This window comes from Paenibacillus sp. B1-35 (genome assembly GCF_050474385.1).
In the GTDB taxonomy this organism is placed as follows: domain Bacteria; phylum Bacillota; class Bacilli; order Paenibacillales; family Paenibacillaceae; genus Paenibacillus_B; species Paenibacillus_B alvei.
The window spans coordinates 287,302-402,644 of record NZ_JBCHVJ010000006.1 but is presented as its reverse complement, the minus strand read 5'-3'; the positions used below and the strand labels follow the sequence as shown (position 1 = coordinate 402,644).

Genomic DNA, 115,343 nt, shown 5'->3' with positions numbered 1-115,343 from the left:
TAGATTATACATATGATGAATCAAACCGATTGACGCAAACCGATAAGATTCAATTTATATATGATAACAACGGTAATTTAGTAGAAAAGATGAAAATATATCGTGATAATGAGATCCCCTATGTTGCATCTAGTGATTTCTCATCGAATCAAGGAAGAAATCATTGGTACTATCAAGAATGGGATGGAAAAGAATATAAAAGTTTAGAATGGGATGATGCATTAAAACAGTGGAAAGGAAGTCAGTATTGGCTAAGGGTGGCTCGTGAGTTTCAACATCCGGATGGTAATGATTCGGTTCGAAAATGGGTAGCCCCGAAACGTGGAGAAATCAAAATAATGGGGAAGGTAGCAAAAATGGAGGGCCAAGTACTCGGGGATGGCGTTCAAGTGAAAGTAATGAAAAATGAAGTCCAAATATGGCCCTCTTCCGGTTGGCAAGAGATAGCATTCAATGATACTCAGGGCATAGATGTTAATATAACGACAGAGGTAGAAAAAGGGGATTCTATCTTTTTCATAGTTAATCAAAAGCAAACAATTGATTATGATGGAACATATTGGGATCCTAAAATCACATATATTACGTCTTCTGCAATTAAAGAGTTTTCTTCAATACAAGGGGACGGTAACTGGTATTATCAAGAATGGAATGGGAAAGAGTACAAAGACCTGACTTGGAATGCTGACCTAAAGCAATGGCAAGGTAGTACTTTCTGGCTCAGAATAGCTAGAGAGTTTCAGCATCCTGATGGTAATGATTCGGTACGAAAATGGGTAGCCCCAAAGGATGGTAAAATAAATATTACCGGAAAAGTCGCAAAATTAGAAAGGCAAATATATGGGGATGGGGTACGTGTAAAAATAAAGAAAAATCGTACTCAGATATGGCCAACATCAGAATGGAAGGATATAGCATGTGATGATACGAAAGGCGTGAATATTTCTTTAGTGACGGAGGTAGAGAAAGGGGATTCCATTTATTTTATAGTAAATCAGAATCAAACGATCGATTATGATACCACCTATTGGAATCCAATGATCATGTATATCCCTTCTGTTTATAATGGTTCAAAGGGGAATTCTCGACGATCCAAGGCAAAGATAATTGGTACTATCAAGAGTGGGATGGGAAAGAGTATAAGAACTTAACGTGGAATGATGAGCGTAAACAGTGGCAGGGGAGTTCTTATTGGTTGAGAATTGCTCAAGATTTCATGCATCCAGATGGAAACGATGTTGTACGAACCTGGGTTTCTCCGAGAAATGGGAGTCTTCAAATTACGGGGAACGTAGCAAAACTAAAAGGGCAAGTTCTTGGTGATGGGGTTCGCGTAAAAATTATGAAAAATAAAAGCCAAATTTGGCCTGTAACCGGATGGCATACAATTTCAAATGATGATATCAAAGGGAGCGATATAAAAATCTCAGTAGAAGTGGAAAAAGGGGATTCTATATATTTTATTGTTAATCAAAATCAGACAATGAACTATGATGGGACTTCATGGAATATTACGTTGTCCTTATTCCCATAAATTGATTTAACATCCGATGTCTATGTATTTTCATAAGGAGCAGTAGTCATCATCCTAGTGAGTATAGGTAATATTGGAATACAGAGAAGGCTGATCATTAGAAAGAGGATTCTCCTTCTCTGTATCGTGTCTCGAAGCGAATTGTTAGTTCTTTAATAAGAATGTTCCCTCTGCATAGTTTAGGTTCATATCATCTATAATTACCGAAGCGGTACCTTTGCCATTCACGCCAATGATGTTAACTTGAACGGCAGCTCTAACGGCCCCCTGGGGAACGACTCCGTTCGTAGACAGAGCGAAGAACTCACCTTTCGTATCATCGTTAATACTGCCGCTAGCGGACCACCCAACGACTTTGCCATTGGCATCGTAAAACCCAAGAGTTAGATTCACTTTAGCATTGGAAATCTTTTCGACATTAATATGGCTATGAAGAACGTAATTTTTGCCTTGCTCGACAGCTACCGTCTGCATGAGGCTCATGCCATTGCCGTTTAAAGAGGAGGCGTCCATTTTTTGAGCACGCTTGCCGGCCATTATTTTGTTTTCCTCAATCCCGTAGGTTCCGATAACTCCGTCTTCCGCAAAATTCCACCAGCCATCTGCCAATCCAGTTGAACCTGTGTAGCTCTCAAACCCACTATTGGCCAAGAGATTAGGTTCAGTTGAATAAGTCAAATGCATGCCATCGACAACGATCGAAGCGGTTCCTTTGCCATTCGATCCAATGATGTTAACTTGAACGGCAGCTCTGACGGCTCCCTGAGGAACGACTCCGTTCGTAGACAGAACGAAGTACTCACCTTTCGTATCTTCATTAATACTGCCACTAGCGGGCCACCCAACGACTTTACCATTGGCATCGTAAAACCCAAGAGTTAGATTCACTTTAGCATTGGAAATCTTTTCGACATTAATATGGCTATGAAGAACGTAATTTTTGCCTTGCTCGACAGCTACCGTCTGCATGAGGCTCATGCTTTTGCCGTTTAAAGAGGAGGCGTCCATTTTTTGAGCACGCTTGCCGGCCATTACTTTGTTTTCCTCAATCCCGTAGGTTCCGATAACTCCGCCTTCTGCAAAATTCCACCAGCCATCTGCCAATCCAGTTGAACCTGTGTAACTCTCAAACCCGCTATTGGCCAAGAGATTAGGTTCAGTTGAATAAGTCAAATGCATGCCGTCCACAACGACCGAAGCGGTACCCTTGCCATTCGATCCAATGATGTTAACTTGAACGGCAGCTCTGACGGCCCCCTGGGGAACGACTCCGTTTGTAGACAGAACGAAGAACTCACCTTTCGTATCTTCATTAATACTGCCGCTAGCGGGCCACCCTACAACTTTACCATTGGCATCGTAAAACCCAAGAGTTAGATTCACTTTAGCATTGGAGATCTTTTCGACTTTAATATGGCTATGAAGAATGTAATTTTTGCCTTGCTCGACGGCTACCGTCTGCATGAGGCTCATGCCATTGCCGTTTAATGAGTAGGCATCCATCCTTTGAGCACGCTTGCCGGCCATTACTTTGTTCTCTTCAATTGCGTAAGTTCCGATAACTCCGTCTTGTTCATAGTTTCCCCAACCATCTGCTAGTCCATAGCTACCTGAGTAATACTCAAAGCCTCCATTTTCCAACAAATTAACTGCTGTTTGTTTTGTTTTTTTTAACAAATTTCCATTAGCGTCGTAATCATACTCGTACTGTTTATCTTCTTGTTTAACCAGCTTTACTCTCCCGGACGAATCATATTTGTATTTTACTTCTTCAGCCAAGGCTAGTTGTTGGTTGAAGAAAATAAAAATAAAAATAATTAATAGTGATAGAAAAACAATTCCATATTTTAAAAAAATTTTCATGTACGACTCCTTGTAAGTTGAATTAGTTGATTTTATTTTATGAATAACTCTAGAATAACTCTATTGTAGATAAAATCTAATGCGGAATACAGAATAGATTTGTAATCATTTCTATTGTATGACAACATACACTGTCACCCTGCATTGACAGCTCATTTTTTGCGTTCTAAAATGATAATATGAAACTATATTAGTATTAAAAGTTTCAAAAAAGGGAGGGGTTTGCATGGTATGGATTAAGAAAAAAGATGTCGTAATCGCTACATTCCTTTCTGCTTTTCTCTTTTTGCTCTTTTGTTATCTTAGCTCAGGGTATGAGTTAATCGTCACCTTTGCCCTTGGTATCGTGTTTGCGTACTCGATTTTTATTACATTGTATAGGAGGAAAATTGAACCGAGTGAACCATTGCAAATACTGCCGTTTTTCTTCGGTGTTTTAGCTTGGCAGTTCATTCATTTTTCCGAAGAATTCTCTACTGGATTTGCGACTCGCTTTCCTCTCATCTATGGCGGCGAACCTTATACTGCGCAATTTTTTGTTGTGCTGAACATGGTCTCCTATTCCTGCTTCGCTCTTGCTGCTATCTTTGCTTTCATCCGGCGCAAGCCTGTTCTTCTTATTCCCGTTTTGTTTTTTACCGCCTATGGTGCGCTCGGCAATGCGATTGCTCATACGACGTGGAGTCTTTATTTCGGCGAATATTTCCCCGGCTTGTATACGGCTCAAATGTATTGGGTTCTTGCACCGCTGTTGCTTCGAAAACTGACAGGGAACGGGAAGGTGACCCTGCTCCTGATCATTCCTTATGCGGTCCTGCTACCGATTGCTTTAATTGCCGCTCTTGTTTAGAATGTACATAATTCATTGCAGTAGATATTATCTTTCTGGAAGAGGATACCTGATATGAGTAAAAAGACGGAAGCGAGACTGCTACACCATGCTTCATCCCAGTTCTTTCGGCACGGTTACTCCAATCTATCCGTGGACGATCTCGTGCAGGGGATTGGCATGAGCAAGGCTACGCTTTACCGCTATTTCGATTCAAAATACGACTTGCTGGAAATTGTGATCGAGAAGCTGTTTCAAGAAATCGAGACAGACATTCATGAGCTGCTTGCAAGCAAGCAAGAGCCTGAAGTGAAACTGCGCACCTTTATGGCCTTGATGGTAGAACGTCTAAACGGTATTGAGCGATCCGCGATCGAGGATATACAGCACAGTGTGCCTGTTTTATATGAGAAATTTCAAAATTTGCGCAAGCACGTCATCATTAATCATTTGGTGAAGGTATTAGAGGATGGTGCCGAGCAAGGCTATTTTCGGAAGAATATCGATCAAGGCGTTGTAGCACATATTATCTTTGCAGCGATCGAATCGTTGACCGATACCGATTATCTGGCTGAGAGCCGCTACCGTTTTTCTGAAATTTTCGACATGGTGCTAACGATTGTCATGTATGGAAATGTTGTAGGCACGTCGGAGCGCTGACGATTATTTTGTATATATAACTACTTACTTTACCATTGAGCGATTACTCGGAGCACAGGCAGGAGGCCTGTGTTTTTTGTTTTTAGCCAGTTGAGAAACTGTTACATTCGTTTCTGAAATGTAAATCATTGTATTACAGGAATATTTCCCATTACAGAACGATATTGTTATATTGTTACAAAATTAATTGAAGTGGAGTGGATACATTTGAAAAGAGCATTTGCTTTATTGCTTGCGATCTCGTGCGTTGCCATGCTTTCTCAGACTGCTTTTGCGCAGACGAGTTCTGATGCAATTCACGGATCGACCCCAGCGGTTTCTCAGGAACAGACTGCTTCAGACAATGTAATTTATCGTTTTTGGCATCGTTACCTTAATAAAGAAGGCACGATGAGAAAGGTAGAGGGAACCTTCACGCTTAATACGACATATACGATTACGTTCCGCGTGTTCCAAAGCCCATCCGATAGCTCGAACAATGGAAAACCGATCTACTCACACTTCATCCTGCACAATAATAATAACGGCAGCTTTGTCCCGATTAATGTCAACGGAACATTTAGCACTCCGTCCATTACGTTATCGCCGGGTACATACAGCATGTATTACGAGAATAAATCCGATTTTCTTATCGATTTCGACGCCTTTGTCCTTAGCTCTAGTTAGTTGTATGCATCTAGGAGAATAAGATTTGTGCAGATAACTACTTGCTTCAATACTTTGGCTGTGTTAGGATGAGGATAACTTTGACAGAACGGAGGGTTCACAGTGGTAAATAAGGCAACCAACTTCCGCTTCGGAAGAATCCGATTGAATGCATGTGTCACTAACTGAATAGTGCTCATAAGCTCTGCCTGTGTGCAGAGTAATCGGGATTGGTCTGCCTTGTTGCTACGGAACCGTATAGGATTGGTTTGCGACAGAAGAGGGAGGAGATCGTGCCTGCCCTCTTTTGTTGTGCCCATAATGCCCGTCTGCTGCTGATGAAGGGGAGAACTGCTTCTCTTTCAGCTTGAGTAATGGTGCGTCTTCGCTTGTTTGTCGATCCGTTTTTGGATTTCGGGATCTAGTGGAAGCGTATCTTATGAAGTGTAAAGGTGTGGAGGTGTAGAAATGCGCAGTCGATGCGCAGTCGCACCTGCATGGCAGCAGGTTAGGGAAGTGCCGTATCCAGCGATTCGAATGGGAACGCGGTTCCTGTAAGACAGAATACCAACATTCTGTTATAGGGACACTCAATCAGGCTGGCTGGATGTTGTCCGACAACCAAGGATGCGATCCAACAATTGAACGATTACTCGGAGCACAGGCGGGAGGCCTGTGTTTTTTTGATGCACCAAGCTGTATGGAAGAGATAACGAATTGAACTGAACAGAACATTTGGAGGAATGAATATATGGAACAACTAACCATTGAATTACAAAAAGCCGTGCTTGTCGGTGTAAATATGAATCATCAGCCTGACTTTGATTATTCGATGGAGGAATTGGCGAACTTGGCTGGCGCCTGCGATATTCAAATCGTTGGCAGGGTAACGCAGAATTTGAGCCGCCTTCATACATCGCATTATATTGGCACAGGCAAGCTGCAGGAAATTACGATGATGCTCAATCAGCATGCAGCCAATCTTGTTATTTTTAATGATGAGCTGTCACCGTCGCAGCTTCGCAATCTTGAAGCCGATTTGGACTGCAAAGTCGTAGATCGCACGCTGCTTATTCTGGATATCTTCGGACAGCGTGCGAAGACACGCGAGGCACAGCTTCAGGTTGAGGTGGCAGAGCTGCAATATATGCTGCCGCGCCTTGTTGGCCTGCGTGAATCGCTTGGCCGCCAAAGCGGCGGTGTCGGCACGAAGAACCGCGGGACGGGGGAGACAAAGCTTGAGTTGGATCGCCGCCGGATCGAAGAAAGAATTACGACTATGAGCAGAGAGCTGGAAGCGCTCGTAGCGCATCGCCAAATTCAGCGCAAGAAACGGAAGAAGACGGAAATTCCAGTCGTTTCGCTTGTCGGTTATACGAATGCGGGCAAATCGACGGTTATGAATGCGCTCGTAGAGAAGTTTACAGGTTCGCAGGAGAAATTCGTGTTCGAAAAGGATATGCTGTTCGCAACGCTGGAAACGTCCGTCCGCAACATTGAGCTGGAGGATAACAAAGAGTTTCTGCTTACAGATACCGTTGGCTTTGTCAGCAAGCTGCCGCATCATCTCGTGAAGGCATTCCGCTCTACGCTGGAGGAAGTGCGAGAAGCTGATCTGCTCGTGCATGTCGTTGACTTTTCCAATTCGGAGTACGAGCAGCACATTCACATTACGAATGAGACGCTGAAGGCAATCGGTGTAGAAGATATTCCGATGATTTATGCTTATAACAAGATCGATTTGAAAGAGGGCGAAATCCCGGAATCACAGGACAATTCCTTATATATTTCAGCCAAGGGCAAGCAGGGGCTGGATGAGCTAATCGCAGCGATTCGAGGACAGGTATTCCGCAATTACGTAAAGTGCGAAATGCTCATTCCGTATCATGAAGGGCAGCATGTTTCTTACCTGAACGAGCATGCGCATGTGCTTGCGACCGAATATGAAGAACAGGGCACGAAGCTGGTTCTAGAATGCAAGCAGAGCGATTATCAGAAGTTTGCACAATATGTGCAGCCATCTTAAGCGGCAGCAATGACTATCTCTTTTTGCAAGTGAAATAGACAGTAACGATTGTGTCTCTGAGGCGATCCTTAGGCAGCTTAGCTGCTTAGAGGGTCGTCTTTTTTATGGAACTGATAGGGACTCACCTGTTATCGTATCGAAAAAATTGAAAGAGAGCACAAATTGTCAAAAAGGCTAGCAACGGAATCCGTATGATGAAGATAATAAAGAAACGATGCGCTAAGAAGGGGCTGTAGTTAGATGAATAGAAAAGAAAGCAAATGGGGTAGACATCGCTTTTTTTGCTCACTGCTCTCCTTGATCATGCTTGCGTCTGCTTTTACGCCGGTTGCTGGAGCCGGGGGGATAGCAAGATCGTATCAAGTCGCACTGTCCGAGTGGAAACATTGGGCGGTGGACCATGCTTATGCAATGAGCAAAATACAACCGGAACAATGGTCTTCGAGCGGTGGATGGATCGAACAAGGTAAATTTAGTGATCTGGATATGCTAATTCCGCTGCTGGCTGACAAGCGAATTGTCTATTTGGGCGAAAATTCGCATGGAGTTGCTGAATTCAGTTTGGTCAAGACGCGCATGATTCAATATTTGCATCAGACACTTGGATACAACATCGTTGCCTTTGAGAGCGGATTGGGCGATGCTGCGCTAGCTCAAGGAGAAATGAAAAAGAGTGCGGCTCAGCAGACGATGAAGCGTTCCATATTCGGCGTCTGGTGGACAGAAGAGACGAAGCCGCTGTTCGAATATATGAAGGCAACGCATGCAAGCGAATCTCCGTTGCGGCTTGCGGGCTTCGATATCCAGATGCAGTCCTCGCTCTTCAATCATGCGGATTGGATACCAAGCAAGTCGCTGAAGAACAAAGCGCTGCAAGCGGAACAGGAGGTTCATAAGTGGAGACTGAGTAAGGATCTGGACGGGTTCCGCAAGGCGAAGCCTGAGTTAGTTAAGGTATACGAAGAACTGCTGCAAGCCGTGGCGAACAATGCAGACGCAATGAAGCGTGAATTTCCAGATGAGCCGCATATCGTCAAGCTGATGAAACGCGCACTGCAGGATCGCATCCGGGTTATTCAGGAATTCAATGAGCTGTGCATTCTGTCCAATCAATTGACGGAACAAGGAGATTACAGCGGAGCGCAGGCCATGATGGAATGGCGGGATCGGGCAATGGCTAGCAATTTGGCATGGCTGGCTACAGACATATATCCGGAAGAAAAGATTATTGTATGGGGACATAACGGTCATATAAGCAAAGCCCAGTCTCTTATCTCTTCCATGCCGAAGAGTATGGGAGAGCTTATGCCTGAAGCACTGCAACAGGAGAGCTATGTTATTGGTTTGTTTATGGGCGAAGGGCAAGCAGCCGAGAACACGAGGGAACCTATTCAGTTGAGCCCCATTCTTCCCGGATCAATGGAGGATATTTTGGCCGCTGCAGGACAGCCATATACATTTATGGATTTGCGCTATCGGGAAAATGAGCGGGGAAATTCGTGGATGTTCGAACGGATGATTGCTTCTTACCAGGTGATGATGCCGTTCCCGCTGGAGCTGAGACGACACTTTGATGGCGTGCTGCTAATCAAGCAAGTGAAGATGCCAACCTATTTGCCGAGCACAAATCAATTCTAGAGCAGCTATTAAGTCAAACGAAAAACGCCCTATCTAAGGGCGTTTTTGTTATGGTATTGAGTTTGTCGCGGCATGAATTTGTCGGAGTGCTCCATGTGTTGCAATACCGATTCAATTTGTTTCTTATGATGGCTGTCGTGAGCGTTAAATTCATGAATGACGTACAGCAAAGAATAAGGGATGCCCGTGTATGGACATGTTGCTTCTCCATTTGCGGGAACCTGCTTTGCAGCCATGTCAGGATCAGCTAACAGTGCTTCAACGAGCTGATGGCGCGTTTGCTTGAACTCTTCGAGCAGATGATTTTGAGATACCCCAGAATTGGCATAATCATAAGCAAGCTTATTAAACGGGTCAAAATCAGGAAAGAGCATTCCTTCCCCGTTCTGAATCGCAGGGATGACGGTGAAGAGCAAGTGCTTATCCCAGTTCGTAAGATGCGAAATAACTTCAGCAACAGTTGCTTTACCTTCCGCAATCGGTTGTGACCAGACACTCTCATTAATTTGACGCAAGGTGTCGGTCCACTTTGTAAATTGTTTATACCGTAGAATGGTTTGTTCGTCTAACGCAATCATATTCGAAGCCTCCATTCTCTATTTTATTGCAATATAAATATCAACCTGTGCATCCTGCGGATTGGCGCTGCGCTCGTCATAACGCTCGAAATCTCCGGTAAAGGTTCGCTCTTCGCCTGAAGATAGCGACCATTTCCAGATGGACTGCCAAGCGCGGGCAACAACCTCGGTAACAGGGCCGCGTTCTGTCGTGAAAACGGCATACTTGGCAGCCGGCACCTCCGCGACTTCCAATCCTGCTGGGGCATCTGCGCTCAAATCAATGGAAGCACCTATGAGCATCGTATATTCGCCCATAGCCCCATTCTCATAGTCGCTGTAGTAGCCGTAAATGGTTCCAGGCTCTTTGACATTGGGAATACGTACGGCAATCTGCTCTGACCAGAACTGGCCCCACAACGGTCCCAGCTTGCCATTGCCGCTCATTTCATTGGCATTCGTTGTACGCGTTGCAATCCCGGCAAGTTTCATCGCACCCAGTTCTACAATTCGGTTTGGTTGGAGTGAAGCGGCTGCAGCTCCGTTCGCGACGTTCCAGCGCTTCAAGTCCGGCAGGAATTGCTGCAACATCGTACGGGCAGTCGATTCTTCCATTCCATCCAGCACCATAAATGGCACACAGATGTCGATCATCTCTTCAAGTGTAATATCGGGATTTGTGAATGCTCCATCCTTGTAGCAGTGAATACAATATTCACGAACTAGCTTGTTTTCCTTATTCGTTCCGAACTGATTCTCCTGCTCCATCGGCATTCCACAGCTTTGGCATATCATTTGATTCATGAATGATCACTCCTGTATCGTTGATGGCTTCATTATAAAAAAGAGAACCTGACAACACTCTGTCAGGTTCCATTTTGCGTTTCATATTTTTCAACAATACGAGCCGCGATTTGGTTGATATGCTGTCGAATGAACTGCGGTTCAAGCACTTCGACATGATTGCCAAAGCTCAGAATAAAGCCGTATAGCCAGTTGTCAACCGGGAACGGAACAGATGCCACTACGGTGCCTTCGACGTCTTCCTGCAACTCCTCCACGCCGAACCATTCTTCCGCCATATGACGCACCTCAGCATCGAAGCGAAGGACGACCCTTTCCGTACGTTCCGGGGCATGCCACTCTTGATCCCATGGAAGGTCATGAACAGCAACCTCCTGCCGCTCGAAGATCTGGGCTTCTACGTGCAGGTCTTTCATGCGGAGCAGCTTGAACAGGCGGAACTGATCACGCAGCCTGCAGTATGCATACAGATACCAACGCTGTTGTTTCAGTACAAGCGTATAGGGTTCAACGGTGCGGACGGATACCTTCCCGCCGGCGTTGCAATAGGTAAACGTGACGGCATGCTGCTGCTCAATCGCATTTTTCAGCCTCAACAGCTTTTGCTCCTGCACGCCATTGCTGCCCCAAGGGGAGAAGTCTACTAAAAACTGCTGCGTCTTCAATTGGAACTGCGCTGAATCTGCTGGCGGTACAATGCTGCTCAGCTTCTCAACAAGCAGTTCATTGTCGCTGCTTGGGTGGGAGGAGGAGATGCTTTGCAGCGCAGTCACAATAGCGGCAAGCTCATCGTTCGTCAGCAGGTTTCGATCAAGCCGGTAACCTTCCGCCAGACCGATGCCGCCGCCGGCTCCTTGATACGTGACGATGGGGATGCCAGCTTGGTTGATCGCGTCAATGTCCCGATAAATCGTTCTTACGGATACCTCGAAGCGGTCAGCCAGTTCCTTGGCCTGAACCAGCTTGTGATTCATAAGGAGAATGACTATGGATAGCAAGCGATCAATTTTCATGTTGCGCTGCTACTTGAGTCGAATACAATGTCGTATTCCATATCTTTCGCAGTTGTTCGGGCAACCTCCGCGCCAAGAAGCTGCTGGACAAGGTAGAAGGCCATATGGATGCCAGCGGAAATGCCGCCGGATGACACGATGGAGCCATCTGCAGCAAACTTTACATCTCGTACGACTTCAACCTCTGGATACTTATTTGCTAACAGATCATAACTGGCCCAATGCGTCGTTGCACGCTTCCCATTCAGCAGGCCTGCCTCCGCAAGCAGCAGTGCTCCTGTGCATACTGAGGTCATATAATCGACAGTGCGCATTCGCTCCTGAATCCATTTGATCATGTGCGGGTTATGGAGTTCCCGTTTTCTTGCTCCGAGCCCTCCAGGGACGATGACGATATCAAAATGCGGCGCATTGCAGAAGCTGAAGTCAGGAACGACCTTCAGTCCGTTACGTGCGGTAATCATATTGCCGTGCTCCGATACCGTGCGCACTTGAAATGGTTTTAAGGCAGTCGTGTCAGGATCTTGATCGGGATAGGTTGTAACTGACAGCACCTCGAAAGGGCCTGCAAAGTCCAGCACCTCAACATCATCGAATAACACAATTCCTACATTCCATTGCTGATTCATACAAGTTCATCTCCTTCCTAATATAGAAGAACATGCCCGCACCGGGGCGAACCAGTGGGGCATGATTGCGAATAACGAAGCATGAAGCGAATTATGCCTGAACGAGCTGGAGCTTCCATTCGCACAAGTCCAATTTGCGTACGCCTTCTTGTATATAAGGATCGTTCTCGGCAAGTTGCTTGGCTTCCTCTAAATTCTCGGCAATGTAAATGACCATGCCGCCTGATCCGTCACCAAACGGCCCCTTCGCGAATACTTTCCCCTCTTTGCCGAGTTGTTCCAAGTATTCTAAATGATTTGGGCGATACGTCAAGTTTTTACTTTCGTCCTGCATTTCCAGAATTGCTGCAAAATAGGCCATGTTGAATACCCCTCCCATTGATTCCCTTAGTGTGTTCTTTGCATTCATTATAGCAAATGGATGGGCTTGCGACAGTTTTTCTATAATTCGACAATTCGACGAAATTAGCTTAGAGTTGACGTCAAGGAATACAAATCGACAGCATTAGAGGAAGAAAGGCGGTCTCAGCGCGGAAAAGGGCGATTACTTTTCTTGCAGGAGCAGTTGAAATCTACGTTCTCTATGATATAAATTATAATAATAGCAAGTGTTAATTTAGAAATCTTATTTTATGAAAACTCTTCTTAGGGATTACATCGAGTTCAATGAACGGCAGATGAATGACATCTTGACTTTTATCCAGGGAGGGTTATCAATGCGAACTGAATTAGCCGAAGAGGTACAAAAGTACAAAGATTTTATAGAAGAAGAGCTGACCCAAACGATATCAATGGATAAGCTGGTAGCTCTATTTAAGGAAATGTCGAGTGCGGCAAGGCGAGAAATGGCGATAGACCTGCATTTACCCTCGGTTCGCACTTCGAAAAGTATGCCCACCATATTATTTATTAAAGAGATTCGCAAATACGTAAAATCAAGACAGGATCATTTTAATCGAAAATATACACTAATCACGTCAATAATCAAGCAACTCATGGTCATCTTAGAAGAGGAAGATGAAAATAGTCTGGAAGCGTTTCTTACACGGCAGGAGTCCATTGTGGCAGAACACGGCTTTTGGCATTACTATTGGTCATTGTATTTTCATCCAGGCAGAACCGAGCAAGAGTCACTTTGGAACCAGGCCATGGAAGAGTTGGAGAGTAGGGAAGGATTAATTACAGAATTCCCTGCTGAGGCTGTGTTGCATATGGCAAGTGAACCATCCTCTCTATTAGAAGAAGCAGCACTGGCTGTTGATACTTCTGAACCCTCAACGGAATTGGAACACCGATTGATAGAAATGAAGAAGAAACTGAATCATGAAGCACATTTGCGCAAGCAGGCGGAGAACGCGCTAGGCAAGACGGAGAAGCAGATTCATCGCTTAAATCGTCAACTGTCTGATACAGCACTCCAGCTTCAGCATGTCGAGCAGAAGCTGAAGCAAGTGCAGCAGGACAAGGATGTACATATTCAAGAATTAGAAGCGCAAATCACACAGCTTCACGAGGAGCTTCGGCTGAGCCGTCAAGAACGGAGCAAGCTGCTGAAGGAGTCTGAGTTGATGCAGCAAGAGATTGCTGGCAAGGAAGAACAGACGGAGTCCATTCGTCATGAATTGCATAGCCAAGAGGAGAAGCTGACACAATTGCGCAGGCAGCTTACTGTGCTGCGAGCGGACAACGATGAATTGAATCGGCAGTGCATGCAGTTGAAAAAATCCGCTGCCGCCGCAAAAGCGGAAGTTCTGCGTCCTAAGTCATTAACCTTGTCGGTTCAGGAATTGATTCAACTGTTATATGCCGATGTGGAGGATACACTTCATGCGGCTCGCCACGCAGCCATGCATTCTGGCAAGGACGGAAGACAGAAAATCCGTATGTCACTGGAGCTCATTGATGAGCTTGAGCAATTTATAGAAGAGCGAAGTGAGCACTCTCCTGAACGGTCTGTTACACCTCCAGAGCATTCCCATTCTGGCAAGGCACAGCCGGAAGGTCAATTGAATGTTGTGCAGGAACATCAAAGACATGAATCGATCCCATATGCAGAGTCGGCATGTGCGTTAGAGAGCAGCGGTACAGCGCTTTCGGAGCGGGAAGCAGGTAGCAATTTTACTGAGCCCTATGCAATAATGGCTACGGATGCAGAACTGTCCGACGAGACAGACGAGAGCGGAGTGAATGGCACGTTCTTCCGCCGTGATCATGGCGGCTACATTGTATTGGAGACCGGTCAAACATTCAACATTACGGAAAGTCTAGTGCTTCAGCACCAATTGCAGCATGAGGCTGGTGTGCTGTGCCGTCCGAAGCAGCATGATCCAACGCAGTACGATATTGAACTGCTCCTGCAAGGAGATGACAGCAACAGCTCTATTATTCAATATGATGGCTATGTACAGCTCGGAGAGCATTTCACCTGGTACTGTGTTGACCTGAATGATCCACAGAGCCGCTTCCCGCTGCATGAGCGGGATGTGGCCATTCGTACGCCGAAGGATGGGGATCCTTGCTCATTTAACGTAGAGATTGGGAAGCAAGTAGCACGATTATCCCGCTTATATCGGGCTCAGCCTGGATTAGAACTTGAAGCGAAACGCACAGCAATGAATGGGAGCCAAGGTCAAGGCGGAGCTGGAGCGCGTGCAGCGAAGGCACAGGCGAAGAAGGAGTACGAGAAACCAGAGCCATTCCTGAAAGGGCATCAAATTACCATTGTCGGCGGACTCAAAAAATGGTTTGAAGAAGTGGTTGCAGAGACAGGGGCCGAACTGGTGCATGAGAATGGGAAAAATCCGAAACGGATCTTCCACGATCTGAAGCGCTCATCCGCATTATTCCTTTTGCTTACGGCAACCTCGCATCAAGCCTATTGGGATTGTGTTGAAATCGCGAAGCAGAATCAGATTCCGTTCTATTTCATCGAGGGCTCCAAATCGAATCTGCGTCATCTCCTATGGAGTCATCAAGAGCAAATCATTGCGCATGCCAAGGCAAATTAAATAGAAATGGCAGGAGAGGGAGTAGTGCCCTCTCTTTTTTTATGGGTAAGTGCGATTCTTTTCCTATATGAATCTGCATGTCTCATTAATCGCGATGAGACAGTGGAGGCACAACTTTCAAGTCAGGTTTGATGAATGAAGAACTGAAATAGCATGGAGCTGCCTCCCCATGCTATTTTAGTTTTTTATTGATATAGTGAAGGAAAATAGTATCTATAAATGAGTCCATGATTCATTCTATTCCTTACGTATGCTTAGGCTGATAGCTGTTGCCGTCCCGTATAAAGCGCACTTGTCATCAACCCCATGGAAGCAACGATAAGCGCGGCTGGAATCCAGAAGATTTGCGGCGTGACACCATCAATGAAGAGCGGCAGGAAGTAGCCGATTAAAGAAGCCGTTTGCGAAATGAACACGTATAAACTGGCACCAAATCCTGCCTTATGTATGAACATGCGCTGCACGTAGCCCATTGCGACACCGTATAAAACGGAAACAAAGAAAGAATACAACGGCTGCATAAGGAAAAACACCGTCAAGGAATCGCTTGTGCTATAAGCAATATAAGTTATAAGTGCGAACAACCCTCCGAACATAATAATGGGTTTGCTGCCATACTTGGCGGCCCAATAGCCCGCCATCGTCATGAACAGGAGCTCGAATATGGCTTGTATGCTCCATATGAAGGACATCAATCTCGGATCGCCGAATTGCTCGTTCACAACAAGCGGCAAGTATAAGCCGCGTATGGCATCAGCACATGATAGGAGCAGGATGGCAAAGAGCATGATGAGTGAAAAGGGTTCGCCTGCTTTGGCGGATGCTGCTGACGAATCGAGCGTAATTTCCTTGTAGAACAAGAGCAGCAGGAACAAGGAAGCATATCCGGCAAGATTGCCCCACAGTACCCCGTGGAACGTCGCCAGCAAGTATAAGTTTGCGCCGACGAGTAGCCCGGTAAAGAAGCCAACGCTGTACGTGGCGCGCATCCAGATTTGCGCCATCTCCACAATATCAGGAGCAAGCCGCGTAACATGATTTCGCGCCATCGCGAATAGCTGCCCCATAATCATCCCAGAAGGGGCAGTGGCGAGAGCCATCCCGATTAGCGCCTGTACATAGCTGTCTGCATTCATATAGATGACGAGGCCAATCATACAGACAATAGACGCGAGCAGGGGAATTGTCTTCTTGCGCTTCATAGAATCGCTAATCATGCCGACACCAATCGTAAGCACCATGTTCAGAAACAGGGAAATTGCAAAAATAGATGCAATCTCTACCTTGCCGAGCCCTAACGATTCCCGCAAATAAATCGCGTTCATTGGGGCCAGAATCCCCATGCCGATGCCGTACAGGAACAGGGTAAGGACGAGATGCAGAGCGCCTTTTACTCGAAGGAATTGCTTGAAATCATGCCATATGCGCATGGAGGGGAACACCTCGAATTCCAAATGATTAGATTCAGCATGCAAGAAACGGCAACCGATCTTCTTTCTTGCTTCTGTCTTATTCTCCCATTATGCGGCAGGTATGGAGCGGAGAGCAATACATGATTGCGATAAAAAAAGCAGCAGAAGCGGGAAGCTTCTACTGCTTTGCATATGCCATTATTAGATTGCCCAGTTGCCTTTGCGGAAGATAGGCTCTGTTGTCCCATCCTTATGAATGCCGTCGATATCCATGTCCGCAGAACCGATCATGAAGTCTACGTGCGTAATGCTGCGGTTCACGCCGCTCTCTTCCAACTCTTCTTGGGACATCTTCGTTCCGCCCTCTACGTTGAATGCATAGCCGCTTCCGATCGCCAAGTGGTTGGATGCATTCTCATCGAACAGCGTGTTGTAGAACAAGATGTTCGATTCGGAGATTGGAGATTGATGCGGCACAAGCGCCACTTCGCCCAAGAAATGTGAGCCTTCATCTGTGTCGACGAGCTGCTGCAGGATTTCTTGGCCTTGTTCGGCTTCTACCTTTACAATGCGGCCATTTTCGAATGTGATTTTAAAGTTATCGATCAGGTTGCCGCCATAGCTAAGCGGCTTCGTGCTGGACACATAGCCGTTAACGCCTAACTTATGAGGCACCGTGAATACTTCTTCTGTTGGCATGTTCGCCATGAACGGCACGTCCTGCTCGTTGACGCTGCCTGCGCCTACCCACAGATGCTTTTCTGGCAATTCGATCGTCAGGTCTGTTCCAGGAGCTGTATAGTGCAGCTTGTGGAAATGCTTGCCGTTTAATACTTCAACCTTTTTATGCAGGTTTTCATTATGTTCCGTCCAAGCTTGAACCGGATTATCCGAATTCAAACGGATGGATGTGAAGATCGCTTCCCACAGCTTCTCAACTGCTTCTTCTACAGCTACGCCAGGGAATACTTTTGCCGCCCAATCGCGAGAAGAGGCTGCAACGACCGTCCAGCTTACTTTGTTCGCTTGTACGCAGCGGCGGAAATGCTCCAGTGCTTGTCCAGATGCTTTTTGGTTGTTGCCGATACGCTGTGGATCGACCCCTTTCAGCAGGTCTGGGCTGGAAGAGACGATAGAGATGAATGCAGCACCTTTATCGACGAAAGAGTTGCGTTTCATTCCTTCCCATTCTGGGAATTGGGTGAACACGTCGTCAGATGCCTTCTCAAATTTCAAGCGAGTAGCAGTCTCGTCTGACCAATCGATATGTACGTTGCGTGCGCCTGCTTCATATGCTTTGCTAGCAACGAGGCGGGCAAGTGGAGCGACTTCGATAGAACTGTTTACGAATACATCCTGATCCTTTTGTACGTTGACGCCGACCTTTACAATAAGTTCAGCATACTTTTCTAATTGCTGCTCGAAATTTACCATGGGTAGCCACCTCTGTTCCTTGAATTCATAATCTGAAGTCATTTCTCAGTATGTTCTCAATATACCATTATTGGAGGGGTTGCAGCAAAGTTTCTGGTGCAATTGGATATCGGATGCAGGTTATACATGAAAGAGGGGCTGAACTTCAGAACATAAAGCTCTGAGGCTCGCCCCTCCACGGTTTCACACACCCATGCGTTTACGCTGGTTGTTCGTCTTCTTCGTATGCTGGCTCTTCATTGTCGGTTGGCCAGACTCATGATGCTTGTGCACGCCTTGCGATTTCCCTTGGGCTTGCTTCTTCTGCTGCAGCATGCGCTTCGCGGCATCCGCCAAGCTCACTTTCTTACTCTCTGCAGCTTCAGCACCACCCTGGTTCTCCATGTGCTCAGTCATCGTATCACCCCCGTGCGGCAAATAGATCGGTAAGATGTGAATTGACTCCATCTCATCCCCATTATGAATGATTCTAACTGAAATGAATAGTAGGAGTTGTCGAAACTTACTTCTCTTTTGTACTTTATCGGATTTTACCGTATTGGGATTTGGAATTCAAGCTCCTTAAAGAAAATCGGCTTGGTCATCTTGGGTGTATACAATTTAATCTCCTGATTTTTATCCATGGGCTCATACTCGCTAACATAGGAATGTATCCCGTTGCTTTTGCTCAATAGTTTTGTGTTCCATTTGTAAGTAAGATGTTTCTGCTTGCCTTGAATGAATACAAGCCTTTGGGACTGAGCTGACGGCCAATCGCCTTTAATATCATAATGGACAATTGTTTTGTCCTGTTCGAACATTAGGCTCTTTACAGTAACGGAACCGATATCGCCTTGCTGCAGCTTGCATGGCAGAGCGTTTAGGTCTAACGGAATGGCTACATCCCCGTACCGATTTGCTCTCCCGACAGGCAGGAAGCGGATCGATTTCACATGCTCGGCCAGTGGCGCATACTGATACAGCATTTCGTACTCTGCATTCTTCGGCCGCGTTCCGCTATATCTGCCGCGTCCTCCTTCCCATGCAATCTCATTGCCGTTCTCGTCTATGACGAGGAAGCTGATGTCAAGCCCTGTGAAATCGGGACTATTAGCTTTGCGGGCAGTCTGACTGGATTGGGTCAAAAACCGGATTTCCGTGCCAAGCGGCGAAGCGATAACAGATTGCAGCGTGATATAGCCGCGCCCGTCCAGCGTTTTTTTTGTTTCCATGACCGATATTTTTTTGGTAGGCGCGTTATTCAGCTTGATGGGAACATGGAACTCCCAGTTCCCTTTAACTCCGTTAACGTCACCGACCTGCTTGATCGTAAAAGAGAGGGTAAAGTTATCCGGAATCTTGTCGCTTTGCTCCAGTATCTCGCCATTCATTGATCCGAACGTCAAAATGCCGAAATGCTCGGTCGGGGACTTGGCTTGTGTTTTCGTCATGGCATAGATCCAAGATATCGTCGGGTCGTCACTGCTCAAATTGGGCATTTCGAATCTTTGATAGTTAGGCGTAATAACAGGAAGCTCCGCCTGCGATTCCTCCTTGAACCCGAGCTTGATTTGAGCGCCGTCGTACAATATTTCTGTAATGGTCAATGTGATGCCGTTGTCCGTCGCGCTAAGATTCACGGGAACGGACATGCCGTTCCGATTGGCATGCTGCAGCAGGTCATCGCCAAGCGAATCGAAGATTTGCCCGATAAAGGGCACTTTTTTGAGCGTTTCGGCCATAACGGGTGAAATGAAGCCCGAAGCTAATATCCCGCTGATGATGAGCAGGGCCGACACGGCGACATACCAAGCTTTGCGTCTTCGTTTGCTGTGCAGGCTGTTGCGTATATCAAGAAGTTCCGCAGCAGGCGCAGGCTCGGTTTCCAGCGAGTGAAGCGTTTGTTCCAATCGCGATTTCACGAGCTTGGGAATTCCAGAGCCGAGATCAGCGGCAAGCCGTTCGCGGATTTGCTTGTCTACATGTGAATCCATTCAGATCATAAGCTCCTTTCCGCTGCCGTTATGGATATTGAACATATCCGCCAGTTTATTTCGCGCCCGGTAAAGTCGGGACTTTATCGTGCCGACGGGCTGATCCAGCAGATCCGCAACTTCCTTAAGCGGCAAGTCTTCCAGATAAAATAGCGTGACGACAATTCGAAGATCCTCATCCAAAGCGTTGACGATCTCTAGTGTTTCAATATGCACGTAATCGTCAGTCTCGGTTCTGGCATGCTGAAGCTCAACAAACGGTACGGTTTTCTTCTTTTTGCGAAGCAATGCCCGGCATTCGTTGACCAATATCCGAATAAGCCATGTCTTAAAATATTTCGGCTCGCGCAATGAATGAATCGATCGATATGCTTTCAGCACGGCTTCTTGGATGGCGTCCGCGCAATCCTCATCGGAATGCACGATTGACTTGGCAACTCGGTACAGGGAAGCTTCATGGGTTCGGATGAGCGTTCCGAATGCCTCCTTTTCCCCTTGGCGAGCCTGTGCTGCCAACTGTTCTAGCTGCTGTTGCACAATAATAGTCTCCTTTATAGCGTTTGTTCAATGATCTATGCGGCTTATCGGTATCTGAACTTGGAATTCAAGCTTCTTATAGTAAGTCGCTTTATGCATTTTGCTTGAATATAATTTGATAGGCTTGTCTATTGGTAACGGATATCGCCAACGTAGGAGTATACGTCATTGTTCAAGCGCAGCTTAGGGGCCGTAGGAGCAATAAGCGACATGCTCCAAAATCCAAAAGTCCCCTTTTTCATTGATCTTACCATAGACGCTCGGCTTTCCTTGTTTGTGAACGTATACTGCTCCTCTTCACATTAACCTGATAGCCTTTCAACCTGGCTCGGTATCCTTCTGGATCGATCGGTTTTGGTTAATGTACTCATTAGATGGCGCCAGGTTGGGACGAGGTTCACGGGAAAATAAAAAAATTGCGGCACTTGGCAGTGGCAATTTACGAGCCTGATGGTACAGAGATTGACATGCCTACGAATTTCCCTTTATCATCGATCGATCCAGTAACGGTCGGACTACCGTTTTTCGTGAACGTGTACACATTATATGTGACGTTTACTTGATATCCTTCCAGGTCAATTTGGAAGTGCTGCTTGGCTATCGGTCCGGCGGCTGTTATGGCTTCTTCGTTGCTGTAAAGAGGCTTTGTGAACACTTTCTTCCGTATTTCTTCGGGAATATGATCATTGAAGCCGGGAAGAGAGAAGGACAGCAGCCTACAGGATGCAGTATCGATATTGATTTCATATGGCGTGAAATCAACGCGGAATCGTGCTGTCTTACGATTTCCGTCCTTTCTGGCAATCGAAACTTCCACCTTGTCTGAGAGCTTTTTATGTTTTCCGTCGGACAGAGACACAATGGTCTCTTTAGCAAGCGAGCTCCATTTTGGATCTATGTTAGCAAGCTGAAAATCTATGGTGGTGCGAATAGACTTCCCGGTAATGGCGTCAATTGAGCCAGAGAAGCCTTCGCCGCGAAATGCCCAATAGTTTACGCTGTTATCTTTATAACGTTCTACTTTTTTAATGACGAATTTCCGCTTCGGATCCATGTTCTTTAAGGCTTTTTGGATCGTAGATTGAAGAGAGGCTTCAAGTTCCTTCCACTCGATTTCGATGTGATATGACACGTCATTTGTGATCTGAACGTTGGCGCGTTTGTCTTTCGATTCTAAGAGAATCTCGTTCGGACGAAGCCAGCTATATTCTTTTTCCTTAACAGTATGAAGGGCTGTCAGCTCGATTGTTTTTTTGGGAATGAGCGTCTTTAGCTCTTCCTTTATTTTATGTAGCAGCTTCGGATCGAGCTCGGCAATCGTAGACGGGAGCTTTTTATTCTCCTGATTCTTCTGCTGCGCCGCATATGCGGTGTGATACGGCGGTAACGTGGTAAGTCCGGTCAGCATTACGCTTGCTGCGATTGTAGCGGCAATTAATTTATTAGAATTCGTGTTCATCATAATCCTCCTCAGTTATGTCGTCACATCGATTAGACGGCAGGAGGCACACCTCAGGTTCACGGAATTACATAAAAAAATAGCAAAGAGGCATAACCGGGCCCCGTAACATGTACAGATTATTTGGCGTACTTCATAATGGATGGGAGGCGGTTCGCATGCCAAAGGTAAAAAATAAGGAGTTTGAAATATCATGTATATACGACAATTTCAAGTAGAGGATATCGACCAGTTAGTCGCCTTATTTTACGATACGGTACACACCGTCAATGCAAAAGATTATACTGCAGCACAAATACAAGCCTGGGCGCCAGCCGATGAACAGGAAGAGAAGCTGGCTCGCTGGACAGAGTCGTTAAGCCAGCATCTTACGTATGTAGCGATTCGGGACAATGAATTGATCGGATTTAGCGATATGGCTGCTGACGGGTATTTGGATCGGCTTTATGTTCATAAGGATGTTCAGCGGCAAGGCGTCGCAACGGCATTGTTGTCCAAGTTGGAGCAGGAAGCGAGGAATCTGGGACTGGATGAAATGAGAACAGATGCAAGTATTACGGCACGACCCTTCTTCGAGCGGCACGGGTTTTGCATGATTCAAGCTCAGACGGTACAGCGCAGAGGAATCGATTTGGTTAATTATAAGATGAGCAAACGATTGTAAAAAAATAGCCGACCTCCTTTTTTAAGGAGATCGGCTATTTTTGATGTTCGCTAGCGCGATACCGTGATAAATCGTGAGCTGATTTGGATTTAACGGCGATCTTTTTTATTTGTAGCCGCTCCGTCTTGCTGCAGCAAGCGAGTAAACGGCTTCGGAATGCCCGTATCGAATCGCATTGGCGCGTCAGTTGTCGGATGGCTGAATGCCAGGATGCGCGCATGCAGACCAAGACGTCCTAGTCCTCTCGATTTGGCTCCGTACTTCTTGTCACCTACGATCGGATGACCGAGATCCTCCATGTGAACGCGAATCTGATTTTTGCGCCCCGTTTCGAGATGAACCTCCAGCAGGGAGTAAGCGCTGTTCGCTTCTAGTGTTTTGTAGTGCGTAACCGCATGCTGGCCATCGTTTGGATACGGACTGGAATACATCTTAAGTGTTTTCATTTCCTTCAGCCAAGAGGAAATTGTGCCTTCCGGCTGGCGAACCTTCCCCTCAACAAGCGCGACATAAGAACGTTCGTGCACGATCTCTTTCCAGTTATTTTGCAGCAGCTGTTTGACGTCTTCCTTTTTAGCGAACATCATCACGCCGGACGTATCCCGATCGAGACGGTGCACAACAAATATGCGGTTGCTCGGATGCTGCAAACGAACATGTGTCGTCAACTGGTGGTAGGCTGTCATTTCCTTTTCATGCTCGGAAGCAATGGACAGCAGGCCAGCTTCCTTGTGAATGACGATGATATCGTCATCCTCATGCAGTATCGACAAACCGACAAAGGGAGGAGCTTCAACGATTTTCTCCTTGGACAAGCTTACAACTTGTCCGGGCTGAAGCGGATGATTATAGGCTGTTACGGCTTGTCCATTGACAGAGATTTGACCGCGGGCAAGTGCGGATTTGATGGAGTTACGTCCCATATTTTCTACCGTATTTAATAAGAAGCTAAGCAATTCGGCTGGTTCCTGAACCGTATATTCGCGAGCCTTCGGCGGTGTCCGATGGGGTGGTTTTGTTGGTTTGGCTGGCTGGTAAGCTTTCGCCGGCTGATTCTTCTGCCGGCCTTTTCTCGGTTTATGGTTCTCTCGCTTACGCATTTCGTAAGACCTCCTTGATGAGTAGACAACTCTATACAGAACAGTGCGCTTCACAGATGGCGCTGATGGCGCGCTGTAGGACATGTTCTATGGAATGCTATCACTATAGCAGAAAGTTCGGACAGATTCTATTCAGAATAGGCAAAAAGGGTAGGCATATGGGCAGGGAACCGTGAAGTGGAAGCTATTACCTCATAGGAAAAGCCCATGTTATAATGAAGGACAGAACAACAGGTTGCCGCAAGGGAACGGGGAAAAGGAGTCTGCGTACATGTTTACAATGGACCAAGCACGAAGCGCATTGCAGCGAGTATACGGCTACGATGGCTTCCGTGATGGACAACGGAAAATTATTGAATATCTTTCTGCGGGACAAGATACGGTGGGAATTATGCCAACCGGCGGGGGCAAGTCGATTTGTTATCAAATCCCGGCGCTGCTGCTGCCTGGGGTAACGCTGGTCATTTCGCCGCTTATTTCGTTAATGAAGGATCAGGTGGATGCGCTGCACAGCTTGGGTGTCAAGGCTGGATTCATCAATAGCACGCTTGAGATGGGTGAAGCGGGACGTCTGATGTGGCAGGCCCAGGAAGGACGCATTAAGCTGCTCTATGTAGCGCCGGAGCGGTTGGAGACAGAATGGTTCCGGGAGCGCGCGAAATCGATTCCGATATCCATGGTAGCGGTAGATGAAGCCCATTGCGTCTCCCAATGGGGACATGATTTCCGTCCAAGTTATCGGACAATTGCACCCTTCATTCAGGAGCTTGTACATAGCGGTCGCGAGCGCCCGATTGTAGCGGCATTTACTGCAACCGCGACGCCGGAAGTGACGGAGGATCTCATGCAATCCTTGGAGCTGCTGGAACCCGAGCTTGTCGTAACTGGATTTAAGCGGGACAATTTGGCGTTTACGGTGCTGCGCGGCGAGGAGCGAAAGGCATTTACGCTTGATTATGTCCGGCAGCGGTCGAGCGAATCAGGCATTATTTATGCTTCGACACGGAAGGAAGTCGAGGACATCTATGACATGCTTAGACGTGCAGGAATTGCCGCTGGCCGCTATCATGCTGGACTCGATGATGAGGAGCGGGCGAAGATGCAGGAAGCCTTCCTCTATGATGATGTGCGTGTCATCGCGGCGACGAATGCGTTCGGCATGGGCATCGACAAGTCCAACGTGCGGTATGTGCTGCATTATAACATGCCGAAGCATATGGAAGCCTATGTGCAGGAGGCAGGACGCGCGGGACGCGATGGCGAGCCAAGCGAATGCGTGCTGCTGTTCCATCCGCAGGATATATTGACGCAGAAGTTCTTCATCGAACAAAGCGAGGCGTCACCGGAACGGAAGGCGAATGAGTATAAGAAACTGCAAGTGATGATCGATTATTGCTATACGACAGGGTGCCTGCAAAACTATATGGTTCGCTATTTTGGGGAAGAAGGCGAGCAGTCTTGCAGCGTTTGCGGCAACTGCAAGGATGAGCGTGAATCGATTGACATTACGATTGAAGCGCAGAAAATCTTTTCCTGTATTTATCGGATGCGTGAGCGGTTCGGCGTATCGATGGTAGCTTCCGTGCTGAAAGGATCGCGCAACAAGAAGGTCATGCAGTATGGATTCGAGAAGCTGTCCACGCATGGCGAAATGCGGCATTTGGCAGAGAAGGAAATTTCGGATCTCATCTATGTTCTTATAGCCGAGGGGTATTTGCAGCTTAGCGAAGGGCAGTATCCGGTCGTGCGGCTGCTGCCGCTGGCTGCGGATGTATTGAAGGGCAAGCGAACCGTTGAACAGCGGGTTGCGAAGTCGCTGAAACCGAAGGCGGGCACTGCCATTGATGAGACGATATTTGAGCAGCTTCGCCTTATTCGTCGTGAGCTGGCAAGCCAGGCAGGCGTTCCGCCTTACATCGTGTTCAATGACAGTACACTGCGGGAAATGGCAGAGATGCAGCCGACGACCGAAGCGCGTATGCTCCGTATTAAAGGGGTCGGGGAAGCGAAGCTGAAGCAGTTCGGCATGCCGTTCCTTGAATTTTTCCAGCAGCGGGATGAAGAAGCGGGTCGCTACGATATGGAATAGATCTGACGCAATGAATAGCGTATGAATAAGGAGTTGATACGTGATGCACGAGTTGAATCTGAACCAAATCAAGGCAGAAGCAAGCATTGAGGACTTTATGAAGCTCGATATACGTGTCGGAACAATCGTGGAGGCAGAGCCGTTCGAGAAGGTACGCAAACCAGCGATTAAGCTGTTGATTGATTTCGGGCCGCTCGGAACGAAGCGATCAAGCGCACAGATTACGGCTCGGTATACGCCGGACAAGTTGGTAGGAAGGCAGGTCGTTGCTATTGTAAATTTCCCGCCGCGCCGTATCGCAGGCTTTGATTCTGAAGTGCTTGTATTGGGTGGTGTTCCCGGGGAAGGCGATGTTGTCCTTCTACATGCAGATGAGCGCATTCCTAACGGCACACCGATTGCATAGCTTGATTTGAATGACAGAGAAGAGGAATCGTCCGATATGGACGATGGTATATTCGGGCGGCATGATTCGATAATCCATTTTTTATAGCATGTATAGAATACAGCAAGCTGTCGGCATTTTGCTTTTCTGTTCATGGTGGTTTTTTGGATGAATGTCGAGATCCGTCTTTACTTTGGTTATAATGGTATAGGCTGATACGAGCAACTCGGTCACGTAAGGTAGTGCCTGATGAGAGGAAGATCTAAATGAAAGTCGTACTTGCAACATTAAATGCTAAATATATTCATACTTCGCTGGCGATACGCTGCTTGAAAGCACATTGTGAAGGCGAGTTCGATGTCGACATTGCCGAATATACAATTAAGGATCCGGTGATGAATATCGTCTCGGATTTGTACCAGCGAGAGCCGGATGTGATTGGGTTCTCCTGTTATATATGGAACATCGAGGAGACGATTAAGGTCGTCAACATGCTGCGCAAGGTACGGCCGGAGATCCGCATCGTACTTGGCGGACCCGAGGTGTCCTATGACACGAAGGAATGGATGGAACGGCTGTCGGATGTTGACTTCATCGTCATGGGTGAGGGAGAAGAGACGCTGCTTCATTTGCTGCGGGAGCTCGAAGATGAAGGGAAGTATCATTTCGTATTCGGGTTGGCCTATCGGAATAAGCAGGGCGAGGCAGTGATCAATCCGCCACGGCCGAAGCTGGATTTGAATGAGATTCCGTCTCCGCACCGCTTTGCGGAAGATATTCCGAACCTCGGCAAACGTGTAGTTTACTTCGAGACAAGCCGCGGCTGCCCGTTCAGTTGCCAATTTTGCTTGTCCAGCATCGAGGTTGGCGTTCGCTATTTCGATATTGAACGGACGAAGGCCGATATTTTGTATTTGATTGATAACGGAGCGAAGCTAATTAAATTCGTTGATCGAACGTTCAACATCAAGCGCGATTACGCAATGGAAATGTTCCAGTTCCTCATCGAGAATCATCGCGGCTGCGTGTTCCAATTTGAGATTACGGCGGATATTATGCGTCCGGAGGTACTTGACTACTTGGCCGAGAATGCACCGCCTGGCGTATTTCGCTTTGAGATCGGCGTCCAATCAACGAACGATCCAACGAATGAGCTCGTGAAGCGGCGTCAGAACTTTACGAAGTTGACGCGAACCGTAACGAAGGTGAAGGAGAGCGGCAAGATCGACCAGCACTTGGACTTAATCGCAGGACTGCCGCTTGAGGATTACAATACATTCCGCAAAACGTTCAACGATGTATTTGCATTGCGTCCTGAGGAATTGCAGCTCGGCTTCTTGAAAATGCTGCGCGGTACAGGGCTTCGGCTGGATGCTGCGAAATACGGCTATGTCTTTATGGATCATGCACCGTACGAAATGCTGTCGAATGACGTGCTTCCGTTCCGTGATGTCGTACGATTAAAGCGCCTGGAGGACGTACTCGAAAAGTATTGGAACGCGCACCGCATGGATCGGACGATGGAGTATTTGATGCATACCGAGTTCGATTCACCGTTTGATTTCTTCCAAGCATTCGGCGACTTTTGGGAAGCAAACGGCTGGCAGAAGATTGGCCATCAATTAGAAGATTTGTTCGTGCGTTTGCATGCCTTCTTGAATGCACATGGGCTCAAAAAGCCGCACGTGGCATTAGGGCTGATGAAGCTTGATTACTATATGAGCCATAAATATAAACCACGCAAAGTGTGGTGGAGCGGACAGCTTCAGAAGGAAGAGGCATCGCGTGTTCTGCAATGGGCGGCTGTACAGGCTGAGCTTGTGTCTGAGCAATTCGCAGCATTGGATCTTTCAGAGAAGGAACTGCACAAGCACGCAGTTGTTGAGAAAATTCCGCAAGAAGCGATTGCACGCAGCAGCGCATTAGGCACTTCAGTTCGTTCAGAAATAGAATCCGAAATCACAGAAGATGGGCATGCGGATGATATGTACGGCATCTTTTTGTACCAGCAAAGCGATGACGAGAAGCCATTGCTGTTTACCGTAAATCACTCTGCTTTGGTGATAAATGAATAGCGCTTTGAAGCAATCTTAGGTAACATCCTAGGATTGCTTTTTTTCTGTCCAACGATTTTGTATTCTTGTCCAGCTATTGTGATAGCTGCCTACTTGCTCTTTTTTCCGTGAATGAAACGGGTTTGGCTATAATCGGATAGGACTTTAGGATCATTATTTTGCACCAATATAAATTTTTTTTATGATTCGTATAGTCCTGTGTTACCAGTAACATTCTGAACTCAACTAGAGAGGTTTGAAGGATGAAAAATGACAAAAGTCGCATTAAAAATGAGATTGATGCGGACGAGCTGCTGCAAAGTTATAAAGATGGGCAAGAAGCGTAAGGAGCAGCCTGCAGAGGATCAATCTGTGACAACAGAAGAATCTGCTTCGCAGCAGTCATCCTCGCAGCAACCGCCAATGTCATAAAATTTGAAATGAAATGTATGGGGTGTAACCCATATCATATAGAAAGAGGCAGATTAGACGACCATGTCTATCTACCTCTTTTTTCTATGTCTTTGCAAGATGTCCTCATAAAGCTACATATCTTTACGGTTGAAATAAATAAGTCCACTAATTAGAAAGAGCAGGAATCCACCGACAATGACGAACAAAAGAGTGCCAACCGATACATTGAATGCCCCGTATTTTTCCAAGCCGTTCATCGCGAGTACAGGCTGTACCCAAGGATACCATGGGCCGTACTTTTCCGAATTGACGATGAGCACATTCGGCAGTGTCAGCATCACATTAATAGCAAGCGGAGCCGCGAAGCTTGACCATGATACGGACACGAACAGCTGAAGCGCGGCAACCGGCAGGGTTGCCAGCCAGCCATTGGAGAAGGCTCTCAGAAATTCAGTCCAAGGGATAGGTGCTGCATATCCTTTCAATAGGCCGATAGCAATTGCACCTAGCAGGAACAGTACTTGTGTAAGTCCTAGCAGCAGTGCAACATGGGCGAATTTCGCCAAGTACAGGCTGGAGCGGGACACAGGCAAGGCGAGCATTTGCTTCCAACCGCCTCCTGCATGCTCGTACCGGCATATAAATGCGGAGAACACACCGGCCAGCAGCGGCAGGAACAAGATCGCGTGCGTGGTTGACATCGTCGACCATAAGTAGAGCCACTGGATCTCGGGCGGCTGCTGCTCAGATATGAATAATCCGATGAGCACGGACAGCAAAGGACTGATCAGGGCAAGCAGCCCGATACTGGATTTGCCCAACTTTAATCGTTCAGCTTGGAATAATCGCAGCCATGTTGTCACATCAATCCACATCCCTTCTTATGAAGTGAACAAGGCTGAACAGAAAGAGCACGAAGCCGATCAAAATGCCTGCGATAACGGAGTATTCTGGAATTTGGGCTTCGTTCACGAGCAGCGGCCACTTGTACGGCATCCAATCCGGCATTTTAATGGACCATACGCATACGATCGTGCCTAGAATTCCGCAAGTAAGCGGAATGGCTTGGTTACTGATAATGGTAGACAACCATAGTTGCAATGCGAGTATAGGCATAGCCGCTAAGAATGGATAGAAGCTGTTCTTGAGCAGCAGGGGCCAAGGGATATTTGTGCCGAAGCCGAGAAGAAGGCCGAGCAGTACAGATCCGACAGCAAGCAGCAGCGATGCGGTGAACATCATGAACAAGCTCAGGATATATTTAGATGTGAACACGCTGAACCGTGACACAGGAAGCGCGAGCAGTTGTTTCCATGAGCTTTGGCGATGCTCGATACTTGCGATTAAGGAAGTGACAAGCGTTATGCCGAACAATAGGGCAAGAACAGCCAGCATTTTAATGTCGCTAAGCAGCCCGAACCATATTTGATCCTTCAGCTTGGATACGAGGTAGTCATAACGCAAGCTGTAATTGAGTGCTTGAAGGCTGATAACGCCGAATGGACCTAGGACAATAAGCAGCCATATCCATGTATGGCGTATTTTCACTAAGTCAGATGACAGCAGCTTCCCGATCATCGTTTGTTCCCCTCTCCAGTCATTGAGAGGAAGATCTCTTCCAGTGACTGCCGCTGTTCTTCAACTCGGTACACGGATAATTGGTTATGGACGAGCAAATCAACGACGGAGGCGACCTGACTGTCAGGCATGTAGTTCATCAAGACGCTTCCTTCCTGCTGTTCCGCGATACACCCAGATGTGTTGAGCAAATTTGTTGCTTTGGCAGGATTCGATACGGCCAATCGGATGCGGTGCTGCGCCCGGCTTTGCAGCAGTCCGATTGAATCTTGAAATACCATGTGCCCATGCTGAATAATGCCTACGCGTGTGGCCATCTGTTCAATCTCACTGAGTAGATGGCTGGATACAAGGACGGTAATGCCATGCTGAGACGGCAGGCTCTTAATCAGCTCCCGGATTTCCAGTATGCCGGAAGGATCAAGTCCATTCGTCGGTTCATCCAGAATGAGCAGTTCGGGACTGCCTAACAAGGCTGCAGCAATCCCAAGCCGCTGCTTCATGCCGAGCGAGTACCCTTTGACTGGGCGCTGGGCATCCTTTGTCAATCTAACGATGGCGAGCACTTCATCAATTCTCGACTTCGGAACATCGATGATTCTGCGAATAGCCTCAAGGTTGTCCTGCCCACTCAGATGGGCATAGTACGAAGGATATTCCACTAGCGAACCGACCTTTCGCAAAATGTCCATCCGATGTGTACGCAAGTTTTTGTTAAAGATGCGTATGATGCCTTTAGTGGGACGTATGAGACCAAGCAGCATGCGAATCGTTGTCGTTTTGCCTGCTCCGTTCGGGCCAAGAAATCCATAGATGTCCCCCCGGTTAATCGTAAGCCGAAGCTGATCAACCGCATGACGATCGCCGTATTTTTTTGTTAATCCTTCGGTCTGAATAATTGTTTCGATCAATGTTTATCACCTCAATCGTAACGATACAGGCTGAAGGTTAAAACGAGAGCGACTGGTTGTTTAAATTCTGTTTAAAAAATGGAAAGTAAAGAAACCCACGATCACATAACAGCGTTCATGGGCGTTGAAAGGTTAATCGTTAATCGTGTATTACAACGTGATCAATCAAATGATAGCTTATACATGGCTGACACTAGATTCATATCGTTAGAGAGATAGAGGAAGGGCTGTTGGATATATAAGCATGACCGTGCCTTCTGGGCTGCTCATAACTTCCCAATGCAGCTTCATTTCATTTGTCATCATCTCCACTATGGTCAAGCCGAGACCAACACCTTTGCTTGTAGAGGCAGCATCCATGCCGGGGCCGTGATCCTCGATCGCAATAGCCATAGTCGATTCATGCTCTTGAATCGCAATTCTGACATAGTGACCTGCAGCGGCATGACGAACGACATTTTGAAATAAATTATCGAGTATTCGCGTCATCCATTGTGGATCAACGACCCAAGTGACGGAATGCTGTGGGAGATGAATAGTAACCTCAAATCCTTCCTTCTCCCATATGGGATACCAGCTTGCTGCCGATGTTCGTACAAGCCGCAGCATGTCCGTTGGGACGGGGTGCAGCGTATATTTATGGGCAGACAGAAGCGTGTACGCCAGCAAATTGTCGACAAGGTGCCCCAAGTCGCTAACTTTCTTATCGATCAGAACAAGCGACTGTTTGCCCTTCTCGGATAAGGACTCGTGCTGGAGCGAATGGGCATGGCCGCGAATCGTGGTCAAGGGGGTTCGCAAATCGTGAGACAGATTGGCGATCAGCTCCTTACGCAAGGACTCTTCTTCTTGTTCCCGCTGACGGCTCGAGGTGAGCTGCTTAATCATTTGGTTGAAGGTATGCTCGAGCTGGCCGATTTCATCCCATTTTGTAATCTCGATTGGTGCAGGCAGCCCATTTGTTGTATCGGCCACCATTGCCTTGCCCAGCCGCACGAGCCGATTGCGGAGCCGATAGAAGAACCACCAAGAGGCTGCTGTGAACAGAATAAACACGAGCACTACGATAATGAGCACATGAGTTGTGTTATAGCCTCCTCTATCTACAATCATCAAGCTGCGTGCAATTTGCATGACCATAAATCCTTGCTTCGAATCCTGCCCAATAAATGCAACAACGGTGAACGGATCTCCATCATAGCTTTGCTTCATAAAAGTAATGGCGTCTCCCGCTTCCCACTGTACAGGCAAATTGGGCTGTTCCGGCAGCTTCAGACGGGTGCTTCCATTCTGATCAACCCAGAATAGCTTGGCTTCCGGATACTCCTGCTTCAGTTCATGCAGGCGGCGCTCAATGGTGACACCATCCTTGTGATTCAGCTTGGCAGCTTCCTGATGCCATCGTTCTTCGAGCTTTGCTGCACTTGCATATATGTTCTCGGCAGGCTTCTCGTTATTGCTTAATAGGGAAGTATAATACAAGATGGTCGATGTTAATGGGAATATAATCGGCCATATCATGAGCGCGACAAATACGAGCGTCAAATACCGTATTAACAGTGATCTGCGCAGCGGGATCCGGGAGCTCATAGCTTCACCCGGTATCCGATGCCGCGAATGGTTTCAATAATTTCCGGATGCCCTGGATCGAATTCGATTTTTTCCCGCAAATACCGAATATGAACCATTAGCGTCTTATCTCCCTCCATGTAAGGCTCACCCCAAACGCTCTCATAGATCTGTTCCTTCGTAAGAATTTGATTGGCATGGCGAAGCATAAACGCAAAAATATGATGCTGCTTGCCGGTAAGGGTGATTTCCTCTCCAGTTTGGGCATGTACAATGTGATTATCGTGCAGGGAAATGCGCAAATGTTTCAGCTCGATGGCAGTAGGAGTTTGCTTCTCGAAGCGCCGAAGCAATACCTCTACTCTTGCGGCTAGCTCATCCGGATGGAATGGCTTCGTCACATAGTCATCCGCAAAATTCAGTCCTTGCAGCTTGTCGTCAATAGCTGTGCGGGCTGACAGCAGTAGAATAGGCGTATTTGGATATTCGCGCTTCAAGCGCTGCCCAACGGTGAAGCCGTCCAATCCTGGAAGCATCACGTCCAAGATGATGAGATCGCTATCAGGTGCGTGCTGAAGTGCATGTTCGCCCGACAGCAGCCACGTCACCTGGTAGCCTTTATCTTGCAAATAATCGCTTGTCCAGGTTCCAATTTCCTTGTCATCTTCTATGTATAGCAGTCGTTGATTCATTCTGAACGATCTCTCCCTATCGTGTCGATCTGTCATTGAACATTATAGCTCAAATGAAATCAGATGGAAGAGGGGGGCGCGAAGCCGAATCCTTTTTATGCTGCGCCGTTAGCTTGACCGATAACGGTTCGTCGGTTGTGCAGCAAGCCTCTGAAAATAATCAGGGAGGCTGTATAGCACAGCATTGTACCTATAACAATGGAGGAAAATCCAGCAAAGTGAGTATACAGTTCACCTGCTAGTGCTGACCCAAGCATCGTGGCAAAGTACATGGTGCTGTTGGCAAGTGCTGCTACGGTACCCCGTGCATACGGCTGTTCCTTTTGAAGCGTACCCATTAAGAGCGGGAACAGCATGCCGCCGAACAAGGCGATCAGCGCATAAGCGACGCTAATAAAGATGACATCCTTTCCTGTTATTACTATTACATACATTGCAATCATGCCAAGAAGGGAGCTTGTAACTGTGCGACGAATACCGAGAGTGCGTTCCACCTTCGATACGAGGATACTGCCTGCCAAATTACCAATACCAAATCCGAGGATGAATAATCCTGTTTGCTGTACATTTAGAGAGAAATCATCTGCGAGCCAATTTCCAAGATAAGAAAATGTAGAAAAAGTACCTAACTGATATAAAAAATATCCAAGAAAAGCAGTGACGGTGCTTCTGCGTGAAAATAGTATGCGATATTGCTGTTTAAGAGAGCCCAATGAACTCCGGTTTTTCGTTGTTGGCGGTATGGAAGGAAGCTTGAGCGCCAATACGATCGTAATTAACAGCGCCGTAATCCCAATAGCGTAGAAGGGAAATCTCCAGTTGCTGGCGGCAAGTAGACTGCCAAGAGGAACACCGAGACATTGGGAAACGGCTAAGCCTGCAGTAGCGGCACCCATAACCTTTACGATTTTTTGTGGTGCTACAAGTTGTGGAATGGAAGCCCACACTTGTGGTGTGGCGATTGCTGCACAGATCCCTGCCAAGGTACGATAGGCGAACAAGAGGCTAAAACTTGTTGTTGATCCGCATAATGCTGTGAAGAGTGAAAAACCAATCATCCCTCCAAGCAGGCATAATTTGCGATCAAGGCCATCAGACAGAGGGCCGGCAATGAGAGCAAACAGGGCATAGCCGAGTGCATAGGCAGAAATGAGCCATCCCGATTGTTCGATAGAGATGTGAAGAACCTTACGCAGTGTTGGAAGCATAGGTGATACGATAAAGGTATCTGTACCGATGATGAACATGGTGACAAAAAACAATGCCATAATCGGACTGGATAGTGATGCGGTAAGCTGCTGATTCGTCGTGTTGCTCATTGTAAAAGGCCCCCTATTAATGAATCCGCGATCATGTGAGGCTCTGCTGCCGCACGTTAAAGATCGCCTATTGTTCAAAAATTGCACTAGCTTGAACGATAAAAAGATACATTCTACGTCATCATTTATTGAATAGAGAGGTGCGCACCTTTGTTCAATAGTTCGAGTGTAATCGAACTATTGAATGATGTCAATCATTTAGGTACAATAATGACATGAGAACATTATTTCATCCCGATATTGAACATATTGAACTTTCGCAAGTGTTCTATGCTCTAAGCGAGCCGATTCGCATGAATATCGTACTGCAATTGATGAATATTCCGGAGCAGACATGCGGAGGATTTGATCTATCCCTGTCCAAGTCTACAATGTCGCATCATTTCAAAGTACTGCGAGAAGCAGGCATTATTCGAACTAGAATGGAGGGAACACAACGGTTTATCTGTTTGCGTAAGGATGAACTGGAAGCACGCTTTCCTGGATTGCTGCAATTAATTTTGACCCAAGTGAATGTTGCAACGTCTTAATGTTGTAAACAAACAGATAAAGACCGCCTATCTAGGCGGTCTTTTCAGATTTTGGAAGTATCGCTTAGCGGACACTGGAATTGTTGCGGATTCGTTTCATGATCCATATGGTAAGCAGCATATAACAGCAAATAACGATGATGCTGTTATCCCCGGCTATATACAGTGCAAGGCTTGAAGTCGGCACTGTAATGCCCCGCAGCACAGCCCAAGTAACATTATGTGCCGAGTGGAACGCAGAGGACGTCCATACGCTGGATGTGCGCAGTCGAATAAAGCCGATGACAGGTCCTAGGAAGACGCAGGACATGATGATGAACAAGCATGCTAACATCGGATTTTGATCATGATGATAAATAGGAGACAGCATGATGATTGGAATATGCCATAACCCATGAATGAGTCCGCTGATAACAAGTGCTTTCCTTTCACCTAAGCTATCTACAAGCAATGGCAGTAAGTAGCCCCTCCAGCCAATTTCTTCTCCAAGCGAGCTCGTAAATAGAGCACCGACAAATTGTAAAGCAACAACGATAGGAAAGGAAGTCCAGCTGTAGCCTTCATAGGTTGGGGGAACATCGATAACCAAAACTCCTATTCCCAAGGCCAGTCCATAACTTAAAGCTACGATTGCAGAGGGGAGAATGAGACAGATGATCCACCACCATTTATGTCCGCTTTTCCCCAATCCGAGTGCGGCCCAGCCAGATCGCGAATATCCGTCCTTCGTTACCAATAGGAGCATAATTAAGACTGCTGCAGATGGGGTTAGCATATATACCAGCGAGTTGGTGTCCGGAACCATGGCAGAGCATACGGCAAGGATGAAGGTGATTGCTGTGTAACTTATAGCCTTCGTTTGGTTTTTTAGATTTGAGAACAAGCTCCATTCCTCCATTTCTTCTTTTTTTCACAGATCAATCCTATTACAATGATGAAGATACCTCCCAGTGAGAATCATCTGAAATGCAGTCATATGAATATCCTAGTTTTCTTTTTTGCGTTCTACTTCGGTTATCAGCAGATCCAACTTAATTTCATAGAAAGAGGCGTGTATTCGTGTAATGGAACAAAGAAAATGGCATTGGATAGATACAGCTATGTTGGGCCTATATATGCTTTGGATTGTATCTGGCGTAGTCTACATGGCAATATCACCGAATTTTATCATGCATAATACGGCAGGATCGCTAATCGAATTTATGATGTGTTCTGCGCTGCCTTTATGGTTTTGGAGACCTGGAAGCATTCATCCGTCGAAATTTATTGCCTCGGAAATAATTTTGTCGGGAGGCATTAATTTATCCATGCATTTGTCGATGCCTTTTTATCTCGACAATATGGTGCTGCCTTCTCTACTGATTGGATTCATGACGACAAGAGCGAACATATGGTGGGGAGCTCCTATAGTAGGCTTATTCCCCTTCATCGGGATATGGAGCGGGAAGCTGACCTGGCTGCAGGCTTTGGATGCGTCTGTCAATCATTTTATTTTGTTCGGGATTGGTGTTGGCTTCAGCGTGTTTTTGCATTCGCAGCGAAAAATGAAGCAGCTTCTTCAAGAAAATGAAGACCAAATCAATGTCATACGCCAATATACGGAGCAGGTGGAGAGGCTTACTGTACAGGAGGAGCGCAATCGAGTGGCAGGTGAGCTTCATGATACATTAGGACATTCTCATGTATCTATTGTAATGGGGATGGAATCAGTCAAGACTCTTATGGCTGTTGATCTGGAACAGGCTAAGCTGCGGCTTGAGCTTGTTATAGAGCATGCGCGCAGCAGCTATGAGAAGGTACGGCATCACATCCATGATATTGCATCTTCAGAGGAAGAGCAGTATAGCTTAGAAGAAGTGCTGGGGCAACTACTTGATACGCTCCACAACCAAACTGATATAGAATGTAAATTTATTGCCGAGGGCAGCGCCTATTGTATTCCTTATGCTCATCGTATGGCGATAGAGCGGTGTGTACAGGAAGCGGCAACGAACGCAGTGCGACACGGCAAGGCTTCAATAATCGAAGTTAGACTTGTCTATGACACCGAGGAAGTATGTTTATTTATTCGCGATAATGGCATTGGTGATGAGAATCTAACATTCGGCTATGGTCTATCATCAATGAATGAGCGCTTGCAGGCTTACGGCGGACAACTGAAGGTACGTTCCTCCCTAGGAGGTGGCATAGAGGTCATTTGCAAGGTTCCACGCATTATGCCACTTGAAGAGGAGCGTCCAATCCGCTTGCTTATTGTAGATGATGAGCAGCTTATTCGTGAAAGCCTGTGCTTTTTATTTGAGCAAGAGGAAGATATTCATGTAGTAGGGACAGCAAGGGATGGTAAGGAAGCAATTGAATATGCGGAACATGAACATTCGGATATTGTGCTTATGGATATTCGAATGCCACGGATGGATGGACTTGCAGCCGTTCGGGTGATAAAAGAAAGATGGCCAGCTATGAAGGTGATATTGCTGACCACGATTGAGGAAACGGATTATGCAGTGCAAGCAATCGATGCAGGTGCTGAGGCATACTTGCTCAAGTCTGTGCATCCTGAGGAACTGTTGGCTAGCGTGCGGCTTGTACATCATGGGGGAACGTCCCTCTCACAATCTGTAACGCGGATGCTGTCAGATCAATTAAAGCACATCGAACATGACGAGCAGGAGGATCGAAAGCTGCAGGCGCCAGAGTCGAATACTCAGCATACCTTTCTCGTCCAAGATCCTTTTGGCTTGACCGAACGAGAGAAGCAAGTGCTTCAGTATTTGGCACAAGGAATGAAATATCGAGAAATCGCACAGACACTCTATTTAGCCGAAGGAACCATACGCAATCATATATCGAATCTATATGCCAAGATAGGTGTTAATGATCGTTTATCTGCTGTGAATGCAGCACGGAAAGTACAACTGCTATATTCTCCGCCAACCGCAGCTAAATAATTGTTAATCACCAATCACCTAAACATTAATCGTAACAAAACAAGCGCTTAGAGAATGCTCTAGCGCTTCTTTATGCGTTGCTGCAATTATTTTCGAATTCTTGCTACAATGGCCTGATTCACATGCAGCATTTCTTGAACCGAAATATGTGTTAACGAGTATGGGGAGCCTCCGCCTGTATAGACGAATTCGCGTTCAAGAACCTTGGGGTCAATGATAAATAGTGCGTTGTAGCCAAAAGAAGGGATTCCACCAGCAGGGTATCCGGCAAGCTCTAGCATTTCTTCTTCAAGTGCTAAGCGTGGTGGAGGAATGAGCAGTGCCTTGCCAACTCTGCTAGTGCTTGCACGGTCTTCACCCTTGACGATAGCTACAAGCAAGCGCCCCGCCTCGTCAATCATGCAGACATTTTTTACAAAGTCGACTTTATCGGCTTGTACCGCTTGGGCAGCATCCTCGACGGAATGGCATAGCGCTTGAAGCCGCAAATGCTTAGCAGCCATCTGATGGGTACGAATATACGCAATGAGCTTGCTATCATAGGGATCCAGCGGCTGCGATGGTTCCATAAATTTCTCGATCTTGTTCATCTATGTCCCTCCATTCTTACAGAAATAGAATTGCTATATCGAATTCTAATAAAAGGCATCCGGTTTCCCATCAGGGGACCGGATGCCAAGTCAATCATACGAGTATTAAGGAGCAACAGAACGCAACACTGTGCAGTTACCGTCAAGTGTATAGTTACCGAGGTTAGCTGGCAGCAAGAAGCATTCACCAGCTTTGAATGCGATCTCTTCGTCAGCTGTTTTTAGCGTGCCGGTTCCTTCACATACAACAAGGATGACGAAGCTCTCTTCCGTTGTAGACAATGACCATGGTTTTGCAACGATCCCTTTTTCTACACGGAAGTATGGGGACTCCGCCAATACCAACCATTCGTTCGCAACTGCGCCATTCGTAGACATGCGAGTTGCACCTGCGCCTTCGTAGGCAATAACGTTCAAGGAATCCTCAATGTGCAGTTCGCGAGGTTTACCATCCAAGCCCGGACGATTATAGTCGTACAAGCGATAGGTCGTATCGGAGTTTTGTTGGATTTCTGCAACTACAACGCCTGCGCACAGCGCGTGCACAGTACCAGCAGGGATGTAGAACGTATCTCCAGCCTGAACGGACACCTCTTGCAGAACCTCCATGATGCGTCCTTCTTCAATCGCTTTTGCCATCGCTTTGCGATCAATGCCTTCTTTTAAACCATATATAATTTTAGCGCCTGGCTTCGCGTCAAGCACATACCACATTTCAGTCTTGCCCAATTCCCCTTCTGGCAAGCCTTCATATGTGTCAGTCGGATGGACTTGAATAGAGAGATCATCGTTGCAGTCCAACAGCTTAATAAGCAATGGAAAACGGCCATTTTTTTCGGAAAAGCCTTTAGAACCGAACCATTCCTTACCGTATTGCTCACGTACTTGATCCAAGCCAAGTCCAGCTAATTCACCATTAACAACTTTCGTTGTACCGTTCGGATGATCACCAATCATCCAGCCTTCACCGATATGTCCTTCAGGCAAATCCAATCCGAATTGCGTTAGAGCACGGCCACCCCATACGCGTTCTTTGAATTCAGGTTGAAACTTTAATGGATAAGGTTTTGTCATGTTCTCTCACTCCCGAGTTGTCTAGTTTCTAGTTGATTGGAAAAACTCAAGTCTCTCGCCGTCCGGACCCTTAAAGAAAAAGTAGCGGCTGCCGTTCGGCAAGGTAACCAGTTCTTCATCAATAAGTTCAACATGAGGCAGATTCTTGATGCGTGCTAATTCTGCCTCTATATCGTCAACGGAAAAAGCGATATGATGAACTCTTCCTTCTTCCGTTACGCTTCCAGGATATCCTTCTACAAGCTCTACTTCTGTTGCATCGGTTCCATCCCATCCAAGAAAGGCGAGACGAATGAATCCATTTGTATGGAGGAGTGTGCCTTTTAGCTTCAATCCGATTACTTCTTCGTAGAATTGAATGGAAGGCTCTAATTGCTGAACCATGATCCCGACGTGCTCGATTTTACGGACTGCCATTTCCCTCATCACTCCTTCAATCTGTTAGATAGGATTTTCATTCACCTAAGCGGAGGCAGAAGTTCTAAATATATTTGGGTATGTTTTTAAACTTTATTTTTAAATTCGCTGTCAGGTTGTTTCCGTTTTTCTACCGCAATTACATAAGGGGCGTCAGGACGCTGCAGCATCCGGTAGATTACCACTTGGCCGTGACGGGCAGGCAGGGATTGCGCCCACAGCTGCACCTTATTAGCTTCATCGTCGCCGCCTGCGTGTCCGGGATACAGTACGATGCTAAGCACTCCGCCAGGACGAAGCAGGGTTAGCCCCGTTTCAAGTGCGGCGAGCGTAGATTCAGGGACTGTCATAATTTGCTTATCTGCTTCATCAGTCGGCAAGTATCCAAGATTGAACATAATTGCTGCCGTCGAACCGTGCCATTCTTCATTCAGTGCCTGATGCATCGCATCATGACTTGTATGATACAGGCTCACATGAGTACTTCCTTCTACTCCAAGCTCACGATGAAGCCGCTTACGTGTCAGCTCAAGCGCCCCTTCTTGTACGTCAAAGGCAGCTACTGCTCCGCGCGGCCCTGTAAGGCGAGCAAGAAATAAAGTATCTACGCCTGTTCCCATAGTTGCATCAATCACTCGTTCACCTGGCTGTACGCGTTCCTTCACGACCTGTTGAGCATAGCCAAGTACGGATAAAAACCCCATCTTAAGATTCCCTCCAATACTTGCCCTGCCACGTATTGCGTCGCTTCAATTCTGCATCTATGCCGTTGAGCACTTCCCATTTTTTCATGCTCCACATAGGGCCGATAATCAAGTCGCGCGGTGCGTCTCCCGTAACGCGGTGAACGATCATTTCTGGAGGGAGAATTTCGAGCGAATCGACGATGAGCTTGATGTATTCATCCATCTCCAGGAAGCGCAGCAGTCCAGCTTCATACTGCTTTACCATCGGGGTTTTGCGCATGAGATGCAGCAGATGAAGCTTAATGCCTTGTACATCCATCTTTGCAACTGCTTGTGCAGTCTCTAACATCATTTCGTGCGATTCTTGCGGTAGCCCATAGATGATGTGGGTACAAATACGAATATTATGCTTGCGCAGCTTCTCAACAGCTTCTAGGTAGCACGCAGTATCGTGTGCGCGATTGATGAGTTGGGAAGTTGACTCGTGAATCGTTTGAAGTCCCATCTCAATCCACAAATAGGTGCGTTCATTCAACTCTGCCAAGTATTCGACGACATCATCCGGCAAGCAGTCTGGCCGTGTTGCAATGGACAATCCAACAACCCCAGGCTGTTCCAGAATGACCTCGAAATAATCCCGCAATACCTCTACAGGGGCATACGTATTCGTATAAGCCTGAAAATAGCCGATATATTTAGCGTTTGGCCATTTGGTATGCTGCTTGTCTCGAATCGTATTGAATTGAGTAACTAAATCATCGCGTCGTCGTCCGGCAAAGTCTCCGGAACCTCGCGCACTACAAAATGTGCAGCCGCCAATTGCGATGCTTCCATCCCGGTTCGGACAGGTAAAACCAGCATCGAGCATGACTTTGAATACCTTTTCTCCGAAATGCTCACGCATCTCATAATTCCATGTATGAAACCGCTTGTCACCCCATAAAAGGGGAGAGGGCGGTTGTAAGTGTGTTAAGCCTTCCAATGGCTACAAGCCCTTTCAGTATATAAGTTGAGTACAAAGTCTGTATAACGACATTATACCGATAACAAATTCATTGTATTATTGTAGCAGATTTAGCCCTAAAAGCGAAGACGGAGGCAAGCTCAGTTCTTGATCTTCCAATTAGATTTGAAATGTGACTGTGGTCTTGCTTCATTATCCCCTTCGCTCAGAACGAAACCATGAGTTAGACGGTCACAATCGTAAGCAAAGAATTTAGAAGTTACTGAGTGTGCAGAAGTGAATAGTGAAAAAGCTAGTATAGCTTGGACATCTCCACTTAATTGATTCATATTATCGGTATGCTTGATAGCAATGCGAATCTTGTGAAGCATGAACCAGGCAGTTTTGAATGTCACATCAATGAACGTGCTAAGCTGCACTGTATTGATGCTGTTTGGATGGGTTAAGAGCCAAGTCGCCGTGAACCACTTACAAAGGGATGTTCAACTCCCCTCCATAACTTTGTTCGCTATAGGGGAGGTCTGGTGGTAACAGGATCGGCACTCGTATATCGATGAAGAATATAATGTCGAAATGAGGAATTAGAGAACAGTGAATACAATAGAAGACTTATGAAAATGGAATCTGAGCAAAGGGGATAATGGGGCAAAGGCGACAAAAAGTCATGGATGATAGGAGCAAAATGCTGAGGCGCAATGATGCAGTAGCTGAAAAGCGCTAAGAGCATATATGGCGGAAAGAGTAGAAACATTAAGAGCGGTGAGCGGGAGTGAAGGTTGTAAAGTAAAATACATATAATACAGTAACATTCGATAAAGCAGCATATCTCGTAGATGCGCAGATACATAGATAAGTAGATAAGAGTATACGCTGGATGTGTATCGTTGAAGATGAAACGAAAAGATATGTAGATATAATGATCTGTGTGACACATGTGTATGGGGATACGCATTATTGGATAGTAGCATATATGGAGATATAGAGATCTTGGACGGGTATATGCAATAGCGAGCAGTTATATAGCAGTTGTCTTTACTTTTTAGCGCTTGTCATGCACAATAAGGGCTTGGAGCATAATCAGTATGGAGGATAGCACACATGCGCTTACGTGGCAAAAGAGGAGCAAAAGAGCTGCTTGCGCAGCAAGCCGACCTAGTCGTGCTGGAGCCGGAGCAGTTGAAGGGAAAATGGAGTGAGGCGTTCGGCAATGATCGCCCAATTTATGTTGAACTGGGAATGGGAAAAGGACAGTTTATCAGTACGATGAGCTTGAAGTACCCAGACATCAATTTCATTGGCGTAGATATGTATGATGAATTGATTGCTCGTGGCTGTGAGAAGGCTCGCATGCTGCGAGAAGAAGCGGGAATGCAGGAGGCATCCAACCTAAGGCTTGTCCGCGCGAATGTTGAATTTTTGGAGCAGATTTTTGACGAAGGCGAAATTGAACGTGTATATTTAAACTTTAGTGATCCATGGCCGAAGAAGAAGCACGCACGCCGTCGCTTGACTCATTCGCGCCTTGTCGAGAAGTATCGTTACGCTTTAAGTGATACGGGTGAAATTCATTTCAAAACCGATTCAGAGACATTATTCGAGTTTTCTTTGAACTCCTTTGCAGAGATGGGGCTTCAAATGCGCAATATCTCTTTGAACCTGCATCGTGACGGCATTAATGAAGAACATGTTATGACGGAGTATGAGCAGAAATTTATGGGCAGAGGCATGAATATTCATCGTGTCGAAGTTCTTGTTGGTGACAAGGCGTACAAGCAGTATCGCTCATCCTTGCCGCACAATGAGCCATACTCATCTCGTTAGTATGTTATAAATGAACAAGTAAAAAGCCGCTATTTTGCATGAATAAGAGGAGATCTTCTCCTTTAATAGCATGCATGATAGCGGCCTTTTTGCTATTCTTCTCTTGTAATCGGCACATTCATCATTTGCAGAATGGCTTCGGCACATACTTTAGGATGATAACGCGATGCGTTGTGTTCATGTTCTGAGCGGCGTGCGGACACCTCATCATAATGATGTACTAGAAGGTTCATCCATTTTGTAATGGTATGAGCAGATTCAATCGGCTCTCCGTACCCTTTTTCCGTGAAATAATGACAATTTTCTTCTTCTTGGCCTGGAAGCGGCTGATAGAATAGCATCGGAATTCCTTTCGCCAGTGCTTCTGTGCATGTTATTCCCCCCGGCTTAGTTACAAGCAAATCAGAGACATCCATTAATTGGTCAACTTCCTTAGTGTACCCCATCAGATGGATATTCTCATGCTGGAAGCGCGGGTTCTCAAGCATTCGGCGTCGTAGCTTGTCATTATTTCCGACGCAAAAAATAAATTGAACATCTTTGCGCCAACGAGTCAGCAGCTCTGTCGATTGAGCAGAATCCATCATTCCCCAGCCACCGCCCATGACGAGCACAGTTGGCATATCTTTTAGTCCGAATCGGGCGCGGATGGATGACTTGCCCATGCCATCATGGGGCTCCCAAAAGTTCGGATGAACCGGAATGCCCGTCACTTGTATGGAATCGCTGCTTACGCCGTGCATCTCGAGCTTTTCCTTAACTTCAGGCGTTGATACGAAATATCGATTCACGGCTGGACTTACCCAAGCGGCATGCGCATCATAATCTGTGATGACTGTACAAAGAGGGACATTGAGCCCAAGTCGCCGCAATCGTGAAATGACTGCGCTCGGGATCGGATGTGTACAAACGATCATGTCCGGCTTGAGCTGACGCATAACGGACATTGCATGGGTATAGAATACCCGATGCAGCGCCATCGTAGTCAGTCGGTTTAAAGAACGATTGTATTGCGTTTTATACATAAAGCCTACAAGCTTCGGCTGTATGAGAACAGTCTTGCGGTAAGCTTCTATAATGAGCGGAGCGGTTTTCGGATTTAGGAAGCTTCCAAGCTCCATCACACGAGTTTGCACATGCGGAGACAGCTTGCGAAGGCTGACGGCAAGTGCATGGGCAGCTTGGGTGTGACCAGCTCCGAAACGCTCTGACAGCAGCAGTATACGCTTCTTTCCATCATTTTCGGCACCAGGTAAAAAGGAGCCTGAAGGAAGTGTAAATGTCATTGCATGATGATGCACGGTATTCACCCTTTATTCAATCTTCTTAGGTATGATTGTTCTTATAATTTCCATATACCTAACTATACTTGATATCCTTTTTTGTACAAGACCGATAGACCGATTGTCATGGCCATAAGGCTACTGCACTTACAGCTGCGCCTGTACCGATGAGGGCTCCTGCCAAACAGTCAGAAGGGTAATGTAGCCCTAAATACATGCGAGAGAGTGCAACAATACATGCAATCGGTAGCAATCCCCATGACAAAGCTGGGTTAGCTATCATGAGCGGGACAACAACAGAAAATATAGCTGTCGTATGTCCAGAAGGAAATGAATGGTCAACCAGCGGCTTGCGAAATGTACGAATATTAGGCAATGCTAAATGCGGCCGAACTCTTGGGTACCATTTTTTAATCAAGGCGACAGGCAAATGGCTTACAATAAGCGCAGCAACACATTGCCAGCCGACTGCACTCCATGGCTTAGGAGCCAATAAAGCGAGCAATAACGTAAACGCAATTGTGAATGTAGCCCCGCCTAAATGGGTCAATGTATACAATAAAATATTCATGCTCCGGTGGTGCAGCCGATGGTTAATCCAAAAAAATAATTGTCGTTCACGATTACCCAGCCACGCGATAACACGAGTCATGTCGATTCCTCCGTTATCCGGTATTTAATAATATGATCGTAACAGCGTAACATTAACAGAAGATGATGGGTCTGTGAATTTTCTCTGAAGGCTAACGCAGCATAAAGAGTACCTTTAATCATATTTTCAAATGCCGATCATTTCAACAAGTTATTCCTATTTTACTCGAAGTGGCATTGCCTGCAAAATCGCATGTCATGCGTGTAGAATGCAAATTTCTTTGATTATCTTCCTGTAGTGGCTTGTAATGAATGGTGTAGCAGGTGAGCTTAAAATACGAAGTGAATTTTACGGATTGACGAATAAGAGTACCACTGGGTTCTATTCACATGAATCTTTGGTAAAGATATTTATGAAGAATTGTGAAATGAAGGTTTTCCATAAATTCCAAACGGATAATAAACATTACCTGAAACTTTTTGCAGGTGTAATACGTCGATAATATATACAGGGGATTTGTCTTGTGTTACAAAAGCCAATTTTTTGCTTAGCTCAGTGTCTTTCGGATCCTGGTAGCGTATGCATGCACAGCAAATTTTGACGAAAAGGGGGTCAAAAGCCATAATTTCTTAGCATTTGGATGAAAATATAACATAACCGCGCGGGAAAGCACGATTCGATGCGACTTCACGCAGAATCTTCGGCGATAATGTTAATATTCACGCGTTGAAAGCCAATAAAAGGTTTTGACAAATGAAAGCAAACATTAGAAAATCGTGATCGACCGTTTTCAGCGGGGTAAACCATATATAGAGTTGATGAGCATGCGTTCATACATAAAAAGAGAGCGCCATGCTAATTGACGCGTTAATGAATTTGATTAGGGGTTATTTAAAAGGGGGACACCAAGCATGGTGGATACGTTATTTATCGTCTTGCAGGTTCTGCTGGCCGCGATTGGGGTGTACCAGTTTACCTTGTCGCTGTTCGGGATTTACCGCAAAAAAGAGAAAAAAGTATACGAACCGCAAAAATCTTTCGCTGTCCTTGTTGCAGCGCACAATGAGGAAGCTGTAATCGGGGCATTGGTTGAGAATTTGAAGGCGCTCGATTATCCAAGAGATATGTACGACGTGTTTGTCATTTGCGACAATTGCACGGATGGTACAGCTGATATCGTAAGAGAGCATGGCGTTTATGCATGTGAACGCCATAATCCACATCAACGGGGCAAGGGTCATGCCATCGAGTGGATGTTGAAAAATTTGTGGGAAATGCCGCGTCAATATGATGCAGTTGTTATGCTTGATGCGGACAACTTGGTAAGCAAAGACTTTTTGACTGAAATGAATAATGATCTGTGCTCCGGAGCACGAGTAATACAAGGATACATCGATACGAAAAATCCAGAGGATTCCTGGATTACTGCTGCATATGGCGTTACTTACTGGTATTGCAACCGTCTATGGCAGCTGTCCCGCAAGAACTTGAACATGGCTAACTTCTTAGGCGGTACAGGTATGTGCTTCGAAAGCAAGTTGCTGAAGGAAATGGGCTGGGGTGCGACAAGCTTGGTAGAGGACTTGGAGTTCACTGCCCGTTGTGTTAAAAACGGTATCAATCCAGTGCTGAACTACAACGCTCGCGTCTATGATGAAAAGCCGCTCACGTTCAAGGCATCGGCTCGTCAGCGTCTGCGCTGGATGCAAGGCCACTTTACAGTAGCGCGCCGTTATTTCTTCCCGCTGCTCTGGAAAAGTATCAAGGAGCGTAACTTGGCGAAGTTCGACATGGCGTTGTACACGATTACGGTTTATACCGTGTTGGTTACCTTCCTCATGACCGCGTTCATGTGGGTGGATGCTGCTTTCTTCAATGGACCAAACGTGGCAACGTTCTTCCAGTACCTGCCTGAGTGGGTTCCTGTAGTATCGCTTGTGCTGTCCTGTGCCGTATTCGTACTGGCCTTGGTTTTGGAAGGTGTCAAGTCGTGGCGCATTTATGCATCTCTGATTACGTTCCCAGTGTTCTTGTTGTCCTGGTGGCCAATTACGTTCTATGCGTTCTTCACACAGAACAACAAGGTATGGAGCCATACCGAGCATACACGAGTTGTACGTTTGGAAGAGATGCAAGGCAAGCAAGTGTAAGTGAATAAAAAAGATAACGACAGCGGCTTGACTTGGTTAAGCCGTTGTGATATATTAATCAAGTGTTTGAAATGCATATTGCAATTTGAAAGAAGAAGCCCACGCTTCTCACCTGACCGACGTTTTGTTGGCTGGTTATGACTCGCACTGCTTAGGCAGTGTCACTAGATTAGAATGTCTATGTGAGGGATGTGGGCTCGATGAGCTTGCATCCCTTTTTTACACTATAACCAGTAAGCAGGGAATTCGATTATGGAGGTGGCACACCATTAGCAAGGATCATTTGATTAACGAGGACATTCGTGCAAGAGAGGTTCGCTTAGTTGGACCAGCTGGGGAGCAGATTGGCATTAAGCCTTTCCGCGAAGCGCTGCAGATGGCATACGATGCTAACTTGGACTTGGTTAACGTAGCTCCACAGGCTAAACCGCCTGTATGTCGCATTATGGACTACGGAAAGTTCCGTTATGAGCAACAGAAGAAAGAAAAGGAAGCACGCAAAAACCAAAAGATTGTTGATGTGAAGGAAGTATGGTTCCGTGCCAACATCGAGGAGCATGATTTCAATACGAAGCTTCGCAACGTACTGAAGTTCTTGCGTGACGGAGATAAGGTAAAATGCTCTGTTCGCTTCCGTGGACGTGAAATCACACATGCTGATATCGGTAAGAAAGTATTGGAACGCGTTCTGAACGAAGCTACTGAGCTTTGCATCGTAGAGCGTGCACCGAAGCTTGAAGGTCGCAGCATGATTATGATTTTGGCACCGAAGGCGAACAGCTAATTCGGCCCGCCGCGCAGGAGAAGGCGGCGGATAAGATTACCGAACTTGAGGAGGAAACGATAATGCCTAAAATGAAAACGCACAGCAGCTTGAAAGGCCGCTTCAAAATTACGGGTACAGGTAAAGTACGCCGCTATAAAGCGTACCGCAATCACTTGCTTTCCCACAAATCGAACCGCACGAAGCGCGTTCTTGCTACTAGCCCAGTAATGGCAGCAGGCGACGTTCGTCGTATGAAGCAGCAATTGGCTAACTTGAAATAAGAATTATACGGAAACATCGAATCGATTGGGAGGTTAATACGAAATGGCTCGAGTAAAAGGCGGATTTACGACACGTCGTCGTCATAAAAAAGTATTAAAATTGGCAAAAGGGTACTTCGGTTCCAAACACAGATTGTTTAAAACAGCTAACGAGCAAGTGATGAAATCCTTGCTGTACGCTTACCGCGATCGTCGCGTTAAGAAGCGTGACTTCCGCAAATTGTGGATCGCTCGTATCAACGCAGCGGCTCGCATGAACGGCTTGTCCTACAGCAAATTCATGCACGGCTTGAAATTGGCTGGTGTAGAAGTTAACCGCAAAATGTTGGCTGACTTGGCAGTGAACGATATCAACGCGTTCAACTCCTTGGCTACAGTTGCAAAAGAAAAAGTTAACGCGTAAGATTGCGTTGATATAAGAAAAGCAGCGATTTCGAAATGGATTCGAAACGCTGCTTTTTTTTATATTATTCCCAGTACTTGCTGGTCGTCAGCTTATCGGCTAACTGTTTGCTCGCTACACGTCTTATTTTGCGCAGTTCCGCTCGTTCTGTGGCCGATTCATGAAGAAGCTTCTCTTCTTCTGTATCGGGGATTACAGGGGGTACAAGCGCTGCTGAGCCGTCCTCATGACGTGCTACGAAAGTTAGGAAGGAGGTAGCGGCTACAACGCGCTCGCCAGTATATAGCTGTTCTGCGATAACCTTGACGAATACCTCAATGCTGGTCTTGCCCGTCCAAGTGACAAAGGATTCTAAGCACACGGAATCTGTGGGACGAATAGGTCGCAGAAAATCTACGGAATCCGTGGATGCAGTTACGATATTGTGACGGCAGTGCCGCATCGCAGAGATAGAAGCTGTCTCATCAATAAGACTCATCAGTTTGCCGCCGAACAGCGTCTGATGATTGTTGACATCGTTAGGAAATACACGACCGGTCTTGAAGACACGGGATTCCTTGCAGTGCTTGGGTGCAGGAAGAGAAGTTATTGGTTTATGTTCTGACATAGCCTTCATTACGCCCTTTCTGAGAAGTCATACGTATATTATAAAGGGTTCACTCTTGTTCATGCGGAAGAAAAAAATGACATTCGCTAAATTTGTAAGAAGAAATGAATAAGTTAAAACTTCAGCACTTCGCACATGATGAAGAGACTGAAGCAAAAAAGAAAGGACTGACAAGGGTTTGCCAGTCCATATCATTTGCGGTTAGTTGATTGTAAGCTAAGCTTATTGTGCTTTAGTGAATTAGCCTTTCAGAGCTTGCTTGAATGTATCAGACAGCTTCGATTGGATGGAAGCAAGCTGAATTTTAAAGTTTTGCGATCCAGCTGCTCCAGGAGCAATTTCATAACGGTCAAATGTCAACACCAGGTAGCCGTTGGATACATAGAAGCTTTGCGTGTCTTTTATTTTCTCGAAGTTGAAATCTTGTTTGTTTTTTTTCAATGCAATTTGATTGCGTACGACGTTCCCTAGCAATGCTTTGTAATCAGTATCCTTGTTGAACAAGTCACTCAGTTGCAATGCATGTGCATCATCTTCATTTAGGAAGGTATAGGTATCTGTACGGCTTTCGCCATTTGCTTCAGCACTTGTGATTTTATACGTATCAACAATCAGAGATAGTACATTACCATTTTTAACGAAGCGGAAGTCAGAGTTCAGCGTTGCTGGTTCGAAGGTAACTTTTTGTTTTTTCGCAACTTGTTCTGCCTTTTTAGAAGCTTCATACACTTCTGCTTTTTCTTTCATCGCATGGCGCATTAAAATATCATTCAGTTGTTCTTCGTATTTGCTGTCTTTCAAGCCGATAATGACAGGTACATTCAAATTAACATGAACAAATCTATTTGTAGCTTTGATCGGCTGCTTGGTTGCCTTAAGACCAATTTCAACTTTGTTAGTCATAGATTTATTGTTCAACAGTGTTGTTTGTGTCGTTGTTGTAGGCTTTGTTTCTTTTCCTGCTGCCAGGGCAGGTGCTGCATATGCTGCTGCGCCCATGTTGGCGATCATTGTGCAGGAAAGTGCAAGTGTGACAACTGTTTTTTTCGTATTCATCGATGTTTCAATCCCTTCGTGTGTGCGTCGTGATGACTTCCTCTATAGTATAGAACTTTGCGAGATTAAAGAGATTACAGCAGAATAACAATAACGAGTGGAAAAGAAACAATGTTTTCATTGAAAGCGTCTTATGTATGACGATGTATTCATCATTGGAAAAATGCTGAAGAGGTATAAGAGCGGATGTATAAATGTATCCATTGTTGAGAATAATTATCAATGTGAGTGAGTCGGGAGTAAACAAGGGCGGCGTGACGGCCGCCCCATAATCGTTACAGCTTAGGTTCGAATGTTTTGCAATCTGTGTCGCCAGAATCACCAGCTTGCTTGCCGCGGTTGTTCACCACATAAATGGAAGTCGCTGCGCATTTATTGCCTGCTGCCCAATACTTGCAGGAGTTCACTTCGCAAAGTACGTCTTTCGCCATCGTTATTCACCTCCTCTCCTTACTAACTTCGCCAGCCGCCCCCTCTTTTTATACATCTAGGAGGAGTTTCTATCATTTTGTAGTTTCCGAACCCTACCTTTTTTCGTTACAATAGAGGAATGTGACTTCGAGAAGAGGAGTGGGAATTGCATGATCGATCTGTCCAAAGCGGACATTCACCAAATGGTCATTCATAAGGTGGGCAACCAATCCAAGGATGAAGGAGTTCGTGTATCGAACGAGCTCTACCATATTCCGAATGACGATGTGCGCGAGACGCTGCTTAAATATTTTATCTCCAGCTTCAAATTTGACATACATTACACTTTTCAGCATGAAGCGGAGCTACCCCTGAATGAAATGTACACGTATGCGAGCCGCATATTCCAGCAGGCCAACGCGTTCCATGAACAGTCCGTGCATATGCTGAATCATTTGTATGAGCAATCATCACATCCTCAAATTAAAGCGGGTGAACTGTATGTTGTACACCTGAACAATATTTTGTACAACAACTTCAGCATTGATGCAATCGGGATATTCAAGTCGGAAAATAAAGACGTATATATGCGAATTGATGAGCTGTCATCTGATGATTTAGGACTACAGGTAGAGCAGGGAATTAATATCCGCAAGCTCGACAAGGGCTGCATAATCTTAAATGTGCATGCAGACTCCGGTTACGTGTTGGGTGTGGTTGATACGTCAGCGAGTAAAGGTGGAGAGGCCGCTCAATATTGGATGGAGGATTTCCTCAATGTAAAGCTGCTGGAGGATGAGCATTATTTAACGGATAAAGCCATTGATATGTGCACGCAGTTTTATGAGGATGTTATCGTTCCAGCTGCTGAAGAGCGTCCTGAGAAGAAGGACAAGCTAATGTTCATTAACAGCACGATGGAATACTTTGCAAAGCATGAACAGTTCGAGGAAGAGGCATTTGCGGAAGAAGTCATCGGACAGCCAGAGCTCGTGCCGCTGTTCAAAGCGTATAAGGAAACATTTGAGGAAGCCAACGAGCTTCCGCCGATTACAGAAATTCCAATTTCACAGCCGGCATTGAAAAAGGCCAAACGCTCTCATAAGAACAATATTCGTACAGACACGGGCATCGATATGAAGCTTAAGCCAGAGAGCTTTCCTTTCATTGAAAAGGGCTATGATGAAGAGCGTGGCATGCACTATTACAAAGTGTTCTTTAACGAAGAAGAATAAGTGAGTCGATCCCATACAACTTGAGTTTAATATTAATCCATACCAGGAATGGTATGGATTTTTGTTTGATTAAATGGGCATTCATGGAATCAGGACAAAAAGCCGCAAATTTATGGAGATTATTACGCTCTATCGAAGCCTGTACAACATATTATTGATTCCAATGTAAGTTCCAAGTAGTAGCATGCAAGCTTCTGTTTATAAAACCTTTTTCTGCCGCAAGATAGCAGCATGGGAGATTTCGTTATAAACATCGACACAGATTCATAGATGCAAGGCCGATATCCAAGCAGTATGCGCTTGGCGGGCATACCATGTAAGGTACACCGGTGAAGGAGGGATTATGATGCATGGTGTGACGAAGGCACAGGTGAAGAGCTTGATTGGCAAGCAAATCTATGCGCAGCATAAGAACGGAACGGTCGTTAGCGGCAAGCTGATTGAAGTGAAGGGGCGGCGGCTTGTACTGGAGCAAGATAAAGGAAAAAAGGTCAAGACCAAGGCGATTATTCCGCTCGTATTGTTTGATTTGCTGGCAATAGGCACAGCACCCTTTGCATATGGCTATGGAGGCGGATATCCGTATGGAGGCGGATACGGATATTACGGGTACGGAGGACCAGGGCCATATGGAGGATATTACGGAGGATATGGTTATTATAGATAAATGCGGACATATTAAAGAGCTGCAAAAGGAGAGCGTAGTAACCTGCTAAGCGGAGAAGAGTAGACAGCGAGCCCGGGGAATGCCCCGGGCTGCTCGCATGTTACAGTTTTTTCCCCATTTCATGGCATACGACGGCAGGAACAAAGCGAATGAACCGATATCCGCTGCGTTCATAAAAACGCTCTGCTCGAACATTGCCATAATCAACCATAATACGTACCTGAGTACAGCGCTTGTTTCGCCCATATTGTTCGGCTTTTTTGAGTAGTTGTCTCCCAAATCCTCGATGCTGTGAGGTCTGCGCAACAGCAAGCATATCAATAATAAGTGTGTCTTCTCGTACATATACATGGACGAATCCAACAGTGCGGTTCACGCGATTAACAGCAACATACGTAGGCCCTTCGCTCAAGCGCTCAGGGATTTCCTTGATTAGCTGTTCACGACTTGCAATCAAGTGGGAGTGGGGCAGCAATTCCCGCTTCACAAGCTGAAGGATTGCTTCATCATCAGTAGCAGGCCGTCGAAGTCGAATCATAATAGTTCCCTCTGTTCCAATTGTTTTTATATTTTATGACGTTTGTGATCCAGCGGTGATCATCGGATCATTTTTCCTCACATTTCGAAAAAAAGCCGGCTCCTGTGAACAATAGTCAAAGTGCTTCCGAGAATTAAAGAATATAATGGGAATAACCTTTAGGGTGGTTACATCCAATAATCATAAAAATACTGGATGATCGTTCTATTACATGGTCTACTGGTTGCTCGTCACAGCTTGCTCGGGTTCCAGCGGGAGTTCAGCTCTGGCACCACAGGAACAGTCAAAAACGGAGGCGCCAAAAGAAGAACCTAAAAAAGATGAGCCTAAAGAGGAGTCCAAACCGGAAAAAAGAACTGCCTGCTTTCGATATCATCAACGATCCGTCCTATGTATCACAGCTCATCAACGCGGGAGCGCTGCTTGTCTTGATGCCGATGATCACTTTGTATCTATTTGCGCAGAAGTATTTCGTGGAGAGTGTCGAGCCAACGAGATTAGTAGGCTAGCAACAGATAATAGTCCGAATATGCAGATGTTTTATGAGCACACACATTATTATCATTCCGAGATATGGAAATGGGGCGTTTTAATGAGAAACGGAATTATGGATCTTGATGCAATCAAGCGGGAATGGGCACACGGCGGCTGGAGTGAACTTTTGCAGGCGGAATGGAAGCAAATGATCGAGGAAGGGAAGGATGCAGAAGGAATTGCTGAGGCCTTGGACGATTGGCTGCGCCATCATTCGGATAATGAGGAAGCTGCAGCACAGTTATATTTGGAAATGTGCAATCGGGGTTTTCGCAGTGACTTTCCTTTTACAGAGCCCTCAGATTTGGAAGGCATTCGGCAGCGGAGACCTGCTGAAGCTTCCTTCCTATCGAAAGAGGAGCTCCTGCTCATGCGTGAATCTGCGTTGCGAGATGATGCCTTCTGGCATGATCGTTTTCACGGCGCATGGGTGGGACGTGCAATTGGTTGTGCGCTTGGCAAACCGTTTGAAGTGCCTCCATTTATCGACGGAGCGGGTGGTGTTCCGGGCTGGCAGTGGGTTCGAACTTGGCTTCAAGAAGCCGAAGCTTGGCCATTTCGGAGTTATGTGCCTGGAAAGTCGCGCGCGGCATCATTCGAGTTTCGTCCAAATGAGAAGCTGAGAATCTTTTTTCCAGACAGCCAGCTCGAGCAGATTCGCTTCATGGAAACGGATGATGATATGCGGTATGCCGTTCTTGGACTGCTATTGATGGAGCGGCATGGGTTGGAGCTGAAGACGGAACATGTTGGAACGATTTGGCTTGAGCGCCTGAGCCTAAAGCAAGTATTTACTGCCGAATGCATGGCCTATGTGAATTTGGAGCAGGAGCTGGCTGCCGTGCGGGATTGCAACAAGTCAGCTTCCGGGGATAAACGGGAAGTTGACTGGGAACGAGTACGGATGCACCTGAATCCATACCGTGAATGGATAGGCGCTCAAATTCGTGCAGATGCATACGGCTACTCTGCTCCTGGAAGACCAGAATTAGCAGCAGAGCTCGCATGGCGGGACGCCTCGTTATCACATGTGAAGAATGGAATTTATGGGGCGATGTTCGTTGCAGCGATGATTGCTGTGGCCTTCTATGAACCGGATCCTGAACGCATCGTTCGGGCGGGGCTTGCGCAGATTCCAGCTACATCACGCCTTGCCTCTGATATCACTCAAGCGATAGAGATTGGTCGAACAGCGAAGAGCGAAGAAGAGGTGGCAGAGCGGATTTGGAATGCGTTCAGTCATTATTCATGGGTACACACCAATAATAATGCCGCGCTCGTTGCAGCTTCGCTGATTTTTTCCAAGGGAGATTTTGTGCGTGGTGTAACAACGTCCGTGCTGGGTGGATTCGATACGGATTGCAATGGAGCGACAGTCGGCTCTATTTTAGGAGCTTCGATGGGCCATCGACGACTTCCCGCACATTTTGTTCAGCCGCTGCATGATACGTTATTTGCAGATGTTGAAGGGTTCCATCCTATTGATTTTACTGCGTTGGCGCATCGTTCGGTTGCATTGTTCAGAGGGATTGAAACCGCTTTACTAGAAAAATGAAAAACGTATATTATTTATCTGTAAAAACAAAAAAGTTCGGATATAAACTGTCCACTGAGCGGAAACAGGAACAATCATGCAAAAATCTGCAGTAATCCATAATGATTCACAAAACAAAAAAATAAAGAATGCCCTATTGACTCCTGGTAGGTGGAGGCATATAATGTTTCTAAACATTTGAAACATGTCACATAATACCAACGGCAATGAAGAGGACGAAGTAGTAAGGGCTCTTATGAACAGAGAGCAGTCGGAGGTTCTGCTGAAACCGATGCCTTAACCCCTTATATGCGAGCTCACCTCGGAGCTGTTCTCCTGAACAGATGATTGGACGCTAGAATTATCGTTCTATCATGCGAGTAGGGAGAATCGTAAGGCGCGCGTTAGACGCTATGAGTATTTGCTATTGCCTATGAGCATACGAATACTTGCTGAGATTTCATATCGCGAGATATGAGATGAATGCGGGTGGTACCACGGAAGCACAACCTTTCGTCCCTAATGCAGCAGCTTGCTGCGTGGGGATGGAAGGTTTTTTTGCATTTGCTGGCTCTTTTATTTCTTGATGATTCATGCAAAGAGTTAGCTGTATATGTGCCTGGCCAGGCGAAACATATCTTCACAAATGTAACCTAGAGCCCGAGTGTGGAAATGAGTAAATATGCGTAAGGAGGATGTCGAATGAGCTCACATCGTACGACAATGAGGTCTAAAGAAGATTTAAGACAGAAATGGATGCAGCCTGAAGTCATTACAGGCTCGGATATTTTGCTTCGCAGCTTGTTGTTGGAAGGTGTGGAGTGTGTGTTCGGATATCCAGGCGGCGCGGTGCTCTATATTTATGATGCTATGCACGGCTGTGAGGATTTCCACCACGTTCTGACCCGGCACGAGCAAGGAGCCATTCATGCTGCGGACGGTTACGCTCGTGCGAGCGGCAAGGTAGGCGTATGTATCGCGACATCGGGTCCAGGAGCAACGAACCTGGTCACGGGAATTGCGACCGCCTATATGGATTCTGTCCCGCTCGTTGTCATTACAGGCAACGTAGCGACGAGCTTGATTGGTACAGATGCCTTCCAGGAAGCAGATATTACAGGCATCACAATGCCGATTACAAAACATAGCTATCTGGTACGCGATGTGAAGGATTTGTCGCGTGTTATACACGAAGCGTTCCACATTGCGAACACAGGACGCAAGGGTCCGGTTCTCATCGATATTCCGAAGGATGTATCGGCGGCGAAGACGCTGTTCGAACCGGTATCGGACGTAAATATTCGCGGCTATAACCCTAACGTTATGCCGAATAAATATCAAGTTGAGAAGATGCTGAAAGCGATTGGAGAGTCGAAGTCTCCGGTTATTCTCGCAGGGGCTGGAGTCATTCATTCTAATGCGCATGAAGAACTGTATGAATTCGTAAGTAAAACGCAAATTCCAGTTACGACGACGCTGCTCGGACTAGGCGGCTTCCCAAGCGGCCATGATCTGTGGATGGGCATGCCGGGGATGCACGGCACTTACACCGCGAACAATGCCATTCAGCAGGCGGATTTGCTAATCAATATAGGTGCTCGCTTCGATGACCGAGTTACCATGAAACTCGAAGGTTTCGCGCCCCATGCGAAAATTGTCCATATCGATATTGACCCGGCAGAGATCGGCAAAAATGTCCCGACTGACATTCCGATTGTAGGCGACATCCGTACGACGCTGGAGTTAGCGAACAAGACAGCATCACGTGCAGACCAAGCGGATGAGTGGCGTGCCCGCATTATGCAGATGAAGGCGGATATGCCGCTGCGCTTTATTGATTCTGATGAAGAACTGAAGCCGCAATGGGTTATTCAATTGATTAATGATACGACCAAAGGGGAGGCCATTGTCACGACGGATGTCGGTCAGCATCAAATGTGGTCAGCGCAATATTACCGCTTCAATCATCCGCGCTCCTGGATTACATCCGGCGGACTTGGAACAATGGGCTTCGGCTTCCCTTCCGCGATTGGCGCTCAGATGGCCTTCCCGGATCGGACGGTGGTTTCCATCAATGGCGATGGCGGCATGCAAATGTGTGCGCAGGAACTTGCGATCTGTGCGATTAACAATATTCCGGTTAAGGTAGCCATTATTAATAATCGCGTACTTGGCATGGTTCGCCAGTGGCAGGAAATTATCTATGACAATCGATACAGCCATATAGACTTGGCTGGAAGCCCTGACTTCGTGAAGCTTGCGGAGGCTTATGGAGTAAGAGGCTTCCGTGCGACGAATAAGGAGGAAGCAGAACGGGCATGGCAGGAGGCGTTGAATACGCCGGGGCCAGCAGTTGTTGAATTCGTTGTTCGCAAGTATGAGAATGTGTACCCGATGGTTACGCAGGGCTGCACGATTGACCAAATGATAATGGGGGATTGTGAATGATGAACATAACCAAACATACTATAGCCGTCATCGTGAACGATCAGCCAGGTGTTCTGCAGCGTGTTTCCGGTCTATTTGGTCGCAGAGGATTCAACATTGAAAGCATTACCGTAGGTGCTTCTGAGGAGCAAGGTCTCTCCCGCATGGTCATTGTGACCACAGGAGATGATCAGATGCTGGAGCAGATTGAGAAGCAACTGTATAAGATTGTTGACGTGATCAAGGTAATTAACTTGAGCTCTCAGCCGATGGTTGCTCGTGAGCTTGCACTCATTAAGGTGAAGGCTGAACCGCATGTGCGTCCAGAGATTCTTGGCGTCGTAGAAACGTTCCGAGCATCTATCGTCGACATTGGTCCAAGTACGCTGATGGTGCAGGTTGTAGGAGAATCGCAGAAGATCGAGGCAATGATTCAATTGCTGGAGCCATACGGAATTCGTGAGATTAGCCGTACGGGCGTTACGGCCTTGATTCGCGGACAAGTGACAGATAAGTAAGCAGCAAGTTGGACTTATTTCATAATTGTATGCCATAGAATAAAACTCCGAATGAGGGGGTCTCTCAGGGGACAAGTAAGAAGATGCCGGTAGAACAAGGGATTGTCTCTTGAAATACCCGCCTCATTCGGGGGAATTACTACACAAACCATTTATATAGGAAGAAAGAGGAGGACTCATACTTATGCCAGTTACTATGTACTATGAAAATGACGCGGAATTCAACGTATTGCAAGGGAAGACAATCGCCGTAATCGGTTATGGAAGCCAAGGACATGCGCAAGCGCAAAACCTGCGTGACAGCGGTCTTCAAGTCGTAATCGGCCTTCGCGAAGGTAAATCTGCGGACAAAGCGCGCCAAGACGGCTTCGAAGTATTGTCGGTTGCAGATGCTACATCCCGTGCAGATGTCGTTCAAATCCTGATGCCAGACGAAACACAAGCAGCTGTGTATAAGAATGAAATCGAGCCGAACCTGAAAAAGGGCGCAGCTCTGATGTTCTCTCACGGCTTTAACGTTCACTTTGGCCAAATCGTAGCACCGAAAGACAACGATGTATTGCTCGTTGCTCCTAAATCTCCTGGACATCTCGTGCGTCGCACATATGTAGAAGGCTTCGGCGTACCAGGGCTTATCGCAATTGAGCAAGATGCGACTGGCAATGCGAAGGCAATTGGCCTTGCGTATGCGAAGGGCATTGGCTGCACGCGTGCAGGTGTTATTGAAACTTCCTTCAAGGAAGAAACTGAAACTGACTTGTTCGGTGAGCAAGCTGTATTGTGCGGCGGTGTAAGCGCGCTGATCAAAGCAGGCTTCGAAACGTTGGTAGAAGCAGGCTACGCTCCTGAAATGGCATACTTTGAGTGCTTGCACGAGCTAAAGCTGATCGTTGACCTCATTTATGAGGGAGGTCTGGCTACAATGCGTGACTCTATCAGTAACACGGCTGAATATGGAGACTATGTAACAGGCCCTCGCATTGTAACAGAAGAGACGAAGAAAGCAATGAAGGAAGTATTGTCCGACATCCAACAAGGCAAGTTTGCTCGCGACTTTATCTTGGAAAACCAAGCGAACCGTGCGTTCCTGACAGCAACTCGCCGCAACGAAGCAAATCATCCGATCGAAGTGGTTGGCGGTCAATTGCGTGAATTGATGCACTGGATCAAGAAATAAAGAATAACAATTGAAAAGCAATTACACAACATGATGTTCAAAAAGTCCGTTCGGCAGCCTTTTCGGTGCTATCAATGGACTTTTTGAACATAGACTGATAAATATAAAGCCCTAAAGACGAAAGAAGGAGGTGCAGACGATGCGCAAAATTTATATTTTTGACACGACGCTTCGGGATGGAGAGCAGTCCCCTGGCGTGAACCTAAATACGAAGGAGAAGCTCGAAATCGCGCTTCAATTAGAGCGCTTAGGAATCGACCGTATCGAAGCGGGATTCCCTGCGGCATCTCCTGGTGACTTGGCAGCTGTGAATGCAGTGGCAAAAGCGGTGAAGCAATCGACGATTGTCGGTCTGTCCCGATCGCGTATTCCGGATATTGATGCTGCGTATGAGGCGCTGAAGGGTGCAGAGGATGCTTGCTTGCATCTCTTCCTCGCTTCCTCGCCTATTCACCGCAAGCATAAGCTGAGTATGGAGAAGGAGCAGGTGCTGGAGACGGCTGAAGCGGCGATTCGTTATGCCAAGAAGTACTTTAGCAAAATTGAATTCTCTCCAGAGGATGCGGGCCGTACGGAGCTCGATTTCTTGTGTCAAGTTACAGAGATGGCGATTAAAGCTGGGGCTACCGTTGTGAATATACCGGATACGGTTGGATATTTGACGCCGTACGAGTATGGCAATATTTTCAAGACGCTGAAGGAGAATGTATCGGGAATTGAGACGATTCAGCTAAGTGCTCATTGTCATGATGATTTGGGAATGGCGACGGCGAATGCGCTTGCTGCGATATTGAATGGTGCAGATCAGATTGAAGGCACGATCAATGGCATCGGAGAGCGTGCAGGCAATACCGCGCTTGAGGAAGTTGCATTGGCGCTTGATACGAGATCAAGCTTCTATCAGGCGAAAACTTCGCTCGTGTTGTCCGAAATTGCGCGTACGAGCCGCCTTGTCAGCAAGCTGACGGGCATGCCGATACCAGGCAATAAAGCAATTGTAGGCGCTAATGCTTTCGCGCATGAATCCGGCATTCATCAGGATGGCATGCTGAAGGAACGTTCAACGTATGAAATTATTACGCCAGAAACAATTGGTCTCAAGGAAAGCAAGCTCGTGCTTGGAAAGCATTCTGGCCGTCATGCCTTCCGCGAGAAGCTGATTGATCTTGGATATGATTTGGATGAAGAGCATCTGAACAAGGCGTTTGCCCAATTCAAGGATCTGGCTGATAAGAAGAAGGAAGTATCTGATGAGGACATTCGTGCGATGATCGAAGAGAAGCTTATCGACACGCCAGAAGTGTATTCGCTCGAAACGATATATGTCGCATACGGGAACCAAGCGATTCCGGCTGCGAAAGTGCGCATCGTTACATGGGAAGGGAATGTGCTTGAGGAAGAATCGGAGGGCAATGGTTCTGTTGATGGAATTTACAAAGCGATTGACAAGGCAACGCAGGAGAATGTCGAACTCGTAGACTATTCCATTAAATCCGTAACGCATGGTAAGGATGCGCTTGGTGAAGTTCATGTTGTGCTGGCACAGAATGATATCTCAGCCCTCGGTCGTGGTGTAAGCACTGACATTTTGGAAGCAAGCGCCCGCGCTTACGTAGATGCGCTCAACCGACTGATCGAGAAGCGCAAGCAAGGTGCAGCCAGGCGTCGAGATAAAATCGGCCTTGTATAAGTGATTAACAATCAGTAATTATAGAAGCTGCCCAGATGGCTATTAATTGGCCATAGGGGCAGCTTTTGCTTTACTGGCGAATGGTCAAGTTTGTGAAACCAGCTTGTATGCCTATATGAACGATCGCATTGTGCGGATATGTTACAATAGTAGAGGATATATGAACACGCACGAATGGAAGAAATTCGCTGAATGCGATGGGAGGATACAGGGATGGACGAACAACAATCAAAGGTGCGATTGACTACCTTGTCAAGCAAAGGAGGATGCGGCTGTAAAATAGGCCCGGCCGATCTGTCGCAGGTATTGCGCATGCTTCCGCAGGCAGAAAAGCATCCGGATTTAATTGTTGGCCTAGATACAAGCGATGATGCAGGTGTATATCGCTTAAATGACGAGATGGCATTGGTTCAAACTGTTGATTTCTTTACACCAATTGTTGACGACGCGTATTCGTTCGGTCAGGTCGCTGCTGCGAATGCTCTTAGTGACATATACGCAATGGGCGGCAAGCCGCTAACGGCACTTAATATCGTGGCTTTCCCGATATCGAAGCTGGACAAGTCCATTTTGGCGGACATCTTGCGCGGAGCTGGCGATAAAGTGAAGGAAGCAGGAGCGACGCTCGTTGGCGGCCACTCCATTGATGATGCGGAACCGAAGTTTGGCATGGCGGTAACTGGTATTATTCATCCAGAGAAGGTACTGACGAATGCGGGTGCCAAGCCAGGGGATAAGCTGGTGCTCACAAAGCCGATAGGCGTCGGAATTATGACGACATCTTTAAAGCGCGAGCTGTTGCAACCAGAAGAGGTTGAGCTTGTTACTCGTACCATGGCGACACTGAACAAAACGGCTGCTGAAGTCATGGCTGGATATGATGTTCATGCTTGTACAGATGTGACAGGGTTTGGTCTGCTTGGTCATAGTACAGAAATGGCATCTGGCAGCGAAGCAGGTCTTGTCATTTATGCGGAGCAAGTGCCGTTCTTGCCTCGTGTACGGGAATTGGCAGAAAGCGGAGCTGTACCGGGCGGGACGAAAAATAATTACAACCATGTGAAAGATAAAGTTGAGTTCGATGAACGATTGGACGAGATTGCACAGTGGATGCTGTGTGATGCCGTAACATCGGGCGGACTTCTCTTATCCGTTGCGGCTGCGGATACGGAAGCCATGATTCGCGACATGCGGGCGCGAGGCGTTGAAGCGGTGTGCATTGGTGAAGTAGTGGCCGATCATCCCGGACACATTCATGTAGAGGGCAGCTTTGTCGGCTAATTGCAGAGGCAGATAAAAACCGTCAGGAAGAGGGGATAGCATTCCTCCTTCCTGACGGTTTTTAGGTTGATCCTCCATATCGAAATCAGCCAGCACCCAGGGGTTAAATAGTAGGATGCTGCTGCAAAAAATGCTGTGCAAGCTGTGACAACTGTAAGGAGTTAATCTGCTGATGAGATGAATTCCATACAACCTTTTGTTTGTGAACGAGCAGTATCTGTGGGGATTTATGGGGAATCTCAAGAATTTTTGTGACTTTCTCCGATAACGCCTTTTCTTCTAAGACACGAACGACAGCAAAGGAGAATCGAGAAGATAAGTGTGGATATTTGGTCAAAAATTGATTCAGAGCGATATGGGCGATTCTGCTTGAGCCGCAGTTCGAACTGTACTTAAATAACCACAATGGTCGTTCATCTGACTGCTGAATCGTATGAATGAGCTGCTCCTCGGTAGCGATAATGGGAAGTGCATGCATGAATCTGAATCTACCTCCTTCTTGTTCCCGCTGCAATGGATGGGCAGCACTATGTAATGTCCAAGGCAGTGATAGGGAACGGTTCTATCCGACTCAAGAAGTCCATACAATGAAACTGATCGAAGAGCAATACGAGCGGTTAAGGAGGACTCCATATGCAGGACATCACATGGTTATCTTTTATATTGCTTATCTTGGCGAGCTATCGCCTAACCAGACTTATCGTGTTTGATGAAATAACCTCATTTATTCGTAAGCCATTTGTAGAGGAGCGGTTTCACACGGATGAAAATGGAGCTATATTCGCCGTAATTGATGAAAAAGGCGGCCGTTTCCATGCATTTATGCGCAAGCTCCTTACCTGTTATTGGTGCACAGGGGTATGGTCGGCAGCCCTTGTCACGGTCTGTTATCTCCTTATACCAACCTATGCTTTTCCCGTCATTCTTCTACTTGCGATTGCTGGTGCAGCGGGGATTGTGGAGTCATTTGTCAAAGGATAAGCTTGGCTGCATGCCTACTATAGGTGTCTATCAACGGGCTTACTGCACATTTCTTCTTCCATGAGGCAATTGTCTCTCAAGATTTTGGCACCTGCATCATAAGATATAGCAAAGCTGATAGGAAACTTACTCGCATCCCAAAAGAAATGAATGCAAACTATCGTCGTCCACATTCACACTTCATACCCAAGCTAGCAATTGCTTCAGCCGCTTCGCAAACGTATGCTCTGCCCGGGTTCGTTCATATCCCTTCGAGGCAATAGAATTGCGTTCGGCTTCCTCATAAATGTACTTATGAATAAGTTCGGCACATTCCTTCGGCGATTCGAAGCATATCAACTCCTTACCCGGTTCATAGAACAAGTGAAGATCAGGACGATAATCAATCAGCTGCAAACTTTGGCATGCAGCAATATCGAATGTGCGATTGTTAATCGTGTGGCCTGGCGCACCTGTCTTATTTTTATCAATTAGCGTATCATCTTCGCTGCGATGAATATTCAGCACCAGCTTCGCGCCGTTGTAATAACGGGGCGTTTCTGAGAAGTTGACCCACTTCGTGCGAAGATGGGGAACACATCCGCCTGACCAATTTACCGTGTCCCAGAAATGGCCGACAAGCTTCACGCGCAAGGTAGGATCAAGCTCTTTCATCATTTGCTGCATCATTCGCAACCTGTTGTCGTATCCCGTTCCAATAAAGCAAACGTCGCTTTCATAGGAAGGATGAGACGTGAAAGGACGGAAAATGTCCGTGTCTGTTCCGAGCGGCAAGTGGTGCACTCGCTTGCAGCCATGACGCTCATAGTATGGAACACAGCCAGAATCAATGGTGAAAATGATATCATACTCGGCAGCTACCTGCAGTGCATTGTCGATAGCATAGGGATCATCAACGAACCATACGCCAATCGGACTGCCCATTCTCCGAATGCTGCGCACAAGATCCACAGGCAAAAAAGAGCGCGGACCGCATAGAGTCAAGACGAACTCAGGCTTGAATTCGCGAATATCGGGAAGAAGCTGCTGAAGAGGTGCGCGATTTAACAGAAATATTTTACTCTCATGACTCTGACCATACAGAGCCTTCATAAGCGCATTATCGAGGATATCAATTGGCCTCCGATAACCGGAAGCGATATAGTATAGCCGCATTTAGCCCCTCCTCGTTCCTGCTGTCGAAAGAATAAAAAAGGGATGGTTTTAGCCACCACCCCAAGCCGATCAGCATTTTGATTATGATGGGAACGGATAAGGCGCACCAGGGAAAATAGTAGGGCATTGTTGTGGGAATGTGACAACACAAACATTTTCAGGGACTGGAATCACTGCCCGCGGTTGGCACAGCTCAGCTTCAACAACTAACTTGACAGGCGCTGTTACCTGAATGCTTTGGCAAATCACGATGTCCACATTGACACAAGAGTTGTCAACAACATCAAGAACTTCAATCGTTGTTGTGTTCGGAACGATCTCGCAATTGATAGTAGTTCCCGGAGGCGCGCACAACAGAACTTTCTCGAAGCGGACAAAGGTTTTCGTAAATGTGCAATGTACTACGTTAGGAACGACAGTAGTATCAATGATCGTGATTTCAAGCGTTCCTGTTTTCTTAATGACAACTCGTTGCAGGGTAACTGGTGTGCCACCAACAGTTACCACAACATTTTCTCTAATAGAACCGACTTTTTCTCCGCAGCTTACTGACAGTACCGTTGCTTGAACGCTGAATGTAGCCGGCAATGGCAAGCACAAAGCTGGATCAATGCATGCTTCATCAACAATTTGCGTCGTTAACAACACCCAATCGAATACTTTAGGAACCTCTATACATTCCAAAGAGGGTAGTGGCAAATATTCGGGGGGCGTTGTTTGCCCTTGAACTAACTTGCTCTCCATGAATGTTTCCTGCCTCCTTTATAGAATCTGAATTCAAATTCAATACAGTCTATGGGGGCTTTGTAGAAAAGGTGACACCCCCACAAAATTATTTGGAGGGGATCGCTGTGAGGCAAGAAGTCTTCTTATATTCCTCTGCAGGTGTACATTGGATTGAACTTCAATCTGATGGGTCGCTGCGACATTCCTTGTATCGTGAAGGAGAGCGGGCAAAGCAGCATCTATGGGGGTTTAGCAGTTCCGTGAAGCAGTTTAGCGCTATTCTGTTTCACGGCTATTTACATATGTTAATGGCTTCTGAAGCGGGGATTTATTATGCGAGGTGCAGCATAAATTCGCCGATTGAAGAGAAGCAGGAGCTGCGCGTTAGCGGGCATCCCAGCTCGAATCACCCCTATCTTTTTGGTTTGGGGAGAACCTTATTTTTGAGCTATACCATGATACGGAATGAGAAGTTGGCTTATGTTCTTCGGCGATATGAACAGGGGAGGTGGGAAGAGCGGGAATTTTTCTATGTTCACGAAGATTATGGGGCAAACGTACATATTGAACAAGCAAGCTGGGATATAAGTGAATCAGGGGTGCTATATGGATTGCTCCTGATTCGACATGCGGACACGAATAAGCAGGAGCTCTTGCTGCTTGAGCTGGATATAGAAGCAGAGGAACCAAAGTGGGTTCCTGTCTTTACTTCTACACAAACAGAGCAGAGCTGGAAAATCACGGTGTCGGCTGCAGGGGAAGAAGAACCTTGTCTCGCCTGGATCGTCTGTAATGGGGCGACAACAAAGTTGTTTTTTGCTCGAGGAAGGAATGCTGCGCACTCCGGTCTTCCATTGAAGGTATATTTTGATAAGCAGTCAATCATCCCGCATCTCATGATGGCAGGGAGCAATGGTATGCTCCTTGCGGTTACTGGCTCATCGAGGATATCCTGCACGTATTCAAGTAATGGAGGTCAGGATTGGGGCTCCTTTATGGATATTCCTTTTACACGTGAATCGAAGCTGCGCATTGTACACGGGATACGTATAATTGCACACGGCATCGTTCCGGCACAACTTATTGGGTGGGGGTATCCCCACTTTCGTCCGATAGAACTGATGGATTTGCTGCATCCTTACCTCACTATGTCTAGCATGCATCCCCCTGTGCAGGATGATATGCTTCTGCAGTATGCACAGTTGCAGCTAAGTTTATGGCAACACTATGCTTCGGCAACCATTGCAGCATGGCAAGGGGAGCTAATGATGCTTGATGAACGCAAGACGCAGGAAGAGTATGCACTTCAGCGTGTGGAAGAACATATCGAAGAAATGGAGCGGGAGGAGCTACGCCTGATGGAGCAATTGCATGCGGGTGATGGCAATATGGAACCATTCGGTATTCGCCTCATACAATAACGATAGTGAATGCGTACGGGAGGGAGGGGCATCGAATGCAAATTCAGTTGAACGGCAAACCGTTATGTACGATTGCTGAGACGAGATTGATCGACGTATATCAGCTGCTGGGCAAGCACTCATTTACGTTTCATCTGGATAAAGAACGCGGCATACTCGATATTATGAACCCGCTTCAAGGATGTCGAATTGTACTGGAAAGCAAGATGGCCGAAATTGTGGATCGGTTGTGGTATCCTATTCAGTCTACGCTGTCCCAGGCTGGATTAAGAGTTACGATTGTGGATTCAGAGGACACGCGTAAGCAGATGTTGAATGAATCCAACAATCAGCGGCAAGGCATATGGATATCTGCTGTTCAGGATGATGCCATGGAAGTAAGCGTGCATTACTTTTTCCATCATCGAAAGCAGAGCAAGCAGTTGTCCCAACTGCTGATCATGAACCTGTTGAAGTACAGTGAGCTGCCAATCCGCGGCGCAAGCTTGAATTGGAAGGATCGCTCGAACTATCAATTGTCATTGGCAGGACAGTCATGGACCACTGTTGCTTTAACGTATGGCGGATTTTTGCGGTTGTCTACCGAACAGTTGATGCAATTGGCGAATGGAATTATGCGTGCCGCCGCCTCTTTCTTCTCGTATCTGCCTATTCTTGATGTCATTGAGAAGCTTCGAGCGATGGAGAAGAGAGATGGATTCGAAGTGAAGAGTGCGATGACAGAACAACCAGCGGGTATTGCAGAACCGCATCAGGAAGACATAGTCTCGTTGCAAGTGGAACATACTCAAGAAGCACAAGTTCAGCCTTCACCTCAGACGGAAGCTATTGCGTATTCGCATGAACAAGTTGAGAAGCCGGGAAGGATCGTTCTTGAGGAGAAGTTTGCTCAAGAAGAAGAGCTATATTCTTCGCGTTATGATGAGCAATGCGTTGAAGCCACAGAAGAGGTGGAAACAGTTATCGAGCCAGAACAGGAGGAAGAGTGGGAACATACGGATAACGAATGGCAGTTTAATGCTGCAGAAATAGATGGCATGGCAGAAATTGTTGCAGACGAAAGCTACACTGAAGATCGCCTTGTCCATCATAGCATGACGGAAAATGAGCTTGCAGGGAATAAGGACTATGAGCAAGCAGGAAAGCATGTGGAAGTTGAGAAGGTTGAGAAGTATACGGAAGATAAGAAGAACTCTCTCACTTCGGATATTGCAATTCACAAACAACTGGATGATGAGCGTGAAGATAATAGGGCAGCAATGGCAGCGTCAGCAGATAGCCAGCTGGAAGGGGAACAGGAGGCTGACGAAATGTCCAATCATCTTAATTCAAAGCAAGCGCACAATGCTCTGCAGAATGAAGCAACAGATCATTCAGACAACGATGAGCATGCTCAGCAGCATGAGGAAAACAAGCGGCAAACCCCGAATTTTTCGACGTTTACATGGCTTCATGCGAACACCGTCAAGCGTAACGGAGATGCAAGCAACAAAGGTGTTGGAGAATATGCCTCGTTATTAAGCTATATGAACCAAAAATCGTTGACGAGCCAACCCCGCAAGGCAAAGCAGCCAGACTTGCTGACCATGCAAAGGGAGCGAGTAAAGCGTGAACAATCGCCTTCCGATCAATCGTAATATTGCGGCTCTGCGGATGACCGATTGCACGTATCGTGATATGGTGTGGCATTGCCTGCAGGAGAAGCCGCTGGAAGCATGCGGGCTGCTGTCAGGGAATGACGGACTCGCCAAGCGCTGCTGGCCTATCGTGAACATCGACCAGAGCCCAGTATCATTTACCATGGATATGGAGCAGTTGGATAGTGCACTGAAGCAAATGGAGAGAACTGGTGAGCAATTGCTTGCCGTATTCCATTCCCATCCCGCCTCGATTCCATATCCGTCGGCTTACGATATTGAGCATGCCGCATATCCATGTTCCTATATCATTGTCTCCTTGTCGCGGCTTCGCCCTCGTGTTCGAAGCTACCGAATTGAAGGAAATACAGCGCAGCCGGAGCCGATTCAGATCGTATCGTAACAAGGAATGAAGCATGATGCACACTGAAAAGAGCATCATGCTTCTTCACGTTTTCTATTAACTATTCTTTCTGCGACTTGCTGACATTTCCTTTACTACGAGTTTAAGAATGGACGTTAGAGAATGGATTGGTAAATGTCGGCAATAAAGGACAATCCAGCTGTGTTGACAGCGCCAGTTGTGAAGTAGTTTGTCACTTGGAATTGGAATACAAACTGTACGCTAAGTGCAAGTGTGATTAATCCAAGCGATGCTGGAATCGTATAGAAGCGCACATTTTGCCAGTTGTAAGGATTCGCAACATCTGTAGTTAAACCAGTAGTTGGATCCAAGGAGCCTCCAATCAATGGTACATTCAGGCCAGGAACTGGGAACAAGCTAATCTGGAATGGGCTGAAAGCTTGAATCGTTGCAACCACGGCGTTGTCGGCAAATACAGCCATCGCAATGACAAAGTCAGCTGCAATTCCAATAGTAAGCGGAATTGGTACAGAAACAGTAGCAAAACCGTGCGTTTCACCTGGGATGAATGTAGGTTGTGACCAGATGAATTGCGGATTCGGAACTGCTGCAAAAGGCCCGTTATCATTGTCGAATTTTGCGATCTGAGGCCAAATGCGCGGTGCGTTCCCTACGTTTACAACGTTTGGCGCTGCACCTGCCAATGCTAAAGTCGCTGCAGTTGCACTATTAGCAGCAGTAACTACGTTAGCTGTGCTGCTTACGATCCGTTGAATGGGAATAAGAACCATATTCGTAAACCTCCCCTTCATCATATGAGCGAAAGAATCCGCTAGAATTCTTTCTACACTGTTAATGTATGAAAGGGGATTGCTGTAAGATTGGATGAATTACTAGATTCATTCGTACAAACTTCTTCGAACCTTTGTATCTATGTCGGAGATGAGAATGGCTTCTGTCTCGATTTTCTTGAGCTATTGCTTTATTCCATGGTTGCGGATCGGAAACTAATGCTGGTCGGATTTTCTGCGGGAAATCGCTGATCGCCCGCAATGACAAATGCATGTACTTGCAGCGGTTCTACGAGGCGATCTATATCGCATGCAATGTGGACGTCTCTTAAATCGTTCCAGACACTTGGTTGAAGGAGGAGAGGCTCCATAGATTCAATTTGATATTCCCCGCTTCTACGACCGTAGGAAAACCAATCCTCGCGATCGAATCGCCAGCCGGTTTGCTGCTTCCCTTTCCGACTCTTATGAAGGCCATACACCTGGGCAAATTGTGGCGCTACCACTTTGCCGCTGACGTCGACGAATGCACTCGGGGATAGCTTGAGCAAAATATGTGAAAGCTGTACTGGTGCGGACGAGGTATTACGAAATCGGATATGGGCGATCAAATAGAGACGCTGCATTTCAAGATCGACATCTGCAGCAGTTTGCAGGATGACATCAATCGAAGTTGTTGCATGATTCGTCATGTACAAGCTCCTCTCAACGTGGATGTTTAGATATTTTTAATATAATTTGAGATAATCGTTCCTTCATATTGCTTTGAACGCGAGGTACAGCTTCTTTCTTCATTAATATATTTTCGTTGCTTCTAAGATCGTATAGTGCTTTGCGTATGTGAACTTCCTCTTGTAGGACTGCAATTCGTTCTCCCAACTGTTGTGCCTTGACTTGCCGAGACTGTTGGATTTGCTTCATCCGGACAAGTTCAAGCTTCATTTTTATGCTGCGTTCCTTCATTTGTGCAAGCGAATCGATGACAGACTTGGCCGCATCCATGCTATGTGTCAAGTTGCGCGTGGCTCGGTAGCCTTCGATATGTGCTGCTTCCATACCATTGAGTCCAACAAGTTCATCTTCATTGTCAGTTGCAATCCATTTCTGCGGAATCGTGGAGCTTGATTGCATATCACTGATACATGTACATACTCTTGGACGTTGGATAGGCGATGTATATAAATCGCTCCATGTTTCTTGATCAATATGGTAGTGAATGCGGAACAGCAGTTCTTCTGTAACCCAGCTTAGGCAAAATTTCCCCTGATCGTATACAGACACGACATGCTCTGCATGGATGGGAGGGATGAGCGTATGGTTTTGAGCGGTCTTGGACCATTTCTTCTGCTTGTTCCAGTCATAGGCGGTGAAATAGAGCTTATTGCCCGTTTGTTGGAATAGGAAGACACTGACCCGTTCTTGAATGGGGGATAGCTCAAACGTCAATAGATCTGCTGCCGATTCAAGTTGTATATCAGGCAATGCAGCAACCGAGCTCCATTTGCAGGACGCAGGATGGAACGATTGTATGAGGAGCCTGACTTGCTGCTGTGGTGAAGCAGCAGACGCAATCAAGGCAAGGCATATCCAGACGTGCTCTTGCATGGAGAGCAGACGTAGAGAAAGAATCTCTTCTCCATGATGCACTACGGATGGAGATGACCAATGGATGCCTGACAACGATACATGCTCCACCCTCGAATGATATTGAAGGAAGGCATGGAGCTGGTTGCAGCAGCTCGTCAATTGAATATGGCGCACATGCTGGAAGATGCCGGATAACTCGCGTTTGTGCGCTTGCAAGGTACAGGGCTCGATTGCAATGTGGATGAGCTGATGGTGGATATTTACGTAAATGATGTGGACATAGTGTGCATTATCCAGGCATACTCCGTATACACCGGCCGCATCGTGGAATGTAATAGGCTTAGGTCTTTCGAGCAGGCAATGATCCAGCGGGTCGAAAAGCAATCCGTGGTCAGTGCTTCGCAATGAAGAGAAATGATATCGGGTAGACAACAGCGTTCTCATCATCGAATGGCACCCCCTTGTTATACGCGAGCTTCTGGTATCATTGTATTCAACTGCCTCCTAAACTAGGATGAATTTCACGCTATTATAAGCAAGTCCCCGTTTTTCGAGAAACGGGCATAGTGTTTATACCAAATATGTTTTTGTGCATATAGTGATATACGGAGGTGAGCAAGGTGCTTGCATTTTGGGAAAGAATCATATTGCCACTATTGCAATCATTTGGCGTAAAACGAATTGTAGAGATTGGTGCGGAGCATGGGTTGAATACAAGCAATTTACTGCAATATTGTCGTGCGGTGAACGGTGAGTTATTTGTTATCGATCCCGCCCCGAGATTTGATATTCTGGAGTATAAAAGGCACTTTCACAAGGAATTTCATATGCTGGTAGATTATAGCTTAGAGGTTCTTCCGAACCTGAATCAATATGATTGTATCCTGATTGACGGGGATCACAATTGGTATACCGTGTATCATGAGCTGAAGCTAGTGGAATTAATGGCTCAGCAGCAAGCGCGATTTCCACTGGTTTTCTTACACGACACACAGTGGCCGTATGGAAGAAGAGATATGTATTATTTTCCTGAATCGATACCGGCTGGCTTTGTCCATCCCTATGCGAAAATGGGAATGGTGCCAGGTATCTTGCAACTCGTACCCCATGGCGGAGCGAACAACATGCTGAACAATGCCCTCTATGAAGGCGGAGAACGCAACGGCGTGCTCACTGCTGTTGAGGATTTCTTGAAACAAACCCCTTGGCATGTAAGCTTTCATCAGGCCTTGTCGAATAGTGGTCTGGGCATTATTACACCGAAGCATGAATCGATCGATGCGCATATTCAAGCCGTTTTGACTAATTCGGGGTTGTAGATGCTAGGGGCTGCAAATGTTTGAAAAAGGAGATGCGGGGCTGAGGCTCCATTATTTAGTATCGATATACTCGTACTGAATCCGATCGAGAGATCGAGATCACGAAGCAATGTGTCAGTATACACCGGCTAGGCCAAATCGGCCATAACCCGTTTACGCTTTTGGAACAAAATAATAAATATTCGAAAAAAAGTGGAGACAAAGATGTGTAGATTCATTATTTAATTATGCCGATGGATATGGGCAGATGCCATGAGAGCATAAAAATCATCCATACTTGTCTCAAGCAAACGCGTATTCTAGCCGCAGATAGTAAAAACGAATCTGCGGCTAGAAATACATACGCCGGCGGTATAATCATTGTATGATTATAGACCTGATCTTTCGATTATGCTTTGAACCTCTCTATTGAAGTAATGATGCGTTTCCGTAAAGTCTGGCATGATGATGCCAAGCCCGAACTGACTGCGCACTCGATGCAGCTGCAGCGGGATGTTAGTTTCCTTCATGAAGTCCTCTACCGCAGTTAACACTCCATTGCGATCCCCATTTTCATAGGCAGCGTTATGGACAGATGAATTATGTCCATTGTCAACGAGTTCATTTATCCCCGGCAAAATCCCTTTTTTTGCGCTAGGCTTGCGATATTCCTCCGGAATAGATTCCGGAAAATAATACATATCCCGTCTGCCGTAGGGCCATTCCAGATCATGCAGGAATATTATCGGGAATTTCTTGATGCGCTCAAATTGCTTCAATTCATTGTATACGGTATACCAATTATGATCGCCATCTATAAAGGCAGCATCGCATGTATGAATATGGGGCAGAACCTTCAAGCTGTAATCCTGAACGAGAAGGAACTTGTGCGCATACATGTGCTTCATTCGCTCAATATCGAACAGAGGATACGGGTCGATGGCTATTAACTGACCATTCTCCACTGGCTTGAGATATTCAAGCAAATTAACAGTGTTATATCCTTGCGCGCATCCTATTTCTACGATCACTTTCGGCCTTGTCAGCTCAAGAATCGGATAAACGACCTGTTTCCAGAAATAAATCACTTCAGTTGCCTCCCATGATCACCACGTTTTGTACGTGAGAATGAATTCTTCGATTCTACTGGAGAGAAGGAGGGGCCATGCGGCTGTGATTTTCTCCAGTGGCCAATCCCACCATGCGATACGCTGCAAATCGTCAATGATGGAAGGGGGGAAGCGATAACGAATCACACGAGCTGGGTTGCCGCCGGCAATCGCATAAGCAGGAATGTCCTTAGTAACGATGCTCCTTGCTGCTATGACTGCGCCGTTGCCAATCGATACTCCAGAAAGAATCAACGAGTCGAAGCCAATCCATACATCGTGGCCAATCGTAACATCTCCCTTTGTTTTGGGATGTCCTAGGAAAGCTGCTGCACTAGGGAATAGTGGGTTGAAGGGGTAGGTGGTAACCCAGTCCACGTTATGTTCGCCGCCCAACATTATTGTCGTATTTAAAGCTAAAGAACAGAACTTTCCGATCGTCAAGGAAGCTTTCTCTCCCCATGTAAAGATGTGAGGAATACCGTAGGTCCAATCACCGATTTGGTATTGTTGAAAAGCTGGGTTATGGTTCAAGAAGATACTCATTCGATCTCCCCCCCTCCCCTGAGATGTTAATGCTGGTGATAGCTTGCTGCTCTCCACATATTTAAGTAATGCTGGAGTGTGGTAATCGTTTCGTCCGATACAGCATTGCCCTTAATACCGATCCCGATGACAGTGTGCGGAAACAATTCCTCCCCAGCATAATCAGTGATAACCGTATCAAATGGTTTCAAAATGCTAGCGAATGCTTGCGGCGTAAAGCGCCAATAATCTGCCGGGTAGTCATGGATTGGGAAATTCATAACAGAAGTAATGATAGCAATACCGTTTGGCTTTAAGATGCGATGCACTTCTTGCATCGCAAGTCGGGGATCCTCCACGTGCTCAAGCGTATCCAAGGAGATAACAAGTCCGGCTGTTTCCGCAGGAAGATCAATATGATGGAGATCCAAGATCATATCTACACCTACACCAGGACGCATATCACATCCGACATAAGGTTTGCCTGGGAAGAAGGGACGCAAATCAGCGAATCCTTCCTGACCTTGCACTTGATACGCTCCAAATTCATATACTGGCACTTCATAGGGGAGAATGTCCGAACATATTTTCACCAAATTTTTAACGATTTGTCTCATTTCTTCACTCCTTATTCATATACCATCACCTAAATCTAGTCTCACTGTATTCAGGAATGATGGAGATGTTGAATAGGCTCCTATCCATTTGTTATTTAGCGCCCTTTTCGGTCAAATACACAGTCAAATTGGAACCTGTGCTAATACACTAATGTAAATGACCGTATCATCCGTAATGTGTATGGAGGGATCGAGTTTGAATATCATCCAGACGTTACACCAGATGTTCCGCTTGGAAGAGGAAGCATTCGTGTCGGAACTATATAGGCAGGTGTTGAACAGAGAGCCGGATTTGGCTGGTCTGAGCCATTTTGTTGGACTGCTGCGCGCAGGGCATACGAAGCTCACGATTATGATTCAGTTCATGAAGAGCAAAGAGTTGAAGCAGGCTTTTACCCGCGAAGGTAGGATCGATATGGGGGGGGCACCTTTTCGTATCTTTCATCGCATTTATTCCTTATTAACGATCGATCCGAATGAATTTCCACATGAGCTATATCGAGAAATGCTTTGCAGAGAAGTAGAAGAGGGTGCATTTTGGCACTATTCCATCCTATTAAGACAGGGAAAGCCTCGTTTCTCGATTATTGTAGGTGTTCTTATGTCGCCTGAATGCCAAATGCTGCTACGTGCCCCCCAAGCGCCAAGACATAATGGACCTGTTGATTTCGGAAGATTTGAAATTTTGGAATACCCTCCCGCCAAGTCGATTGAAAATTGTACACCTGCACCTTCGCTTCGGCGCAAAGTGTCCATTGTCATCCTGACGTGGAACGGATTGGAGCATACGAAGCAATGTCTTGCTTCACTCGCTCCCATGGCTTCCCATGAACTGGTTAATATTGTGGTGCTGGATAACGGGAGTACGGATGGAACCGTAGCTTATCTCCGTGGTTTGAACTGGGTTACGTTAATTGAGAGCCCCCAAAATATTGGCTTTACGGCCGGCAATAATTTTGCGATTGCTCACTGTGATCTGGAAAGCGATATTTTGCTATTGAATAACGATATTTTAATTTCGCAGGCGGATTGGTTGGAGCGGCTGCAGGAGACGGCTTTCTCCTCCCCAGATATCGGAGTAGTGGGCTGCAGATTGCGCGGCGAAGACGGGAAGGTGCAGCATGCAGGGACGTACATTTTTGAGGAAACGTGCTGGGGGCAGCAAATCGGTGGAATGCAGACAGATATACGTCAATATGAAGGTGTACGCGATGTACAAGGGGTTGTATTTGCATGTGCTTATGTGAAGCGCGAACTCATTAATGTCATCGGTTCATTGGATACTGATTATTTTGCGTATTTTGAAGACACAGATTATTGTCTGCGAACGCTGGCCGCAGGATTTCGAGTTATCTACGATGGTCGGGTAACGTTGATTCATGCGCAAAATACTTCTACGAAGGTGAATAATGTAGACTTTAATCAGTTGTTCTTGCAGTCACAAGCTATATTCCGCAATAAATGGGGCCATCATCTTGCAGGGCAATATCAAGCTCACTTGAACTGGCATTCCATCGTCAATCTGCCTAGCGGATATGCGAATTCCTCCCGCAACCTTATGATCGCCCTCGACGAGCAGCATATTAAAATGCATTATCGTTATGTGTATGGCCCCGGAACACCCTTCCATACGAAGGAGCCTAATATGAGCGATGATTATCGCGTAAATATATTCAGCATGCGCAATCGAGATGCATCGGCCCCTGAGGTAGTATACGGACAAGGCGACGTGTTTTTCAAAAATGAGGGCAGATACAAAATCGGCTATACGATGCTGGAAGTGGACGGCTTGCCTGAAGAATGGGTGCGTCAGTGCAATCGAATGAACGAAGTGTGGGTTCCGTCCAGCTTCAATGTGGAAACCTTCCGCAACAGCGGGGTTCATGTCCCGATTCATGTCATCCCATTAGGGATTGATCCGAATTTTTTCAACCCAAACATCCGTTCCTTCCGCTTCTCAGAAAAATTTACGTTTTTGAGTGTATTCGAATGGGGAGAACGTAAGGCCCCTGAGGAAATGCTGCGAACATTCGCAAATGAGTTCGCCTTCGATGATGTGGTGCTCGTCTGCAAAATAACGAACAAAGATCCAGAAGTGAATGTGCGTGCGGAAATTCGGAAGCTGAATCTGAAGCATGCAGAATCCAAGATCATCATTATCGAGAATCAAACCATTCCGTCCTATTTGCTCGGAAGCTTGTATCGTTCGGCAGACTGCTTTGTGTTGCCTACAAGGGGAGAGGGCTGGGGCATGCCGATTTTGGAGTCGATGGCTTGCGGCATTCCGGTTATCGCGACAGATTGGAGCGCACAGCGAGACTTTTTGAACATTCATACCGGGTACCCCATTCAAGTGAAGAGACTGGTTCCGGCTGTAGCAAAATGTCCGTATTATAAAGGTTTTCAGTGGGCAGAACCGGATTATGAGCATCTGGCTCATCTGATGCGCCATGTATATGAGAATCAAGAGATAGTGAAGGAGCGAAGCCTGTACATCTCGCAACTAGTGCTGTCACACTGGACGTGGGAAAATTCCGCGAAAAAAATAGCGGAACGGGTTCGGCATTTATAACGGTGTAAGGAAAAGAAAAAAGGAGTGAGTGGCTATGCGTTACGTTGTGGGAATCCCGTACGTGAACCGCAAAGATTTATTGTACCGGGCAATAGACAGTATTGAGCTGTATAGAAAACATACTTACGTATTGGATAACTCTCCAACGCGCGAGCTGAGATATGACAGTGAATTGTCGCGGCGTGTTACCGTGTATGAGCCTCCTGTACCGCTGACATTTACCCAATCGATGAATTGGTTCCAGAAGGTGGCTGCCGATCAGGAAGCCGATGCGGTGTTCTATATGCATAATGATGCAGAGGCGCATCCGGGTACGCCAGAAGCATTTTTGGCCGTGCTTGAGGAACTGAAGAATAGTGGACGAAAGTGGGGGCTTGCCTTAACGAACTTTGATGCACTCGCTGCTTACAATATGGAGGCGGTAAGAGCTGCAGGATCATGGGATACTGTGTTCAGCAGTTATTTTGCCGATATAGACTATCATCGCAGGTTAAGACTTGCTGGTTATGATGAAGTGTTTACAGGGTTGGCGGTCGATCATCATGTAAGCTCAACAAGAAAGTCAGATGCTCGTTATAACTTTATTATTGATACCACCTGGCCCTTGTATGAACGGTATTATGAGCTGAAGTGGGGCGGCAAGATGGCTGAGGAAACATATATGACACCATTCAATCTTACGTAGTGGAGGAGATTGTCGTGCTGCTGTCTGACGTCAATGGGGTATACGACGCCGTATACAGCCTAGGTTCTAATTGCTACCCCGCACAGCGATTAGAACGTTATGGCTTGCGGCCATATAGCGGTGTGATCGATTGGATGTATTCCAATTCGACGCCAGGGGTAAGTATGCTGCTTCGCAATCGATTTGCCAAGTTCATGCATCCCGATCACTTTGTCGTGGAAAGCATCGTGTTTTACCATAACTATTGTGTGAGAGATCGGGTGTATCATGTCCAGTCTGTACATGATTTTTTGCATTCGGCTCGGCGGAGGGGAATTGCCTTAAAATATCCGACATTCATGGAGACCTTGCAGCGAAGAATTCATCGCTTCCTAACGAAGGCGGAGCACAGCAAGCGCCTCTTCTTCCTCCGTATGAACGCCTCCTATGATGAAGCCGCGGAGCTGGAGGCTGCTCTGGCTTCGCTCGTAAAGCACCAATTCAGCTTGCTGGTTGTGAATCCCGGCAGCGAGTATCGAGTAGTAGATCTGAACTGGCCGCTCGCCAATACATGTGGGCTAATGCTCCCTATTGGCTGGGATGAAGAGTGCGATAGAGTATGGAATGAAGTATTTGCCCATATCCGATATGAGGCTGCTAAATAAGATTCGTGCCGCTGGACATGAAATAGGCCCCACTCCGATAACAATCGGGTGGGGCCTATTTCATGGAACATTTACCGTTGCAATTGCGGCGCCACAGCGTGAAACACATTCGTCAAATTATTCATGATGCGCGGCCAATTGTAGTGCTGTGCCGTCGCCATGGCATTGGCCGTGATGTAGGCGGCGAATTGAGGATCGGTCAGTATGCGCAGGATACCTTGCGAAACGCCGGCAACATCCCCTTTTTCCACCAGAATACAATTCCACTCATTGTGACAGAATTCCTCGTTTCCTTCTGCCTTGGTAGTTACCACCGGAGCTCCGCAGGCCATTGCCTCTAATATAGGAAGCCCGAAGCCCTCGTGATAGGAGGTTTGGACGAATACTCCACAGTTGGCGTATAAATAGGCAACATGATGATCATCAGGATGAGAGAAATGTAAATGAGAGATCCCTTGCAGATGAGGCGGTTCTACGCCAAAGGTGATCATCGATGCTTGCGGAAGCCTGGAGCATACATCTTTCGCAGCTTGAACCGTAATATCAAAGCCTTTCAAATGCTGGCTCCGGCGGCTGCAGGCAAGAATCCGGAAAGGATCATAATCATGGGTGCGGTTCGGCTTATACAGATCGAAGTCTACCGCAATGGAAATATTGCTTGCGTGCTGCTGGAATCGCTCTAGCAGTTGCTTGGTCGTCCAATCCGCTATGGTCATCATATGCACGGGAACGCGGTACGTATTCCGAACTCGCTCTTGCATATCATTCCAGTTCGGGTAATAGCTTTCTTCAATATCCTGCACAAGGTACAGCGGCACGCCGCTTCCGCCACGATTGCGGTCACAGCTGTGCCATACGGCGGAGAGTGTTTTCCACCATGTTGCGACCTTAATGCAGTTCATTTGCTTCAAGTAGCGCATCATGGACGTATAATTGGCGAAGCGGCGAACAGGCACTTTAAGCGGGAACCAGTTTGGCTGCTTATCCAGCGCAAATAAATGTACTTTGACACCCATATCATGCAGTCGATTGACTTGCTCGAATACGTTGCGGATGCCGCCGGACAAGCCGGTCAATTCAAGCACGTATACGACTTCGAGAGGAGCTGTCATCGGATGATTTTCCCTCCCCATTTCATCCAGAATTTTTTTCTTGCTTCCATTTCTTTTTGTCTCCAATAGGGATTTTTGTTTGCTTTCGTCGTGCCTCGAGTATACCCTTCGGCATGGAGCGCACAGGCAGTTCCACAATATACAACACGGTAGCCATGCATCTTGGCGCGATAACAGAGGTCAACATCCTCAAAAGCAATGAAAAAGTCCTCGGATAATAGGCCAACCTGGTCGAGGAGCTGTCTACGTATGAGCATTAAAGCACCGGTTACAGCATTCATATCCTCCACGGCCAAGGCAGGCTCGTAGTCGGCGGGCTGCCGGCGGTAGCGGTGATCGAAATGCCCCTTTGCTGTCGGGATAACACCGCCATGCTGTATCGTTCTATCTGGGTAGAGAAGTCTCGCACCGACGATGCCGATTGCGGGATCACTATTCATGGTAGCGATCAGATGGTGGAGCCATCCGGGTTCATGAAAAAATACGTCATTATTGACGAGCAAGATGTACTGTCCCTTGGCGTGCCGAATGCCCAAATTGACGCTATGACTGAAGCCGTTATTGTTCGGCTTGGCAATGAATTGGACTTGAAGAGGAGCTGCCCATCTTGCCAACTCCTCCTGTATAGAGCCAGAGCTTCCATCATCGACAACGATAATTTCATAGGGTAAGTCGTGCACGGTATGGATGAAGCTGTGCACGCAATGCTTAACGAGATCGGTGTGATGGATTGTAGGAACAATGACACTAATCATAAGGTTGCCATCTCCCTTTTAACGCGAAGATATTTCCTGTAGACGATGCAGCATACGGGCTGCGCTTGCTTGCCATGTGAATTGCTCCTTTACCGTATGTCGTCCAAGAGCGGCCTTGGCGGCGGCTTCTTCCCGATTCACATACACATGCCTCATCAGTTGCCTTAAGTGCATGAGGTCAGGAACTGCCCACAGCATGCGGGAATTCCCAGGGTGAGCCGGCGCGAACTTTTGGACGGAGATAAGATATCCGTTGGCATCATTGACGAAATCAAGATGAGCCGACCAGCGTGTTGTAATGACAGGAAGGCCTGAAGCCATTGCCTCCATGACGGTTAAGCTCCACCCTTCCCCCCGAGTAGGGAGCACGTAGCTGTCGGCACTGTTGTAGAGCATTGCCAATTCCGGTTCACTCCAACTGTGTATGGCAGAGATAAGAATGATTGAGGAACGGGACTTTCCTGCCGTCTTGAAGGCAATTGAATCAATATAGGCTTGCTGACGGCCGATCTCCTCTTCCGTAGTGGAACGCGTTTTAATGATGAGGCACACATCCTCGGACTCTGCAAATTCTTCGAGGAAGGCGGTAATTAAGATGTCAATGCCTTTGCGATCATCGAAGGAGCAGACGGATAAGAAGGTATAGCTTCGTTTGCCGGGAATCGGGAGCGGAGGATGATCGGGAGAGAACATGGTTGAATCGATACCGTATGGCATCACTTGAATTTTGTGCAAGGGAACTCCGGAACGGTGGAAGGTTTCCCGATTGAAGCTGGACGGCACCCATACTTCATCCATGCTGCTGCATCTTCTGGACCACATGAATGGTAGTCGACTGCATTCGTACATGGTCATGCCAATGGTGAATCGATGAATGTCCTTCACAAATTGAATCGCAGGGTAGTGAGTAAATACAATATGATTCTCTGGCAGTGGAGCGTGTGAAATCGCCTGCAAAGCAGCTTCTATGTCTGGCTCCATGGGAACTCTGACGACTTCAGGATGAATCGGAGTATAGTGAAATTGCACACCCATCTTCATAAGTTCAAGGACGACATGACGATTCGCCTTCGCATATCCAGTCGGTTCAAATATGGTGCCGATATTGTGAACATACATTGCGTCCGTTCCACCTCTCTACAAAAACGTGCTATATCCAAGCAACTTTAAATGCTCCACCATTTTTTTGATATCCTGCGTCCTTTCTTTCGGGCAGACGAGCACCACATCATCTGTAGCGACAACGACCAAATCCTCAATCCCGACAGTCGCTATCAGCTGCTCTGTTGCCCCATAAATGATACAGCGTTCCGTATCGATCCCTTCATAGAGACCATGAACAATATTAAGATGAGCATCAGATTGATGAATGCGCTCCAGCGCATTCCAATTGCCGAGATCATCCCAGCCGTAATGGACAGGAATCATATAAATGGATTCACATTTTTCGATGACGCCATAGTCAATGGATTGCTTCTTGAGACTACTGTATGCGGTTCTGAGCTGTTGTTGACCGTTCTCTTGACCGTTCAACATGGCCTTCATATCTAATAAGGCCTGGTACAGCTCAGGAAGGTGCAGATGAATCAGGTTCATAATCGTCGAAGCTCTCCAAATAAATGTCCCTGTGTTCCAATAGTGGCATCCGTCTGCGAAAATATTGGTCGCAATGTTCAGGTCGGGCTTTTCGATAAATTTTTCGACTGGGGTAATTATGGCTGACTTCGTTGCTGCTGAACTTCCTATGTTTCCTATTCCTCCTGCACTTCCAGAATGGCCAATGCTCTCCGCGTTCTGCTGGATACGAATGTAGCCATATCCAGTTTCGGGACGTGTTGGCTTGACGCCTAACGTAACGACACATTGCTCCTGTTCGGCACGATAGACGGCTGACCGCAATGCTTCATGAAAAGCATCCGTATCAGAGATATAGTGATCAGACGGTAATGTAATCAGAACAGGATCCTCGTCAGCCGCTATCATGTGAAGCGCAGAAAGACCGATACAGGCGGCTGTATCTCTCGCCATCGGCTCGACAATAATGTTCTTGAGCGGGAAATCTGGAAGTTGCCTGCGAATGATAGGAATGTACTCTTCAAGGGATACGATATAGATATGTTCGAGCGGCATATATTCAAGCATTCGCTGCAGTGTATCGGCGATCATGGATTGCTGGTGAAGAATGGGCAAAAATTGCTTGGGATAGTCTGCTCGGCTGAAAGGCCAAAATCTGGTTCCGGTTCCGCCAGCCAATATAACTGCCTTAACGGTCGCGATGTGAAACACCTCCTGAAAAAAGACAGTGATGACAATCATGGGTTATTACTACATATGTACCTAGTGGGGAAAAGGGCACGGCGATTGTCGGAGTGGATTTCTGAGGCGGAATGCTATAGTCTTAAAAGTAGATCGAAATCGAGAAAATATGTTGAGATTCGTCATAGTATAGCAAGTGACAACAAGAGGTGAGAGGGTATGCACGATATTTCATTAGAACAGTGTATGGCATTGCGGGTCAAGGAGGCAACGCTTGTTGATGTGCGTTCGCCAGGAGAATTCGCTGAATTCCGAATACCAGGAAGCATTAATATTCCCTTGTTCAACAATGAAGAACGGGCGGAAATCGGAACGATATACAAGCAGATAAGTATAGAAGCGGCCAAAGAGCGGGGCTTAGAGATCGCATCAGCCAAGCTTCCCCTATTATATAAGCAATTCAAGGAGCTGCCTGGTACGATCGTCATTTACTGCTGGCGGGGCGGCATGCGAAGCCGTACAATGGCTACGTGCATGTCTTTGATGGGGCTGAAGCCATACCGACTGTCAGGCGGCATTCGCACCTATCGTCAATGGATTCAAGAATCACTGGAGCAATATGAATGGCGAGTTCCGTGTGTGGTATTGTCAGGACATACGGGAACAGGGAAGACCGATATTCTGCGCCGTTTGCAAACAGAGGGATATCCCGTGCTTGATTTGGAAGAGATGGCCGGACACCGGGGATCTGTATTCGGACATATCGGACAAGCTCCGAATAATCAGAAAATGTTCGATGCCATGCTGTACGAGAAGATGGAGCAGATGAAGGCCGCAAAAGTCCCTTGCATCCTGCTTGAGGCGGAAAGTCGAAGAATTGGCAAGGTCATGCTGCCTGAATTCCTGATGAACGCCAAGAAAGCCGGCACGGTGCTTGATATCCAACTGCCGATACAGGAGCGGGTTCGAAATATCGTAAAGGAATATGAGCCGTCCAAGCATCCGATGGCCATTCGTGAAGCCTTTGCACGCATTCAGCGCCGTATGCATACGCCACATGCGCACGCTATTGCTGAGGCTCTTCGCATGGAGAACTATGGGGAAGCTGTGTCGCTCATGCTTACACACTACTATGATTCCCGGTACGATCATGCTTCCATCGGCTATGAAGGAGAGATACATTCAATTGCGGCAGCACATGTAGATGATGCATTGCGACAAATTAAGGCCCATCTTGGACGAATGGGACTATCATAGCACGAGTTACAGGCTTCACCTTTACCGTTAGGCGAAGGTGAAGCCTGTTGTCTGCGACAGGGCTGAAATGAGATCCTGTGCAGCCTTCTCCGGTGAAAAATGAGAAAGTGTATGCTGCATGGCAATTTGTCCCTTGATGGCAGCTTCCTCATAATTGGATACTACGTTCCGCATTAAGCAGCGCAGTGCTTCGATCGATGATTCGGCCCACAACTGATCCGGCTGATATCCTTGATAATAAGGCTGAGGGGTTACAGGGACGAGATGGTAGGGAATTAAGTAGCTGTTATATTCATTCAAAAAATCTAGATGGCCGCCCCATCCGGTCACAATAATAGGCACTCCCCGCATAGCGGCTTCCAACACAGGGTAACCGACACCTTCCCCACGGCTCGGCAGCACAAAAGCATGACTGCTTCGATATAAGGCATCCATCTCCATCTCACTGCGCAGCTCCAGATCAAGATAGACAGGCGCGGGATGATGTGGTAACTGGAGTTCTTTCTTCAAACGCTCCACAATATGATACAAGTCTGGAGAACCTGCGGTCTTAATAATGAGAGAAACAGGATCATTTGCGGTAAATTCACTCCAAAATGCTTTGAGCAAAATATCGATTCCTTTGCGATCGATCCAAGAGCAAACGGATAAAAAACGAAATGGCGGCAAATGGTTTACATATGCGGGTGTGTATTCTAGCGAAGGTGGATGAAAGGGCTCGGATAGACAAGGCCGAACGTGATACAGCGGTACTTGGACACCGGATTGACGAAATACGCTGATGTTATGGATGCTGGGCAATAGAACGCCGCTCATTTGATTCGCTTGCTTAATCCAGTTATCCGGTATTTTGGAGGTTTCCCAATAGGTAAATCCGAAAGAAGCTCGTAGCTTTCTTCGCCAAAAATCCGGGATGTAGTGATAGACGCTAACTCGCTGCACAGTGCTACGCCGCTTTCGGAGCATGTGCTCCAGCACGGCTCGTTGTTCGGCTGGTAGCCCTACCTGCGGCAGCCCTTGATAGGTTTCAAGCTTCACATCTACTCCGGCAGCATGCAATGCGAGTACATATTCTCTGGTTGCCTTGGCATATCCACTGGAATCAAATGCAGCGCCATGCCATATGATTTGCGCCATCCTCATGTCCCCTCCAATCTCTATCGTCATTTTACTCGCAAACCGGCACAATGTGTCACGGCTATTCCCACGAATCTTAGCACAGAAGGCCGCATATTGATTAACTGATTGACTGCATTCAGCGAGATATTGCGTCTAAGGAGTGAGGATAATGAGGATTATGATATGGTGTGCCAATATGATATCTGCTGGTGGTGGAGCCAGATTATTATCAAATATGCTGCCTGCCATGGCCAGACAGGTTGATATTGATCTTGTCAGACTAGTCATCTCGCCTGATACGAAATTCAAGGAGCGTTTGGATACATCCGGCTACCCCAATATTGATATTGTGTATTTTAGCGGAAGCATTCAATCGCCCGAAGCAAGTATACTATTAGCGGATTGTCATGTTGTTTATTTCTTTTGGCCGCATGGGCCAGCTTATGTGAAGGTAGCTCTTCCGACGATATGCACCTTTCATGATGCAACGATCTTTGACTTTGTACCACCATATGTGTCAGGCTCAATCATCCAGCAAGCTTGGCGGGACGCACAGGAATGGCTACGTAATATGACCTCGATTGTCGTGTCTTCGCGTCATGTGCAAAATCGATTAATTCATTATTTCGGTGAGGTGGGCAATAACGCGACTATTATCCCACATGCCATATTGCCCGCAGATCCAATAAAACACTTGAACAAGGAGACGATAAGTGCTGATGTCGCTGTACGTCTCCCGCCGCTATATATCGTATATCCGAGTAATATATCTCCGCACAAAAACCACTATAATTTGCTGCTGGGCTATTCCCGCTGCACCGCTTCTGGCAAAGTTCCTCTCGTTTTGTTTGGCCATAATACGGAATTGCTGCGCTCTGCTCCTCCACTGTGGCCGGAACAGATGTATGTGCCTACGCTGATATCATTAATGGAGAGATCGGGACTCCGCGTGGATGCAGACATTTATCCATTGGGATTCATTCAGGATTCGAATGTGATTCCTATAATCAGGAAAGCCCAGGCGCTCATTATGCCGAGCATGTCAGAGGGTGGCGGGAGCTACCCTGTTGAAGAAGCACTGCGGCTCGGAGTACCAGTACTATGCTCAGATATCCCTGTAATGAGAGAACATTTGGCAAGGCATAGTGCAGATATCCTTTGGTTCGATCCAGAATCTCCGGATTCCATCGCTCAGGCATTGCAGCTTCTTTTTGATAACTACAATCATTATAAATCGTCAGCGCAGCAAGGCATGCATGATCCGACGGATACATGGGATCAGATCGCGAGTCAATATATACATGTATTCCGTGTAGCGTACTTGAAATATTACGGCATGATATAGAACGTTTGCTGCTAGGCTAGGTACGTGTTTGTCTATATTAGAGCCGAGAGATAAGGCTTATAAGGAATTAGTTGCTACGTGCTGGAGCAGGGCATAGTACTCGTTGGCTACATCCGACCAGCTTCGCTGCAAGGCTCCTTGAATGACTTCCTGCTGCCTAGGCAGCAAAGTATAGCGGAATACCCAAAGCGCTCTCATACTAGCTACAATTTCATCTACAGAGTAAGGATTAAAAGCAAGGAAGGCGCTCATGTCCGAAATAAGTTCATTCGATACTTCGATATTGGCGGCGGCAACAGGAGTTCCGACTGTCAAGGATTCAAGTATCGGGAATGGGCAGCTGCCTTCAAACAAGGTTGGAACGATGGTGCCTACTGCGTATTTGTATAGGGAAGGCAGGTCGGAGGTCGGAATTCTGCCAATGAACATGAGACCGTTCAATATTTCAGGATCATGGATCTGGTGCAGCATGTGCATGACTTCTGCCTGCTTTGGATTGTTAGATAATTGATCTGTAAAAACAAGGCGCAGGCGAGAGTGGTATCCATCGATGGACTGTCTGAATTTAATATAGGCAGCGATGAGCCGTTCAAAGTTTTTGTGAAGGCGAAGTACAGTTGGAAATACCATGTATTCATAAGGAAGTTGATATTTCATTCTGAAATGGGCTTCATTCAGGAATGAAAATGACTGATACTCGTCACTGGGTGGAGCGAGCCGGATGACATGTGTTTTGTGAACAGGCAAACCGGCAATTCCGATCGCGTGATGAGTTCGTACATAATTCGAGTTCGAGACAACTGCGGCGGCTTTGTGCAAAATATAGTACCCGTTGCGATCCACCCGATGGCAAAACTCCGGATAGGTGGAGAAATAAAGCTCTTTAAACTGATGGTGCACGAGATCATGCAGGCATAGGATGTATGGCTTTCTTAAAAACATAGCTAGATCAAGTGTAAGAATCGGCACAATCCATACCTCAGCAGGCACATGAGTATTAAAGTGTTCTACATTGTTGTGATGATGAATATGGACGCGGCCAGGAAACATATTCCTGAGAGGAGAGAAGGTGTGTTCAGCATCTGCAAAATTGTATCCCGTCGCAGCAATATGAATGTGTATATGCGGAAAATTAGTCAACATGCCTCTCGTCAGCCGGTAGAGAAAACGTCCAATTCCCTCTCCATCCATGGCAAGTGGATGCGGATAGGCCAGAAATATCCCCACATGCTGCACGATTCCCGAGAGAGCTGCGGGGACAGACGGATCGGGTTTCAACGGAGGCAGCGGCTGTGCAAGCAGGTGATGGAATTCCGGGGAATTAAAAAATTGCCGAATCATGAGCTTTTTGCTATGTCGGGCCTGTAATCCTTGTATATGACTTCGCAAGCCTAACGTATCTGGACAGCGGCACAACAGTTCATCGTAGAGCGAATGAATAAAGAAAAAAGGCTCTGCAGCGTAAAAACGCCGAAAAAGGTTTGCTGCGGTAAGGGCCTCCGTGGGAATAAAACTGGCAGGAGGCCGAAGATAGTTTTGTTCTGCTTCACTACTGCACATGACTTGCTCAATAATGGCTGCCTTTGTTTTGTGAGAAGCCAGCAGCCTTGAATAGTGCTGATATTCTATTGCTCCCGGCTCCCGGTGGAGGAATTGCCGGAAGAGCTCTGCGATGAAATGGTTCCCATCAAGCCGTATAATTGCTTGTATGAAATGGATAATTCGAAACTGCTGGTTCAAAGGTGTCTCCTCCTAACAGCTCAGTTGATGTCATAGTACCTCTTGAAGCGTTTGGCAGATGTACTGAACGTCGTGCTCACTTAATTCGCCATGGCTGGGAAGATTCATGCCTTGGGCTGCAATTCGGTTGGCGACTGGATATTCATCGAGCAGCTGACCATTCCGATACGGAGGAAGAATATGCATGGGATAGAAGAAAGGTCTGGTTTCAATGCCTTTATCCTTCAACAATTGCATAATCTGATCTCGCTGCTGCTCGGAATAGCCGTTCAATACAACGCTGAACATCCAAAATACATTTTTGGCCCATACCTGTTGTACAGGCAGTGCCAGTCTATCGTCGTGCTTTAAATAATCATAATAGTGCATCGCTACCCGGATACGCTGGCGAATATGCCATTCTACCTTTTCCAATTGGGCGCAGCCTATAGCGGCCTGAATGTTCGTCATCCGATAGTTGTAGCCGATAACCGGATGCCAATACTTTTTATTTTTATCAATGCCCTGACCCCTCAACAGCCTGATTTTATCCGCGATGTCATCGTTGTCTGTTGTGATAATGCCGCCTTCTCCGGTTGTAATGACCTTATTGCCGAATAGGCTGAATGTTGCTGTATGGCCTAGCGAACCAGCCATTCTGCCTTTATATTGAGCGCCAATTGCTTCAGCAGCATCCTCGATCACGAACAAATCGTATCGCTCTGCGAGCCTCATGATTGGATCCATATCGGCTGGATGACCATACAAGTGAACAGCAATGATTCCTTTTGTACGGGCAGTTATTTTTTGTTCGATTGCACGAACGTCCATGTTCCACGTATCAGCTTCTGCGTCGACAAATACAGGAACTGCACCGCAATAGGCAACTGCATTGGCTGTGGCAACAAACGTTAGTGTAGGTACGATCACCTCGTCTCCCGGCTCGACGCCGTGAGCCAGCAGAGCAAGATGCAGAGCCGCTGTTCCATTGCTGCAGGCAATGGCATGCTCGGTCTGGCAAAGAGCTGCAAATTGCTTCTCGAATTGTCCCAAATATGGGCCGTTGGAAGAAATCCACGTCGTATTCAAACAGTCCAGCACATACTTCGTTTCATTCCCATTCAAAATGGGGGTTGCTATTGGGTAGTATTTATTCATGTTTTTCCCTCCAACATTCATGTCTGCAAGTAGAGCGGTTTAACATGGAGTCTGCTTAATGACGCGAGCTGGAACCCCGACAGCAACACATGATTCAGGAATATTGCGAATGGCAACAGAACCAGCCCCCAAAATAGACCATGCTCCAATAGTAATCCCGTCGATTACGCTGGATCCCGTGCCGAGGAAACTTCCTTCCTTCACATGTACATTTCCAGAGAGTGTGGCGCCAGGAGCGACATGACATGCCTGTTCTATGATGGATTCATGATCGATAGAGGCACCTGTGTTAATAATGGAGTAATTATGGATGTGAGCTTCTGCATTCAAAACAGCGTTAGGCATGATTGCAATTCCTCTTCCAAGCTGGGCGGTGGAAGATATATAAGCAGACGGACTGATGGCGTTAATTAAGGTAAAGCCTAACTGTTGAACTTGAGTGGCTATGTTATATCTTCGCTTGTTGTCTCCGATGGCGACGAAGGCATGATGGATACCGCTCTCGAATAAAGAAGGCAAGATAGAATCATTGCCGAGTATAGGAATTCCCATAATCTCCTTTTTTTGTGAGTGATCCGTACATCCAACAATCTCTATCGATTCATTGTGCTGCAAAATATCGATTATGACTTTCGAATGGCCTCCTGCGCCAATGATCACGGTTTTCTGCATGCTTGACACGAAGCATTTCCTCCTGACCACATTGTCTGTACTGTTACATTATGATGATTGTCAGGAGGACGACTTAGGCAGAACAAATGATTGACCCTAAAATGGGTGTATTGCTGTATATAAAACAAATCTAGTGTTGATACAAGATTGCTGCTGATACGTCGATATTTTTTCTTGTTATGTTAAAAACGGTATGATCAATATGAAGTAAGCCGGATTGCAAAAAAACGGATGCAGGCATGCTGGCCTGCATCCGTCATTCTAATGATCAGTTCATTTCATGAGGGTGATATTGGAATCTGCCCAGATACGAAGACAATAGCAAACATCTACTGGATCCCGGCTAGAAGAAGTACGTTCTGCAGCTTATCCATATTAACAACCAAGTTGTCTGCCCCCCCAACAGGCTTGGCGGGATATTCAATGTCGCAGATGACTTCATAGTAGTCGAGTCCTGCATGATTGCTTATTTTCCAGAAATAGTCGTCCGTTATCGTGTGCGGAGTAAGCTCGATGACTTTCGTACCTGGATTGCAAAATGCGAAATTGATATTTCCGCTCCCGAATGGTGCAACAATAACCTTGGCAGATGAATACATGGCAATTTTCTCTGTTGTTGTTAAAGGAGTAAGTACAATTTTAGTGAATCCTTTGGATTGCAGCAGTTCCATGACCTCATCTTCATTTATGACATATCGAGCATAGGCATCTTGCCGTGAGACATAGATTCGTTCGTACCCTGGAATAGGGCTGATCAAATGGTTATCTTTTAGCTGGTGACGTATATATTGGTATGCCCATCGGGGGCTTTTGCCTATCATCCATGGCACGGCAGGAACAAGCAGTTGATCGGCGACGAGATGAAAATCATTTTGCTCTACTTGTATGATCTTGTCGCGCGGGATGCCGAGCATGTCCAAGGATTCATATTGGAATGAATGCGTTAGTTTGCCGATGACGTACTTCTCGATGCAAGCACCGCTCTGCTGAAGTAAATGAAATCGCGGCAAAATGTCAAAAAACCAATGACCGAATATGGCTTGTGTAAACGCTACTTCAGGAATATTCCATCCCCACACAACAGTGCCAACCGTTCCTGATTGGTAGATGGGTGGAGGGAGTATGGACATATTATAGGGGTAAAAATACTCGACATCGAGCAAGCGCTTGTTATCCGGTGTGATGACATAGCAGTTCCCCGTAGCAAGGCGACCAGTTGGCACGGTAGCTACAAAGGCTTCCTCATAGCTGCATACTATTGGCCATCGCATAGGATCGAACCCCTTTGTTGGCCGTAGCACGAGCGTTTCTTGCGGGTGAATCACTTTATAGATTGTTTCGATTGGGATCTGGTGCCCATTTGCATAGAAAATGGCCCACTCTTTCGTTCGTCCATAGTATTGATCAGGGATGGTAAACATCCTCACTTCCCTCCCTATAATAGACTTGTCCTCTAGCTATTTGTGTTTGAGGGAAATCTATTGCTAGATTATGTGATTATTTTATGTGGAAATGAACGCAGGGGGACGGCGTATGAGAATGAGGCGGACACATTTCTACAATAATTGTGATAGATTCGTAAGGCGGTTAGTCTATTATCTTTTTAGATAAATGAGCCTTCTCTGCACATAAAACTAGCTAGGCCTATATCCCAGCTAGTTCAAGAGTCCGTTTAAGCTTATTCGTATCAACAATTAGATTATCTGAGCCACATGCAGGCTTGGGAGGGAGTTCTACGTCGCATATAACTTCATAGTATTCGAGCTTTGCAAGACAGCTGATTCTCCAGAAGTAATCATCGACAATTGAGTATGGTGTGAGCTCTATGATCTTTGTGTCTGGTTGGCAAAAGACAAGATTCGCATTACCGCTGCCTATGGGGGCGATGATCTCTTTGGCGGAAGCAAATAACGTGATTTTCTCTTGCACAGACAATGTGGTTAAAGCTACGCATTTATAGCCTTTGGATGCCAACAAACTCATTACTTCCTCTTCGTTGAGCACATAACGCATTTTGGCGTCTTTTCTTGTAATATATATTTTCTCATAACCCTTCATCGGTTGTATGGAATGCATAGATTGGAGGCGCTCTCTTATGAATTGGAAAGCCCAGTGAGGACTTTTTCCAATGATAACGGGGACGGCAGGTACAACTAATGTCTTGGCTTGAAAATGGAAGTCATTCGAGTCGACTTGTATAAGTTTGTCTAAAGGGAGACCGAGCATCTGAAGCGATTCATATTGAAAGGAGTGACTCAGCTTGCCAATTACGTATTTATCGATAGGGATCCCGCTTCGTTCCAACAGGCATAGACGCGGCAATATATCAAACATCCAGTGTCCCAATATATCCTGAGTTCGGGCGACTTCAGCAATATTCCATCCCCAGAACAGAACAGCAGCCGTCCCCTCAAAAAAGGATGGAGAGGGCAATCTAGTGAACGAATAAGGGTAGGCGAGCTCGACATCGAGAAGGCGTTTATTATCGGGTGTAACCACGTAGCAATTGCCTGTTGCGAGGCGGCCATGGGGAATGCTCGCTACGAACGCCTCATCATAATGGCAGATCGGTGGCCAACGTGGAGGATCGAGACCTCTAGGGGCTTGCATGTGCAACGTATGTTGTGGAAAAATTGTTTTGTACACTTGTTCAAGCGGGCAGTGCTGCTCGAATGCATAGGCCTGAGCCCAAGTGCTCGTCTTATTATGAAATTGCATAGGAATGGTGTACATATGTCTTGGCCTTACCTCCATTTTTATTTCATAAGGATGTGAGTATCGCAATACTAATTCATCATCAAGATATAACATTCTATAGCTATGCTGAATTAGAAGATACGGCCAATCATGGCATAGTAAAGTACAATTCAGCGGGATCGCATCAACCTGAAATTTTCTCTAATAGTTAACCGAATGGGGATTTTCTTATAGTCAACTATGCACAGTTCGATATGAATACCCCTTTAATAGTTTTTACCTATAAAAACAATAGATTTTATATCTTAGTCAACTCCGTCTGTTTGTGATACAACAGGAATAACATTATTTGAACGAGGAGTGGCAGATATGGCAGAAGTGAAAAAAATTGCGGTTATTGCCGGCGACGGGATCGGACCGGAAGTTGTAAGAGAGGCAGAAAAGGTATTGAAGCGTACGGAAGAGCTGTTCGGATATCGGTTCGAAACAAGCCACGGACTGTTCGGGGGAATTGCGATCGATGAGAAGGGAACTCCACTGCCTGAGGATACGCTGGCGCTATGTAAGAATGCAGACGCAGTTCTGCTTGGAGCGGTTGGGGGGCCGAAATGGGATAACAATGCTAAAGAGCTTCGTCCGGAGACAGGATTGCTCGGAATCCGCAAGGCGCTTGGGTTGTTCTCAAATATTCGACCCGCTGTCGTATTTGACTGCTTGAAGGATGCATCTACACTGAAGCCTGAAGTGCTTGAAGGCACGGATTTAATCGTCGTTCGCGAGCTGACGGGCGGCATTTATTTCGGAGAGAAATTCCGCCGCGACGGAGAGCATGGACAAGAAGCAGTGGATACTTGCGTATATAATGTGAAGGAAGTGGAGCGCATCGTGCGTCAAGCGTTCGAAGTTGCACAGAAACGACGCAAGAAGCTGGCTTCCGTTGATAAGGCGAACGTGCTGGAGACTTCACGCTTGTGGAGAGAAACGGTAAACCGCGTTGCGCCGGAATACCCCGATGTAGAGCTGGAGCATGTATTGGTTGATAACTGTGCAATGCAATTGCTGCGCCGTCCGGCCAGCTTTGATGTCATCGTTACGGAGAATATGTTCGGTGACATTCTAAGTGATGAGGCAGCTATGCTTACAGGATCGATCGGCATGCTGTCGTCCGCTTCCTTGGGCGAGGGCAGCTTCGGGCTGTATGAGCCGGTTCATGGTTCTGCTCCGGATATTGCTGGCCAAGGCATTGCCAATCCAATTGCAACGATTCTCTCGGTCGCGCTTATGTTCCGCTTGACTTTCGGTTATGAAGATGCAGCTCAAGCGATTGAGGATGCGGTGAAGGAAGTGCTAGATAACGGTCACCGTACAGCAGATATCGCAACAGATAAGTCTGCAGCGATTGGTACCCAGGCGATGGGCGAACTGATTGTGGCGGCTATGAAAAAATAAGGGCAATAAGGGTCAACTCATGCAAGCATGGGTTGGCTTTTTTTTGTCGGAATTCGGTGCAGTCATGACTTTCGGAAATTCCAGATGCAAGTTGGAAGACATGCGTTTGCGCGAGGTTGGCATGTGCATAATGCGGGCAATTTTGAATCGAACATAAGCAGTGATATAATAAATAACACCAATTCAGTTAGTATATAGGAGGAATTTGGAGTGGCAGAACGATTGGTAGGCAGACTTGCACCAGAATTCAATATGGAAACCGCTGCAGGCGATGGACATGGATTTGGAGCAGCGTCTTTGTCTGATTACCGGGGGAAATGGCTCATTTTCTTCTTTTATCCGCTTGATTTCACATTTGTGTGTCCAACCGAAATCACGGCTCTTAGTGAGGCTGCGGAAGAGTTTAAAAAATTGAACGCGGAAATCTTGGGTGTGTCCGTTGATTCCATTCACAGTCATAAAGCATGGATCAATACACCTAGAGAGCTTAATGGTCTTGGCAAAATCAACTTTCCGCTCGCCTCTGATATTACGAAGAATGTCGCTCGCGACTACGGTGTGCTGATGGAAGAAGACGGCATTGCGCTTCGCGGTTTGTTCATCATTGATCCTGAAGGTGAACTGAAATATCAAGTCGTGAACCATAACAATGTGGGACGGAGTGTAGACGAGACACTTCGTGTATTACAAGCCCTTCAGTCCGGAGGTTTGTGTCCAATCAATTGGAAACCAGGCGATAAAAACCTGAATGCATAGAAAATATGCCCTTCTAAATAGAGTGAAGCCCCGCAGAATGAAGTTCTGCGGGGCTTTTCGTGCATGTGGATAGGTGGGCGCTTTGTCGGGCAGCAGACTGGATTATCGAATGTCTGCAACACGGCAACACAGTTTATCAGATGGTCGACGCTGCCTCCAGCAGCCTGTATTTCTCAATATACTTTAATACGGTATGAACATAAGTAGCATGAGACCAGGTTAGTGGTGCGACAGACAGCGGCGAGCCATCGAATGGATCAAGCTGCTCTGGAAGCAGTCCGCTTGCCAGACTGTGTGCTTCCACCCAGCGCAGGGTGTCATGGGCAGCCTGAAGCTGCTCCAAGCTGGCGGCAACCGCGATGTCATGGGCAGCGAACCAGAGTGTGCATATAATCCATGGATTGCCGGGGGCAATCCCAGGGTCGGCGCTCCGCTGGAAATAGTAGTCCCGCCAGTATCGTGCAACTCCTCCGGTTTGGCTCCGAATTGACAGCTTGCTCTTCAATACACGGACGGTTGACAGTACGCGATCATCTTCAGCAGGCAAAACACCGAACATATAAATGGCCAAAATGCTGCTCTCTGGCGTAGTGTCCTGCGTCCATTTCCCATCTTTCCGGTATAATCCGCGGACAAAGGAACCTGTTTCCTCATTCCAGAGATGGGTCATCATTGCGGTCTTGATTTCCTCTGCAGCGATGCTGAACCGGTGAGCGCGTTCCACATCTCCGAACAGCGACGCGAAGTTGGAGGCAGCAGTTAGGCCGCCATATACAGCTGAAGCGGTAAAGGTAAATATCCCGTATCGCTCCTCCCATAAATCATAGCTTGGCAGCGGGAGCTTCAACTCGGGATCGCGATATTGGATCATGAATTTAGCGGCTCTGCGAATTAAGGTTTGATAGAGCGACTGGGGGAGCTCGATATCTCGATGCTGTTCGTAGTATTTCCATAATGCCCACAGTACGAGTCCGGTCTCATCTTCTTGGATTGGCAGCTGAGCCTTGCCGTCGCGCAAATAGGGATGCCAGCTGGAGCCGACAGTGCCGTCTGGGTTGTACTTATGCAGCAGATAGCCTTCCGACGTAAGCGCATCTGCACAAAAGCGGAAGAAGGGAGCTGTCATGCCATGATATCCTGCGGCTGACATAGCCTCTGCGACGAGTGCGCCATCTCGAGGCCACATGTAGCTGTAATGATCCCGATTGAATTGCATAATGTCTGTATCGTTGGCCGCAATTATCGCACCGTTCACGTCTGTTTGCGTGCGTATGATGAGCAGGCTGAGCTTATACAGGCGTATCAGTTCGGGTTCGAGGTCAGCGAAATCGATGCTGCGCTGGTTCGACCAGCGCTTCCAATAAATGCTGACGCGTTGAATGAGCTGTGCAGGCCCGCTGTCTCGGACATATTGATCGAGTTGTTTTACATCATCAAGTCGGTTTCCGACACTAAGCCAATAATAGCTTTCCCGGCTATTGGAACCAGGTACGATTGTGCGCAAGCAAATCGTACTGTCAACAGAGCCTTGGGCTATCGGATTTCCCATCAAATGTCCATCCTCTGCATCCTTCCATGTTCCTTCCGCCTGATGGAATCTTTTAATCCCTGTCGTGTACTGGTGTATGCCGGCCAGACCGCCATGATGCTGAGTGATGCAGCCATTGAACATAAAGTAACGGTCTTTTTTGTAATGAAATAATGTACCATTATCGGGATAATATCCAGCGGTATCGCCAACCTCTGTTTCATTGATAGATAGATCCTGATGGAAAAATAAACGAACCTCGCGCGGCTGTGGATTACAATTTTCAATAACAATTCGCTTCATATAGATAGGATCCCGTTGATGTACGGCGTCATTCATATGAAGCACGATGCCGAGACCTTCATGTTCGGCTATTACATGGGTAACGAGGGAATCCTCCTCATAAGCAAGGCGAATGCGCCAATCTGGATCGCTTAACCAACTGAATTGACCCTCCACCCATATGCCAAGGCGGCTTGGATATCCAGCAGTGTGATTCAACTGCCCAACGTACGGATAATAGATGTCTCTTACATAGGCATACTCATCAAGGTTCACGAGAAATTTGCCATTTCCGACGACTAGATGGCGCGGCACGTTATCACTTCCTCAGCGGGGGCTGTGACTTGATCAACCGTCCCGCAAATTCATGAGCTAATATGCGTGCCTTGGTCATACTTTCTGCTTGAGAAATGACGCGGAACAAAGGCTCTTCCTGATCAGGCTGAATTAAAATAGATCCCTCAGGAGTTTCAATCTTAATCCCATCCAAAAATTCTGCCCGATAGGCGGATTGGCGAACCCATTCGGTCATTTCACGCATGACACTGCCTTTGTCGAACCGAGGGCAAGTCACTTCCTCGACTGCGGTATGCAGGGTAGGCATATCGGCAATAAGTCTGTGAAGAGGCTGCCCGGTGTCTGCCATGAGCTGCAAAATAAGACTGATTGCATATAAGCGATGCGCCGCAGGAGACAAGGCGATGCCGCTTGTAGCCTCCATCTGCGAGCGCAGCGGCTCTTGAGTGCGTACAACCCTGATCCCGCTTCGATTGACGATTTGCTCTGCTGTAACAGGGGCACTGATTGGGACTCCGACGCTGGCATTGGTGCCCGTATGTACAAGCGACTGCAAAATTAATGGCAGAAGATGATTCTGAGGCATGCCCGTTCCGTCGTTCATGTAAATGCTGAAGCCTTCATCCTCAGTAAGCAGGATGCCAATGTCTGCCTGAACATTGCGAATATGCTCTATTAAGGCAGATGAGGAAGGCACATCAGATTGCGTATGGAGCAGTACGCCGCCGGTTAGAGAAGACCATTTCTGGATGAAGGCAGCATCTGCAGTTGAGCTTTGAATAACGATCTTGAAGCTGGCGGATTGAATAAGCTCGAAATCAATAGCCTTCGATAAGGTTTTGAAATAGGATGGGATGGCATGTTCTTCGCTTCTTTTACGTCCAAGGTATTCGATAGGAGTTCGGGCAAAGTCTTCTTGGAAATAGGCATTTTCAATTTTTCGCTCTGTTCCTTTGGCGAACGGCATGCCTCTTGCATCCATCCAGCTAATGACCATCTGCTCGAACTTTGCTTCTTCGTTCGCGGATAGAACCTTGAAATGAATAGCACCATCGGCCTTCAGTGCAGTAACAGCATGGCGGAGACAATCCAGCGGCGCGTCTCCAATGTCGATCATGTGAATCCCCTGTGATTGAAGTCCAGCCGCACAGGCTGCTTTCATGATGTTGTCAAAAGGATGGGATGAGGATGCCAGTACGATAGATGCTTCACGATTGAGAATGGAGCCGTAAGCACATGCAAGCTTGCCGATGAATTCTGGGGTCAACTCGCGATTTGGACTGCCGCATATTTTGCTGCCCTTGAACAGTGCCGCGGCTGCATTGCCCCATATTAAGGTCGAATTTACGATACTGTGGGCTTCAATCTCCTTGTTCGGCCATAACTTTACTTGAGATCGAATGTGGGATTTATCGCCGATCGTACAGCCGCTTCCAACCACGGCGCCCTCTTGGATGTGCACGTCACTGCCGATAACGGTGCGGTGGAGCAGGATTGCATCTTCTATATCACAGTGCTTAGCAATGCGGTTACCATTCCACAGAATGCTTCGGGTAACGGAGCTCTTTGGAAATACAATATTGCCGGAACCTAGAATTGTATATGGGCCAATCGAGCAGGATGGATGGAGAATCGAATCCGATCCGATATAGGCAGGTCCGCTAAGTCTAATTCGAGAAGGGAGCCTTACCCCATGCTCTACAAAAAGTCCCGGCATCGGCTCTGCCGCCTGAATATGCAGATCGACTCGGCGATCCAGCATATCGAATTGGGTTTGCCGATATTGCTGCAAGTTTCCAATGTCGGACCAATAGCCTGAAGCCGTATACCCGTACAGCCGCTGCTGCTGCTCGAGCAACCTTGGGAATAGCTGCAGACTAAAGTCATAGCTTTCCCGCTCCGGGATCCAGTTCAATATTTCTGGCTCCAATACATAGATGCCCGTATTTACTGTATCGCTGAATATTTCTCCGTAACTTGGCTTTTCTAGGAAGCGGGACACCCTTCCTTCTTCATCAGTCATGACAACGCCATATTCGAGCGGCAGGCTTACTTGGGTCAGCACGATCGTGGCGAGTGCTTGCTTTTCTTTATGATAGTGGATAGCCTGACGCAAGTTGAAGTCGGTCAATGCATCGCCGCTTATTACGACGAAGGTTTCATTGAGGAAGGTCTCGGCATTTTTAATGCTGCCGGCCGTTCCAAGTGGAATGTCTTCCTCGAAATAATGAAGCTGTACTCCATATTTGGATCCGTCTCCGAAGTGATTGCGGATGATCTCTGGCAAATATTGCACAGTAACAGCGATTTGATGAATGTCGTATCGTTTGAGCAATTCAATAATGTATTCCATGCACGGCCGATTCAAGAGAGGAACCATTGGTTTAGGGGTACCAAGTGTCAACGGTCGCAGCCGTGTTCCTTTGCCGCCTGCCATAATTACTGCCTTCATTGAGCGATCACTCCTTCATATACTTGTCTCGTTGACACAGCTATCGTGTTCCAATCATATTGCGCTTGAACCTTCTGCTGTGCTCTTGCAGCCATTTGAGCTGCATGCTCGGGATGAGTAAGAAGATCCGTGACATGCCATGCCAATGATTCAATATGTCCAGGGAGTGCCTTGTATCCATCTACAGCATGATCAATGATTTCGGCAAGCCCACCCGTATCTGATACGACAACAGGTGTTCCGAACCGCATCGCTTCAAGTGCTACGATACCGAAAGGTTCATATAGACTTGGAAATACGCACACCGATGAGGCTGCAATCCATGCATCACGGGCATCATCCTGTACAAATCCAGCGAAAAGGATATGCTCCTGCAATCCTAACTGCTTGGCTTGATCCTCTAATTGCTGTCTCATTGGTCCAGTCCCGGCGATAATCAGCTTCGTTTGAGGAACAGCTTGTAAAATAAGCGGCATCGCCTCAATGAGAATATGAATGCCTTTCTCGTACACAAGTCGGCCAACATAGAATAAGAGCGGGGAATCTGATAAGTCATGGTGATCTAGGCCCTTGAATTGTACAGTTGGAGCTGCTGTTCCGATCGCATCGACTCCATTGGGTATCATCGTAACGCGCTGTTTGGGAAGTGCGAACAGGGAAGCTACCTCCATTACCATGGCATGACTGCACACGATGGTATGGTCTGCCTCCGCGGTTAGACTCAGTTCCATATCATGGATTCGCTGCTGAAGCGGACTCGATAGGTTACCATGATTGCGTCCGTGTTCGGTGGCATGAATGGTGGCAACAAGCGGCCAACCGTAGGTCTGCTTCAAATCAGCTGCGGCGGAGTAAGCGAGCCAATCATGGGCGTGTATAAGGTCGAAAGTAAGTCCAGCGTGTACGAGATCATCAACTAATGAAGAGATAGCGGCATTCATATGAAATACCCAATCCATAAAGTCTAGCGGTGCAGATGTGTGAATAAGCGGCACACGATAGACGTGAACTCCGTCCATTTGCTCATAGTCAGGCGCCCCCGGTGTTTCGCGCGTAACAACATGAATCTCGCAATGCTTTCTGCTTAAATGACGGGACAGATCATATACCGCACGAGATAGTCCGCCAACAACGAGTGGTGGGAATTCCCAGGCGATCATTAAAATTCGCTTGCTGGAACGATATTGTGGATGATGAGCCGTAATAGGTTGGGGACTGTAAAATGGCATGGTTCGATTTGGAGGCGGATAGGCTGCATTGAGTTGGTGCAATCGTTCGGATGATCGTCTAGCTCCGATTGATAGAAGCCGATAGTCGACAGACGGGAAGCAAGGATATTCATTCTCCATGATGCTAATCAGCACTTGATCATAGATGCCCCGCTCTATCATGTCTAACAAGGTATGGCAGCGATCAAGATGCTGCGTCGTCCGAATCCCGGCGTACTCGGTTACAGTACCTGCATCCACGATGAACGCCCAATCGCTGCTTGCAGCGAGCATCCATTCTGTAATGGCTTGATTCAAGGTTCGCTCTTGAATGGCGCGGAAGCTTGTGTTGATTTCTTTCTCCATTCTAGCGGTGATGTGTACGATCCGATCCTCTGCCTCATGGAGAGGCGGGTACATCCAATCATTACCTTCATGCAGCCATACGTCCGCATAGCCTCCTCGACCCCAACTGCAGAAGGATAGACATGCGTTTTCTTGCTCTGGATATCGCTTTAAATAATCATTCGGCGACACGAACTCAATACGTTGATTGTGCTTGCTGGATCGTTCTGACTGTTCCCGGAATAACGCTTCAATCCATAACGGGCCTTCAAACCACCAATGGCCGAATAGTTCCGCATCATAGGGACAGATGGCTATTGGAAGGCGATCTCCCGGCATATTGACCCTATGAAGCTGCTGCTCCCTGTTGTTTAAGAAGTGGCGAGCGTGTTCCTTTGCTTTTTGCAGAGCCCATTCTGGATGATAGGCCTCTTTAGGAACGCCATGAGCGCCGGTAATACGATAATATTTAAGTCCAGTATTGATTCTGGCTTCGTTGTCCAGCAGGTGGGGACGGATGTAATCCCATTCTTCCGCATTGCCCCAGCCGAGATCGAACCCAATATCACGATAGTATTCTCGATAGTCATAATCACCGGGATACCCTTCGTGCGTGCTCCATACTTGTCTTGATGAATCTGGATCGCGTGCGAAAGCGAATACTCCGCCGCCTGTATGGATAGGAGCATAATGCATGGATGCTGGCTGCGGTATTGCGTTGACGAAGCCATGATGATCCACGATAAAATATCGGATTCCGCATTCTTGAAGAAGTGGATCTAGCTCTGGAGTATAGGCGCATTCAGGCAGCCATATTCCATCAGGCCTTCTGCCGAGCAAACGCTCATGCTCCCGCATCCCCACCTCAACTTGCAAATAAGCCATAGAGGGCTGCTTGATCAATGGGAGGAAGGTATGAGTTGCAGCACTTGTCATGCATTCCAAATGCCCTTTTTGGACATAATGCCGATATCCATCAATGATGTGTCCGTCAAGCTGGGAATAAACAGCCTTTAATTGGTGCCACCGCTCTGCATACATTGCCGCGACGGCTTGCAGCTCTTTGTGGCTGGCCAGCCTCTTTACCTCAGATTCAGCCAAACCGATGGAACGCTGCATATGCGCTTCAAAGCGAGACTTCATTTCGGCATCATCCATCATGGATAATAAAGTTGGGGTCAAAGTCATCGTCAGGCGAAACGGAATATGATCTTGCTCAAGCTGGCCAAAGGTATGAAGCAGAGGCAGGTATGTTTCCATCATTGCCTCGAAAAACCAGCGTTCTTCTAGAGTGTGCTTTATATACGGGTGGCGTACATAAGGCAAATGTGCATGCAGCACGAGGGATACGAATCCCTGCGTATGAGTGTCGGTATGAGAGCTAGTAGGGATAATTGCGTTCATTCACGAACTCCTTCTCGATTTTCATATAGCGTATAGGAAGAGAATGATGGAAATAGTGCTTCCGTTTCCGATTGCCCGAGCTGAACAGCTTGTAAGGCATGATCCATCTGTTCAGAAAGCTCACCGTATGTTTGCAGGTAGGGGGTATGGATGATTGTTGATCGCGCAAGCGGTACAAAGGAATGCGTTGCTGTCATGAACCCATAATCAGCTATGTACGAATGATAGGGTTTGAGAGGGCGAAGATATACGGAGCCCTCATGCGATTCCACCGTATGCAGTAATACGTGGTTAGATGTGCCCAGCTTGCAATGATGCAGATCCGCTTGCTTTATTTCATATAGCTGGATGGCTTTTTTTAATTCGCTCCACTTCATTCGATAATGCCGCTCTACGGCTACTTGAGTTCGTGCAGTGATGAACCAATAGGCGAATAAAGTATAGGGATCCTTAAGTAAAAGCTGCAAGACAGAATGTTGACGATAGGATGAATGTGTCCGTGCATCGGCAGCAGGAATAAGCTCTCCTCCTTTCCTGGAATCGCTATAAGCTTCAACCTAATACTATCCATATAGTCTGTAATTCATGTCTGTTCCTTTTATGAATATTTGAAAAAATAATTGGAACCTTTGAAAATAACAATCAAAATAGCTGAAAGAAATCAATTCTTTTGCATTAGCAGACATGTGAGGCTGGCAAATAAGCCTCATACATGCTCATGGCGCTTCTGCATGCTGATACCCATCATGGTTTCCGACAGCCTCATGACATCATCGTATTGATTGTCAGAATGCATCAGTTGCTCAAACCAGCTTGACGACACAGAGGAAAATGCATCTTGCTTTCCGTCAGCATAATGAACAACTAATTTGTGGTTTAATTCGTCATACTGTACGTATTGAATTTGCTTCGAGGCGATGAACAGTACATTTGATTTCATTAGTATGCCTCCCGCGGTCTGTAATAATTACATCTATATGCCCATGGGCATGTAGTTATACGCGGCGAGCTGGAGGTAGGACAATTGAAGGAAGTTTTATCAGAAATAAAGGAATTATAAGTGGGGGCATCGAATACACTACAATAATCTAAGCTTTCCGCAGAGCGAGGAGGGAGAACATGAGCTTTTGTTGTGGAGCAAGCATGATCGGAACGACAGGTACCCTGCAGCATTATCGAACACGAATTCATAATGTTCCCCTGCTGCTGTGTCCGGTCTGTCATCGCATTGAGGTTCATTACTTGGTTGAAAGCGAATATGAAATTTTGGCGGAATATTCATCGGATGATGGTGCTGAGGAAATTGACTTTCGAGACTATGTGCATACGGATGACGAAGGCATGTTCGAGAACTGCATTAATCAAGAGCATGATGATCCGCTTGAGCTGGTAAAGACGCAAATTGATAATGCGCTTGATTTGCTTGCGTTGGCCAAGCAGTGGAATGATACACAGTGGGAAGCCGAGTTGAAGCGGCGCTTGGCATTAATGAGCCGCCGAAGAGCGAAGTTATTGAAGCAGAAATAAGTGTAAGCTTGATAGAGAAAGAGGCGGCGGCCAATCGTCTAGCAGCGTGCTCCGTGGCGCGCTCATTGTAGGGCGATAGGCGCAAGGCGCCTCTTTGATGTGCATGGATGCAGGCATTTTAGCTTACTTTTAAGGGAATTGAGCTTATTTGTCCATTTTCGACATTATCTAGTGTTGACGATTTTGCCAAAAGTTTACTATGATGAAGCTGTTGGGACGAACCTGCATACGGTTACCGTACAAATGAGGTGAGCCACATTGACCACGGACTGCAAGCTGCAAGAACGGAATGAAAGTGAGTGGAGACAACGATACTCTAAAGAGCTGTGGAATTATATCATGAACGGGGACGAGCATAGTTTGGTTGTAGCAAGAGAATTAGCGACTGAGCTAAGTCCTTTGGAGCCACAGCAAAATCTGTTGAGCGTTCATGAAGATGCTATGTTCACGGTTCTGGCCCATGTCGACTTGAATGATGGAGTGAAGGCGCTTCATCGTTCGTTCCTATTTTTCATTGAGTGGATAATAGCGATGAAGACAGAAGAGAGAGGCAAGGAGGGGATTGCAGTGGCGCTGAACCCGATTCGAGAGCCTTGGATTCAGTCCGCACAAGCTTTGTTTTCCACCAAGAGCGTTCGTGACAAATACGAGAACGTGCTTCAGCATATGGATAGCGGAATCGTATTATTTGATAGCAGTGGCGTACTATCATTTATTAATGTGGAGACCTCCAAGCTGCTGGATGTCCCACGCAAAGCACTGGTTGGCTGTTCCTTACGTGAGTTGCTTTTTCACCCGTTGCTGAAAAGGGACAAGCGTAAAATGCTTCTCCGTCTGTATAAAGATACTATCCTCCAAAGAAAGCGTTACCACGAATTCTCCGACCGTCTGGATCGACATTATCTTGTCACCGTTACATACGGAGATCAGATGGATGGCGATTATTTATTTAGCATTAAAGATGTGTCTGACTTCAAGCGCATTGAGCAAACGGCCTATCAAAATGATAAGCTGGCTATTCTCGGCAAAATTGCCGCTGCTATTGCACATGAAATCCGCAACCCGTTAACCTCAATACGTGGGTTTATACAACTGCTTAGGCCGCATTTAATGCAGCTCGGCAAGGAAGAGTATGCGAAAATTATTCTTGCAGAAATTGATCGGGCCAACGATATCATCTTTGAATTTCTGAATTCCTCGAAACCCTCAGCTCCTATGACCTCAGAAGTTCCCGTTTCTTCCCTTCTGCGCGAAGTTGTTCTTCTGACAGAAAGCGACGCCGTAATGAAAGGCTGTGAAATCGAGCTGGTTGACAACTCCGCCTCAGGTTCTTTATCTGTATCCATTGATGTGAAGCAAATTAAGCAGGTCATATTGAATATGATACGAAATGCGATTGACGCTATTGATGAAGTGGCCGACGTACGAAAAGGGCAAATTCGCATTGTCACGGAACGCGAAGGGCGGTTCGTTAAAATACATATTCGGGATAACGGAAAGGGCATGTCGCTAAAGACAATGGAGCGCTTATTCGATCCATTCTTTACAACGAAGGCTGATGGTACCGGACTTGGATTGTCTGTCAGTTACCGAATTATTAAAAATCATGGCGGAATGATCGAAGTAGACAGTCAAGAGGGCGAATGGACACTGTTTACGATTCGGTTGCCAATTGCATAGATACGGAAGGGGAAGAACCCTGCAGCACTGCAGCCAATGTCTGTCGTTACCGAACCACGGCGATCGCGGTTGTGGTACAATAAGGGAGACATTGGCATTCATCATTTTTTAATACAAAGGGATGATTACTTTATGAATCTAGCAAATGTAACTTGGATGAACGATGTGCAGTTTCTAGCACAATCATTGACTCCTGCTCAAGTTGAAGCAGATGCAGTTGTTGTAATTGGCACGAAGGCTGAGTTGGAGCAAGCATCTGGTTTTCCGGGAGCACAAGCTTGCGCAGCAGCGGTTCGCAGCGGCCTGTTTGCAGCAGATAGCTGCAAAACCCATGTACTGGCTACAGGAGAAGAGAAGGCTCCTGTTCTAATTGCAGTAGGTCGTAAGGATGAGGCACTAACAGAGAAGCAAGTTCGTCTTAGCCTTGCAGAGGCAGCTCGTGAAGCGGTGAAGCTCCGCCTGAGCCGTGTTGCAGTTATCGTACCTGAACAGCTTGTGCAGGCGGAAGCAGCAGCAGCGAAGTCCTTCGCGCATATGATGGTGGAAGGCTTCTTGTTGGGCGCTTATCAACGTGTTACCTACAAGAAGGATGCGAAACCAGCCCACACATTTGCATCCCTGACATTGTGCGCAGCTAATCTTGCAACAGAGGCATGGAACGAAGGCATTAAAACAGGACAAGCCTATGCACTCGGTACAACGTATGCGCGTGACCTGACGAACTTGCCAGGGAATGTGCTCGTTCCTGGCACACTCGCAGAGCAAGCGTTGGAGCTCGCTGAACAGTTCGGCTTCGAAGCACACGTGCTCGATGAGAAGCAAATTGAAGAGAAGGGCATGGGTGGTCTGCTTGGCGTAGGCAAGGGCAGTGTGAATCCTCCGCGCATGATCGTTCTGAAATATCAAGGCAAAGACGAGTGGACAGATGTATATGGTATTGTAGGCAAAGGGATTACGTTCGATACAGGCGGTATTTCCTTGAAGCGTGCTGCGAATATGGATGAAATGATCTGCGATATGGGCGGGGCAGCAGCAATGCTCGGTACGATGTCTGTTATTGGTCAGCTTCGTCCGCAAGCGAACGTGTTGTGCGTGATCGCTTCTGCGGAAAATATGCCTGCCGGCAATGCGTTAAAGCCGGGTGATGTGATTACCTCTTACAGCGGACGTACAATTGAAGTTCTTAATACAGATGCGGAAGGACGCCTTGTTCTTGCTGATGGCATGACCTATGCGAAGGAGCTTGGCGCAAGCAAGCTGATCGACGCAGCAACCTTGACAGGAGCTGTTGGCGTAGCACTTGGCTCGATTACAACTGGTGTTGTCACAAATGATGAAGCCTTCTTCGATACATTTAAAGCAGCTGCATCCCGTACGAACGAACTTGTATGGCAGCTTCCTTCCAACGAAGAATATTGGGATATGCTGAAGAGTGATGTTGCTGATTTGCGCAATTCCATTCCTGGCGGTGCAGGGACAATTACGGCTGGCTTGTTCGTTGGAACATTCGCAGACGAGTTGCCTTGGATTCACTTGGATATTGCAGGGACTGCGTTCTTGGGATCGGGCCGTGGTGTAGATCCGAAGGGCGGTACAGGGGTTATGGTTCGTACAATTGTGGAAACGATCTTGTCGTAAACGAGACGACGGATCCTTCTATTAGTAGGTGCATCGCATGTGCGGCGCACCTTTTTCTTTTTAATATCAATATCCTGTCATAGGGACATAGCACTTACTAAAAAAGCAAGGATGCGGTGTTATTCGCTTCCTTGCTTTTTGTATGTGTTGAATCAGGGAGTGCATAAAGAAATGTATTGGTTAACCAGTTGGAGCGTGTGAGTGCTTCTTTGGAAGACGGCTGCGTAAATCCGATTGCGACTTGACTGTTTTCAATTCATCTTGGGACATGCGCCGGCTTAACAGGTTGTTCACGATTAAGGCGCCTACTATGAGCAGCGTGCCGAACAGTTCGGCAAATGATACCGCATAACCCTGGATAACGGAAATAATGAACGATGTGGCAGGTACGAAGTTAATGAACAGCATGCCATTGATCGGCTTCAGTAACTGAACGCCTTGAATCCAGCTCAGCAATGCGAGCAGTCCGGCAACGAGAATCATGAAGCTCATTTCCGGTGCAATCGATGCAACAGCGCTGATGGATGGTGCATCCACCATGCCGAAAGAAGTCATAACGAGGACAACAGCCATTGTCGTCAACCCGCCATACAGTGAGCTGAGTGTTGAGAATCGAAGCGCAGACCATCCTGCAAATTGTCCGCTGCTTACGGTGTAAATTACCCACCCCGTAATGCCTGCAAATACAGACAACAGCGGCAGCAGCTTCAAGCCGCCGTTAGCAAGGGAATGCAAATCTCCTTTCGTAACGACGAAGACAACGCCGATAAATGCGGTAAAGACACAAGCGAGCGTCGACATTTTAGGCCGCTTCCGTGTAACGATCCATACGAATAGCACAGCAAGCATTGGCATGAATGATTCCATTATGGATGCAAGCAGGACACCTGATTTGCCGAGCTGCTGCTGTCCCCAGAATACACCGAAGTTATAAATGGTGAATCCAAATAGACCGAGCAGCCATATTCTAAAGGTTTGCCCTTTCGTATTGAATGCAGCTTTGCCTTCCTTGAAAAATAACAGGGCAGCTAATAATATTCCGACGATACTATATCGAATACCAGAGAACCAGAACGGATCGATATGATGCAATGCGCTTTCGGCAATCGGGAACATTGCTCCCCATGCTACTGCTGCAAAAAGACAAAACAAAGCTCCTTGCCAAAAATGTTTCCTACTCATGATGCCATTCACTCCCACTTCACACGTTGCCAAGCGATATCTGTCTTTGAGACTGCTTAGCAATTCTGATATATAGTAATGTTTGATAACAACTGAAAATTCATAGTATGACTTTTTTGATATCTTGTAAAATAATTGAAAGTGATTTAAGATATCACTATTAATGATATCAGACATAGGGAATGAAGGAGATAGCAGGATGGACTTGAGTGACATTTATATTTTCATGTCCGTCGTTGAGCATGGAAGTGTGAGTCGTGCGGCTGAAGAGATGGGGTATGTGCAGTCGAACGTAACGGCACGTATTCGAGCATTGGAACAGGAAATTGGCCATCCGCTCTTCCATCGCCATCGCAGAGGCATGACGCTGAATGCGGAAGGCCGCAAGTTGCTCTATTATGCGGAACGGATGTCGATGCTCATAAGCGAGATGAAGAAGGCTTTTCAGGACAGTGACGATCCGGTCGGCAATCTGCTCATTGGCTCGGTAGAGACGGTCGTAGGACTTCCGGATATATTGAGTTTGTTCTATCAGAAATACTCGAAGGTTGATCTGTCGTTGATGGCTGGCGTTACAGACAAGCTTACAGAGGAAGTGCAGGAATATAAGCTGGATGGGGCATTTGTATCCGGGCCGGTAACGGCAACAAATGTGGAGCAGTATCCGGTATTTGAAGAGGAACTGGTGCTTGTATGCGGCAAATGTGTCGTAGACGGAAAGCAGCCATTATTCAACGTGAGGGAATTACTGCACCGACCGCTGCTCGTCTTCCGCAGAGGATGCGGCTATCGAGCTAAGCTGGAGCAATGGATGCAGCTTGAAGGCATATCGCCAACGAAGGTGATGGAATTCGGGACATTGGAGACGATTATCGGTACAGTCGTTGCAGGGCTTGGCATCACAGTCGTTCCACGGGCCGCAATAAGACGTTTGGAGAAGGAAGGCGAACTGCAAGTATTCGCCATACCGAAGCCGTTCAATATGGTATCCGTTGTCTATATTCGGCGCAGTGATACGTATATGGGGGAAGCGGAACGCCGCTTTATGGAGACAATCGAGGAAGTGCGCGAGAAGCGTCGGATACTGGAGCATCTGCCTGTGTAGTAAGTAAATCGGATAATGGACATAATACAAGTAAGGAATATCTATGGTTATAGAGAAAATAAAGAGAAAGGATGGTGCGGCAGCACCATCCTGTTTTGATATTCATCTGCTCATTTCGAGATTGATTATGCAATATTGGCATTAGCTCAGTAAAGTAGATACTAGCTTCGCCAATGGATTTCGCTCGAACTGCTCTTAAGCAGCCGCCCTGCAATAAGGAATGGAAGATACAAGACAATGAACATGCCAAATGCGACCGTCTCCAATGACAGGAGATACCATGGATAAGGCCCCAACACATCCAATAAGGAGGCTGTTTCGGGCTTATGAGCCAAGAACATGTAGTTGCCGCCCGTTATGTAATTGATTCCCCCGACTACGACCAGCAGCACATTCAGGAACAGCATCGCATAGCCGATCGATTTCCAAGTAGGCTTAGCGTGTTCCACCCACACCATATACAGCACCGCTAGGATAATCGCGATATGCGCAAGAAAGAATTGAATGAACCGGAAATGGGGGAATGGGTAGTCCAGAGCAGGTGTCAGCAGTGCCTGCAGCGCCCCCGCAATACCTGTGAAATAGACGATCTGAAAAATCTTCTTGCTTCGGAAAAAAAGCATGAGTACACACATGTATAACGAGATACTGCACAGCTCAAATGGCAATGTGTTAGAGGCATGGAATATGCCTGTGGCTAGATACCAAATATTCAACGCTGCTTCAGATAGAATAAGCAATCCCAACAATACATATCTGACGCAACGATTGCGCTTCTCCTGTTGGAGCCAATGTCGGCAGCGATAGAATAGGAGCACAGCCGAGATGAACAGCAGCAGTGCTCCAATATGAGATACAGAAAATGCTTGGAACGTATCCGTTATCTGTGGGGAGAACCAAGACATGAGAAGAGATATCCCCCTTTATTGTAGTAGTTTCTGAATGTGTGAAGAGGCATGTGGGCCATATTAGGTATTAACCAATTGCTCCGGCTGTGCTTCTTCCGTAGAGGACTGTTCACCTTGCCAGAGCAGCTGCATTTCTGGAGATGTTGCGAGCAGCTCGCTTAATGTTCCCTCTGCCTCGATGCAACCATCCTTCATGACGATAATATGATCAGCCCTGCTTAAGGCAGCGCGGCGATGTGACACGGCAATACAGGTTGCGTCGCGTTCCGTGAACAATCGTTCCCAGAGCAGTTGCTCGGTTTCTACATCTAGGGCGCTGGACAGATCATCGAACAAGTACAACTCTGATTGTGTCATCATCATTCTGGCTGTTGCCGCTCGCTGAATTTGTCCGCCAGAGAGCATGACGCCGCGTGGTCCCACATACGTATCGAGCCCATTCTCAAGCTGCTCGATATCTCGCTCCATGACGGCCAGTCGAATGGCCCGCTCCAAGGCATTCTCTTCTTGAATGCTGCCCATGATAATATTCTCTCGCAGCGGATCGCTGAATAAGCGAGGCACCTGGGGTGTATAGGCAGCTTTAGGCGGAATCAGAAAGGAAGCGGGATCGATCTCCTTTCCATTCCAACAAATTGTTCCTTCCGACTTTTGCAGCAATCCTAGTAAGGTACGCATCAGCGTTGACTTCCCTGAGCCGATTCGGCCAGTGATGACGAGGAACTCGCCCCGCTTCATGCGGAAGTGAATGTTGCGAATGCCATTCTCCGAATTCGGATAAAGAAAGGATACATCCTTTATCTCCAAGGTTTGCAGCCGCTCCTCCGGTTGAAGCGAGCGAACAGGATCTTCAGGAGGCTTTCCATGCAAATATATCTTACTATGTTCAACGATGCGATCTTCCTCACCCGGCTGAAACAGGATGCGCATGCGATCAAGGGACACCCGAAGACGCTTGTGTTGAAACACCATATAGCCGAACAAGGAAATACTGAAAGCAAAGTTCGTCAGATAAGAAGTGAACAGCGCGAAATCACCTACTGTAAACCGCCCAGCCTGCATCTCCGCTGCACACATAAGCAGAATGCCGCCGGTACTAATGGTGAGCACATGCTGATTGAGCGATTTCATCCATTGTGTAAAGAGTGTGTCTTTAAGGGCTGCCTGACGGCGATTTTCATTAAGATCGACGAACCGCTGATGCACATGGCGTTCAGCCTGCCCCAGCTTCAGTGCTTGAACAGCACCGAATATTTCCGCAATGAACCCGGTAATTTTCGATGTTGCTTCTCGATTTAGTTGGCTGTAGCGACGTGCGCGGTTGCCCGATAGATTGTTCAGCAACGTAACCGCGAGAAGCGGTAAAATAGCTACTGCTGTAATGAGCCAATTGATATTGGCCATAATGACGATGGATACGAGCGTAAAGGCCAATCGTCCCCAGAAGTCGACCCATGATTCCACATATTCGATGACTTCATTGACATCATCGCGGAATCGGCTGGCTGCATCTCCAGGTGATGCAGGGAGATGGCGGCCTGGCCAGCGCATAATGCCGGCCAGCATATTGGTGCGCAGTACGGCTTGAAGATGATAAATGTAAGTCACCCATTGATAGAATGCGGCGAAGAACACACCGACGCGCAGCATTCGAAAAATAGCGATCACAATGAGCGGCACGGCCAGCCACATATAATCATGAGATTGTGTCGTTGCTCTGTCGAAAAACCATTGCATACCTAGTCCAAGAAACAGTGGAATGGAGTGGAATATGCCCCACAGCACCCCGTTCAGCAGGAAGAGCGTAGGGCGGAACTGGAACAAGCGAATCATAAAGTGCGTGACAGTCATGCCAATTCCTCCTCTCGTCCTGTTCTCAGCAGCATTGCATAATGCGAGGATGGATCGCTGGCCAACTCCTCGCGTGGACCCAGCTCAACGATTCGTCCATGCTGCAGCACCATGATCGCATCTACTTGCTCCAGGGTAGCCAAGCGATGAGCGATAATGATGCCCGTACATTGTTCCATTAGCTGATCTACTGCGGTTTGGAGCATCGCTTCCGTAGCCGCATCGAGCCGGGACGACGGCTCATCAAGCACGATTATGCTCGGATTCGTTAGGAAGACGCGAGTTAAGGCGAACAACTGGGCCTCTCCAGCGGATAGCGAAGTTCCACCGGAGGATAAGTGGGAATCGAGTCCGTTCGGGAGCGCATCGATCCATTGACGCAGTCCAAGTCTATCGGTCGTCTCGAAGATGCTCTCATCCGTTATCTCAGGGTCGAATAAAGTTAGATTGTCACGCAGTGTTCCATCAAAAAGCTGAACATCCTGCGTCACCATCCCGACTCGGCGATACAGTGTCTCCAGCTTTAAGCTGCGAATATCCTCACCGCCAATGCGGATGATGCCGCTGTCTATGTTGTACAGACGAAGCAGAAGACGGCTAATGCTGGATTTGCGCTGCCGGTTCGCCCGATGATGCCGAGACGCTGACCGGGCTGAACCGCAAAGGTTATATCGTGAAGTACAACCTTCTCCTCGTTATAGCCGAAGGTGACATGATCGAATTCCAGTCCCAATGCTCCATCTGGCAGTTGCTCCTTCGTACCATCTACAATCTCACTTTGAAGGGAGAGAAGCTCTTGCGAACGCATCATGCCGGATTTGGCCTTCTGAAATTCTTGAATTTGATCTCCCAGTTGCTCGATAGGTGTGTTCAGCATTTGTGTATATTGAAAAATAAGAAAAAGAGTACCAAGCGATATTTGACCAATGAGATAGTAATGCACGCCTAAGAGCAGCACAACTGTAACCGCTATAGCAAAGAGTACCACCGTCGTATTCCACGGAACGACCCGCAGCATCCATGCTTTGCGCCCTGTTCGGAACACCTTGTGCATTGCCTGGTGGAATCGATTGATGACATAAGGAACGGCTCCATTTGCCTGTACATCCTCTATGCCTGCAATTCGTTCTTCTATAAGACCAAATAAGGATGCGCTTGCAGCCCGTTCATCCTTGGAAATGCTGACCCCCATGTTGCGAATGAATGTCATAAATCCAATCGACAGCAGGGTAAAAATCGCCATCGCGAGTGCGATAGGCCAATTCACGGTAAACATGAAGCCAAGGATGCCAGCCAGCAGAATGAAGCTGCCGATAACCTGAACAATGAACATCGCAAAAAAATTGGACATACCAGTAACGTCGCCGTCAATCCGTTCAATCATTTCCCCAGGCGTCTTGCGATTATGAAAATGCATATCCAGCCCAAGGCAATGCTTGAGCAGATCTGCGCGCAAGGTGTTGGTGGCACGCCATGATATATCGTTGCCCAGATAACTGATGGCGACGGTAATGAGCTGGGTGAGGGCAGCAATAATCAGATATAAGCCTGCGAGTAACAGCAGGGTAGATAGTGTGCCTTGTGAGGCTGCCGTATCAATAAATTGCTGAACAATTTGCGGGTTAACGAGTTGAAATGCGGTAGATACGAGCAGCATAACCAAGAGAAAAAGCAAACGCCCTCTCACTGGGATTACATATCGAAGCAGCCAAGACATCGATAGCGAAGTGTTGCGCGACATAGCCTTACCTCCAATCGTGAACGACATGAAGCTTCCCATCATCGGCTTGAGAAGAGGAGTCGAATGAAATAATTTCTATCATACACTAAATAATGGGAGGTTCAATGTAAAAATTGAATTAAATTGTTTGTTCCGCCTTTTCATCCGTTTGCTGCTGTAGTGGTTAGGAAGCAGAAGCATTCATGACATGAGGTGAAACAAAAGAAAACATGATTTTACCAGAAAAAGTAATGCCACACCTCTAATAACGAAAGCGCTTTCTATTTACAATGTGGGGCAGAAACAACATCTTTTAAGCGACAAAAAAGGAGGTGATGAGTCCCAGCTTGATACACACGCACTGGTCAACTGCGTATAACTCCCAAATCGTTCTCCTTCGGATGGAGAACTAGGAAAGGTGGTAATTGTAATGAGATACATCTTGCTGAGACCGTTGTCCTTCTGGCTTGTCGCCATTCTCCTCTTCTCCTCGATGCTGCAGACTGTGCCTAATCTCGCACAAGCAGAGGCCGCTGTGCCTCCCCTCGAACATCAGCTTGACTCTTCGGTTGGATCTGATCCTGTTACGCTTGTCTCGCAGGATGCATCGCAGACGCTTCTTATTAGCGATATGAATGCCCCTAGGGATTCATTGAGGAATAAAACGGATTACTTGGCCCTGTATACGAGCGGGGCTGGAGTAACGAATACAGTGTATGGCAATGAAGTATTCGTCAAAAAATACGAGATGGCTATTGTCGTCAATTCCCACAGTGTTGTCGAAGCCGTATATGGCCCGGACGCCGACCCACCGGTGTCATGGGACGATG

Annotated in this window: 107 protein-coding genes (2 of these 107 only partly in view); 46 read left to right on the top strand and 61 right to left on the bottom strand. The window is 46.9% G+C overall.

Annotated elements, in window-relative coordinates; genetic code table 11:
* Positions 1 to 1,151, top strand: partial view of a hypothetical protein gene (locus tag ACQ5BJ_RS21030; protein WP_430112223.1) — the 3' portion only. It extends 34 nt beyond the left edge of the window; 1,151 of the gene's 1,185 nt are visible here — the last part of the coding sequence; its start codon lies beyond the left edge, outside the window; it ends in the stop codon at positions 1,149 to 1,151.
* A 44-nt stretch (positions 1,152 to 1,195) separates the two neighbouring features.
* Positions 1,196 to 1,534, top strand: a complete 339-nt coding sequence (locus ACQ5BJ_RS21025) for a hypothetical protein (protein WP_005548781.1) — start codon at positions 1,196 to 1,198, stop codon at positions 1,532 to 1,534.
* A gap of 144 nt (positions 1,535 to 1,678) precedes the next feature.
* Here ACQ5BJ_RS21025 and ACQ5BJ_RS21020 read toward each other — a convergent pair whose 3' ends face one another.
* Entirely contained in the window at positions 1,679 to 3,397 is a 1,719-nt protein-coding gene (locus ACQ5BJ_RS21020) for a hypothetical protein (RefSeq protein ID WP_430112221.1), read from the bottom strand.
* A 226-nt stretch (positions 3,398 to 3,623) separates the two neighbouring features.
* Between ACQ5BJ_RS21020 and ACQ5BJ_RS21015 the strand changes: the two genes are divergently transcribed.
* The 5 genes from ACQ5BJ_RS21015 (at position 3,624) to ACQ5BJ_RS20995 (ending at position 9,195) form a co-directional block, all read left to right on the top strand.
* Positions 3,624 to 4,247 (top strand): hypothetical protein, encoded by a 624-nt coding sequence (locus ACQ5BJ_RS21015; RefSeq protein WP_005548773.1) that lies wholly within the window; start codon positions 3,624 to 3,626, stop codon positions 4,245 to 4,247.
* A 54-nt stretch (positions 4,248 to 4,301) separates the two neighbouring features.
* Entirely contained in the window at positions 4,302 to 4,886 is a 585-nt protein-coding gene (locus ACQ5BJ_RS21010; RefSeq protein ID WP_171415928.1) for a TetR/AcrR family transcriptional regulator, read from the top strand.
* A gap of 207 nt (positions 4,887 to 5,093) precedes the next feature.
* Positions 5,094 to 5,552 carry a hypothetical protein gene (locus ACQ5BJ_RS21005; RefSeq protein ID WP_430112219.1) on the top strand — a complete coding sequence of 153 codons (459 nt, stop codon included), beginning with the start codon at positions 5,094 to 5,096 and terminating at the stop codon, positions 5,550 to 5,552.
* Between the two features lie 730 nt (positions 5,553 to 6,282).
* A complete protein-coding gene (gene hflX / locus ACQ5BJ_RS21000; protein ID WP_268598798.1) occupies positions 6,283 to 7,557 on the top strand; it encodes a GTPase HflX in 1,275 nt (424 codons plus the stop codon).
* A 240-nt stretch (positions 7,558 to 7,797) separates the two neighbouring features.
* The gene (locus tag ACQ5BJ_RS20995) at positions 7,798 to 9,195 is read left to right on the top strand and encodes an erythromycin esterase family protein (protein WP_430112217.1); all 1,398 of its coding nucleotides are present in this window, start codon (positions 7,798 to 7,800) and stop codon (positions 9,193 to 9,195) included.
* A 29-nt stretch (positions 9,196 to 9,224) separates the two neighbouring features.
* Here the strand turns inward: ACQ5BJ_RS20995 and ACQ5BJ_RS20990 are convergent, their stop codons facing one another.
* From ACQ5BJ_RS20990 to ACQ5BJ_RS20970, 5 genes are all read right to left on the bottom strand, one after another.
* Positions 9,225 to 9,773 carry a DinB family protein gene (locus ACQ5BJ_RS20990; RefSeq protein WP_005548766.1) on the bottom strand — a complete coding sequence of 183 codons (549 nt, stop codon included), beginning with the start codon at positions 9,771 to 9,773 and terminating at the stop codon, positions 9,225 to 9,227.
* A gap of 18 nt (positions 9,774 to 9,791) precedes the next feature.
* Positions 9,792 to 10,556, bottom strand: coding sequence for an effector binding domain-containing protein (locus ACQ5BJ_RS20985; RefSeq protein WP_430112215.1), 765 nt, complete (start codon positions 10,554 to 10,556; stop codon positions 9,792 to 9,794).
* A 62-nt stretch (positions 10,557 to 10,618) separates the two neighbouring features.
* Positions 10,619 to 11,569 (bottom strand): helix-turn-helix transcriptional regulator, encoded by a 951-nt coding sequence (locus ACQ5BJ_RS20980; protein ID WP_430112213.1) that lies wholly within the window; start codon positions 11,567 to 11,569, stop codon positions 10,619 to 10,621.
* Entirely contained in the window at positions 11,566 to 12,198 is a 633-nt protein-coding gene (locus tag ACQ5BJ_RS20975) for a DJ-1/PfpI family protein (RefSeq protein WP_430112211.1), read from the bottom strand. Before ACQ5BJ_RS20975 ends, ACQ5BJ_RS20980 begins: the two co-directional genes overlap by 4 nt.
* Before the next feature lie 91 nt (positions 12,199 to 12,289).
* Positions 12,290 to 12,559 carry a YciI family protein gene (locus ACQ5BJ_RS20970; protein ID WP_430112209.1) on the bottom strand — a complete coding sequence of 90 codons (270 nt, stop codon included), beginning with the start codon at positions 12,557 to 12,559 and terminating at the stop codon, positions 12,290 to 12,292.
* 355 nt (positions 12,560 to 12,914) lie between these two features.
* Here ACQ5BJ_RS20970 and ACQ5BJ_RS20965 point away from each other — a divergent pair, with 355 nt between their 5' ends.
* Complete coding sequence (locus ACQ5BJ_RS20965; protein ID WP_430112207.1) at positions 12,915 to 15,206, top strand: hypothetical protein; 2,292 nt, start codon at positions 12,915 to 12,917, stop codon at positions 15,204 to 15,206.
* Between the two features lie 254 nt (positions 15,207 to 15,460).
* Here the strand turns inward: ACQ5BJ_RS20965 and ACQ5BJ_RS20960 are convergent, their stop codons facing one another.
* From ACQ5BJ_RS20960 to ACQ5BJ_RS20930, 7 genes are all read right to left on the bottom strand, one after another.
* Positions 15,461 to 16,636 (bottom strand): MFS transporter, encoded by a 1,176-nt coding sequence (locus tag ACQ5BJ_RS20960; RefSeq protein WP_005548759.1) that lies wholly within the window; start codon positions 16,634 to 16,636, stop codon positions 15,461 to 15,463.
* A gap of 183 nt (positions 16,637 to 16,819) precedes the next feature.
* Positions 16,820 to 18,052 (bottom strand): aminopeptidase, encoded by a 1,233-nt coding sequence (locus ACQ5BJ_RS20955; protein WP_430112205.1) that lies wholly within the window; start codon positions 18,050 to 18,052, stop codon positions 16,820 to 16,822.
* A gap of 183 nt (positions 18,053 to 18,235) precedes the next feature.
* On the bottom strand, positions 18,236 to 18,448 hold the full coding sequence (locus ACQ5BJ_RS20950) for a hypothetical protein (protein ID WP_005548755.1): 213 nt from the start codon (positions 18,446 to 18,448) through the stop codon (positions 18,236 to 18,238).
* A 134-nt stretch (positions 18,449 to 18,582) separates the two neighbouring features.
* Complete coding sequence (locus ACQ5BJ_RS20945; protein ID WP_289356234.1) at positions 18,583 to 20,025, bottom strand: DUF4179 domain-containing protein; 1,443 nt, start codon at positions 20,023 to 20,025, stop codon at positions 18,583 to 18,585.
* On the bottom strand, positions 20,026 to 20,562 hold the full coding sequence (locus ACQ5BJ_RS20940) for a sigma-70 family RNA polymerase sigma factor (protein ID WP_005548751.1): 537 nt from the start codon (positions 20,560 to 20,562) through the stop codon (positions 20,026 to 20,028).
* 128 nt (positions 20,563 to 20,690) lie between these two features.
* Positions 20,691 to 20,816 carry a hypothetical protein gene (locus tag ACQ5BJ_RS20935; RefSeq protein WP_268633217.1) on the bottom strand — a complete coding sequence of 42 codons (126 nt, stop codon included), beginning with the start codon at positions 20,814 to 20,816 and terminating at the stop codon, positions 20,691 to 20,693.
* A gap of 185 nt (positions 20,817 to 21,001) precedes the next feature.
* Complete coding sequence (locus ACQ5BJ_RS20930) at positions 21,002 to 22,021, bottom strand: hypothetical protein (protein ID WP_005548749.1); 1,020 nt, start codon at positions 22,019 to 22,021, stop codon at positions 21,002 to 21,004.
* Positions 22,022 to 22,214: 193 nt separating this feature from the next.
* On the opposite strand from ACQ5BJ_RS20930, the gene ACQ5BJ_RS20925 reads away from it, so the two are divergent.
* A complete protein-coding gene (locus tag ACQ5BJ_RS20925) occupies positions 22,215 to 22,685 on the top strand; it encodes a GNAT family N-acetyltransferase (protein ID WP_268598789.1) in 471 nt (156 codons plus the stop codon).
* An 89-nt stretch (positions 22,686 to 22,774) separates the two neighbouring features.
* Here the strand turns inward: ACQ5BJ_RS20925 and ACQ5BJ_RS20920 are convergent, their stop codons facing one another.
* Entirely contained in the window at positions 22,775 to 23,785 is a 1,011-nt protein-coding gene (locus tag ACQ5BJ_RS20920; RefSeq protein WP_289356232.1) for an RluA family pseudouridine synthase, read from the bottom strand.
* 271 nt (positions 23,786 to 24,056) lie between these two features.
* Between ACQ5BJ_RS20920 and recQ the strand changes: the two genes are divergently transcribed.
* From recQ to ACQ5BJ_RS20900, 4 genes are all read left to right on the top strand, one after another.
* Entirely contained in the window at positions 24,057 to 25,874 is a 1,818-nt protein-coding gene (recQ, locus tag ACQ5BJ_RS20915) for a DNA helicase RecQ (protein ID WP_163979886.1), read from the top strand.
* A 43-nt stretch (positions 25,875 to 25,917) separates the two neighbouring features.
* Positions 25,918 to 26,280: a chaperone CsaA gene (csaA, locus tag ACQ5BJ_RS20910; protein ID WP_005548744.1), complete on the top strand. Its 363-nt coding sequence runs from the start codon at positions 25,918 to 25,920 to the stop codon at positions 26,278 to 26,280.
* 245 nt (positions 26,281 to 26,525) lie between these two features.
* Complete coding sequence (locus ACQ5BJ_RS20905) at positions 26,526 to 28,334, top strand: B12-binding domain-containing radical SAM protein (protein ID WP_289356230.1); 1,809 nt, start codon at positions 26,526 to 26,528, stop codon at positions 28,332 to 28,334.
* 249 nt (positions 28,335 to 28,583) lie between these two features.
* Positions 28,584 to 28,745: a hypothetical protein gene (locus tag ACQ5BJ_RS20900; RefSeq protein WP_289356229.1), complete on the top strand. Its 162-nt coding sequence runs from the start codon at positions 28,584 to 28,586 to the stop codon at positions 28,743 to 28,745.
* Between the two features lie 113 nt (positions 28,746 to 28,858).
* On the opposite strand, the gene ACQ5BJ_RS20895 is transcribed toward ACQ5BJ_RS20900, so the two are convergent.
* The 6 genes from ACQ5BJ_RS20895 to ACQ5BJ_RS20870 all read right to left on the bottom strand — a co-directional run bounded on the left by ACQ5BJ_RS20895 (position 28,859) and on the right by ACQ5BJ_RS20870 (position 34,796).
* Positions 28,859 to 29,590, bottom strand: a complete 732-nt coding sequence (locus ACQ5BJ_RS20895; RefSeq protein ID WP_289356228.1) for an ABC transporter permease — start codon at positions 29,588 to 29,590, stop codon at positions 28,859 to 28,861.
* Position 29,591: 1 nt separating this feature from the next.
* Positions 29,592 to 30,305, bottom strand: coding sequence for an ABC transporter permease (locus tag ACQ5BJ_RS20890; RefSeq protein ID WP_005548736.1), 714 nt, complete (start codon positions 30,303 to 30,305; stop codon positions 29,592 to 29,594).
* Positions 30,302 to 31,216, bottom strand: coding sequence for an ABC transporter ATP-binding protein (locus tag ACQ5BJ_RS20885; RefSeq protein WP_289356227.1), 915 nt, complete (start codon positions 31,214 to 31,216; stop codon positions 30,302 to 30,304). Before ACQ5BJ_RS20885 ends, ACQ5BJ_RS20890 begins: the two co-directional genes overlap by 4 nt.
* Positions 31,217 to 31,423: 207 nt before the next feature.
* Positions 31,424 to 32,806 carry a sensor histidine kinase gene (locus ACQ5BJ_RS20880; RefSeq protein WP_289356226.1) on the bottom strand — a complete coding sequence of 461 codons (1,383 nt, stop codon included), beginning with the start codon at positions 32,804 to 32,806 and terminating at the stop codon, positions 31,424 to 31,426.
* Positions 32,803 to 33,477, bottom strand: coding sequence for a response regulator transcription factor (locus tag ACQ5BJ_RS20875; protein ID WP_268598782.1), 675 nt, complete (start codon positions 33,475 to 33,477; stop codon positions 32,803 to 32,805). The genes ACQ5BJ_RS20880 and ACQ5BJ_RS20875 overlap by 4 nt, the downstream gene beginning before the upstream one ends.
* Positions 33,478 to 33,572: 95 nt before the next feature.
* Positions 33,573 to 34,796: an MFS transporter gene (locus ACQ5BJ_RS20870; protein ID WP_289356225.1), complete on the bottom strand. Its 1,224-nt coding sequence runs from the start codon at positions 34,794 to 34,796 to the stop codon at positions 33,573 to 33,575.
* A 215-nt stretch (positions 34,797 to 35,011) separates the two neighbouring features.
* Between ACQ5BJ_RS20870 and ACQ5BJ_RS20865 the strand changes: the two genes are divergently transcribed.
* Entirely contained in the window at positions 35,012 to 35,326 is a 315-nt protein-coding gene (locus ACQ5BJ_RS20865; protein WP_171415889.1) for an ArsR/SmtB family transcription factor, read from the top strand.
* 64 nt (positions 35,327 to 35,390) lie between these two features.
* Here ACQ5BJ_RS20865 and ACQ5BJ_RS20860 read toward each other — a convergent pair whose 3' ends face one another.
* Positions 35,391 to 36,209 (bottom strand): type II CAAX endopeptidase family protein, encoded by an 819-nt coding sequence (locus ACQ5BJ_RS20860; protein WP_289356224.1) that lies wholly within the window; start codon positions 36,207 to 36,209, stop codon positions 35,391 to 35,393.
* A 181-nt stretch (positions 36,210 to 36,390) separates the two neighbouring features.
* Between ACQ5BJ_RS20860 and ACQ5BJ_RS20855 the strand changes: the two genes are divergently transcribed.
* Entirely contained in the window at positions 36,391 to 38,277 is a 1,887-nt protein-coding gene (locus tag ACQ5BJ_RS20855; RefSeq protein WP_289356223.1) for a helix-turn-helix transcriptional regulator, read from the top strand.
* 86 nt (positions 38,278 to 38,363) lie between these two features.
* Here ACQ5BJ_RS20855 and ACQ5BJ_RS20850 read toward each other — a convergent pair whose 3' ends face one another.
* From ACQ5BJ_RS20850 to ACQ5BJ_RS20830, 5 genes are all read right to left on the bottom strand, one after another.
* Entirely contained in the window at positions 38,364 to 38,867 is a 504-nt protein-coding gene (locus tag ACQ5BJ_RS20850; RefSeq protein WP_171415883.1) for a YbaK/EbsC family protein, read from the bottom strand.
* 105 nt (positions 38,868 to 38,972) lie between these two features.
* Complete coding sequence (locus tag ACQ5BJ_RS20845) at positions 38,973 to 39,941, bottom strand: type I phosphomannose isomerase catalytic subunit (RefSeq protein ID WP_005548718.1); 969 nt, start codon at positions 39,939 to 39,941, stop codon at positions 38,973 to 38,975.
* A 21-nt stretch (positions 39,942 to 39,962) separates the two neighbouring features.
* On the bottom strand, positions 39,963 to 40,358 hold the full coding sequence (locus tag ACQ5BJ_RS20840) for a VOC family protein (RefSeq protein WP_005548716.1): 396 nt from the start codon (positions 40,356 to 40,358) through the stop codon (positions 39,963 to 39,965).
* An 86-nt stretch (positions 40,359 to 40,444) separates the two neighbouring features.
* A complete protein-coding gene (locus ACQ5BJ_RS20835) occupies positions 40,445 to 41,062 on the bottom strand; it encodes a class I SAM-dependent methyltransferase (RefSeq protein WP_268598778.1) in 618 nt (205 codons plus the stop codon).
* A gap of 1 nt (position 41,063) precedes the next feature.
* A complete protein-coding gene (locus tag ACQ5BJ_RS20830) occupies positions 41,064 to 42,026 on the bottom strand; it encodes a TIGR01212 family radical SAM protein (RefSeq protein WP_040736127.1) in 963 nt (320 codons plus the stop codon).
* Positions 42,027 to 43,106: 1,080 nt separating this feature from the next.
* On the opposite strand from ACQ5BJ_RS20830, the gene trmB reads away from it, so the two are divergent.
* A complete protein-coding gene (gene trmB / locus ACQ5BJ_RS20825; protein ID WP_005548710.1) occupies positions 43,107 to 43,829 on the top strand; it encodes a tRNA (guanosine(46)-N7)-methyltransferase TrmB in 723 nt (240 codons plus the stop codon).
* A 92-nt stretch (positions 43,830 to 43,921) separates the two neighbouring features.
* On the opposite strand, the gene ACQ5BJ_RS20820 is transcribed toward trmB, so the two are convergent.
* A complete protein-coding gene (locus ACQ5BJ_RS20820; RefSeq protein ID WP_051135162.1) occupies positions 43,922 to 45,115 on the bottom strand; it encodes an MGDG synthase family glycosyltransferase in 1,194 nt (397 codons plus the stop codon).
* A gap of 121 nt (positions 45,116 to 45,236) precedes the next feature.
* Positions 45,237 to 45,764: a phosphatase PAP2 family protein gene (locus ACQ5BJ_RS20815; RefSeq protein WP_005548706.1), complete on the bottom strand. Its 528-nt coding sequence runs from the start codon at positions 45,762 to 45,764 to the stop codon at positions 45,237 to 45,239.
* Positions 45,765 to 46,615: 851 nt separating this feature from the next.
* Here ACQ5BJ_RS20815 and ACQ5BJ_RS20810 point away from each other — a divergent pair.
* The 4 genes from ACQ5BJ_RS20810 (at position 46,616) to rplT (ending at position 49,304) form a co-directional block, all read left to right on the top strand.
* Positions 46,616 to 47,854: a glycosyltransferase family 2 protein gene (locus ACQ5BJ_RS20810; protein WP_262866648.1), complete on the top strand. Its 1,239-nt coding sequence runs from the start codon at positions 46,616 to 46,618 to the stop codon at positions 47,852 to 47,854.
* 283 nt (positions 47,855 to 48,137) lie between these two features.
* Positions 48,138 to 48,638 carry a translation initiation factor IF-3 gene (gene infC, locus ACQ5BJ_RS20805; RefSeq protein ID WP_040736125.1) on the top strand — a complete coding sequence of 167 codons (501 nt, stop codon included), beginning with the start codon at positions 48,138 to 48,140 and terminating at the stop codon, positions 48,636 to 48,638.
* A 62-nt stretch (positions 48,639 to 48,700) separates the two neighbouring features.
* Positions 48,701 to 48,901 (top strand): 50S ribosomal protein L35, encoded by a 201-nt coding sequence (gene rpmI / locus ACQ5BJ_RS20800; RefSeq protein WP_005548700.1) that lies wholly within the window; start codon positions 48,701 to 48,703, stop codon positions 48,899 to 48,901.
* A 43-nt stretch (positions 48,902 to 48,944) separates the two neighbouring features.
* A complete protein-coding gene (rplT, locus tag ACQ5BJ_RS20795; protein WP_021254461.1) occupies positions 48,945 to 49,304 on the top strand; it encodes a 50S ribosomal protein L20 in 360 nt (119 codons plus the stop codon).
* Between the two features lie 64 nt (positions 49,305 to 49,368).
* Here rplT and ACQ5BJ_RS20790 read toward each other — a convergent pair whose 3' ends face one another.
* From ACQ5BJ_RS20790 to ACQ5BJ_RS20780, 3 genes are all read right to left on the bottom strand, one after another.
* Entirely contained in the window at positions 49,369 to 49,920 is a 552-nt protein-coding gene (locus ACQ5BJ_RS20790) for an acyl-CoA thioesterase (RefSeq protein ID WP_430112194.1), read from the bottom strand.
* 231 nt (positions 49,921 to 50,151) lie between these two features.
* The gene (locus tag ACQ5BJ_RS20785) at positions 50,152 to 50,967 is read right to left on the bottom strand and encodes a DUF3298 and DUF4163 domain-containing protein (protein WP_262866647.1); all 816 of its coding nucleotides are present in this window, start codon (positions 50,965 to 50,967) and stop codon (positions 50,152 to 50,154) included.
* Between the two features lie 275 nt (positions 50,968 to 51,242).
* Positions 51,243 to 51,398, bottom strand: coding sequence for a DUF1540 domain-containing protein (locus ACQ5BJ_RS20780; RefSeq protein WP_005548696.1), 156 nt, complete (start codon positions 51,396 to 51,398; stop codon positions 51,243 to 51,245).
* 150 nt (positions 51,399 to 51,548) lie between these two features.
* On the opposite strand from ACQ5BJ_RS20780, the gene ACQ5BJ_RS20775 reads away from it, so the two are divergent.
* On the top strand, positions 51,549 to 52,613 hold the full coding sequence (locus ACQ5BJ_RS20775) for a nucleoid-associated protein (protein WP_289356220.1): 1,065 nt from the start codon (positions 51,549 to 51,551) through the stop codon (positions 52,611 to 52,613).
* A 343-nt stretch (positions 52,614 to 52,956) separates the two neighbouring features.
* Complete coding sequence (locus ACQ5BJ_RS20770; RefSeq protein WP_040736124.1) at positions 52,957 to 53,280, top strand: hypothetical protein; 324 nt, start codon at positions 52,957 to 52,959, stop codon at positions 53,278 to 53,280.
* A gap of 100 nt (positions 53,281 to 53,380) precedes the next feature.
* On the opposite strand, the gene ACQ5BJ_RS20765 is transcribed toward ACQ5BJ_RS20770, so the two are convergent.
* Positions 53,381 to 53,818, bottom strand: coding sequence for a GNAT family N-acetyltransferase (locus ACQ5BJ_RS20765; RefSeq protein WP_289356219.1), 438 nt, complete (start codon positions 53,816 to 53,818; stop codon positions 53,381 to 53,383).
* 320 nt (positions 53,819 to 54,138) lie between these two features.
* Between ACQ5BJ_RS20765 and ACQ5BJ_RS20760 the strand changes: the two genes are divergently transcribed.
* The 7 genes from ACQ5BJ_RS20760 to selD all read left to right on the top strand — a co-directional run bounded on the left by ACQ5BJ_RS20760 (position 54,139) and on the right by selD (position 62,979).
* On the top strand, positions 54,139 to 54,327 hold the full coding sequence (locus ACQ5BJ_RS20760; protein ID WP_268598773.1) for a hypothetical protein: 189 nt from the start codon (positions 54,139 to 54,141) through the stop codon (positions 54,325 to 54,327).
* A gap of 83 nt (positions 54,328 to 54,410) precedes the next feature.
* Positions 54,411 to 55,907 (top strand): ADP-ribosylglycohydrolase family protein, encoded by a 1,497-nt coding sequence (locus ACQ5BJ_RS20755; protein ID WP_289356218.1) that lies wholly within the window; start codon positions 54,411 to 54,413, stop codon positions 55,905 to 55,907.
* Positions 55,908 to 56,588: 681 nt separating this feature from the next.
* On the top strand, positions 56,589 to 58,334 hold the full coding sequence (gene ilvB, locus ACQ5BJ_RS20750) for a biosynthetic-type acetolactate synthase large subunit (RefSeq protein WP_268620796.1): 1,746 nt from the start codon (positions 56,589 to 56,591) through the stop codon (positions 58,332 to 58,334).
* Positions 58,331 to 58,831: an acetolactate synthase small subunit gene (gene ilvN / locus ACQ5BJ_RS20745; RefSeq protein ID WP_268598771.1), complete on the top strand. Its 501-nt coding sequence runs from the start codon at positions 58,331 to 58,333 to the stop codon at positions 58,829 to 58,831. The genes ilvB and ilvN overlap by 4 nt, the downstream gene beginning before the upstream one ends.
* 184 nt (positions 58,832 to 59,015) lie before the next feature.
* Positions 59,016 to 60,008, top strand: a complete 993-nt coding sequence (gene ilvC / locus ACQ5BJ_RS20740) for a ketol-acid reductoisomerase (RefSeq protein ID WP_005548686.1) — start codon at positions 59,016 to 59,018, stop codon at positions 60,006 to 60,008.
* Positions 60,009 to 60,147: 139 nt separating this feature from the next.
* Entirely contained in the window at positions 60,148 to 61,698 is a 1,551-nt protein-coding gene (locus tag ACQ5BJ_RS20735; RefSeq protein ID WP_430113416.1) for a 2-isopropylmalate synthase, read from the top strand.
* Between the two features lie 213 nt (positions 61,699 to 61,911).
* Positions 61,912 to 62,979, top strand: coding sequence for a selenide, water dikinase SelD (selD, locus tag ACQ5BJ_RS20730; protein ID WP_005548684.1), 1,068 nt, complete (start codon positions 61,912 to 61,914; stop codon positions 62,977 to 62,979).
* A gap of 103 nt (positions 62,980 to 63,082) precedes the next feature.
* Here selD and ytxJ read toward each other — a convergent pair whose 3' ends face one another.
* A complete protein-coding gene (ytxJ, locus tag ACQ5BJ_RS20725) occupies positions 63,083 to 63,457 on the bottom strand; it encodes a bacillithiol system redox-active protein YtxJ (protein ID WP_005548683.1) in 375 nt (124 codons plus the stop codon).
* Positions 63,458 to 63,612: 155 nt separating this feature from the next.
* Between ytxJ and ACQ5BJ_RS20720 the strand changes: the two genes are divergently transcribed.
* The gene (locus tag ACQ5BJ_RS20720; protein WP_005548682.1) at positions 63,613 to 63,960 is read left to right on the top strand and encodes a DUF1360 domain-containing protein; all 348 of its coding nucleotides are present in this window, start codon (positions 63,613 to 63,615) and stop codon (positions 63,958 to 63,960) included.
* 180 nt (positions 63,961 to 64,140) lie between these two features.
* On the opposite strand, the gene ACQ5BJ_RS20715 is transcribed toward ACQ5BJ_RS20720, so the two are convergent.
* On the bottom strand, positions 64,141 to 65,115 hold the full coding sequence (locus tag ACQ5BJ_RS20715; protein WP_005548680.1) for a CgeB family protein: 975 nt from the start codon (positions 65,113 to 65,115) through the stop codon (positions 64,141 to 64,143).
* Between the two features lie 81 nt (positions 65,116 to 65,196).
* Positions 65,197 to 65,859, bottom strand: a complete 663-nt coding sequence (locus tag ACQ5BJ_RS20710; protein WP_005548678.1) for a hypothetical protein — start codon at positions 65,857 to 65,859, stop codon at positions 65,197 to 65,199.
* A 107-nt stretch (positions 65,860 to 65,966) separates the two neighbouring features.
* On the opposite strand from ACQ5BJ_RS20710, the gene ACQ5BJ_RS20705 reads away from it, so the two are divergent.
* Genes ACQ5BJ_RS20705 through ACQ5BJ_RS20695 form a run of 3 tightly spaced genes read left to right on the top strand, consistent with a single transcriptional unit; the run spans position 65,967 to position 69,302 of the window.
* Positions 65,967 to 67,262, top strand: coding sequence for a hypothetical protein (locus tag ACQ5BJ_RS20705; protein WP_289356213.1), 1,296 nt, complete (start codon positions 65,967 to 65,969; stop codon positions 67,260 to 67,262).
* Between the two features lie 35 nt (positions 67,263 to 67,297).
* Positions 67,298 to 68,899 (top strand): hypothetical protein, encoded by a 1,602-nt coding sequence (locus ACQ5BJ_RS20700; RefSeq protein WP_289356212.1) that lies wholly within the window; start codon positions 67,298 to 67,300, stop codon positions 68,897 to 68,899.
* Positions 68,871 to 69,302 (top strand): M67 family metallopeptidase, encoded by a 432-nt coding sequence (locus ACQ5BJ_RS20695; RefSeq protein WP_289356211.1) that lies wholly within the window; start codon positions 68,871 to 68,873, stop codon positions 69,300 to 69,302. The genes ACQ5BJ_RS20700 and ACQ5BJ_RS20695 overlap by 29 nt, the downstream gene beginning before the upstream one ends.
* Positions 69,303 to 69,418: 116 nt before the next feature.
* Here ACQ5BJ_RS20695 and ACQ5BJ_RS20690 read toward each other — a convergent pair whose 3' ends face one another.
* From ACQ5BJ_RS20690 to ACQ5BJ_RS20680, 3 genes are all read right to left on the bottom strand, one after another.
* Positions 69,419 to 70,054 (bottom strand): hypothetical protein, encoded by a 636-nt coding sequence (locus ACQ5BJ_RS20690; protein ID WP_268598769.1) that lies wholly within the window; start codon positions 70,052 to 70,054, stop codon positions 69,419 to 69,421.
* A 191-nt stretch (positions 70,055 to 70,245) separates the two neighbouring features.
* Positions 70,246 to 70,746 carry a hypothetical protein gene (locus ACQ5BJ_RS20685; RefSeq protein WP_005548670.1) on the bottom strand — a complete coding sequence of 167 codons (501 nt, stop codon included), beginning with the start codon at positions 70,744 to 70,746 and terminating at the stop codon, positions 70,246 to 70,248.
* Between the two features lie 13 nt (positions 70,747 to 70,759).
* Positions 70,760 to 72,088, bottom strand: a complete 1,329-nt coding sequence (locus ACQ5BJ_RS20680; RefSeq protein WP_268620790.1) for a hypothetical protein — start codon at positions 72,086 to 72,088, stop codon at positions 70,760 to 70,762.
* Between the two features lie 173 nt (positions 72,089 to 72,261).
* Between ACQ5BJ_RS20680 and ACQ5BJ_RS20675 the strand changes: the two genes are divergently transcribed.
* Positions 72,262 to 72,960, top strand: a complete 699-nt coding sequence (locus tag ACQ5BJ_RS20675; protein WP_289356209.1) for a class I SAM-dependent methyltransferase — start codon at positions 72,262 to 72,264, stop codon at positions 72,958 to 72,960.
* A 368-nt stretch (positions 72,961 to 73,328) separates the two neighbouring features.
* Here the strand turns inward: ACQ5BJ_RS20675 and ACQ5BJ_RS20670 are convergent, their stop codons facing one another.
* From ACQ5BJ_RS20670 to ACQ5BJ_RS20660, 3 genes are read right to left on the bottom strand one after another with little or no spacing between them, the layout of a single operon-like run.
* A complete protein-coding gene (locus tag ACQ5BJ_RS20670) occupies positions 73,329 to 74,027 on the bottom strand; it encodes a class I SAM-dependent methyltransferase (protein WP_262866645.1) in 699 nt (232 codons plus the stop codon).
* A gap of 18 nt (positions 74,028 to 74,045) precedes the next feature.
* Positions 74,046 to 74,594 carry a CatB-related O-acetyltransferase gene (locus tag ACQ5BJ_RS20665; protein WP_005548660.1) on the bottom strand — a complete coding sequence of 183 codons (549 nt, stop codon included), beginning with the start codon at positions 74,592 to 74,594 and terminating at the stop codon, positions 74,046 to 74,048.
* A gap of 26 nt (positions 74,595 to 74,620) precedes the next feature.
* Complete coding sequence (locus ACQ5BJ_RS20660; RefSeq protein WP_268620786.1) at positions 74,621 to 75,190, bottom strand: class I SAM-dependent methyltransferase; 570 nt, start codon at positions 75,188 to 75,190, stop codon at positions 74,621 to 74,623.
* A gap of 196 nt (positions 75,191 to 75,386) precedes the next feature.
* Between ACQ5BJ_RS20660 and ACQ5BJ_RS20655 the strand changes: the two genes are divergently transcribed.
* From ACQ5BJ_RS20655 to ACQ5BJ_RS20645, 3 genes are read left to right on the top strand one after another with little or no spacing between them, the layout of a single operon-like run.
* Positions 75,387 to 77,762, top strand: a complete 2,376-nt coding sequence (locus tag ACQ5BJ_RS20655) for a DUF4214 domain-containing protein (RefSeq protein WP_289356208.1) — start codon at positions 75,387 to 75,389, stop codon at positions 77,760 to 77,762.
* Between the two features lie 34 nt (positions 77,763 to 77,796).
* Entirely contained in the window at positions 77,797 to 78,447 is a 651-nt protein-coding gene (locus ACQ5BJ_RS20650; RefSeq protein WP_005548652.1) for a glycosyltransferase family 2 protein, read from the top strand.
* Between the two features lie 14 nt (positions 78,448 to 78,461).
* On the top strand, positions 78,462 to 79,091 hold the full coding sequence (locus ACQ5BJ_RS20645; RefSeq protein ID WP_289356207.1) for a DUF1796 family putative cysteine peptidase: 630 nt from the start codon (positions 78,462 to 78,464) through the stop codon (positions 79,089 to 79,091).
* Positions 79,092 to 79,162: 71 nt separating this feature from the next.
* Here ACQ5BJ_RS20645 and ACQ5BJ_RS20640 read toward each other — a convergent pair whose 3' ends face one another.
* From ACQ5BJ_RS20640 to ACQ5BJ_RS20625, 4 genes are read right to left on the bottom strand one after another with little or no spacing between them, the layout of a single operon-like run.
* Entirely contained in the window at positions 79,163 to 80,203 is a 1,041-nt protein-coding gene (locus ACQ5BJ_RS20640) for a glycosyltransferase family 4 protein (RefSeq protein ID WP_005548649.1), read from the bottom strand.
* Positions 80,200 to 80,958 (bottom strand): glycosyltransferase family 2 protein, encoded by a 759-nt coding sequence (locus ACQ5BJ_RS20635; RefSeq protein ID WP_005548647.1) that lies wholly within the window; start codon positions 80,956 to 80,958, stop codon positions 80,200 to 80,202. The genes ACQ5BJ_RS20640 and ACQ5BJ_RS20635 overlap by 4 nt, the downstream gene beginning before the upstream one ends.
* An 18-nt stretch (positions 80,959 to 80,976) precedes the next feature.
* The gene (locus ACQ5BJ_RS20630) at positions 80,977 to 82,077 is read right to left on the bottom strand and encodes a glycosyltransferase family 4 protein (protein WP_268598768.1); all 1,101 of its coding nucleotides are present in this window, start codon (positions 82,075 to 82,077) and stop codon (positions 80,977 to 80,979) included.
* Positions 82,078 to 82,095: 18 nt separating this feature from the next.
* The gene (locus ACQ5BJ_RS20625; protein WP_430112183.1) at positions 82,096 to 83,274 is read right to left on the bottom strand and encodes a mannose-1-phosphate guanylyltransferase; all 1,179 of its coding nucleotides are present in this window, start codon (positions 83,272 to 83,274) and stop codon (positions 82,096 to 82,098) included.
* Between the two features lie 159 nt (positions 83,275 to 83,433).
* Here ACQ5BJ_RS20625 and mnmH point away from each other — a divergent pair, with 159 nt between their 5' ends.
* Positions 83,434 to 84,471, top strand: coding sequence for a tRNA 2-selenouridine(34) synthase MnmH (mnmH, locus tag ACQ5BJ_RS20620; RefSeq protein WP_005548640.1), 1,038 nt, complete (start codon positions 83,434 to 83,436; stop codon positions 84,469 to 84,471).
* A 27-nt stretch (positions 84,472 to 84,498) separates the two neighbouring features.
* On the opposite strand, the gene ACQ5BJ_RS20615 is transcribed toward mnmH, so the two are convergent.
* A complete protein-coding gene (locus tag ACQ5BJ_RS20615) occupies positions 84,499 to 85,608 on the bottom strand; it encodes a glycosyltransferase (protein ID WP_268620783.1) in 1,110 nt (369 codons plus the stop codon).
* Positions 85,609 to 85,759: 151 nt separating this feature from the next.
* Here ACQ5BJ_RS20615 and ACQ5BJ_RS20610 point away from each other — a divergent pair, with 151 nt between their 5' ends.
* The gene (locus tag ACQ5BJ_RS20610) at positions 85,760 to 86,935 is read left to right on the top strand and encodes a glycosyltransferase (protein ID WP_005548634.1); all 1,176 of its coding nucleotides are present in this window, start codon (positions 85,760 to 85,762) and stop codon (positions 86,933 to 86,935) included.
* A gap of 57 nt (positions 86,936 to 86,992) precedes the next feature.
* On the opposite strand, the gene ACQ5BJ_RS20605 is transcribed toward ACQ5BJ_RS20610, so the two are convergent.
* From ACQ5BJ_RS20605 to ACQ5BJ_RS20585, 5 genes are all read right to left on the bottom strand, one after another.
* Positions 86,993 to 88,675 carry a DUF4214 domain-containing protein gene (locus ACQ5BJ_RS20605; RefSeq protein WP_262866642.1) on the bottom strand — a complete coding sequence of 561 codons (1,683 nt, stop codon included), beginning with the start codon at positions 88,673 to 88,675 and terminating at the stop codon, positions 86,993 to 86,995.
* Positions 88,676 to 88,705: 30 nt separating this feature from the next.
* Entirely contained in the window at positions 88,706 to 89,812 is a 1,107-nt protein-coding gene (locus ACQ5BJ_RS20600; RefSeq protein ID WP_268620782.1) for a DegT/DnrJ/EryC1/StrS family aminotransferase, read from the bottom strand.
* A gap of 39 nt (positions 89,813 to 89,851) precedes the next feature.
* Positions 89,852 to 90,493 (bottom strand): acetyltransferase, encoded by a 642-nt coding sequence (locus ACQ5BJ_RS20595; RefSeq protein WP_005548626.1) that lies wholly within the window; start codon positions 90,491 to 90,493, stop codon positions 89,852 to 89,854.
* Positions 90,494 to 90,813: 320 nt separating this feature from the next.
* Positions 90,814 to 91,905 (bottom strand): glycosyltransferase family 61 protein, encoded by a 1,092-nt coding sequence (locus ACQ5BJ_RS20590; protein ID WP_005548624.1) that lies wholly within the window; start codon positions 91,903 to 91,905, stop codon positions 90,814 to 90,816.
* A gap of 223 nt (positions 91,906 to 92,128) precedes the next feature.
* A complete protein-coding gene (locus ACQ5BJ_RS20585; RefSeq protein WP_430112179.1) occupies positions 92,129 to 93,217 on the bottom strand; it encodes a glycosyltransferase family 61 protein in 1,089 nt (362 codons plus the stop codon).
* Positions 93,218 to 93,550: 333 nt separating this feature from the next.
* Between ACQ5BJ_RS20585 and leuB the strand changes: the two genes are divergently transcribed.
* Positions 93,551 to 94,630 carry a 3-isopropylmalate dehydrogenase gene (gene leuB, locus ACQ5BJ_RS20580; protein WP_268598764.1) on the top strand — a complete coding sequence of 360 codons (1,080 nt, stop codon included), beginning with the start codon at positions 93,551 to 93,553 and terminating at the stop codon, positions 94,628 to 94,630.
* A 210-nt stretch (positions 94,631 to 94,840) separates the two neighbouring features.
* Positions 94,841 to 95,386 carry a peroxiredoxin gene (locus tag ACQ5BJ_RS20575; RefSeq protein ID WP_430112177.1) on the top strand — a complete coding sequence of 182 codons (546 nt, stop codon included), beginning with the start codon at positions 94,841 to 94,843 and terminating at the stop codon, positions 95,384 to 95,386.
* 136 nt (positions 95,387 to 95,522) lie between these two features.
* Here the strand turns inward: ACQ5BJ_RS20575 and ACQ5BJ_RS20570 are convergent, their stop codons facing one another.
* The 5 genes from ACQ5BJ_RS20570 to ACQ5BJ_RS20550 all read right to left on the bottom strand — a co-directional run bounded on the left by ACQ5BJ_RS20570 (position 95,523) and on the right by ACQ5BJ_RS20550 (position 103,842).
* Positions 95,523 to 97,511 (bottom strand): glycoside hydrolase family 15 protein, encoded by a 1,989-nt coding sequence (locus ACQ5BJ_RS20570; protein WP_430112175.1) that lies wholly within the window; start codon positions 97,509 to 97,511, stop codon positions 95,523 to 95,525.
* A 4-nt stretch (positions 97,512 to 97,515) separates the two neighbouring features.
* Positions 97,516 to 99,945, bottom strand: coding sequence for a sugar phosphate nucleotidyltransferase (locus ACQ5BJ_RS20565; RefSeq protein WP_268620779.1), 2,430 nt, complete (start codon positions 99,943 to 99,945; stop codon positions 97,516 to 97,518).
* Positions 99,942 to 102,902, bottom strand: a complete 2,961-nt coding sequence (locus ACQ5BJ_RS20560) for a 1,4-alpha-glucan branching protein domain-containing protein (RefSeq protein WP_268620777.1) — start codon at positions 102,900 to 102,902, stop codon at positions 99,942 to 99,944. Before ACQ5BJ_RS20560 ends, ACQ5BJ_RS20565 begins: the two co-directional genes overlap by 4 nt.
* Positions 102,899 to 103,369 (bottom strand): DUF4912 domain-containing protein, encoded by a 471-nt coding sequence (locus ACQ5BJ_RS20555; protein WP_268620776.1) that lies wholly within the window; start codon positions 103,367 to 103,369, stop codon positions 102,899 to 102,901. The genes ACQ5BJ_RS20560 and ACQ5BJ_RS20555 overlap by 4 nt, the downstream gene beginning before the upstream one ends.
* Before the next feature lie 239 nt (positions 103,370 to 103,608).
* Positions 103,609 to 103,842 (bottom strand): KTSC domain-containing protein, encoded by a 234-nt coding sequence (locus tag ACQ5BJ_RS20550; RefSeq protein ID WP_005548610.1) that lies wholly within the window; start codon positions 103,840 to 103,842, stop codon positions 103,609 to 103,611.
* A 179-nt stretch (positions 103,843 to 104,021) separates the two neighbouring features.
* Here ACQ5BJ_RS20550 and ACQ5BJ_RS20545 point away from each other — a divergent pair, with 179 nt between their 5' ends.
* The 3 genes from ACQ5BJ_RS20545 (at position 104,022) to ACQ5BJ_RS20535 (ending at position 107,747) form a co-directional block, all read left to right on the top strand.
* Complete coding sequence (locus ACQ5BJ_RS20545) at positions 104,022 to 104,429, top strand: hypothetical protein (RefSeq protein ID WP_005548608.1); 408 nt, start codon at positions 104,022 to 104,024, stop codon at positions 104,427 to 104,429.
* Positions 104,430 to 104,687: 258 nt separating this feature from the next.
* The gene (locus ACQ5BJ_RS20540) at positions 104,688 to 106,109 is read left to right on the top strand and encodes a two-component system sensor histidine kinase NtrB (RefSeq protein ID WP_268620775.1); all 1,422 of its coding nucleotides are present in this window, start codon (positions 104,688 to 104,690) and stop codon (positions 106,107 to 106,109) included.
* Between the two features lie 132 nt (positions 106,110 to 106,241).
* Positions 106,242 to 107,747 (top strand): leucyl aminopeptidase, encoded by a 1,506-nt coding sequence (locus ACQ5BJ_RS20535; RefSeq protein ID WP_268598761.1) that lies wholly within the window; start codon positions 106,242 to 106,244, stop codon positions 107,745 to 107,747.
* A 180-nt stretch (positions 107,748 to 107,927) separates the two neighbouring features.
* Here the strand turns inward: ACQ5BJ_RS20535 and ACQ5BJ_RS20530 are convergent, their stop codons facing one another.
* Entirely contained in the window at positions 107,928 to 108,929 is a 1,002-nt protein-coding gene (locus tag ACQ5BJ_RS20530) for a DMT family transporter (RefSeq protein WP_430112171.1), read from the bottom strand.
* A 199-nt stretch (positions 108,930 to 109,128) separates the two neighbouring features.
* Here ACQ5BJ_RS20530 and ACQ5BJ_RS20525 point away from each other — a divergent pair, with 199 nt between their 5' ends.
* On the top strand, positions 109,129 to 110,034 hold the full coding sequence (locus ACQ5BJ_RS20525; protein ID WP_430112169.1) for a LysR family transcriptional regulator: 906 nt from the start codon (positions 109,129 to 109,131) through the stop codon (positions 110,032 to 110,034).
* Positions 110,035 to 110,195: 161 nt separating this feature from the next.
* On the opposite strand, the gene ACQ5BJ_RS20520 is transcribed toward ACQ5BJ_RS20525, so the two are convergent.
* The 4 genes from ACQ5BJ_RS20520 to ACQ5BJ_RS20505 all read right to left on the bottom strand — a co-directional run bounded on the left by ACQ5BJ_RS20520 (position 110,196) and on the right by ACQ5BJ_RS20505 (position 114,534).
* The gene (locus ACQ5BJ_RS20520) at positions 110,196 to 110,939 is read right to left on the bottom strand and encodes a TIGR02206 family membrane protein (protein WP_262866641.1); all 744 of its coding nucleotides are present in this window, start codon (positions 110,937 to 110,939) and stop codon (positions 110,196 to 110,198) included.
* A 63-nt stretch (positions 110,940 to 111,002) separates the two neighbouring features.
* Entirely contained in the window at positions 111,003 to 112,793 is a 1,791-nt protein-coding gene (locus ACQ5BJ_RS20515) for an ABC transporter ATP-binding protein (protein ID WP_268598759.1), read from the bottom strand.
* Positions 112,790 to 113,344 (bottom strand): ATP-binding cassette domain-containing protein, encoded by a 555-nt coding sequence (locus ACQ5BJ_RS20510; protein WP_430112261.1) that lies wholly within the window; start codon positions 113,342 to 113,344, stop codon positions 112,790 to 112,792. Before ACQ5BJ_RS20510 ends, ACQ5BJ_RS20515 begins: the two co-directional genes overlap by 4 nt.
* Before the next feature lie 17 nt (positions 113,345 to 113,361).
* Positions 113,362 to 114,534: an ABC transporter transmembrane domain-containing protein gene (locus tag ACQ5BJ_RS20505; RefSeq protein WP_430112166.1), complete on the bottom strand. Its 1,173-nt coding sequence runs from the start codon at positions 114,532 to 114,534 to the stop codon at positions 113,362 to 113,364.
* A gap of 409 nt (positions 114,535 to 114,943) precedes the next feature.
* Between ACQ5BJ_RS20505 and ACQ5BJ_RS20500 the strand changes: the two genes are divergently transcribed.
* On the top strand, positions 114,944 to 115,343 hold the start of the coding sequence (locus tag ACQ5BJ_RS20500; RefSeq protein WP_430112164.1) for an S-layer homology domain-containing protein. The gene runs 4,277 nt beyond the window's last position; 400 of the gene's 4,677 nt are visible here — the first part of the coding sequence; the start codon lies at positions 114,944 to 114,946; its stop codon lies beyond the right edge, outside the window.

Coding starts and splice junctions, on each gene's coding strand:
- ACQ5BJ_RS21020 (WP_430112221.1), bottom strand. CDS start 3,397: ATGAAAATTTTTTTAAAATATGGAATTGTTTTTCTATCACTATTAATT.
- ACQ5BJ_RS21015 (WP_005548773.1), top strand. CDS start 3,624: ATGGTATGGATTAAGAAAAAAGATGTCGTAATCGCTACATTCCTTTCT.
- ACQ5BJ_RS21010 (WP_171415928.1), top strand. CDS start 4,302: ATGAGTAAAAAGACGGAAGCGAGACTGCTACACCATGCTTCATCCCAG.
- hflX (WP_268598798.1), top strand. CDS start 6,283: ATGGAACAACTAACCATTGAATTACAAAAAGCCGTGCTTGTCGGTGTA.
- ACQ5BJ_RS20995 (WP_430112217.1), top strand. CDS start 7,798: ATGAATAGAAAAGAAAGCAAATGGGGTAGACATCGCTTTTTTTGCTCA.
- ACQ5BJ_RS20990 (WP_005548766.1), bottom strand. CDS start 9,773: ATGATTGCGTTAGACGAACAAACCATTCTACGGTATAAACAATTTACA.
- ACQ5BJ_RS20985 (WP_430112215.1), bottom strand. CDS start 10,556: ATGAATCAAATGATATGCCAAAGCTGTGGAATGCCGATGGAGCAGGAG.
- ACQ5BJ_RS20980 (WP_430112213.1), bottom strand. CDS start 11,569: ATGAAAATTGATCGCTTGCTATCCATAGTCATTCTCCTTATGAATCAC.
- ACQ5BJ_RS20975 (WP_430112211.1), bottom strand. CDS start 12,198: ATGAATCAGCAATGGAATGTAGGAATTGTGTTATTCGATGATGTTGAG.
- ACQ5BJ_RS20970 (WP_430112209.1), bottom strand. CDS start 12,559: ATGGCCTATTTTGCAGCAATTCTGGAAATGCAGGACGAAAGTAAAAAC.
- ACQ5BJ_RS20965 (WP_430112207.1), top strand. CDS start 12,915: ATGCGAACTGAATTAGCCGAAGAGGTACAAAAGTACAAAGATTTTATA.
- ACQ5BJ_RS20960 (WP_005548759.1), bottom strand. CDS start 16,636: ATGCGCATATGGCATGATTTCAAGCAATTCCTTCGAGTAAAAGGCGCT.
- ACQ5BJ_RS20955 (WP_430112205.1), bottom strand. CDS start 18,052: ATGGTAAATTTCGAGCAGCAATTAGAAAAGTATGCTGAACTTATTGTA.
- ACQ5BJ_RS20950 (WP_005548755.1), bottom strand. CDS start 18,448: ATGACTGAGCACATGGAGAACCAGGGTGGTGCTGAAGCTGCAGAGAGT.
- ACQ5BJ_RS20945 (WP_289356234.1), bottom strand. CDS start 20,025: ATGGATTCACATGTAGACAAGCAAATCCGCGAACGGCTTGCCGCTGAT.
- ACQ5BJ_RS20935 (WP_268633217.1), bottom strand. CDS start 20,816: ATGGTAAGATCAATGAAAAAGGGGACTTTTGGATTTTGGAGCATGTCG.
- ACQ5BJ_RS20930 (WP_005548749.1), bottom strand. CDS start 22,021: ATGAACACGAATTCTAATAAATTAATTGCCGCTACAATCGCAGCAAGC.
- ACQ5BJ_RS20925 (WP_268598789.1), top strand. CDS start 22,215: ATGTATATACGACAATTTCAAGTAGAGGATATCGACCAGTTAGTCGCC.
- ACQ5BJ_RS20920 (WP_289356232.1), bottom strand. CDS start 23,785: ATGCGTAAGCGAGAGAACCATAAACCGAGAAAAGGCCGGCAGAAGAAT.
- recQ (WP_163979886.1), top strand. CDS start 24,057: ATGTTTACAATGGACCAAGCACGAAGCGCATTGCAGCGAGTATACGGC.
- csaA (WP_005548744.1), top strand. CDS start 25,918: ATGCACGAGTTGAATCTGAACCAAATCAAGGCAGAAGCAAGCATTGAG.
- ACQ5BJ_RS20905 (WP_289356230.1), top strand. CDS start 26,526: ATGAAAGTCGTACTTGCAACATTAAATGCTAAATATATTCATACTTCG.
- ACQ5BJ_RS20900 (WP_289356229.1), top strand. CDS start 28,584: ATGACAAAAGTCGCATTAAAAATGAGATTGATGCGGACGAGCTGCTGC.
- ACQ5BJ_RS20890 (WP_005548736.1), bottom strand. CDS start 30,305: ATGATCGGGAAGCTGCTGTCATCTGACTTAGTGAAAATACGCCATACA.
- ACQ5BJ_RS20880 (WP_289356226.1), bottom strand. CDS start 32,806: ATGAGCTCCCGGATCCCGCTGCGCAGATCACTGTTAATACGGTATTTG.
- ACQ5BJ_RS20875 (WP_268598782.1), bottom strand. CDS start 33,477: ATGAATCAACGACTGCTATACATAGAAGATGACAAGGAAATTGGAACC.
- ACQ5BJ_RS20870 (WP_289356225.1), bottom strand. CDS start 34,796: ATGAGCAACACGACGAATCAGCAGCTTACCGCATCACTATCCAGTCCG.
- ACQ5BJ_RS20865 (WP_171415889.1), top strand. CDS start 35,012: ATGAGAACATTATTTCATCCCGATATTGAACATATTGAACTTTCGCAA.
- ACQ5BJ_RS20855 (WP_289356223.1), top strand. CDS start 36,391: ATGGAACAAAGAAAATGGCATTGGATAGATACAGCTATGTTGGGCCTA.
- ACQ5BJ_RS20850 (WP_171415883.1), bottom strand. CDS start 38,867: ATGAACAAGATCGAGAAATTTATGGAACCATCGCAGCCGCTGGATCCC.
- ACQ5BJ_RS20845 (WP_005548718.1), bottom strand. CDS start 39,941: ATGACAAAACCTTATCCATTAAAGTTTCAACCTGAATTCAAAGAACGC.
- ACQ5BJ_RS20840 (WP_005548716.1), bottom strand. CDS start 40,358: ATGGCAGTCCGTAAAATCGAGCACGTCGGGATCATGGTTCAGCAATTA.
- ACQ5BJ_RS20835 (WP_268598778.1), bottom strand. CDS start 41,062: ATGGGGTTTTTATCCGTACTTGGCTATGCTCAACAGGTCGTGAAGGAA.
- trmB (WP_005548710.1), top strand. CDS start 43,107: ATGCGCTTACGTGGCAAAAGAGGAGCAAAAGAGCTGCTTGCGCAGCAA.
- ACQ5BJ_RS20820 (WP_051135162.1), bottom strand. CDS start 45,115: ATGACATTTACACTTCCTTCAGGCTCCTTTTTACCTGGTGCCGAAAAT.
- ACQ5BJ_RS20815 (WP_005548706.1), bottom strand. CDS start 45,764: ATGACTCGTGTTATCGCGTGGCTGGGTAATCGTGAACGACAATTATTT.
- ACQ5BJ_RS20810 (WP_262866648.1), top strand. CDS start 46,616: ATGGTGGATACGTTATTTATCGTCTTGCAGGTTCTGCTGGCCGCGATT.
- rpmI (WP_005548700.1), top strand. CDS start 48,701: ATGCCTAAAATGAAAACGCACAGCAGCTTGAAAGGCCGCTTCAAAATT.
- rplT (WP_021254461.1), top strand. CDS start 48,945: ATGGCTCGAGTAAAAGGCGGATTTACGACACGTCGTCGTCATAAAAAA.
- ACQ5BJ_RS20790 (WP_430112194.1), bottom strand. CDS start 49,920: ATGAAGGCTATGTCAGAACATAAACCAATAACTTCTCTTCCTGCACCC.
- ACQ5BJ_RS20785 (WP_262866647.1), bottom strand. CDS start 50,967: ATGAATACGAAAAAAACAGTTGTCACACTTGCACTTTCCTGCACAATG.
- ACQ5BJ_RS20780 (WP_005548696.1), bottom strand. CDS start 51,398: ATGGCGAAAGACGTACTTTGCGAAGTGAACTCCTGCAAGTATTGGGCA.
- ACQ5BJ_RS20775 (WP_289356220.1), top strand. CDS start 51,549: ATGATCGATCTGTCCAAAGCGGACATTCACCAAATGGTCATTCATAAG.
- ACQ5BJ_RS20770 (WP_040736124.1), top strand. CDS start 52,957: ATGATGCATGGTGTGACGAAGGCACAGGTGAAGAGCTTGATTGGCAAG.
- ACQ5BJ_RS20765 (WP_289356219.1), bottom strand. CDS start 53,818: ATGATTCGACTTCGACGGCCTGCTACTGATGATGAAGCAATCCTTCAG.
- ACQ5BJ_RS20760 (WP_268598773.1), top strand. CDS start 54,139: ATGAGCCTAAAGAGGAGTCCAAACCGGAAAAAAGAACTGCCTGCTTTC.
- ACQ5BJ_RS20755 (WP_289356218.1), top strand. CDS start 54,411: ATGAGAAACGGAATTATGGATCTTGATGCAATCAAGCGGGAATGGGCA.
- ilvB (WP_268620796.1), top strand. CDS start 56,589: ATGAGCTCACATCGTACGACAATGAGGTCTAAAGAAGATTTAAGACAG.
- ilvN (WP_268598771.1), top strand. CDS start 58,331: ATGATGAACATAACCAAACATACTATAGCCGTCATCGTGAACGATCAG.
- ilvC (WP_005548686.1), top strand. CDS start 59,016: ATGCCAGTTACTATGTACTATGAAAATGACGCGGAATTCAACGTATTG.
- ACQ5BJ_RS20735 (WP_430113416.1), top strand. CDS start 60,148: ATGCGCAAAATTTATATTTTTGACACGACGCTTCGGGATGGAGAGCAG.
- selD (WP_005548684.1), top strand. CDS start 61,912: ATGGACGAACAACAATCAAAGGTGCGATTGACTACCTTGTCAAGCAAA.
- ytxJ (WP_005548683.1), bottom strand. CDS start 63,457: ATGCATGCACTTCCCATTATCGCTACCGAGGAGCAGCTCATTCATACG.
- ACQ5BJ_RS20720 (WP_005548682.1), top strand. CDS start 63,613: ATGCAGGACATCACATGGTTATCTTTTATATTGCTTATCTTGGCGAGC.
- ACQ5BJ_RS20715 (WP_005548680.1), bottom strand. CDS start 65,115: ATGCGGCTATACTATATCGCTTCCGGTTATCGGAGGCCAATTGATATC.
- ACQ5BJ_RS20710 (WP_005548678.1), bottom strand. CDS start 65,859: ATGGAGAGCAAGTTAGTTCAAGGGCAAACAACGCCCCCCGAATATTTG.
- ACQ5BJ_RS20700 (WP_289356212.1), top strand. CDS start 67,298: ATGCAAATTCAGTTGAACGGCAAACCGTTATGTACGATTGCTGAGACG.
- ACQ5BJ_RS20690 (WP_268598769.1), bottom strand. CDS start 70,054: ATGGTTCTTATTCCCATTCAACGGATCGTAAGCAGCACAGCTAACGTA.
- ACQ5BJ_RS20685 (WP_005548670.1), bottom strand. CDS start 70,746: ATGACGAATCATGCAACAACTTCGATTGATGTCATCCTGCAAACTGCT.
- ACQ5BJ_RS20680 (WP_268620790.1), bottom strand. CDS start 72,088: ATGATGAGAACGCTGTTGTCTACCCGATATCATTTCTCTTCATTGCGA.
- ACQ5BJ_RS20665 (WP_005548660.1), bottom strand. CDS start 74,594: ATGAGTATCTTCTTGAACCATAACCCAGCTTTTCAACAATACCAAATC.
- ACQ5BJ_RS20660 (WP_268620786.1), bottom strand. CDS start 75,190: ATGAGACAAATCGTTAAAAATTTGGTGAAAATATGTTCGGACATTCTC.
- ACQ5BJ_RS20650 (WP_005548652.1), top strand. CDS start 77,797: ATGCGTTACGTTGTGGGAATCCCGTACGTGAACCGCAAAGATTTATTG.
- ACQ5BJ_RS20640 (WP_005548649.1), bottom strand. CDS start 80,203: ATGACAGCTCCTCTCGAAGTCGTATACGTGCTTGAATTGACCGGCTTG.
- ACQ5BJ_RS20635 (WP_005548647.1), bottom strand. CDS start 80,958: ATGATTAGTGTCATTGTTCCTACAATCCATCACACCGATCTCGTTAAG.
- ACQ5BJ_RS20630 (WP_268598768.1), bottom strand. CDS start 82,077: ATGTATGTTCACAATATCGGCACCATATTTGAACCGACTGGATATGCG.
- ACQ5BJ_RS20625 (WP_430112183.1), bottom strand. CDS start 83,274: ATGATTGTCATCACTGTCTTTTTTCAGGAGGTGTTTCACATCGCGACC.
- mnmH (WP_005548640.1), top strand. CDS start 83,434: ATGCACGATATTTCATTAGAACAGTGTATGGCATTGCGGGTCAAGGAG.
- ACQ5BJ_RS20615 (WP_268620783.1), bottom strand. CDS start 85,608: ATGGCGCAAATCATATGGCATGGCGCTGCATTTGATTCCAGTGGATAT.
- ACQ5BJ_RS20610 (WP_005548634.1), top strand. CDS start 85,760: ATGAGGATTATGATATGGTGTGCCAATATGATATCTGCTGGTGGTGGA.
- ACQ5BJ_RS20600 (WP_268620782.1), bottom strand. CDS start 89,812: ATGAATAAATACTACCCAATAGCAACCCCCATTTTGAATGGGAATGAA.
- ACQ5BJ_RS20590 (WP_005548624.1), bottom strand. CDS start 91,905: ATGTTTACCATCCCTGATCAATACTATGGACGAACGAAAGAGTGGGCC.
- ACQ5BJ_RS20585 (WP_430112179.1), bottom strand. CDS start 93,217: ATGTACACCATTCCTATGCAATTTCATAATAAGACGAGCACTTGGGCT.
- leuB (WP_268598764.1), top strand. CDS start 93,551: ATGGCAGAAGTGAAAAAAATTGCGGTTATTGCCGGCGACGGGATCGGA.
- ACQ5BJ_RS20565 (WP_268620779.1), bottom strand. CDS start 99,945: ATGAAGGCAGTAATTATGGCAGGCGGCAAAGGAACACGGCTGCGACCG.
- ACQ5BJ_RS20560 (WP_268620777.1), bottom strand. CDS start 102,902: ATGAACGCAATTATCCCTACTAGCTCTCATACCGACACTCATACGCAG.
- ACQ5BJ_RS20550 (WP_005548610.1), bottom strand. CDS start 103,842: ATGAAATCAAATGTACTGTTCATCGCCTCGAAGCAAATTCAATACGTA.
- ACQ5BJ_RS20545 (WP_005548608.1), top strand. CDS start 104,022: ATGAGCTTTTGTTGTGGAGCAAGCATGATCGGAACGACAGGTACCCTG.
- ACQ5BJ_RS20535 (WP_268598761.1), top strand. CDS start 106,242: ATGAATCTAGCAAATGTAACTTGGATGAACGATGTGCAGTTTCTAGCA.
- ACQ5BJ_RS20530 (WP_430112171.1), bottom strand. CDS start 108,929: ATGAGTAGGAAACATTTTTGGCAAGGAGCTTTGTTTTGTCTTTTTGCA.
- ACQ5BJ_RS20525 (WP_430112169.1), top strand. CDS start 109,129: ATGGACTTGAGTGACATTTATATTTTCATGTCCGTCGTTGAGCATGGA.
- ACQ5BJ_RS20520 (WP_262866641.1), bottom strand. CDS start 110,939: ATGTCTTGGTTCTCCCCACAGATAACGGATACGTTCCAAGCATTTTCT.
- ACQ5BJ_RS20515 (WP_268598759.1), bottom strand. CDS start 112,793: ATGACTGTCACGCACTTTATGATTCGCTTGTTCCAGTTCCGCCCTACG.
- ACQ5BJ_RS20505 (WP_430112166.1), bottom strand. CDS start 114,534: ATGTCGCGCAACACTTCGCTATCGATGTCTTGGCTGCTTCGATATGTA.